Origin of the sequence: Allobosea sp. 2KB_26 (genome assembly GCF_052115715.1) — a bacterium.
GTDB lineage: Bacteria > Pseudomonadota > Alphaproteobacteria > Rhizobiales > Beijerinckiaceae > Allobosea.
The window spans coordinates 1-82,500 of sequence record NZ_JBFRHE010000020.1 but is presented as its reverse complement, the minus strand read 5'-3'; the positions used below and the strand labels follow the sequence as shown (position 1 = coordinate 82,500).

Annotated in this window: 81 protein-coding genes, 1 tRNA gene and 1 pseudogene; 47 read left to right on the top strand and 36 right to left on the bottom strand. The window is 65.6% G+C overall.

Going from position 1 to position 82,500, the window contains the following annotated elements:
- Window positions 1-55 precede the first annotated feature (55 nt).
- Entirely contained in the window at window positions 56-1,543 is a 1,488-nt protein-coding gene (locus AB4099_RS30870; protein WP_441480891.1) for an MFS transporter, read from the top strand.
- Window positions 1,544-1,888: 345 nt separating this feature from the next.
- Here AB4099_RS30870 and AB4099_RS30865 read toward each other — a convergent pair.
- A tRNA-Ser gene (locus AB4099_RS30865) sits at window positions 1,889-1,978 on the bottom strand.
- 150 nt (window positions 1,979-2,128) lie between these two features.
- Here AB4099_RS30865 and AB4099_RS30860 point away from each other — a divergent pair.
- The 5 genes from AB4099_RS30860 (at window position 2,129) to olsB (ending at window position 8,680) form a co-directional block, all read left to right on the top strand.
- Entirely contained in the window at window positions 2,129-2,452 is a 324-nt protein-coding gene (locus AB4099_RS30860; RefSeq protein WP_113518337.1) for a hypothetical protein, read from the top strand.
- Between the two features lie 115 nt (window positions 2,453-2,567).
- On the top strand, window positions 2,568-3,542 hold the full coding sequence (locus tag AB4099_RS30855) for a TAXI family TRAP transporter solute-binding subunit (protein ID WP_441480890.1): 975 nt from the start codon (window positions 2,568-2,570) through the stop codon (window positions 3,540-3,542).
- Window positions 3,543-3,873: 331 nt separating this feature from the next.
- Entirely contained in the window at window positions 3,874-5,412 is a 1,539-nt protein-coding gene (locus tag AB4099_RS30850) for a YifB family Mg chelatase-like AAA ATPase (RefSeq protein ID WP_441480889.1), read from the top strand.
- Between the two features lie 113 nt (window positions 5,413-5,525).
- Window positions 5,526-7,628 carry an ATP-binding protein gene (locus AB4099_RS30845; protein ID WP_441480888.1) on the top strand — a complete coding sequence of 701 codons (2,103 nt, stop codon included), beginning with the start codon at window positions 5,526-5,528 and terminating at the stop codon, window positions 7,626-7,628.
- Window positions 7,629-7,729: 101 nt separating this feature from the next.
- Window positions 7,730-8,680: a l-ornithine N(alpha)-acyltransferase gene (gene olsB, locus AB4099_RS30840; RefSeq protein WP_113518340.1), complete on the top strand. Its 951-nt coding sequence runs from the start codon at window positions 7,730-7,732 to the stop codon at window positions 8,678-8,680.
- Between the two features lie 7 nt (window positions 8,681-8,687).
- Here olsB and AB4099_RS30835 read toward each other — a convergent pair whose 3' ends face one another.
- From AB4099_RS30835 to AB4099_RS30825, 3 genes are read right to left on the bottom strand one after another with little or no spacing between them, the layout of a single operon-like run.
- The gene (locus AB4099_RS30835; protein ID WP_113518341.1) at window positions 8,688-9,554 is read right to left on the bottom strand and encodes an SDR family oxidoreductase; all 867 of its coding nucleotides are present in this window, start codon (window positions 9,552-9,554) and stop codon (window positions 8,688-8,690) included.
- A complete protein-coding gene (queG, locus tag AB4099_RS30830) occupies window positions 9,551-10,789 on the bottom strand; it encodes a tRNA epoxyqueuosine(34) reductase QueG (RefSeq protein ID WP_113518342.1) in 1,239 nt (412 codons plus the stop codon). Before queG ends, AB4099_RS30835 begins: the two co-directional genes overlap by 4 nt.
- The gene (locus AB4099_RS30825; RefSeq protein ID WP_113518343.1) at window positions 10,687-11,379 is read right to left on the bottom strand and encodes a glutathione S-transferase family protein; all 693 of its coding nucleotides are present in this window, start codon (window positions 11,377-11,379) and stop codon (window positions 10,687-10,689) included. The genes queG and AB4099_RS30825 overlap by 103 nt, the downstream gene beginning before the upstream one ends.
- 244 nt (window positions 11,380-11,623) lie before the next feature.
- Here AB4099_RS30825 and AB4099_RS30820 point away from each other — a divergent pair, with 244 nt between their 5' ends.
- Both AB4099_RS30820 and corA read left to right on the top strand, forming a co-directional pair.
- On the top strand, window positions 11,624-12,421 hold the full coding sequence (locus AB4099_RS30820; RefSeq protein WP_441480887.1) for an undecaprenyl-diphosphate phosphatase: 798 nt from the start codon (window positions 11,624-11,626) through the stop codon (window positions 12,419-12,421).
- A 174-nt stretch (window positions 12,422-12,595) separates the two neighbouring features.
- The gene (corA, locus tag AB4099_RS30815) at window positions 12,596-13,564 is read left to right on the top strand and encodes a magnesium/cobalt transporter CorA (RefSeq protein ID WP_113518345.1); all 969 of its coding nucleotides are present in this window, start codon (window positions 12,596-12,598) and stop codon (window positions 13,562-13,564) included.
- A 76-nt stretch (window positions 13,565-13,640) separates the two neighbouring features.
- Here the strand turns inward: corA and AB4099_RS30810 are convergent, their stop codons facing one another.
- Window positions 13,641-15,371 (bottom strand): MFS transporter, encoded by a 1,731-nt coding sequence (locus AB4099_RS30810; protein ID WP_441480886.1) that lies wholly within the window; start codon window positions 15,369-15,371, stop codon window positions 13,641-13,643.
- Window positions 15,372-15,430: 59 nt separating this feature from the next.
- Window positions 15,431-16,327 (bottom strand): protein-methionine-sulfoxide reductase heme-binding subunit MsrQ, encoded by an 897-nt coding sequence (locus AB4099_RS30805; RefSeq protein ID WP_441480885.1) that lies wholly within the window; start codon window positions 16,325-16,327, stop codon window positions 15,431-15,433.
- A 118-nt stretch (window positions 16,328-16,445) separates the two neighbouring features.
- Between AB4099_RS30805 and AB4099_RS30800 the strand changes: the two genes are divergently transcribed.
- Both AB4099_RS30800 and AB4099_RS30795 read left to right on the top strand, forming a co-directional pair.
- Complete coding sequence (locus AB4099_RS30800) at window positions 16,446-17,060, top strand: HAD family hydrolase (protein WP_441480884.1); 615 nt, start codon at window positions 16,446-16,448, stop codon at window positions 17,058-17,060.
- Window positions 17,061-17,150: 90 nt separating this feature from the next.
- Window positions 17,151-18,461 (top strand): MFS transporter, encoded by a 1,311-nt coding sequence (locus tag AB4099_RS30795; protein WP_441480883.1) that lies wholly within the window; start codon window positions 17,151-17,153, stop codon window positions 18,459-18,461.
- A 91-nt stretch (window positions 18,462-18,552) separates the two neighbouring features.
- Here the strand turns inward: AB4099_RS30795 and lepA are convergent, their stop codons facing one another.
- Window positions 18,553-20,358 (bottom strand): translation elongation factor 4, encoded by a 1,806-nt coding sequence (gene lepA / locus AB4099_RS30790; RefSeq protein ID WP_441480882.1) that lies wholly within the window; start codon window positions 20,356-20,358, stop codon window positions 18,553-18,555.
- A 114-nt stretch (window positions 20,359-20,472) separates the two neighbouring features.
- Here lepA and AB4099_RS30785 point away from each other — a divergent pair, with 114 nt between their 5' ends.
- Both AB4099_RS30785 and AB4099_RS30780 read left to right on the top strand, forming a co-directional pair.
- Window positions 20,473-21,072 (top strand): helix-turn-helix domain-containing protein, encoded by a 600-nt coding sequence (locus tag AB4099_RS30785; protein ID WP_441480881.1) that lies wholly within the window; start codon window positions 20,473-20,475, stop codon window positions 21,070-21,072.
- Complete coding sequence (locus AB4099_RS30780) at window positions 21,069-21,608, top strand: GNAT family N-acetyltransferase (protein ID WP_441480880.1); 540 nt, start codon at window positions 21,069-21,071, stop codon at window positions 21,606-21,608. The genes AB4099_RS30785 and AB4099_RS30780 overlap by 4 nt, the downstream gene beginning before the upstream one ends.
- On the opposite strand, the gene AB4099_RS30775 is transcribed toward AB4099_RS30780, so the two are convergent.
- Window positions 21,605-22,078 (bottom strand): MarR family winged helix-turn-helix transcriptional regulator, encoded by a 474-nt coding sequence (locus AB4099_RS30775; RefSeq protein ID WP_441480879.1) that lies wholly within the window; start codon window positions 22,076-22,078, stop codon window positions 21,605-21,607. The two genes, AB4099_RS30780 and AB4099_RS30775, sit on opposite strands and share 4 nt — an antisense overlap.
- Before the next feature lie 152 nt (window positions 22,079-22,230).
- Between AB4099_RS30775 and AB4099_RS30770 the strand changes: the two genes are divergently transcribed.
- Window positions 22,231-22,647: an anthrone oxygenase family protein gene (locus tag AB4099_RS30770; protein ID WP_441480878.1), complete on the top strand. Its 417-nt coding sequence runs from the start codon at window positions 22,231-22,233 to the stop codon at window positions 22,645-22,647.
- Window positions 22,648-22,658: 11 nt separating this feature from the next.
- On the opposite strand, the gene AB4099_RS30765 is transcribed toward AB4099_RS30770, so the two are convergent.
- From AB4099_RS30765 to hrcA, 3 genes are all read right to left on the bottom strand, one after another.
- Complete coding sequence (locus AB4099_RS30765; RefSeq protein WP_043234229.1) at window positions 22,659-22,901, bottom strand: DUF3297 family protein; 243 nt, start codon at window positions 22,899-22,901, stop codon at window positions 22,659-22,661.
- Between the two features lie 244 nt (window positions 22,902-23,145).
- Complete coding sequence (locus tag AB4099_RS30760) at window positions 23,146-23,808, bottom strand: ankyrin repeat domain-containing protein (protein ID WP_441480877.1); 663 nt, start codon at window positions 23,806-23,808, stop codon at window positions 23,146-23,148.
- On the bottom strand, window positions 23,805-24,887 hold the full coding sequence (hrcA, locus tag AB4099_RS30755; protein ID WP_441480876.1) for a heat-inducible transcriptional repressor HrcA: 1,083 nt from the start codon (window positions 24,885-24,887) through the stop codon (window positions 23,805-23,807). The genes AB4099_RS30760 and hrcA overlap by 4 nt, the downstream gene beginning before the upstream one ends.
- 142 nt (window positions 24,888-25,029) lie before the next feature.
- Here hrcA and rph point away from each other — a divergent pair, with 142 nt between their 5' ends.
- The 3 genes from rph to hemW are packed head-to-tail and all read left to right on the top strand — an operon-like array spanning window position 25,030 to window position 27,595.
- On the top strand, window positions 25,030-25,746 hold the full coding sequence (rph, locus tag AB4099_RS30750; protein WP_113518353.1) for a ribonuclease PH: 717 nt from the start codon (window positions 25,030-25,032) through the stop codon (window positions 25,744-25,746).
- Window positions 25,747-25,748: 2 nt separating this feature from the next.
- On the top strand, window positions 25,749-26,396 hold the full coding sequence (rdgB, locus tag AB4099_RS30745; RefSeq protein ID WP_113518354.1) for an RdgB/HAM1 family non-canonical purine NTP pyrophosphatase: 648 nt from the start codon (window positions 25,749-25,751) through the stop codon (window positions 26,394-26,396).
- Window positions 26,393-27,595, top strand: coding sequence for a radical SAM family heme chaperone HemW (gene hemW, locus AB4099_RS30740; RefSeq protein WP_441480875.1), 1,203 nt, complete (start codon window positions 26,393-26,395; stop codon window positions 27,593-27,595). Before rdgB ends, hemW begins: the two co-directional genes overlap by 4 nt.
- A gap of 102 nt (window positions 27,596-27,697) precedes the next feature.
- On the opposite strand, the gene AB4099_RS30735 is transcribed toward hemW, so the two are convergent.
- Window positions 27,698-28,909, bottom strand: coding sequence for a penicillin-binding protein activator (locus tag AB4099_RS30735; protein WP_441480874.1), 1,212 nt, complete (start codon window positions 28,907-28,909; stop codon window positions 27,698-27,700).
- Between the two features lie 194 nt (window positions 28,910-29,103).
- On the opposite strand from AB4099_RS30735, the gene rsmI reads away from it, so the two are divergent.
- The 3 genes from rsmI (at window position 29,104) to gshB (ending at window position 31,437) form a co-directional block, all read left to right on the top strand.
- Window positions 29,104-30,039, top strand: a complete 936-nt coding sequence (rsmI, locus tag AB4099_RS30730; RefSeq protein WP_441480873.1) for a 16S rRNA (cytidine(1402)-2'-O)-methyltransferase — start codon at window positions 29,104-29,106, stop codon at window positions 30,037-30,039.
- Window positions 30,036-30,416: a YraN family protein gene (locus tag AB4099_RS30725; RefSeq protein ID WP_113518357.1), complete on the top strand. Its 381-nt coding sequence runs from the start codon at window positions 30,036-30,038 to the stop codon at window positions 30,414-30,416. The genes rsmI and AB4099_RS30725 overlap by 4 nt, the downstream gene beginning before the upstream one ends.
- Window positions 30,417-30,486: 70 nt before the next feature.
- Complete coding sequence (gene gshB / locus AB4099_RS30720; protein ID WP_441480872.1) at window positions 30,487-31,437, top strand: glutathione synthase; 951 nt, start codon at window positions 30,487-30,489, stop codon at window positions 31,435-31,437.
- Window positions 31,438-31,525: 88 nt separating this feature from the next.
- Here gshB and AB4099_RS30715 read toward each other — a convergent pair whose 3' ends face one another.
- Complete coding sequence (locus AB4099_RS30715) at window positions 31,526-32,314, bottom strand: HesA/MoeB/ThiF family protein (protein ID WP_441480871.1); 789 nt, start codon at window positions 32,312-32,314, stop codon at window positions 31,526-31,528.
- Between the two features lie 160 nt (window positions 32,315-32,474).
- Between AB4099_RS30715 and AB4099_RS30710 the strand changes: the two genes are divergently transcribed.
- The 12 genes from AB4099_RS30710 (at window position 32,475) to AB4099_RS30655 (ending at window position 44,227) form a co-directional block, all read left to right on the top strand.
- Entirely contained in the window at window positions 32,475-33,476 is a 1,002-nt protein-coding gene (locus AB4099_RS30710; protein ID WP_441480870.1) for a BMP family lipoprotein, read from the top strand.
- Between the two features lie 61 nt (window positions 33,477-33,537).
- A complete protein-coding gene (locus AB4099_RS30705; RefSeq protein ID WP_441480869.1) occupies window positions 33,538-34,275 on the top strand; it encodes an MBL fold metallo-hydrolase in 738 nt (245 codons plus the stop codon).
- Complete coding sequence (locus AB4099_RS30700) at window positions 34,272-35,798, top strand: ABC transporter ATP-binding protein (RefSeq protein ID WP_113518362.1); 1,527 nt, start codon at window positions 34,272-34,274, stop codon at window positions 35,796-35,798. Before AB4099_RS30705 ends, AB4099_RS30700 begins: the two co-directional genes overlap by 4 nt.
- Entirely contained in the window at window positions 35,795-36,895 is a 1,101-nt protein-coding gene (locus AB4099_RS30695; RefSeq protein ID WP_441480868.1) for an ABC transporter permease, read from the top strand. Before AB4099_RS30700 ends, AB4099_RS30695 begins: the two co-directional genes overlap by 4 nt.
- A gap of 2 nt (window positions 36,896-36,897) precedes the next feature.
- Window positions 36,898-37,872, top strand: a complete 975-nt coding sequence (locus AB4099_RS30690; protein WP_441480867.1) for an ABC transporter permease — start codon at window positions 36,898-36,900, stop codon at window positions 37,870-37,872.
- The gene (locus tag AB4099_RS30685; RefSeq protein ID WP_113518365.1) at window positions 37,872-38,285 is read left to right on the top strand and encodes a cytidine deaminase; all 414 of its coding nucleotides are present in this window, start codon (window positions 37,872-37,874) and stop codon (window positions 38,283-38,285) included. The genes AB4099_RS30690 and AB4099_RS30685 overlap by 1 nt, the downstream gene beginning before the upstream one ends.
- 58 nt (window positions 38,286-38,343) lie before the next feature.
- Window positions 38,344-39,156 (top strand): purine-nucleoside phosphorylase, encoded by an 813-nt coding sequence (locus AB4099_RS30680; RefSeq protein ID WP_113518366.1) that lies wholly within the window; start codon window positions 38,344-38,346, stop codon window positions 39,154-39,156.
- A 2-nt stretch (window positions 39,157-39,158) separates the two neighbouring features.
- A complete protein-coding gene (gene deoC / locus AB4099_RS30675) occupies window positions 39,159-39,920 on the top strand; it encodes a deoxyribose-phosphate aldolase (RefSeq protein ID WP_441480866.1) in 762 nt (253 codons plus the stop codon).
- Window positions 39,920-41,248: a thymidine phosphorylase gene (gene deoA, locus AB4099_RS30670; protein ID WP_441480865.1), complete on the top strand. Its 1,329-nt coding sequence runs from the start codon at window positions 39,920-39,922 to the stop codon at window positions 41,246-41,248. Before deoC ends, deoA begins: the two co-directional genes overlap by 1 nt.
- Window positions 41,245-42,189, top strand: a complete 945-nt coding sequence (locus AB4099_RS30665) for a 2-hydroxyacid dehydrogenase (RefSeq protein ID WP_113518369.1) — start codon at window positions 41,245-41,247, stop codon at window positions 42,187-42,189. The genes deoA and AB4099_RS30665 overlap by 4 nt, the downstream gene beginning before the upstream one ends.
- A gap of 102 nt (window positions 42,190-42,291) precedes the next feature.
- Window positions 42,292-43,650, top strand: a complete 1,359-nt coding sequence (locus AB4099_RS30660) for an esterase-like activity of phytase family protein (protein ID WP_441480864.1) — start codon at window positions 42,292-42,294, stop codon at window positions 43,648-43,650.
- 214 nt (window positions 43,651-43,864) lie between these two features.
- Window positions 43,865-44,227 (top strand): SPW repeat protein, encoded by a 363-nt coding sequence (locus tag AB4099_RS30655; RefSeq protein WP_441480863.1) that lies wholly within the window; start codon window positions 43,865-43,867, stop codon window positions 44,225-44,227.
- Window positions 44,228-44,300: 73 nt separating this feature from the next.
- Here the strand turns inward: AB4099_RS30655 and AB4099_RS30650 are convergent, their stop codons facing one another.
- From AB4099_RS30650 to nth, 4 genes are all read right to left on the bottom strand, one after another.
- Entirely contained in the window at window positions 44,301-45,107 is an 807-nt protein-coding gene (locus tag AB4099_RS30650) for an ATP-binding cassette domain-containing protein (RefSeq protein ID WP_441480862.1), read from the bottom strand.
- Between the two features lie 12 nt (window positions 45,108-45,119).
- A complete protein-coding gene (locus tag AB4099_RS30645) occupies window positions 45,120-46,361 on the bottom strand; it encodes a sugar ABC transporter permease (protein ID WP_441480895.1) in 1,242 nt (413 codons plus the stop codon).
- A 64-nt stretch (window positions 46,362-46,425) separates the two neighbouring features.
- Window positions 46,426-47,475 carry a D-xylose ABC transporter substrate-binding protein gene (xylF, locus tag AB4099_RS30640; RefSeq protein WP_162768444.1) on the bottom strand — a complete coding sequence of 350 codons (1,050 nt, stop codon included), beginning with the start codon at window positions 47,473-47,475 and terminating at the stop codon, window positions 46,426-46,428.
- A 104-nt stretch (window positions 47,476-47,579) separates the two neighbouring features.
- Window positions 47,580-48,281 (bottom strand): endonuclease III, encoded by a 702-nt coding sequence (gene nth, locus AB4099_RS30635; protein ID WP_441480861.1) that lies wholly within the window; start codon window positions 48,279-48,281, stop codon window positions 47,580-47,582.
- A gap of 20 nt (window positions 48,282-48,301) precedes the next feature.
- Here nth and AB4099_RS30630 point away from each other — a divergent pair, with 20 nt between their 5' ends.
- The gene (locus AB4099_RS30630) at window positions 48,302-48,841 is read left to right on the top strand and encodes a DUF2244 domain-containing protein (RefSeq protein WP_113518373.1); all 540 of its coding nucleotides are present in this window, start codon (window positions 48,302-48,304) and stop codon (window positions 48,839-48,841) included.
- A 69-nt stretch (window positions 48,842-48,910) separates the two neighbouring features.
- A complete protein-coding gene (locus AB4099_RS30625) occupies window positions 48,911-49,297 on the top strand; it encodes a YybH family protein (RefSeq protein WP_441480860.1) in 387 nt (128 codons plus the stop codon).
- Window positions 49,298-49,387: 90 nt separating this feature from the next.
- On the opposite strand, the gene AB4099_RS30620 is transcribed toward AB4099_RS30625, so the two are convergent.
- Both AB4099_RS30620 and AB4099_RS30615 read right to left on the bottom strand, forming a co-directional pair.
- On the bottom strand, window positions 49,388-50,599 hold the full coding sequence (locus AB4099_RS30620) for an HD-GYP domain-containing protein (RefSeq protein ID WP_441480859.1): 1,212 nt from the start codon (window positions 50,597-50,599) through the stop codon (window positions 49,388-49,390).
- A 159-nt stretch (window positions 50,600-50,758) separates the two neighbouring features.
- The gene (locus tag AB4099_RS30615; protein WP_441480858.1) at window positions 50,759-51,361 is read right to left on the bottom strand and encodes a class I SAM-dependent DNA methyltransferase; all 603 of its coding nucleotides are present in this window, start codon (window positions 51,359-51,361) and stop codon (window positions 50,759-50,761) included.
- Window positions 51,362-51,560: 199 nt separating this feature from the next.
- Between AB4099_RS30615 and AB4099_RS30610 the strand changes: the two genes are divergently transcribed.
- A complete protein-coding gene (locus AB4099_RS30610) occupies window positions 51,561-52,463 on the top strand; it encodes a methylated-DNA--[protein]-cysteine S-methyltransferase (protein ID WP_441480894.1) in 903 nt (300 codons plus the stop codon).
- A gap of 12 nt (window positions 52,464-52,475) precedes the next feature.
- Here the strand turns inward: AB4099_RS30610 and AB4099_RS30605 are convergent, their stop codons facing one another.
- From AB4099_RS30605 to AB4099_RS30590, 4 genes are all read right to left on the bottom strand, one after another.
- Window positions 52,476-54,173, bottom strand: a complete 1,698-nt coding sequence (locus AB4099_RS30605; protein ID WP_441480857.1) for a hypothetical protein — start codon at window positions 54,171-54,173, stop codon at window positions 52,476-52,478.
- Window positions 54,174-54,398: 225 nt separating this feature from the next.
- Complete coding sequence (locus tag AB4099_RS30600; RefSeq protein WP_441480856.1) at window positions 54,399-55,424, bottom strand: proline racemase family protein; 1,026 nt, start codon at window positions 55,422-55,424, stop codon at window positions 54,399-54,401.
- 13 nt (window positions 55,425-55,437) lie between these two features.
- Window positions 55,438-56,376 (bottom strand): PfkB family carbohydrate kinase, encoded by a 939-nt coding sequence (locus tag AB4099_RS30595; RefSeq protein WP_441480855.1) that lies wholly within the window; start codon window positions 56,374-56,376, stop codon window positions 55,438-55,440.
- Window positions 56,373-57,551 carry a fumarylacetoacetate hydrolase family protein gene (locus AB4099_RS30590; RefSeq protein WP_441480854.1) on the bottom strand — a complete coding sequence of 393 codons (1,179 nt, stop codon included), beginning with the start codon at window positions 57,549-57,551 and terminating at the stop codon, window positions 56,373-56,375. The genes AB4099_RS30595 and AB4099_RS30590 overlap by 4 nt, the downstream gene beginning before the upstream one ends.
- 228 nt (window positions 57,552-57,779) lie before the next feature.
- Between AB4099_RS30590 and ugpB the strand changes: the two genes are divergently transcribed.
- The 5 genes from ugpB to AB4099_RS30565 all read left to right on the top strand — a co-directional run bounded on the left by ugpB (window position 57,780) and on the right by AB4099_RS30565 (window position 62,781).
- Window positions 57,780-59,081 carry a sn-glycerol-3-phosphate ABC transporter substrate-binding protein UgpB gene (gene ugpB, locus AB4099_RS30585; protein ID WP_441480893.1) on the top strand — a complete coding sequence of 434 codons (1,302 nt, stop codon included), beginning with the start codon at window positions 57,780-57,782 and terminating at the stop codon, window positions 59,079-59,081.
- Window positions 59,082-59,142: 61 nt separating this feature from the next.
- On the top strand, window positions 59,143-60,024 hold the full coding sequence (gene ugpA / locus AB4099_RS30580) for a sn-glycerol-3-phosphate ABC transporter permease UgpA (protein WP_113518381.1): 882 nt from the start codon (window positions 59,143-59,145) through the stop codon (window positions 60,022-60,024).
- Window positions 60,024-60,782, top strand: coding sequence for a creatininase family protein (locus tag AB4099_RS30575; RefSeq protein WP_441480853.1), 759 nt, complete (start codon window positions 60,024-60,026; stop codon window positions 60,780-60,782). Before ugpA ends, AB4099_RS30575 begins: the two co-directional genes overlap by 1 nt.
- Complete coding sequence (ugpE, locus tag AB4099_RS30570; RefSeq protein ID WP_069877984.1) at window positions 60,782-61,630, top strand: sn-glycerol-3-phosphate ABC transporter permease UgpE; 849 nt, start codon at window positions 60,782-60,784, stop codon at window positions 61,628-61,630. The genes AB4099_RS30575 and ugpE overlap by 1 nt, the downstream gene beginning before the upstream one ends.
- A 71-nt stretch (window positions 61,631-61,701) precedes the next feature.
- Complete coding sequence (locus AB4099_RS30565) at window positions 61,702-62,781, top strand: sn-glycerol-3-phosphate import ATP-binding protein UgpC (RefSeq protein WP_113518383.1); 1,080 nt, start codon at window positions 61,702-61,704, stop codon at window positions 62,779-62,781.
- A 51-nt stretch (window positions 62,782-62,832) separates the two neighbouring features.
- On the opposite strand, the gene AB4099_RS30560 is transcribed toward AB4099_RS30565, so the two are convergent.
- Both AB4099_RS30560 and AB4099_RS30555 read right to left on the bottom strand, forming a co-directional pair.
- Complete coding sequence (locus AB4099_RS30560) at window positions 62,833-64,101, bottom strand: alkyl sulfatase dimerization domain-containing protein (RefSeq protein WP_441480852.1); 1,269 nt, start codon at window positions 64,099-64,101, stop codon at window positions 62,833-62,835.
- A gap of 144 nt (window positions 64,102-64,245) precedes the next feature.
- On the bottom strand, window positions 64,246-64,632 hold the full coding sequence (locus AB4099_RS30555; protein WP_441480851.1) for a SpoIIAA family protein: 387 nt from the start codon (window positions 64,630-64,632) through the stop codon (window positions 64,246-64,248).
- A 112-nt stretch (window positions 64,633-64,744) separates the two neighbouring features.
- Between AB4099_RS30555 and AB4099_RS30550 the strand changes: the two genes are divergently transcribed.
- Window positions 64,745-65,383 (top strand): glutathione S-transferase family protein, encoded by a 639-nt coding sequence (locus AB4099_RS30550; protein WP_441480850.1) that lies wholly within the window; start codon window positions 64,745-64,747, stop codon window positions 65,381-65,383.
- 158 nt (window positions 65,384-65,541) lie between these two features.
- Window positions 65,542-66,780 (top strand): multidrug effflux MFS transporter, encoded by a 1,239-nt coding sequence (locus AB4099_RS30545; RefSeq protein WP_441480849.1) that lies wholly within the window; start codon window positions 65,542-65,544, stop codon window positions 66,778-66,780.
- A 64-nt stretch (window positions 66,781-66,844) separates the two neighbouring features.
- Here the strand turns inward: AB4099_RS30545 and AB4099_RS30540 are convergent, their stop codons facing one another.
- The 4 genes from AB4099_RS30540 to aspT form a co-directional block, all read right to left on the bottom strand.
- Window positions 66,845-67,099, bottom strand: coding sequence for a hypothetical protein (locus AB4099_RS30540; protein ID WP_052513594.1), 255 nt, complete (start codon window positions 67,097-67,099; stop codon window positions 66,845-66,847).
- Between the two features lie 134 nt (window positions 67,100-67,233).
- Window positions 67,234-67,500, bottom strand: coding sequence for a 30S ribosomal protein S21 (gene rpsU / locus AB4099_RS30535; RefSeq protein ID WP_069877991.1), 267 nt, complete (start codon window positions 67,498-67,500; stop codon window positions 67,234-67,236).
- 144 nt (window positions 67,501-67,644) lie between these two features.
- A complete protein-coding gene (locus tag AB4099_RS30530) occupies window positions 67,645-67,854 on the bottom strand; it encodes a cold-shock protein (RefSeq protein ID WP_043234255.1) in 210 nt (69 codons plus the stop codon).
- A gap of 286 nt (window positions 67,855-68,140) precedes the next feature.
- A complete protein-coding gene (gene aspT / locus AB4099_RS30525) occupies window positions 68,141-69,808 on the bottom strand; it encodes an aspartate-alanine antiporter (RefSeq protein ID WP_441480848.1) in 1,668 nt (555 codons plus the stop codon).
- Between the two features lie 205 nt (window positions 69,809-70,013).
- Between aspT and AB4099_RS30520 the strand changes: the two genes are divergently transcribed.
- A complete protein-coding gene (locus tag AB4099_RS30520) occupies window positions 70,014-70,145 on the top strand; it encodes a hypothetical protein (protein WP_441480847.1) in 132 nt (43 codons plus the stop codon).
- A gap of 167 nt (window positions 70,146-70,312) precedes the next feature.
- Here the strand turns inward: AB4099_RS30520 and AB4099_RS30515 are convergent, their stop codons facing one another.
- The 6 genes from AB4099_RS30515 to AB4099_RS30490 form a co-directional block, all read right to left on the bottom strand.
- Window positions 70,313-70,522: a cold-shock protein gene (locus AB4099_RS30515; protein ID WP_043234173.1), complete on the bottom strand. Its 210-nt coding sequence runs from the start codon at window positions 70,520-70,522 to the stop codon at window positions 70,313-70,315.
- A 126-nt stretch (window positions 70,523-70,648) separates the two neighbouring features.
- Window positions 70,649-71,404 (bottom strand): SDR family NAD(P)-dependent oxidoreductase, encoded by a 756-nt coding sequence (locus AB4099_RS30510; RefSeq protein WP_441480846.1) that lies wholly within the window; start codon window positions 71,402-71,404, stop codon window positions 70,649-70,651.
- Window positions 71,377-72,420 (bottom strand): ketopantoate reductase family protein, encoded by a 1,044-nt coding sequence (locus tag AB4099_RS30505; protein WP_441480845.1) that lies wholly within the window; start codon window positions 72,418-72,420, stop codon window positions 71,377-71,379. The genes AB4099_RS30510 and AB4099_RS30505 overlap by 28 nt, the downstream gene beginning before the upstream one ends.
- Window positions 72,417-73,385: an isoaspartyl peptidase/L-asparaginase family protein gene (locus tag AB4099_RS30500; RefSeq protein WP_113518394.1), complete on the bottom strand. Its 969-nt coding sequence runs from the start codon at window positions 73,383-73,385 to the stop codon at window positions 72,417-72,419. The genes AB4099_RS30505 and AB4099_RS30500 overlap by 4 nt, the downstream gene beginning before the upstream one ends.
- Before the next feature lie 203 nt (window positions 73,386-73,588).
- Window positions 73,589-75,181, bottom strand: a complete 1,593-nt coding sequence (locus AB4099_RS30495) for an ABC transporter substrate-binding protein (RefSeq protein WP_441480844.1) — start codon at window positions 75,179-75,181, stop codon at window positions 73,589-73,591.
- Window positions 75,182-75,403: 222 nt separating this feature from the next.
- On the bottom strand, window positions 75,404-75,946 hold the full coding sequence (locus AB4099_RS30490; protein ID WP_113518396.1) for a MarR family winged helix-turn-helix transcriptional regulator: 543 nt from the start codon (window positions 75,944-75,946) through the stop codon (window positions 75,404-75,406).
- A gap of 93 nt (window positions 75,947-76,039) precedes the next feature.
- Here AB4099_RS30490 and AB4099_RS30485 point away from each other — a divergent pair, with 93 nt between their 5' ends.
- From AB4099_RS30485 to AB4099_RS30465, 5 genes are read left to right on the top strand one after another with little or no spacing between them, the layout of a single operon-like run.
- Window positions 76,040-76,741 carry a creatininase family protein gene (locus tag AB4099_RS30485; protein ID WP_113518414.1) on the top strand — a complete coding sequence of 234 codons (702 nt, stop codon included), beginning with the start codon at window positions 76,040-76,042 and terminating at the stop codon, window positions 76,739-76,741.
- Window positions 76,742-76,766: 25 nt separating this feature from the next.
- Complete coding sequence (locus tag AB4099_RS30480) at window positions 76,767-77,738, top strand: ABC transporter permease (protein ID WP_069878004.1); 972 nt, start codon at window positions 76,767-76,769, stop codon at window positions 77,736-77,738.
- Window positions 77,738-78,616 carry an ABC transporter permease gene (locus AB4099_RS30475; RefSeq protein WP_113518398.1) on the top strand — a complete coding sequence of 293 codons (879 nt, stop codon included), beginning with the start codon at window positions 77,738-77,740 and terminating at the stop codon, window positions 78,614-78,616. The genes AB4099_RS30480 and AB4099_RS30475 overlap by 1 nt, the downstream gene beginning before the upstream one ends.
- Window positions 78,613-80,340 carry an ABC transporter ATP-binding protein gene (locus AB4099_RS30470; RefSeq protein ID WP_441480843.1) on the top strand — a complete coding sequence of 576 codons (1,728 nt, stop codon included), beginning with the start codon at window positions 78,613-78,615 and terminating at the stop codon, window positions 80,338-80,340. Before AB4099_RS30475 ends, AB4099_RS30470 begins: the two co-directional genes overlap by 4 nt.
- Before the next feature lie 12 nt (window positions 80,341-80,352).
- Window positions 80,353-81,252, top strand: coding sequence for a polysaccharide deacetylase family protein (locus tag AB4099_RS30465; RefSeq protein WP_441480842.1), 900 nt, complete (start codon window positions 80,353-80,355; stop codon window positions 81,250-81,252).
- Between the two features lie 623 nt (window positions 81,253-81,875).
- Here AB4099_RS30465 and AB4099_RS30460 read toward each other — a convergent pair.
- Window positions 81,876-82,500, bottom strand: a pseudogene (locus tag AB4099_RS30460) (hypothetical protein); the annotation flags it as partial.

The window sequence follows — 82,500 nt, the reverse complement described above, 5'->3', positions numbered from 1 at the left end:
AATGGCGGTAGAAGCAGCCACCTCACCGGCTGCGACAGTAGGGGTCCGCGAATGGTTGGGGCTGGCGCTGCTGGCCTTGCCGACGATCTTGCTCGGCTTGGACCTCACGCTGCTTCATCTGGCGCTTCCGGCACTTGCCGCGGATCTGCAACCGAGCAGCATGCAGGCGCTCTGGATCATGGATGCCTACGGCTTCATGATTGCCGGCTTCCTGATCACGATGGGTACGCTCGGCGACCGTATCGGTCGCCGCAAGCTTCTGATGATGGGGGCGGCCGCCTTCGCCGTCGCCTCGGCGCTCACCGCCTTCTCCACAAGCGCCATGATGCTGATCGCGGCCCGGGCCGTGCTCGGGGTGGCCGCCGCAACGCTGATGCCGTCGACGCTGGCGCTCATCACGAACATGTTCGCTGACCCAAGGCAGCGCGCTCTTGGCTTTGGCATATGGACGACCATGTTCGCCCTCGGCATGGCTCTGGGGCCGGTTGTGGGCGGCGTGATGCTGGAGCATTTCTGGTGGGGCGCAGCCTTTCTCATAGCCGTGCCTGTTGTCGGCCTGCTGCTTCTGCTGGCCCCCGTCCTTCTCCCGGAGTATCGCGCATCCCAGGTCGGCAGGCTGGACCTCGCGAGCGTCGGCCTTTCGCTCGCCGCGATGCTGCCTGTGGTCTACGGCATCAAGCAGGTCGCCAAGGATGGCTTTGAACTTCACCCAGTCGGCGCCATTGCGGTGGGGCTAGCCTTCGCCGCCCTGTTCGTGCGCCGACAACTGCGCCTCGCCGATCCGCTGCTCGACATCACGCTGTTTGCCAACAGAGCCTTCAGCGTGGCGCTGATCGTGCTTCTGTTTGGCCTCGTCGCGGTCGGCGGCACAATGCTGCTGGTCACGCAGTATCTGCAACTCGTGGCCGGGTATTCTCCGCTTGTCGCGGGTCTCTGGATGGGACCGCCCGCATTTGCCATGGTCGCGGCCGGCGTCTCAGCGCCGCTGATGGCCCGGCATGTTCGCCCCGGCTACGTGCTGGCCGGAGCGCTGGGGTTGTCGGTGGTGGGCTATCTCCTGCTGACCCAGCTGGATAACAGCGCTTCCGACGTGGCCATTGTCGTCGCCGGCTTCTCGTTGGCCTATCTCGGGCTTGGCACCATAGCTGCGCTGGGTACGGACCTCGTGGTTGGGTCGGCCCCCGCCGACAAGGCAGGCTCGGCATCGGCGATGTCCGAAACGGTGCAGGACCTCGGCGTATCGCTCGGCATTGCCGTGCTTGGCAGCCTCGCTACCGCCATCTATCGCCGGACGATGCTCGACCGGATGCCCGAAAGTCTCGGTCCTGAAGCGCGTGAGGCCGTTGGCGACAGCTTGTGGGCGGCATCTTCGGTTGCGTCGGTACTGCCCGCTGGCCTTATTCAAGAGGCGCAGGCTGCGTTCACCGCGGGGTTCAGCAGTGCGGCAATATTCAGTGCCGTGAGCGTTTCCGTCCTTACAGTCCTCGCTGCCGTTTCGCTGCGGCATATTGGCGTGATTGACGGTAGCGAGCCGCGCAATTGAAGCGGGTGGAGCTTTCGGGACGATCCGGCGCTGAAGGGCCGCATCCCCCCGCCCCAAGGGCGATCCGGGATCAGGTGAGAGCCGGCGCCGACTGCGTGCGGACCCTGCTGGCACGTTCAGGGCTGAAAGCCATCACGCTTCGACTGGTTCGCGGATTCGCGAAAACCGACCAGTGCGGGAATACCGCCTGCAGCGGCGATTATCCCGCGATCACCTTGGGGGGGCGCCGGCCCAACGCGTCGAGGATGCACATCATGGCATCGAACGAGGACCTGCTCAGACCCCTTTGCCGCAGGATCCGGCGTAAAATCGACCACGCTCGACGTGGCCGGTTCTGTTTTGAAATGGCGGACAGGGCGGGATTCGAACCCGCGATACGGTTTCCCGTATACACACTTTCCAGGCGTGCGCCTTCAACCACTCGGCCACCTGTCCGGCGGGCTGCTTATGACCGCCGAGCCAGCTTCTTTCAAGGCCTGAAACGCGCTTTTCGCATTCTTGCGTGGAGAGCGCCGGACAAGGTTGCAAAGCCGTGCCCGAATGGGCACATCGGATGCGAGGGGCGCGTGCGGGGAATGGGACGGGATGCTGCGTTTTTTCATCCGTTTGCTGGGTTATCTTGCTGTCGCCAGCGGTTTCGTCGCTCTGGTCATCGACGGCGCGCGTTCGATCGCCAATTCCTCTCTTCAGTTCACGCCGCTCGGCGAAATTCTCCTCATTCTGCTGCCGACGCGCTATCCGCTGCTGCAGCCGGCCATCGAGCGCAATCTCCATCCGCTGCTCTGGGACCCGATGCTGCTCTCGCTGATGCGGTCGCCGGTTGCGCTGGTCGCGCTGGTCCTCGGTTTCCTCCTGCTCTGGCTCGGCGCCAGGCCCGCGCCGCAGGTCGGCATCGTCACGCGACGGTGAAGGGCCACGCAGGGTGGACGCCTGTCGAAACGACGGCGCCTGCCCGCCATGCACTTGATCAGCCGGCAAAAGCCGCGAACACTGCCCGGTCCATAGGAGCTTCCGTGATATGACCATGGCTTTCAGATCGAAGCTTGCGGCCGCAGGTCTCGTCCTCGGCGGCATTGCGCTGGCTGCAGGTCTCGCCTTCGCTCAGCCGCCAGCCTTCTTTCGCATCGCCACGGGCGGCACCGCCGGCACCTATTATCCGATCGGCAGCCTGATCGCGCACGCGATCTCGGCGCCGCCGCAACTGGTCGCAACCGCCGTCGCCAGCAACGGTTCGGTCGCCAATATCAACGCGATCATCGGGGGCACTGCCGAATCCGGCTTCGTCCAGGCCGATGTCGCTTACTGGGCCTATTCCGCCACCGGCGTCTATGAGGGCAAGCCGAAGGTCGCGGATCTGCGCTCGATTGCCAACCTCTATCCCGAGTCGGTCCACCTCGTCGTCCGCAAGGCCTCGAATATCAAAAGCGTCGCCGATCTCAAGGGCAAGACGATCTCCTTCGACGAGCCGGGTTCCGGCACCCTGCTCAACGCCAAGGCGATCCTCAACGCATTCGGCCTGACCGGGAGCGATATCTCGATGGAATTCCTGAAGCCGAACGAGGCCGCCGAGAAGATGAGGGATGGCTCGGTCGATGCGTTCTTCTTCACCGGCGGCTTCCCGGCTGCGGCGATCTCGGAACTGGCCTCGACTGGGTCTGACATCGAGATCCTGCCGATCTCCGGACCGCAGGTCGAGAAGCTCTTCAAAGAGTTTCCCTTCTTCGCTGCCGGCGAAATCCCGGCCGGTACCTACAAGGATGTCGGAGCAGTCAAGACCGTCGCCGTCGGCGCCCATTGGGTGACCTCCGCCAAGGTTTCAGCCGACACCGTCTATGCCGTGACCAAGGCGCTGTGGAGCGACAAGACCCGCGCCGCACTCGATGCCGGCCATGCCAAGGGCAGGCTGATCCGGAAGGAGACCGCGCTGTCGGGCCTGCTGGGCGTGCCGCTGCATCCCGGCGCCGAAAGATTCTACAAGGAAGCCGGGCTGCTGAAGTAAGCGTAGGTCCTTCTCCTCCCTGTCGACCGGGAGTGCACCCCGGAGCCACTGATCGGCGACGGGTTCCTCACCACCAGCGCCTCCCCGAAGCTTTCGCCGGCTGGTTCTTGGCTCCGGTGGCGATGTGGAAAGGCGTTGTCGTGGGCATCGCCCCCTGCCGATGATCCTGGGACCACGGCCACTGTCCTGGTGGGCCTCGTCATCGCCACCCCGTCCTGCTGCGTCAGATGAAAGCGCGGTCAGCCAGCGCGCACCTGCGTGAGTTCCCGATATGTTCTTGCCAGCAGGCTGGGCATTCGCTAGCCTCCCCCTAGGGAATGGGGAGGCGCCGATGGTCACGCGGGTCGCGACGGTTGCGTTCGAGGGCATCGAGGCGCGCGCCGTCGACGTACAGGTGCAGGTCACGCCGGGCGGTGTCGCCTTCCTTCTGGTCGGCCTGCCGGACAAGGCCGTGGCCGAAAGCCGCGAACGCGTGCGCGCCGCGCTGATCGCATCGGGACTGGCGCTGCCGGCCAAGCGCATCACCGTCAATCTGGCGCCAGCCGATCTGCCAAAAGAGGGCAGCCATTACGATCTGCCGATCGCGCTTGCGGTCATGGCCGCCATCGGCGCGATCCCTGCCGACGCGCTCGCCGGCTATACCGTGCTCGGCGAACTCGCGCTCGACGGCTCCATCACCTCCGTCGCAGGCGTGCTGCCGGCCGCGATAGCCGCCTATGCCCGCGGACAGGGGCTGATCTGCCCGGCCGCCTGCGGGCCGGAAGCCGCCTGGGCCGCCGCCGATGTCGACATCCTCAATCCGCGCTCGCTGATCCAGCTCGCCAACCATTTCAAGGGTACGCAGGTCATGGCGCGGCCAGTGCCGTCCGTGGCCCGGCAATCAGGCCCCCTGCCTGATCTCTCCGATATTCGCGGCCAGGAAAGCGCGCGCCGTGTGCTGGAGATCGCCGCCGCCGGGGGCCACAACCTCTTGATGAACGGGCCTCCCGGTGCCGGCAAATCGATGCTGGCGAGCCGCCTGCCATCCATCCTGCCGCCGCTCTCGCCACGCGAGCTGCTCGAGGTCTCGATGGTACATTCCGTCGCCGGGCATCTCGCCGAGGGGGCGCTGACCGACCGCCGCCCCTTTCGCGCCCCGCACCATTCAGCCTCGATGGCGGCACTCGTCGGCGGCGGCCTGCAGGCCAAGCCAGGCGAAGTTTCTCTCGCCCATCACGGCGTGCTTTTCCTCGACGAATTGCCGGAATTCCAGGCTCAGGCTCTCGACGCCCTGCGCCAGCCGATGGAGACCGGCGAGGTCCTGATCTCGCGGGCTAACCACCGCGCCATCTACCCCGCGCGATTCCAGCTTGTCGCCGCAATGAACCCGTGCCGGTGCGGCAAGGCAACCGAACCGGGCTATGCCTGCCGGCGGCAGCCGAACGAGCGCTGCATGGCGCAGTATCAGACCCGGATCTCAGGTCCGATGCTCGACCGCATCGATATCGTCATCGATGTGCCGGCCGTAACCGCAACCGACCTGTTTCTGCCGGCCGCCAGCGAAAGCTCGGCGGAGGTCGCGGCCCGGGTCGCCGTGGCGCGCCAGGCGCAGACGGCACGCTTCGAAGCGCTCGGCCTCTCCGAGATCGCGACCAACGCCACCTGCCCCGCCCCAGTGCTCGACCAGATCGCCCGGCCGGACAATGCCGGCATTTCGCTTCTGCGCGACGCCGCCGAGGCCCTGAAGCTGACGGCGCGCGGCTACCATCGTGTTCTGAAAGTCGCCCGAACGCTTGCCGATCTCGACGGCGAGGCGAAGATCGGCCGGGTCCATCTCGCCGAGGCGTTATCCTATCGTTCACGCATCGATCAGGTGGCGCAGGCCGCATGATGTCGGAAGGGGCCGCATCCGTGCCGCCAGGTTAACGAACTCATTCAAACCATCGCGAAAGCAGCGTTCGCGCGCGAACGCTTTCTCAAGGGGACGAATACTAGACTGGCATCATGGAGATTCCATCTTTCCCAGTGGTCTGGGCTGCGCTCGCCAGCCTGCTGACCGTTCTGGCCGGCCTTGCCGCCGTAATGCTGTTACGTGCACGCAATCGGGTCGTGGAACAGGCGCTGGACATGACCCAGGACCTTGAGAAGCTGACCGACCGTCTCTGGTCGCTGGCAGACAGCGAAGAGCGCTATCGCAGCCTGATCGAGGCTCAGGGCGATCTGATCGTCCGCCGGAACGAAGGCAATATCGTCTATGCGAATGCCGCCTATGCCGCGCTTCTCGGAGCGACCGAGGCTGAGATCATCGGCAGCCGCACCGCACCGCGCGTCATCGAGGGCCGACCTGCGCAGGCGCTGACCGACGGCACGCGGATCTTCGACGAATGCATCGCCTCGCCCGAGGGAGGCGAGCGCTGGATCTCCTGGGTCGAGACCATCGTGCCGGTCGCGCTCGGCAAGACAGTGCTGCAGCGCGTCGGCCGCGATATCTCCGCCCGGATCGCCGGCGAGCAGGCGTTGGAGGAGGCGCGCAGCCGCGCCGAGAGCGCCAACGAGGCCAAGTCGCGTTTCCTTGCGACCGTCAGCCACGAGTTCCGGACGCCGCTCAACGGCATTCTCGGCATGGCCGACCTCCTGAACGACACCAGGCTCGACCCGGAGCAGACCACCTATGTCCGGGCACTCCGGACCTCGGGCGAAGCCTTGCTCGGCCTCGTCGACGACATTCTCGACTTTGCCAAGGTCGAAGCCGGCAGGCTCGAACTCGCCGAGGAGCGCTTCGATCTCGGCCAGTTGGTCGAGACGGTCAGCGAATTGATGGCGCCACGAGCCCAGGCCAAGGGGCTCGAGATTGCGACCTTCCTCGCGCCGGATCTCGCCTCGCACTGGATCGGAGACCGCGACCGGCTGCGCCAGATCCTGCTCAATCTCGTCGGCAACGCCATCAAGTTCACCGAGGCCGGCGGTGTCGGCATTCGTGTCGCCCGTGCGGGCGAGGCGATTGCCATCCACGTCTCCGATACCGGACCCGGCATTCCGCCAGGGCGATTGCAGGCGATCTTCGAGGAATTCGAGCAGGCCGACAGCTCTGCGGCCCGGCGCCATGACGGGACCGGTCTCGGGCTCGCGATCGTGCGCCGGCTCGTGACCTTGATGGGTGGTTCGGTCACCGCAGAAAACGCGCCGGGATCGGGCGCGATCTTCCGCGTTACATTGCCGCTTCCTGAGGGCGGCGCAGGGATACGGGTTTCAGCCCTACCTGAATGGCGCGGCAAGCTGATCATGATCGCATCTGCCGCGCCGTTCGGACCGGACTATCTCGCGGAAACCATGGAGATTGCCGGCGCGTCGGTCGCGCGAGCCCAGAATGTGACGGAAGCGCTCGCGCTGCTCGCCGACGCACGGCGCTTCGATGCCGCCTTGATCGACCAGGCCATCGGCGTCGATGAAGCGCGCGCCGTCGCTGCAGCCGCGCGGCAGGCCGGTGTCGGCGAATGCCTGATCCTGATGTCTCCCTTTGAACGCCGTCAATTCGGTTCACCGCTCGCTGGCGGTTTCACCGGCTTTCTCGTCAAGCCGGTCCGCGCCCGCTCGCTCTATGAGCGGCTTGCACCGCCCGCTCGGCCGCGGCGGGAAACTCTGCCGCCCCGTGGGGTAACGCCTATCCAGGCCAGAGATCCCGCTCCATCTCAACTGACGGTTTTGATCGCCGAGGATAACGATATCAACGGGCTGCTCGTGACGCGAACCCTCGAACGCCTCGGCTGCACAGCCGTCTGGGCGCGGGACGGGCGCGAAGCGGTCGCTCTCATCGAGGCCGGGCTCACGGGCAAACGTGCGCCCTTCGATCTCATTCTGCTCGACATCCGGATGCCGGAGCTTGACGGATTGGAAGCCGCTCGCCGGATTCGCGCCCTGGAGGCATCGCTCGGGCGACCAAACTTGCTACCCATTGTCGCGGTCACCGCCAATGTCGCCGAGGAGGATCGGCAAGCCGCATTGGCCGCCGGAATGAATGATTGCCTGGCTAAACCATTGGCCCGTGAGGCGCTTCGCGCCTGGATCGCGCGAGTAAGCGGGGCGCAGCGCGTCACACTCCGCGCTTGACGGACCGTCACAACTCTGACGCAGTTCTGTCGCGATCCCGTAGGAACATCGGTACTAGCCTGGCGAACTGCAGATTCGACGGCACAGGGACGAGACGGACAATGGCCTTCGACATGTTGCGCGGCCTACGACAGCCGGCAAATCAGCTGCCGCCGGGCCACCCCTTCTTGTCGCGTTTCTCTCCACTCATGCTGATCACCGGCGACACCGTGCGCCGCCTCAGTCGGAAACAGGATCGCCTGGGTGAAACGCTCGGCCGCTCCGGCTCGCTGGAAGTGCGGCTGGCGCGGGGGCCCCGGGAGATCTGGCGCGCGCAGCGCCTGCGCTATCGGGTCTTCTACCAGGAGATGTCGGCAAAGCCGGATGTCGTCGCCCGCATGTTCCGGCGCGATGCGGATCGCTATGACGCGGCTTGCGACCATCTCCTTGTCATCGACCATGCGGCGCGCGGCCGTTTCGGCGGTCTGAAACCGAAGGTCGTGGGCACTTATCGCTTGATGCGCGAAGGTTCGGCTCTACGGCTTGGCGGCTTCTACACCCAATCGGAATTCGATCTCTCGGGAATGATCGAGCGCCATCGCGGCCTGCGCTTCCTCGAGCTCGGTCGCTCCTGTGTGCTCAAGCCCTATCGCACCAAGAAGACGGTGGAACTGCTCTGGCACGGCATCTGGGCCTATGTCCGGCACCATCGCATCGATGCGATGTTCGGCTGCGCCAGTTTTGATGGCACCGATCCGGATGCGCTGGCGCTGCCATTGAGCTTCCTGCATCACCATGCCCGCGCCGAGGGCGAGTGGGCCGCCACGGCCCGCCCGGAACGTCATATTGCGATGGACCGGCTGCCGATCGAAGAGGTCGATGCCAAGGCGGCGCTGAAGCTGCTGCCGCCGCTGATCAAGGGCTACTTGCGACTCGGCGCCCGCTTCGGCTCGGGCGCGGTCGTCGACAAGCAGTTCGGCACCACCGATGTGCTGGTCATCGTGCCGGTCTCGGCGATCGACCGGCGCTATCTCGACTACCTCGGCGACGAAGGGCAGCGCTACGCGGCTTGAGCACCGCTCACTCGCCTGCTGACGCCAGCGCCCGCAGCGCCTCCCTGTAAGTGGGATAGCGCAGCTCATACCGCAGTTCGCGCGTCACCAGAGCGTTCGAGACGCGCTTGTTCTCGCCGTAGAAACTCGCAGCCATCGGCGAGAGCTTTGCCGGGTCGAACGGAACTTCGGGAGGCGGGGCCAGACCCGCCAGTTCGGCGGCGAGCGTGATCACGTCCTGCGGCGGCGCCGGCTCGTCGTCGGTGACGTTGTAGACCGCGCCCGCTCGTGGCCTGGCCAGCGAAGCCAGCAGGATACCGGCGATATCGTCGACATGGATGCGATTGAAGACCTGGCCGGTCTTGATCAAGCGGTTGGCGGTGCCAGCGCGCAGCTTGGCGATGGCGTTGCGCCCGGGACCATAAATGCCGGAGAGCCGGAATATCTGCACCGGCTTGCCACTGCGTTCGCCCAGGGCAAGCCAGGCTTCGTCGATTTCGAGGCGCTGCTTCGAGCGCCGGCTCGTCGGCCGGCATTCGGCGCCTTCATCGATCCAGGCGCCGCCATGGTCGCCATAGACGCCAATGGTCGAGAGATAGCCGATCCAACGCAGGTTCGGCGCAGCAGCCAGCGCCTCGCCGAGTCCGTTCAGCACCGGATCGCCCGCGTCATCGGGCTGGACCGAGACGAGGACCGCGTCAGCCTCGGCGACGGCCTGGGCAAGGGGGCGCGATACCGCAAAACCGTCATAGACCAGCGTATGCAAGCCCTCGCGACTGAGGCGCCCCGCCTTCTCGGCCGATCGGACCGTACCGGTGACCTCCCAGCCCTCCGCTTGCGCCGCACGCGCGAAAAACCCGGCGGAGTAGCCGAGACCGAGAATGACAAGCTTCATGCGACGGGTTCCGGAGCGTTGGAAAGGGCAAGCCATTCCTGGCGGACATCAGGATCGGCTTCGCCGGAAAGTGCGGCCTCGGCAAGGCCGTGCGCGCGCCCAGGCGCGAGCCTGATCAAGGCCCAGGCGGCCATGGCGCGCACCAGAGGCGAAGCATCTGCAATCAACCGCTCTGCGCTCGCTGCAAGGTCCGGCCGGCCACTATTGCCGATGGCGATCAACACATTGCGAATGAAGCGGTCACGACCGGTGCGCTTGACCGGCGTGCCGGCAAAGAGCTGGCGGAAGGATGGGTCGTCGAGCGCCGCGAGATCGGCCAGGGGCAATGCCTCAAGCTCGTCTTTCAGGGCAAGGCGCGTCTCGTGCGCGGCCTCGGCGAACTTGTTCCAGGGACATACGGCCAGGCAATCGTCGCAGCCGAAAACGCGGTTGCCGATGCCGGGCCGCAGGGCCGGGTCGATATGGCCCTGATGCTCGATGGTGAGATAGGCGATGCAGCGGCGCGCATCGAGCTGATAGGGCGCGGGGAAGGCGTCGGTCGGGCAGATATCGAGGCAACGCCGGCAGGAGCCGCAATGGTCGCGTTCCGGCGCATCGACCGGCAGTTCCGCCGTGGTGTAGATCGCACCGAGAAAGAGCCAGGAGCCGTGCTCGCGTGAGACCAGCACGGTATGCTTGCCCTGCCAACCGAGCCCCGCGGCCTGCGCCAGCGGCTTTTCCATCACCGGCGCAGTATCGACGAAGACCTTCACGTCAGCCCCGCCGCGGGCCGCCAGCAGCCCGGCGACACTCTTCAGCCGGCCCTTGATGACATCGTGATAGTCGCGCCGGCGGGCATAGAGCGAAATCGCTGCCTTGTCGGGTTGGCCGAGGATGGCGAGTGGATCGCCGTCGCCCGCATAGCTCACACCGAGCATCACGACGCTGCGCACCTCACTCCAGAGCCGGCGCGGATCAGCGCGTTCGTCCATGCGCTCGGTCAGCCAACCCATATCGCCGTGATGTCCGGCTGCCAGCCAGGCCCGGAGCCGTTCAGGCGCCTCGGGGATCGCACTGGCGGAGGCAATGCGCGCGACCACGAAGCCTTCGGCGCGCGCGCGCTCCAGCACCGCGCGCTTGAGCTTCTCGCCGTTCAGAAGTCCAGATTGTCGTAATGGGCGCTCGGCGCCATGCCCGGCACCCGGTCGCTCAACAGCGGCCGGAAGCTCGGCCGGGATTTGATCCTCGCGTACCATGCGCGCGCGGCCTCGTCCTCTTCCCAGGGCACATCGCCGAGATAGTCGACGCAGGAGAGATGCGCCGCCGCGGCGAGATCGGCATAGCTCAGCGCGGTGCCTGCAAGCCAGTTCCGCTTGGCTGTCAGCCAGGCGATATAGCGCAAATGATAGCGCACATTGGCGCGTGCCGCGCGGATGGCGCTCATTTCCGGCGGGCCACCGCCCTCATCCCGGCTCATGAAGCGCTTCATGACCTTCTCAAGCACCAGCGGGTTGGTGATCTCGGTATCGAATTTGAGGTTGAACCAGTCGAGCAGGCGACGAACCTCGACGCGCTCGGCCATCCCTTCCGGCAACAGACGCCGGGGACCCAGCGCCAGCCCGCGGGTCTCGTCGAGATATTCCGAGATCGGTCCGGCCCCCGGGACGGCAAAGCCATTCTCCTCGCGGAAGACCGGCGTCGTGCCTGCTGTGTTGAGTTCCAGAAACTCGCGCCGACGCTCCCAGACGCGTTCCTCGATCAGCTCGGCGTCCTGCCCGAACTCGCCAAGGACGAGCCGGATGAAACGCGAATGCGGGCATAACGGATAGTGATGAAGGGACGCCATTGCACTCTTGAAACAGATGGATGCGGCCGAAGCAGGGCTGTCGAAGGGGGAGGCATCGGGCTATGCGCCGCGCATTTGCTATAGTCTCGGCCACGCCCCCTCACAACCCGCTGCCCACCGGAAGCCACGAATCCACGGCATTGGCTTGGCGAAGTGGTAACCAATTGGCAAAGAGCTTGGTTCCATAGAGGGGTACGGTTTACCTCTGCCGCGGCGGCGATCTGAGGCTTCCTGGGAAACAGCCATGCAAAACCTGTTCGAAGCGATCGTGCTCGGCATCGTCGAGGGTCTGACCGAGTTCCTGCCAGTCTCCTCCACTGGCCATCTCCTGCTGCTCGGTCACTTTCTCGGCTTCGAATCGAACGGCAAGACCTTCGAGGTCCTGATCCAGCTCGGCGCTATTCTTGCTATCCTGCTGGTCTATTTCCGGCGGCTGCTCGACATTGCGCTGCGGCTGCGGACCGATCCGGCGGCACGGCGCTTCGTCGTCGGCGTGCTCGTCGCCTTCCTGCCGGCCGCGGTGATCGGCGCATTGCTGCATGGCTTCATCAAGGGCGTTCTGTTCAACCCGTTCCTGGTCTGCTGCGCCCTGATCGCTGGCGGGCTCGTGCTGCTCGTCGTCGACGAGCTCGAGCTCGAGGTGAAACACACCGACGCCACCACCTTCCCGCTGCCGATGTATCTCAAGATCGGCTTCATCCAGTGCCTGGCGATGATTCCGGGCGTCTCGCGCTCGGGCTCGACCATCGTCGGCGCCATGCTGCTCGGCGCGAGCAAACGGGCGGCCGCGGAGTTCTCGTTCTTCCTCGCCATGCCGACCATGGCCGGCGCCTTCGCCTATGATCTCCTGAAGAATTACAAGAATCTGACCTTCGACGACACGATGCTGATCGTCGTTGGCTTCGTCGCGGCCTTCTTCGCGGCGCTCCTCGTGGTCAAGACCTTCCTCGACTACGTCTCGCGCCGTGGCTTCGCGCTCTTCGCCTGGTGGCGCATCATCGTCGGCGCGGCGGGCCTGGCGGGTCTGTGGGTGTTCGGCTGATCGGAAGGCCCGTCGAGAGCTGGGATCCCAGCAGCTCTGACTGAAGGCGCTTTCCATCGCGGCCTGCCGTGTGGCGCCTCGGCTTTTCCGGCGCTGCCGTGCTAGCCTGCAAGCGCCGCTATGGGTTGACCGGACGCTTTCGACCGGCCCCGAGATGCCAGGAGCGAGCCTGCCGTGAGTGTCATTGCCGCCTGTCACTATGTCGATGGGAAGCGTGTCGGGACCGTTTCGCTCGACCAGCCTTCGACCTGTGCCCAGGACCAATCCGATTTCGTCTGGATCGGCCTGCTGGAACCCTCTGAAGAGGAGTTGCGCACGCTCCAGAGCAGCTACGGCTTGCATCCACTTGCGGTCGAGGATGCGCTCAAGGCGCATCAGATGCCCAAGGTCGACATCTATGGCGACCAGCTCTTCATCGTGGCCCGCACGGCGCACCTGGAGGATGACCAGATCGCCTATGGCGAAACGGCGATCTTCGTGGGCAAGCACCACATCATCACGGTTCGCCACGGCTCCGCACGGGCCCATACCGAGCTGCGCAGCCAACTCGAGGCCGCAACCGCGCAGATGCGCTACGGCGTTGATTATGTCCTGCACGGCGTGCTGGACTTCATCGTCGACGGGTATTTCCCGATTGTGGAGACGATCGAGGAGGATGTCCTGGAGATGGAGCGGGAGATGCTCGCCAGCGAGTTCGGCCGGGTCGATGTGCCGCGCATCTTCGGATTGCGTCGTCAGCTCATCCGCTTCCAGCGGGTGCTCGGTCCGATGTCCGAGCTCTGCCGCAAGCTGGTGCATCTGGATCTGCCTTGCATCGATGCCGAAGCGAAGCCCTATTTCAATGACGTCTGGGACCATGCGCGGCGTGCCGAAGCCATGGTCGGGAGCCTGCGCGACATCCTGACCTCCGTCTTCGAAGCGAGCCATCTGCTGGAACAGCAGCGCCAGGGCGTCATCACCAGGCAACTCGCGGCCTGGGCGGCCATCCTCGCGGTCCCGACCGCGGTCGCCGGGATCTACGGCATGAATTTCGAGCACATGCCCGAACTCAAGACGCAGTACGGCTATTTCGTCGTGCTCGGGCTGATCGCAGCGTTCTGCGCCACGCTCTACATGCGCTTCAAGCGGTTCGGCTGGCTCTGAGGAGAAGCCTCCGCGTCGTCGTCAAAGGTCCGGCTTGCGCCCCCTCAAATGCGAGGCCGTCGTCGAGCTTAGCGTCCTAGCCGATCCTGGGATCGGTCGTGGGGGTCGCCGCATCCTGCACCGGTTGTGGCTGGGCGAAGGGCAGCGAGCCGGTCTGCCGCTCAATGACGCGGTGCACCACGGGCGGATTGGGCCCCTGGTGCAGGGCCCGTACCCTGTCGCCGATCATCGCATCGGCCTGGGTGACGCGCTGGTTCTGGCGGATATATTCGACCCAGGTCGGACTGTCATAGCGCTCGATCCAGAGCTGCGGATCGGTCAGGTCACGCAGCAAGGCCCAGTGCCTGGCGCCGTCGCGGCGACGGATGCGGCGGCGCTCGGCCATCACGTTCAGGAAGGGGACGATGTCCTCCTCGCGAATGATATACTCGATGGTGACGATGATCGGGCCGCTGCGTGGCTCGATGTCGACGGCCACCTTCGGGACCTGCCAGCGGCTGAGCGGGTCGAGATTGAGCTGCTCGAGCGGTGGCAGCGCATAGCGCAGCCCAAGTGCTGCTCCGACAAGCAGGACGGCGCCTGCACAGTACAGGGCACGATCGGTGCCGAAATGCAGGGCGATATAGCCCCAGACCCAGCTGCCGAGCGCCATCCCACCGAAGGTCGCCATCTGGTAGAGCGCCAGCGCCCGGCCGACGACCCAGCGCGGCGCCGAGAGCTGCACGGTCGCGTTGAAGGTCGAGAGTGCAAGGACCCAGCTCGCTCCGGCGATGAGCAGGGCCGCCATGGTCGTCACGGTATAGACGCTCAGCCCCGCCAGGATGACCGCGGCCGAGAAGGCCGCGAATGAGGCGCGCACCAGCGTTTCGGTGCTGAGCGCACGGCGTACCCGCGCGCTCAGCAGAGCCCCCCCGACCGCTCCTGCGCCGAACGCACCGAGCAGCAGGCCGAAGGTCAAAGGCCCGCCTTTGACGAGGTCGCGCGCCACCAGCGGCAGCAGCGCCTGCACCGCAATGGCACCGAATCCGAAGGCCGCGCCGCGCAGCAGCACCGAGCGGATATTTGGCGACATCGCGACATAGCGAATGCCGGCGCTCATCGCGATGCCGAGCGTCTCGCGGGGCAACACACGCTCGATCTTTGGCGGGTTCCAGCGCGCCAGCACGGTGACGAGCCCGATATAGCTCAGCGCGTTCACCGTGAAGGAGGCGACGACGCCCGCTGCCGCGACAATGAAGCCGCCCAGCGCCGGCCCGACACTGCGGGCGATGTTGAAGCCGACGCTGTTCAGCGTGATCGCGGCCGGCAGATCGCGCCGCGGCACCATCTCGCCAACCGAGGATTGCCAGGCGGGCCCGTTCAAAGCAGTGCCGCAGCCGATCAGGAAGGTCAGGCTGAGCAGCAGCCAGGGGGTGATCACGCCGAACCAGGCCGAGACGGCGAGCGCCACGGAGACCGTGAACATGAAGCCCTGCGCCGTCAGCATGATCTTGCGACGGTCGAAATTGTCGGAGATCGCACCGGCCGCCAGCGAGAACATCATGATCGGCAAGGTCGTCGAGGCCTGCACCAGCGCAACCATATCGGCAGAACTGGCGATCGAAGTCATCAGCCAGGCTGCGCCGACCGACTGGATCATCCCGCCGAAATTGGAGGCGAGGCTCGCGAACCACACAGCCCGGAAGATCGGCTGGCGCAGAGGCACGAATGGCGAAGACAACTCCTCATCGACCGCCCCATCCCCCGTCGCGGCAACGTCGGCTGCGGCTACGTCGGCGGTGGGTTGGGCATTCGGATCGTCAGGCATGCCATAGGGTTAGAGCCTCGCCCGCGGGCTGCCAACCATCAGTTTGGAATGATTTGCTCTTAGGCACCCGTTTGCGCGGAAAGCCCTTCCCTGCGACGCGCACGCCGCTCGACCTGCCGCGCCTCAGGCGCACGCCAGTAATGGGCGAAGGCGACGAGAAGCCCCGCCAGCGCGACCCAATGCCCGGGCCTGAGGGCCTCGAGATCACCATAGACGACGATATCGGCATTGGCCTGGAACACCAGCCAGGCCGAGGCACCGGTCGCCAACGCATACCAGGCCGTCTCACAGAGCGCAGTCAGAAGGCCGGCCGCAAGCGCCGTCAGGATCAGCCGGGGCGTATCGAACGTCACGCCGAATCGCGGCAGCAGCCGATAAAGCATCAGCAGGCCGAAGAGCCCGGTCATCAACGCCGGCTGGGTGACGTCGATCTTCGACTGCAGGGCAAAGTGCAGCAGCCCTAGCGCGGCGATGGCATAGACGAGGTTATGCAGTAGTTGCCAGCGGGCGGAGCCCAGCCAGCGGATCATGCCGTCGGTCGAGGTTACACCCAGTGCGACCAGTCCGGTCAGCGCCGTGATGCCGACGACGAGATAGAAGCGCTTGGCGATTTCGGAGACGATCAGCCCGGCGTCAAATCCGAGATCGATGCAATAAAGCGCGAGATGGGCGAGCGCATAGGCCAGCACGGAGAGGCCGAGCATGCGGCGGATGCCGATGAGCTTGCTCCAGTCGAGAAGCCGGCGCAGCGGCGAGACAGAAAGCGTGACCAGCAGCAGCCTGAGCGCCCAGGTGCCGGTATCATGCACCGCCCGCGTCCAGGGCTTCGAGCCGAGCTGGCCAGTCCAGGCCTCGAAGGCGAGCCAGAGCGCCGGCAGCAGCACCAGCGCGAATGTCGCAGCGCGCAGCCCCGAGAAGCGCCCCTGCCGGTCCAGCCATGGCAACCATGCCGTCATGCCGATCTCCACCATCGCATGTCCCGAATACGCGAGAGGCCTTGCCTCTGTCTCGCACGTCTGCACACAAGGGCGTGAGCCTTCTGCGATCCCCCCTCTTCCTCAGAATGGACCGGCCATGCCTTCGACCAGCCCCACCGTCGTTTTCGATGTCGGCAACGTCCTGATCCGTTGGGATCCGCGCCATCTCTACCGCGACTTGATCCCTGATGAAGCGCGCATGGACTGGTTCATGCAGAATGTCTGCACCTCAGCCTGGAACCTCGAGCAGGATCGCGGCAGATCCTGGGCGGAAGCCGTCGCCGAACGGGTCTCCGTTCATCCCGAATGGGAGCGCGAGATCAAGGCCTTCGACGAACGCTGGCACGAGACCGTATCCGGCGAAATCGCCGAGAGCGTGGCTGTCCTCGCGGACCTGAAGGCCAGCGGCGAGAAGGTCTATGCAATCACCAATTTCTCGCGCGAGAAATGGGATGAGAGCGTTGTCCGCTTTCCCTTCCTCGGTTCGTTCGACGGCGTCGTGGTCTCGGCGCATGAGCGGCTGATCAAGCCGGATCCGGCGATCTACCACGTGCTGCTGGAGCGCTACGGCCTCGTTGCGGATTCCTGCATTTTCATCGACGACAGCGCCAAGAATATCGAGAGCGCCCGTCAGGTCGGCATGCAGGCCGTCCATTTCGTCGAACCGATCGACCTCAGGTCAACCCTGCGCGACCTCGGCGTCCAGATCTAACGCCTAAACCGCCACGAACGGCCCCACGACTCCGAACGGCCCGAAGCCGACCAACGGCCAGACGACGTCTTGAAGAAAGTTCACCACGCCATGAGCATTCCCGTCGAGAGCGTGCTGTCGACCGCCGGTACCGGCCCATTCCAGCGCAGGCTGCTCGGCATCTTCGGTCTCGTCTGGGCGGCCGATGCCATGCAAGTCCTGGCGGTCGGTTTTACTGCCGCCTCGATCGCTGCAACCTTCGGGCTCAGCGTGCCGCAGGCGCTGCAGACAGGAACGCTGTTCTTCCTTGGCATGTTGATCGGCGCCGCGTTGTTTGGCCGCCTCGCCGATCGCTATGGTCGCCGCCGCGTGCTCCTGATCACGGTCGCCTGCGATGCGGTGTTCGGGCTGCTCTCGGTCTTCGCCCCGTCCTTCGCAGCCCTTCTCGCGCTACGTTTCCTGACCGGCATCGCAGTCGGCGGCACATTGCCCGTCGATTACGCGATGATGGCGGAGTTCCTGCCGCCCCGGAATCGCGGGCGTTGGCTGGTCATGCTGGAGGGTTTCTGGGCGGTCGGCACGATCGCAGTCGCCCTGGCCGCCTGGGCAGCAAGCATCGCCGGGATCGTTGACGCGTGGCGCTGGATTTTTGCTGCGACGGCGCTGCCCGCGCTGATCGGCATCTGGCTGCGCTTCTGGGTGCCGGAATCACCCCTGTACCTGCTGAAGGAAGGGCGAGCGGACGATGCCAAGCGCGTGCTCAACAAGATGCTGCGCGCCAACGGGAAAGCCGAACTCTCGTCCGATTCGGCAATTACCCTGCCGCCGGCGGCGACGTCTTCCGGACTGCTCGCGCCCGATCTGCGCCGGCGCACTCTGCTGATCCTCGGAATCTGGTTCCTTGTCTCGGTGTCCTATTATGGCGTCTTCACCTGGATGCCGGCCAAGCTCGCCGGCGAAGGTTTCGGCTTCGTCCGCGGCTATGGCTTCCTCGTCATCGTCGCGCTGGCCCAGTTGCCTGGCTATGCGCTGGCCGCCTATGGCGTCGAGACATGGGGGCGGCGACCGACCCTGATCGGCTTCCTGCTGCTCAGTGCGGCAGGCTGCGCCCTGTTTGTCGGCGCGGGCAGCGCAACAGTGATCGGCGCGTCGATCCTGCTGATGAGCTTTGCGCTGCTCGGCACCTGGGGTGCGCTCTACGCCTTCACGCCCGAGCTTTATCCGACGGAACTGCGCGGCACCGGCATGGGGGTTGCCGGCGCCATGGCACGCCTCGGCGGCCTGCTCGCGCCATCGGCGGTGGCGCTCGTGATTGCACAGAGTTTTACGACCGCGATCGCGCTGTTTGCAGCGCTGCTGCTGGTCGCAGCGGTCGCAGCCTTCCTCATCGACGCCGAGACGCGCCAGGCAGTGCTGGCGTAGACTAACCGGCTGAGGTTTGCGTCATCCCGAATGGCCGAAGCGGGCCCCGGGATGACCACATCGATCTCCGCGAGAAGAGCCTGGGCTCCGCTCAGCTATCCATCTTCAGCGCGGCGATAAAGGCTTCCTGCGGGATTTCGACCTTGCCGAACTGCCGCATCTTCTTCTTGCCTTCCTTCTGCTTCTCCAGAAGCTTGCGCTTCCGGGTGGCGTCGCCGCCATAGCACTTGGCGGTCACGTCCTTGCGCAGCGCCCGGATGGTCTCGCGCGCGATGATCTTGCCGCCGATCGCGGCCTGGACCGGAATCTGGAACATGTGCGGCGGGATCAGCTCCTTGAGCTTCTCGCACATGGCGCGGCCGCGAGCCTCGGCGCGGGTCCGGTGGACCAGCATCGAGAGCGCGTCGACCGGCTCGGCATTGACCAGGATCGACATGCGCACGAGGTCGCCCTCGCGATAGTCGGTGATGGCATAGTCGAAGGAGGCGTAACCCTTCGAGATCGACTTCAAGCGGTCGTAGAAATCGAACACCACCTCGTTCAGCGGCAGGTCATAGACGACCTTGGCCCGCGAGCCGACATAGCTCAGGTCGATCTGCAGCCCGCGGCGATCCTGACAGAGCTTCAGCACCGAGCCGAGATATTCGTCCGGCGTGAAGATGGTGGCGCGGATCCAGGGCTCCTCGATCGCCTCGACCTTCATCACATCCGGCATGTCCGCCGGATTGTGCAGCTCGAGCGTCGTCCCGTCCCGCAGCCTGAGATGATAGACCACGGAGGGCGCGGTCGAGATCAGGTTGAGGTTGAACTCGCGCTCGAGCCGCTCCTGGATGATCTCGAGATGCAGCAGTCCGAGGAAGCCGCAGCGGAAGCCGAAGCCGAGTGCCGCCGAGGTCTCCATCTCGTAGGAGAACGAGGCGTCGTTCAGGCGCAGCTTCGACATCGCCGAGCGGAGCACCTCGAAATCGGCCGCATCGACCGGGAAAATGCCGCAGAACACCACCGGCTGCACCGGCTTGAAGCCCGGCAGCGGCTCGGCGACCGGCTTGCGGTCGTCGGTGATGGTGTCGCCGACGGCAGTGTCGGCGACTTCCTTGATCGAGGCGGTGAAGAAGCCGACCTCGCCGGGGCCGAGTTCCTTCACTTCCAGCATCTTCGGCTTGAATACGCCGACACGATCCACGCCATAGGCGGCATTGGCCCGCATCATGCGGATCGTCATGCCCTTCTTGAGCACGCCGTCGATGATGCGCACGAGCACGACGACGCCGAGATAGGCGTCGTACCAGGAATCGACCAGAAGTGCCTTCAGCGGCGCTTCGAGATTGCCCTTCGGCGCCGGCAGTTTCTGGACGATCGCTTCCAGCACGCCTTCGATGTTGAGTCCGGTCTTGGCCGAGATCGGCACGGCTTCCGAGGCATCGAGGCCGATCACGTCCTCGATCTGCTGCTTGATGCGCTCGGGCTCGGCTGCCGGCAGGTCGATCTTGTTGAGGACCGTGACGATCTCGTGGCCCGCATCGAGCGCCTGATAGACGTTGGCGAGTGTCTGCGCCTCGACGCCCTGAGAGGCGTCGACGACCAGCAGCGAGCCTTCGCAGGCGGCCAGCGAGCGCGAGACCTCATAGGCGAAGTCGACGTGGCCGGGCGTGTCCATCAGGTTGAGGATGTAATCCTTGCCATCCTGGGCACGATAATCGAGCCGGACCGTCTGCGCCTTGATGGTGATGCCGCGCTCCTTCTCGATATCCATCGAGTCGAGGATCTGCTCGCTCATGTCGCGGGCCGCGACCGTGCCGGTCTGCTGGATCAGCCGGTCGGCAAGGGTCGACTTGCCGTGGTCGATATGGGCCACAATCGAGAAATTGCGGATGTTGTCGAAACTGCGCGTGCTCATGGGCGCGCAATAGCAGTGAAGCCGCACGGGGCCAAGGGTTTGTGGCAGGCGCCTTGCTTCTGTGCAGCCCGGCAGGCGCTTGACATTCCATTATATTAGATTTTCTCTACTAAAATGGATAATCCTCCCGAGAGAGACATCGACAGGCGCCTTGCGGCGCGCCTGAAGTCAGCGCGCCAACGGCGCGACCTGACGCTCGACCTGCTTGCCGAGCGCACCGGCGTCAGCCGCGCGATGATCTCGCGAATCGAACGTGGAGAATCGAGCCCGACGGCAGCCTTGCTCGACCGGCTGACCGCCGGACTCGGCGTGACCTTGTCGTCACTGTTCCATGAGGAGCGCCATGCCGGCCCGGTCGCGCGCCTGGCCGATCAGCCCGCCTGGCTCGACCCCGGCAGCGGCTATGTGCGGCGCAATGTCTCGCCGCCGGGCGGCGGCTCGCCGGTCGAAATCGTCGACGTGACGCTGCCACCGGGAGCACGCGTCCTGCTCGACGGACCGCGCATGCTGCACCGCCTCGACCAGCAGGTCTGGCTGCTCGCCGGAGAGATCGAACTCAGCTTCGGCGGCGCCAGCCACCAACTGCGGACCGGCGACTGCATCCACATGCTGCTCGACGGGCCGATCACCTATCACAATCCCGGCCCGGAGCCGGCCCGCTACGCCGTCGTGCTGATGACGGCGGACGGCCTATCCCAGGAAAGATCAAGATGACGACGCAGTTCGTTGAAACGGCCTCGATCACGCGTCTCGATGCCGCTGGTGCGCGCAATGCCATCCCTGCGCTCACGAGCATCCTTCGGGATTCCGTCGCGAACGGCGCTTCGGTCGGCTTCATGGCGGAGAACACCGAGGCCGATTTCAGGGCCTATTGGACAGGCGTCGCATCCGGCGTCGAAGCGGGACAGATCCTGCTTCTGATCGCACGGCAGGGCGACGAGATCGTCGGCACCGCACAGGTCCACCCCGCCGGCAAGCCGAACCAGCCGCACCGCGCCGATATTGCCAAGGTGCTGGTGCATTCCTCCGCGCGCCGGCAGGGTATCGGCGAAGCTCTGATGCTGGCAGCGGAGGCCGAGGCGCTGGCGGCCGGACGGACGCTGCTTTGCCTCGACACGGACGAGGCCGGCCCGGCGCGGCGGCTCTACAACCGGCTGGGCTGGACCGAGATCGGCACCATCCCGCGCTATGCGCTGATGCCCGATGGCAGCGATTGCGGCTCGACCTTCTTCTTCAAGGCGCTCGCCTAATCCATCGGATTGGGGCTGACCGGCAGATCGGGCTTGGCCGGCTTGTCGGAGAGTGAGGAAATGATGCGGCGCATGCCGGCGAGCAGCTGCTCCGCCTCCTCCTCCGGGAAGCCGGCCAGCGCCCGCCGGTTGACCTGCCGCGCCTCCGCAAGCGCAGTCTGCTCCAGTTCCCGGGCCCGCCCCGTCAGATGAATGATACGGGCGCGGGCATCGACAGCGTCGGGCCTGCGCTCGATCAAACCGTCGCGCTCCATGCGCGCAAGCGTGCTGGCCATTGTCGCCTGTTCGACATCGAGCCGTTCGACCAGGTGCTTCTGGGTAACGCCGTCCTCGCGCCAGAGCTCGAGCAGAACCATGAACTGTGCCGGCGCAAGTCCGTGCGGCCGGATGGCTTCAGCCAGGGCCTTGGCGAAAAGCCGCGCCATGTGGTTGGCGAGATAGCCGGCCGAATGGGTCTTGAAGCTCGTCACGATCGCATCCTCCTGCCGGGTCGAGATACCAGTTGAACAGCATGCTATGCAATAATATATAGCATACTATTCAAAATCAGGAGGTGACGATGCCCCAGGGGACCGACCTCATTCCGCAATCCGCAATCTCTCGGAGCATGGGACCGATCACATTGGCACTGGCGGCGCTGTTCTGCGGCGCAGCAATCTACATCCTCACGGCCGAACAGCCGGCGCGGCTGTCGCTCGACGACGGGGCGCTCCTGCGGCAATGGCAGGCTGCCATCGGCCCGGCGACGCGGATGCAGGCGACGCTGGTCGTGGTCACGACGCTGTGCGCCGGCCTGTCCTGGCGCTCCAGCCGCAATCCCGCCTGGCTGATCGGCATGTTCGCGATCCTGGCCAATCTGCCGTTCACGCTGCTGGTCATCGCACCGATCAACACGGAACTGCAGGCCATGGCTGCGGCGCAAGCCAGCGCCGCGAGCCGCCATCTGATTCAGCGGTGGGGCGAGCTACACGCCATCCGCGCCGGACTCGGGCTCGTCGCCGTCCTCAGCTTCGGCTGGGCACTGTCGCGACGTCCGTAAAGCCCTGAGCCTCACTCGGCGTTGCGATAGTAGGGCTCGACCGGCCCCTTGAGCGTGATCGTCATCGGCCGGCCGAAGCGGTCTTTGGCGGCGCCGGCCGCGACCTTGATCCAGCCCTCGCTGACGCAATACTCCTCGACATTGGTCTTCTCGGTGCCCTTGAACCGGATGCCGATATCTTTCGCCAGCACCTCGGCGTCGTAAAAGGGGCTGTCCGGGTTGACGGAGAGACGGTCGGGAAGCGTGTCGGTCATGTCTTTGGCCTTGTGGTCTGGAGCGCATCTGGTCGCTTTGGCGGCAGAGGTAACGCCAGAATGCGTCGATGCCAAATCGGGGTGCCTGAGCGGCCTCCCGGCGAGTGCGAAATGCAGGGGCCAGCGCCGCCATGGAGCACGGTGACCGGCCATCTGATCGACGGAAGAGCCGTCCCCGTCCGGGAAGGCTCGCAGCGATCAATTCACGCCGGCGAGCGGTTCATCACCGGCTGGCGGGAATAGTTCAGCGGCCGCCGGCCTTCTCGATCAAAGCCGCAACGGCCCGCTGACCGCGCTGGCGGGCGTGGGCGAGCGGCGAGAGACCATCCTTGTCGGCAAGACTGGGATCGGCACCGGCGTCGAGCACAAGCTTTGCAACCTCCTGATGCCGCGGCCCGCCATCGCCCAGGATCACGATCTCGAGCAGGCAGGTCCAGCCGAGATCGTTGACATGGTTCAGGTCGATGCCGCTGGTCAGGAGCAGCTTGACCGTCTCGACATGAGCGCGCTCGCAGGCCGGGATCAGGGCGTTGCCGCCATAGCGGTTACGGATCGTGAGATCAGGCTTCAACGGGATCATCGCAGCGACGATCTCGGCACGGCCAGCAGCGCCTGCGAGCAGCCAGGGCGTGTCGCGATTGGCCGCCTGCGCATTGATATTGGCGCCGGCCGCCAGCAGCGCCTTGGCGATTGCGACATGATTGCCGGCGACAGCGAGCAGCAGCGGCGAGCGTCCCTGCGCATCGCGAACCTCGAGATCGGCTCCGGCCGTAATCAGCCGGGAGACCTCGGTAGTTCTGCCGGCGGCAGCCGCATCGAGGAGGCTCGCCTGTCCGTTCTGCCCCATGGCCGACATCGCAAAAACTCCAAGCACCAGAATCAGGCCGGCTCGCAAGACGCGCTTCACCGCGCACCATCCAGAAGGCGCCCGACGACCTTGGCTGTGTAGTCCACCATCGGCACGATGCGGGCATAGTTCAGCCGTGTCGGACCAATGATGCCGACGACACCTACGATGCGCTGCTCGGCATCATGGAAGGGCGCGGCGATCATCGAAGAACCTGACATCGAGAACAGCTTGTTCTCGGAGCCGATGAAGATGCGCACGCCGTCGCCGGCCTCGGCGCGGGAGAGAAGGTCGATCACGTCGGTCTGCGTCTCGAGATCCCCGAAGAGCAGGCGGATGCGCTCGAGATCCTCCTGTGCCTTGAGATCCTCCAGCAGATTGGCCTGGCCGCGCACGATCAGATGGCGATCGCTGCTCGGACCGGAGGCGGTGGCGATACCGCTCTCGACAAGCTTCGCTGTCAGCGCATCGAGTTCGCGTTCCATGGTAGCGCGATCGTCGGCGATCTCGCGCTGCAGTTCGCTCAGGGTCTTGCCGAGGACACGGGCGTTGAGAAAATTCGCAGCCTCCGTCAGAGCCGAGGCGGGAAGGCCCGGCGGCAGGACGAGCAAGCGATTCTCGACCGTGCCGTCCTCCGCCACGAGCACGACGAGCGCGCGCGCCGGCTCCAGCCGGACAAACTCGATATGCTTCAGCCGGGAATTGGCCTTGGTGGTGACAACGACGCCGGCACCACGCGACAGGCCGGATAGCAGTGCAGACGCCTCGGTCAGCGCGCCGTCCAGCGTCCGGGTCGAGGCCGCCGCCCGCATCTGCGCCTCGATGCGCGCGCGTTCGTCGGAGGTCAGGTTGCCGACTTCCATCATGGCGTCGACGAAGAAACGCAATCCGCGCTCGGTCGGCAATCGCCCGGCCGAGGTATGGGGCGCGTAGATCAGCCCGGCCATTTCGAGGTCGGTCATGACATTGCGCACAGTTGCCGGCGACAAGGCCACCGGCAGCAGCCGCGCGATATTGCGCGAGCCGACGGGCTCGCCGGTCGCGAGATAGCCGTCGACGATCTGCCGGAAAATCTCACGGGAGCGTTGGTCGGTCTCGACCAGCCCGCCAGGGCTGTCCTGCGGCGTGGGCGCGCTCATGGCGAGGCGAGTATCAGGTTGCACATAGGCTATTGTCCCTTCGGCGCGGCGGCGGATCAAGAGGCAAGCGCTGGCTGCTTGCCTTGCCGCGCCCGGCCCAAACGCCTACAAGCCGCCGAACTCACGAAATCGGGATGTGAACATGCGACCCTCCAAACGCGCGGCCGACGAGATGCGCAAGGTCACGCTGGAACGCGGCGTGGTGCGCTATGCGGAAGGTTCCTGCATGGTCAGCTTCGGCGAAACCAAGGTGCTCTGCGCCGCGACGGTCGAGGAAAAGGGTCCACCGTGGCTGCGCGGCACCGGCAAGGGCTGGGTCACAGCCGAGTACTCGATGCTGCCGCGTGCAACGCATGAACGCACACGCCGCGAGGTCACCTCCGGCAAGCCATCGGGCCGCACGCAGGAAATCCAGCGCCTGGTCGGGCGCTCGCTTCGCGCGGTCGTCGACCTGACCGCGATCGGCGAGCGCCAGATCGTGGTCGATTGCGACGTTCTTCAGGCTGATGGCGGCACCCGCACGGCCTCGATCACCGGCGCGTGGGTCGCGCTGCACGACGCGCTGAAATGGATGGAAGGGCGCGGCATGCTCAAGGGATCGAACCCGCTCAAGGATCACGTCGCCGCGATCTCCTGCGGCATCGTCGCCGGCAACCCGGTCATCGACCTCGACTATGTCGAGGATTCCGGCGCGCAGACCGACGCGAACTTCGTCATCACCGGGACGGGCGGCCTGGTCGAGGTGCAAGGCACCGCCGAAGGCGCTCCCTTCTCGGAGGATGAGCTGATGGCCCTGCTCCGGCTCGCCAAGGGCGGTGTCAGCAAGCTGGTCGCGCTGCAGAAGGCGGCGGTGGCCTGATCATGAGCGGACATCGGCTTCTCCAAGGCAAGGTCGTGATTGCGACCCATAATCAGGGCAAGCTGCGCGAAATGCGCGAGCTGATGGCGCCTTATGGCGTCGATCTGGTCTCGGCCGGTGAACTCGGCCTGCCCGAGCCGGAGGAGAATGGCCACATGTTCTCGGAGAATGCCGCGATCAAGGCGGTGGCCTCCGCGCAAGCGAGCGGCCTGCCGGCGATTGCCGATGATTCCGGCCTGTGCATCGATGCGCTCGACGGCGCCCCCGGCCTGTTCTCCGCCAACTGGGCCGGGCCGGGCAAGAACTTTGCCCCGGCGCTCGCCCGCGTCCAGGCCGAGCTCGCCAAGCGCGGCGCAACGACCTCCGACAAGCGTCGGGGCCATTTCGTCTCTGCACTGGTCATCGCCTGGCCGGACGGACACCAGGAGCTCTTCGAAGGCCGCGTCTACGGCGAGATCATCCATGAGCCGCGCGGCCCTTCAGGCTTCGGCTATGATCCGATTTTCAAGCCGGACGGCCGCGCCAAGACCTTTGGCGAAATGACGTCCGATGAAAAGCACGGCGTGCCGGATGATGGTTCGGAGGCGCTGTCGCATCGCGCCCGCGCCTTCCAGCTTCTCGCCGCAGCCTGCCTGAGGCTGCCCCAGTGAACGCGCCGGCCGCCATCGCCGAGCGACAGGCGGTCCCGCCGCATCCGACCGCGGATGCCGGTTTCGCGGTCTATGTGCATTGGCCATTCTGCCTGGCCAAATGCCCCTATTGCGACTTCAACTCGCATGTGCGGCATACGCCGCCCGACCAGCAGCGCTTCATCGAAGCCTTCAGGCGCGAAATCGCGCACCGCGCCCAGCTGGCGCCCGGACGCACCGTCTCCTCGATCTTCTTCGGTGGCGGTACGCCTTCGCTGATGGAGGGCCGCACGGTCGGGGCAATCCTCGACGCGATCGGCGGCGCCTGGGCGGTCGATCCGAATTGCGAAGTCTCGCTCGAAGCAAACCCGACCAGCGTAGAGGCCGGACGCTTCCGGGACTTCCGCGCCGCCGGCGTCAACCGCGTCTCACTCGGCGTGCAGGCGTTGAACGACGCCGACCTCAAGGCGCTCGGCCGGATGCACTCGACACAGGAAGCGCTCGATGCGGTGGCGATCGCGCGGCGCTATTTCGAGCGCTACTCCTTCGACCTGATCTATGCCCGCTCCGTCGAGCAGACCCCCGCGCTCTGGCGCGAAGAGCTCGAACTGGCGATCGGCCATGCCGCCGAGCATCTCTCGCTCTATCAGCTCACCATCGAACCCGACACCGCCTTCGCGGCCCTGTACAAGGCCGGCAAGCTGAAGGTGCCGGACTATGAGGTCGGCGCTTCGCTCTATGAGACGACGCAGGAGATCACGGCGAAGCACGGCCTGCCGGTCTACGAGATCTCGAACCATGCCAGGCCGGGCGCCGAATGCCGGCACAATCTCGTTTACTGGCGCTATGGAGAATATGCCGGCATTGGCCCCGGTGCGCATGGAAGGCTGGTCACGGCGGACGGCCGGATGGCGCAATCGACCGAGAAGCGGCCGGAAGTCTGGCTCGAGCGCGTCGAGGCCGAGGGGCATGCGCTGGTCGAGAACGAGTGCCTGAACGCCGAGGCGCAAGGCGACGAATATCTGCTGATGGGCCTGCGACTGGTCGAGGGCATCGATCCGGTCGCGTTCAGGGCGCTTTCGGGGCGCGACCTGAAAGCTGACCGCGTCGACAGCCTGATGAAGGAGGGCCTGCTGACACGCAAGCCCGGCGGCAAGCTCGCCGCGACCCCGGACGGAGCGCTAGTCCTGGATGCGCTCGTGGCGGATCTGGCGGCTTAGACCTGTCGCCGCCCATGCCCGGCCTTGCGCCGGGCAGCATTCTGTTTCGGAGAACCGAGGATCGGCGCGTCGCCGCGCCCGGAAACCGCGCGCGGGGTCCTGTTACGTCCTCGGCCCCAGATCTCGTGGCGCAGCATTGACCGTCACGATCTGGCCGTTGCGCAGTTCGAGAACCGCAAGCCCGCGCTCGATCTGCCCATCCGGACGGAAGCGGAAGACGCCGTCCGCGCCGGCAAAGCCCTGCGGGTTGGTCAGAACCGACTCGGAGAAACGCTGGCTCCCCTGGGTCCGCGCCAATGCCGCCGCCAGCGAGACCGCATCATAGGCCAGTGTCGCGGTGCGGGTCGGCGCACTGTTGAAGCGCTGCTGATAGCGGCCGGCAAAGGCATTGAATCCGGCTGTGTCGGGCGATGCGAACCAGCCTCCCTGGATCGCTGGGACGCGCGCGACACTGGCATCGTTCCAGACACCGGTGCCGAGAGGTTTCACCTTGGCCGGATCGAACCCGGCTTGCTGAAGTGCGAGACCGAGCGCCGGCATGGTGTCGGCGGCGGCCGGGACGAAGAGCGCATCCGCCTGCTGCAGGGCCGGCACGAGGCGCTGGACAGCGGTACGCATGCTGTTCTGGTCGGAGCCGAAACGCTCGATGATGACCGCCCGCGCCCCGCGATTGGCGACCGCCTGCTGGAACGCAGCCTCGACGACCCGTCCATAGGCGGTATCGGGAACCAACGCCGCAAAGGACTTGCGCCCCTGCGACGAGGCGTAGGCGATCACGCGATTGACGTCGTTCTCGGGCGGGAAGGAGAGCAGATAGACGCCGCGCGAGGCGACATTGCTATCGCTGGAGAACGCCATGATCGGGCGGTTCGCGCCGCGCGCCACCTGAGCGGCCGCCTGCACGGAGGGTGCAAAAAGCGGCCCGATGATCAATTCAGCACCTTCACGCAGCGCTTCCTGGGCCGCAGCCTGCGCGCCTTCCGGTGACCCGCGATCATCCTTGACCAGCAGCGTGAGGTCGGCTCCCGGAAACTCAGCAAGCGCCATCTCGGCAGCGTTCTTCAGGGAGTTGCCGACGATCGCGCCTTGTCCTTCCGCAGTCAGTGGCAGCACGAGGCCGACCTTGACCTTGCCGGTGCCGATGGTCTGACCGGTTGGCGCCTGAGCCTCGCCGCCGGGGGCCGCTGAGCCGCCGTCGAAACCGGGCAGCCCGGACGTGCCGCCGCTGCAGGCCGCGAGCCCAAGCGAAACACCGAGGGCCAGAGCCGCCAGACGCAGCTTCGAGACCGGAAGGAGGAGCCGTTGGAGCCGCACAGGATCATCTCCAGTCGAGAACGGGGAACGCGGTCATTGCGACCGTATCCAGCTTGCAGTCCCCCGACCGTGGAGGACTCCTGCCAGTGCGACATGGTATTTTCAAGTTGTTAACTCTGTCTTGCCGCATTTGAAACGAGGCGAAGCCGCGTGCGGCCGTGGCATAAGGACCGCGGCTGTGGCAGCTTGCGGAGATGTCTGTTCGGTCCTCTGCCCCGCCCGCCTCCGCCCCGCCTGCATCCCAGCGCGCGCCCAGCTACACGGCTTTCGGGCTCCGCGCCGAAGCGGAGACGCTGGCGCCGGGCCTGCACATCGTCGCAACCCCGATCGGCAATCTGCGCGACATCTCGTTTCGCGCGCTGGCGACGCTCGCGGCGGCCGATGCTGTACTGGCCGAGGACACGCGCACCAGCAAGACGCTGCTGGCGCATTACGGAATCTCGACACCGCTCCTGCCCTATCATGAGCACAATGCCGCGCAGATGCGGCCGAAGATCCTCGCCAAGCTGCGGGAGGGCGGACGGCTTGCCCTGATTTCCGACGCGGGCACGCCGCTGGTGTCGGACCCTGGCTACAAGCTGGTCGCCGATGTCGTCGCCGAGGGCCTGCCGGTCACCGGCATTCCCGGCCCCTCGGCCGTTCTGGCGGCGCTGGTCCTTGCCGGCTTGCCGACGGACCGCTTCTTCTTCGAAGGTTTCCTGCCGCCGAAATCGGCCGCGCGGCGCGGACGACTGACCGAGCTGGCGGTCATCCCGGGTACCCTCGTCTTCTTCGAATCGCCGCGCCGCCTCGCCGAGATGCTTGCCGATGCCGGCGCGGTGCTGGGCGCGAGGCCGGCCGCGGTCGCCCGCGAACTGACCAAGTTCCACGAAACCGTGCAACGCGGGACGCTTGCTGAACTCGCCGCCCATTATGGCGAGGAGGAAGAAGCTCGCGGCGAGATCGTCGTGATCATCGGCCCACCCGGAGCAGAGGCCCTGCTTCCAGCGGGAGATGTCATCGATGAACGCCTGCGCGAGGCCATGGCGCGGCTCTCGCTCAAGGAGGCGGTGGCGCAGGTCGCCGCAGAGACAGGGCAGCCACGCCGCAAGGTCTATGCGCGCGCCCTCGAGCTGACCCGCGAGTCTTGAGAGCCAGGGCCCGCAGCCAGAAGGCGAGACGAGCCGGAACGACCGGCCGGCGCGGCGAGCTGCTGGCCATCCTCTGGCTTGCCGCCAAGGGTTACCGGCCGCTCGCACGGCGCTTCGGCGGCAAGGGCGGCGAGATCGACCTCATCGTGAAGCGCGGACGCACCATCGCCTTCGTCGAGGTCAAGGCCCGGGGCCTGCTCGACGATGCGCTGACCGCGATCACTCCGGAGAAACGCCGGCTGATCGAAGCGCGGATCCGGCAATGGCTCTCGCGCAATGCCTGGGCGATGGACCATCATTTGCGAGCCGATGCCGTCTTCCTGGCGCCCTGGCGTCGGCCGCGCCATGTGCCCGGCGCCTTCGAGCTGATCCTGTGACGCGCAGCCTGCCCCTTGCACAGGCATGGGGCCTGGGCCGATATGAGGCCGCGCAACAGGAACCTTGCCCATGACCCTTGCCGTCGCCATCCAGATGGACCCCATCGAACGCGTCAGGATCGCCGGCGATACCGGCTTCGCCCTGATGCTGGAGGCGCAGCGGCGCGGACACAGCCTCTACACCTATACGCCGGACAAGCTTTCGCTGCGGGACGGCAAGGTCACCGCGCCGATCCGGCCGGTCGAGGTGCGTGATATCGAGGGCGATCATTTCACCCTCGGAGCCGAGGAGCGCACCGATCTCTCGACGCTCGATGTCGTGCTGCTTCGGCAGGACCCGCCCTTCGACATGGCCTACATCACCTCTACGCATATGCTGGAGCGCATCCATCCGAAGACGCTGGTGGTCAACGATCCCGCGCAGGTGCGCAATGCACCCGAAAAGATCCTGGTCACGCATTTCCCCGAACTGATGCCGCCGACGCTGATCACCCGCGACAAGGCCGAGATCGAGGCCTTTCGCGAGGAGTTCGGCGAGATCGTGATGAAGCCTCTTTACGGCCATGGCGGCGCGACCGTGTTCAAGACCGGCAAGGGCGACCCCAATTTCGGCTCGCTGTTCGATCTCTTCTCCGGGATCTTCAAGGAAGCCTGGGTGGTCCAGCGCTTCATGAAGGAGGTCAGCGCCGGCGACAAACGCATCCTGCTGGTGGACGGCAAGGCGGCAGGCGCGGTCAACCGGGTGCCGGCCGATGGAGACCTGCGTGCCAACATGGTGCGCGGCGGCGCCGCCGCACCGACCGACCTCTCCAAGCGCGAGCTCGAGATCTGCGAGGCAATTGGCCCGACGCTGCGCGAGCGAGGCCTGATCCTGGTGGGCATCGACGTGATCGGCGGCAATCTCACCGAGATCAACGTCACGGCGCCGACGGGCGTGCGCGCCGTCAAGAAGCTAGGCGGGCCGGATATCGCCGCCCAGGTCTGGGACGCGATCGAGGCGAAGGTGAGCAGCCGAGGCTAAGGGCTCCCGCCATAGCGCGGAGCCGGATGCCTGACGAAGCGAAGCGGCATCCTGTCCCGAAGGACAACGGATCATCAGGGCCGGGGGCTCAGGCGCTCCTGGCGATCGCCGTCCCGTTCAACGGGTTGGCGGCATCCCAGTCGTAGCGCATCGTATCGAAGCGCATCGTCATCGCGTCGACGAGCAGGAGCTTGCCGACCAGCGGCTCCCCGAAGCCGGTGATTGCGCGAATCACCTCCAGGGCCATCAGCGAGCCCATCACGCCGGCGAGCGCGCCAAGCACACCGGCCTCGGCGCAGGGGGCGACCGTGCCGGGCGGCGGCGGATTGGGGAAAAGGCAGCGATAGGTCGGGTTCGGCCGCCCGTCCGGCCGCTTCTCATGCGGGCGCAGCGTGGTCAGCGACCCATCGAAGCGGCCAAGGGCCGCGGTGACCAGCGGCTTCTTCTCGTAGAAGCAGGCATCGGCGACGGCGTAACGCGTCTCGAAATTGTCGGTGCCGTCGGCGATCACGTCGTAGAAGGCAACCATGGCGCGGGCATTATGCGGGTCGATGCGGGTGACATGCTCCTCGACCGCGACATGCGGGTTGAGCCGCTTGATGAAGCCGGCCGCCGCCACGGCCTTGTTCGCGCCGAGGTCGGCAGTGCTGAAGATCGTCTGGCGCTGCAGGTTCGAAAGCGAGACATGATCGGCGTCGACGATACCGATCATACCGACCCCGGCGGCAGCCAGATACTGGATCAGCGGCGCGCCAAGCCCGCCGGCGCCGATCACAAGCACGCTCGTCGATTTGAGTTTGGCCTGCCCCGGACCGCCGATCTCGGGCAGCACCAGATGGCGCGCATAGCGTTCGATCTCGTCACCGTGCAGGCTCATGCATCAGAGTTAAGCCGAACCGCTGGATTGGGCAATCGTGGCGTTGGCAGGGCCAGGGGAAATGGCCTCCTGTCCGGCTTGGCCGGGCGAGGAAGCCGTGCCATCGTGCGCACAGGCAGGGGCGGAGAAACCGCGCCGCGCGTTCACAGGGGAAGCACATATGCGGGTCAGATCTCTTGCGCTGGCGCTAGCGGGCGTCGCCTTTTCGGCTCTCGCCGCCATAGCGCAAACCGCAATCAAGCCGGCAGTCGTCTATGACAAGGGCGGCAAATTCGACAAATCCTTCAACGAGGCCGCCTTCATCGGCGCCGAGAAATTCAAGAAGGAAACCGGCGTCGAGTTCCGCGATTTCGAGCCGACCAACGAGGCGCAGATCGAGCAGGCCCTGCGGCGCTTCGCACGCGACGGCCATTCCCCGATCATCGCGGTCGGCTTCAGCCAGGCGACCGCCCTGCAAAAGGTGGCAGCAGAATTTCCCGACCTGAAATTCACGATCATCGACATGGTCGTCGACCTGCCGAACGTGCAGTCGGTCGTGTTCAAGGAGCATGAGGGCTCCTATCTCGTCGGCCTGCTCGCCGGGATGGCATCCAAGAGCGGCAAGGTCGGTTTCGTCGGCGGCATGGATATCCCGCTGATCCGTAAGTTCGCCTGCGGCTATGTCCAGGGCGTCAAGGCGGCGAAGAAAGATGGCGAGGTCTTCCAGAACATGACGGGCTCGACGCCCTCCGCCTGGAACGACCCGGTGAAGGGCGGCGAGCTTGCAAAGTCGCAGATCGACCGCGGCGCAGACGTGATCTACCACGCCGCCGGCGGCACCGGCATCGGCGTGCTGCGCGCTGCAGCGGATGCCGGCAAGCTCGGCATCGGCGTCGATTCCAACCAGAACGCCCTGCAGCCGGGCAAGGTGCTGACCTCGATGCTGAAGCGCGTCGATGTCGCGACCTACGCCTCCTTCAAGGCGGCCCGCGAGGGCAGCTGGAAGCCGGGCATTTCCGTGCTCGGGCTGAAGGAGGACGGCGTCGCCTGGGCGCTCGACGATGCCAACCGGGCCTTGATCACGCCCGAGATGAAGGCCGCCGCCGACAAGGCGCGCGATGACATCATCGCCGGCACGGTGAAGGTCCACGACTACATGTCGGACTCTAAGTGCACGATGTGAGGAATGGGCGCATGACGCCCTCTCCTTCTTGGGGAGGGCAGCACTTCGGGGCCGCATCCGGATGAAGATCACCATCCTTGGCTCCGGCGACGCCTTCGGATCCGGCGGGCGTTTCAACACCTGTCTGCTCGTCGAGGCCGCCGGCGAGCGCATGTTGCTCGACTGCGGCTCGTCGAGCATGGTCGCGCTGAACAAGGCGGACGTCGCCCGCAACCCGATCTCGACCCTGCTGTTCACGCATTTCCACGGCGACCATTTCGGCGCGCTGCCGGCCTTCCTGCTCGAAGCGCAATTCGTCTCGCGCCGGAGCGAGCCCCTGACCATCGCAGGGCCGGCGGGTATCGAGCACCGAGCGTGGCATGCACTGGAGGCCGATTTCCCCGGCGCCTCGGCCAATCCCTGGCGCTTCCCGATCCGTTTCGTCGAGGTGACGCCGGAAGCACCGACGAGGCTGGCCGGGCTCGCAATCACCGCCTTCCCGATGGTGCATGACGAGCGCGCCGGACCCTGCCAGGCCTATCGACTGGCACGCGACGGCAAGGTCTTTGCCTTTTCCGGCGATACGGCCTGGAGCGATGCGCTGATCCCGTTGGCCGCCGGAGCCGATGTGCTGCTTGTCGAGTGCTACAATTACGATCGGCCGCTGGCCAACCATCTCGACTACAAGACGCTCGCGGCACGGCGCGGTGACCTCGCGACCCCGCGCATCGTGCTGACGCATATGGGGCCCGGCATGCTTGCCCATGACGGCCCGTTGCCGGAGGAGCGGGCCCATGACGGCATGGTGATCGTGCCATGAGCCCTCCCGCCATCGAATTGATCGCGATCAGCAAGCGCTTCGGCCCCGTCCAGGCCAACAAGGACGTCTCGCTTTCAATCGCCGCCGGCTCGATCCACGGTATCGTCGGCGAGAACGGAGCCGGAAAATCGACGCTGATGTCGATCCTCTACGGCTTCTACGAAGCCGATTCCGGTGAGATCAGGGTCGCCGGCCGGCCCTTGCGGATTCGCCGACCGGCGGATGCGATCACGGCTGGCATCGGCATGGTCCATCAGCATTTCATGCTGGTCGAACCGCTCAGCGTCGTCGAGAACGTCGTGCTCGGTGCGGAAGGCGGCAAGCTGCTCAAGGGCGGTATCGCCAGGGCACGGGCCGAGCTTGCGCGCCTCTCCCGGGATTACGGCCTCGCCATCGACCCGGACGCCATCGTGGGGGATCTCTCCGTCGGCTTTCAGCAGCGCGTCGAAATCCTGAAGGCGCTCTACCGCGGCGCCGAGATCCTGATCCTCGACGAACCGACCGCCGTGCTGACCCCGTCGGAAGCCGACCAGCTCTTTGCGCTGCTGCGATCGCTGAAGGCGCAGGGCAAGACAGTGATCCTGATCACCCACAAGCTGCGCGAGATCATGGACGTGACCGACACGGTCTCGGTCATGCGGCGGGGGGCAATGGTCGCGCATGTCGAAACCGCCCGGACCTCGCCTCCCGAACTTGCCGAGGCGATGGTCGGACGACGCGTGCTGCTGCGGGTCGAGAAGACGCCGCATCCGCGCGGGGCACCCGTTCTGGAGGCTGCCGGCCTCAGCTTCCGCGACGAGCGTGGCTGCGAGAAGCTCAGCGATGTCAGCCTGACGCTGCATGCCGGCGAGATCGTCGGCATCGCCGGGGTCGCCGGCAATGGCCAGAGCGAGCTGCTCGAGGTGCTTGCCGGCCTGCTCCAGCCCTCGCGCGGCCTCATCCGGCTTGATGGCGAGATCCTCGACGCCGGCGACCGCACACCCGCCAATCTGCGCGAGCTCGGGCTGATGCACATCCCCGAGGACCGGCACAGGATGGGACTGGTCACCGCCTTCCCCGCGGCAGAGAACAGCATCCTCGGCTACCACGACGACCCAACCTTCGGACCAGGCCCCTTCCTCTCGCCGGCCAGGATCGCGGCGCACGCGCTCGCCGGCATGACGGCCTATGATGTGCGCCCGGCAGACCCGTCCCTGAAGGCCGCAAAATTCTCCGGCGGCAACCAGCAGAAGATCGTGCTGGCCCGCGAGATCGAGCGCGCACCAAAAGTCCTGCTCGTCGGCCAGCCGACACGCGGTGTCGATATCGGTGCGATCGAGTTCATCCATCGCCGCCTGATTGCGCTGCGCGATGCCGGAGTGGCGATCCTGCTTGTTTCGGTCGAGCTCGAGGAGGTGATGGCGTTGTCCGACCGGATCCTGGCCATGTGCGGCGGCCGGATCACCGGCGAGCGAGCGGCCGAGGCCACCGATGAGCGTGATCTCGGCCTGTTGATGGCCGGTGTGAACCAGGAAGCCGCATGAGCGCCACGCCGATCGACCTGCCCCGCTGGGCCGATGCCGGGCTGGTTCCGCTCGTCAGCGTCACTGCCGCGCTCCTTGTCGCCGGCCTGGTGGTGCTCGGCATTGGCGAGAGCCCGTTGGAAGCCACGGCCCTGCTGCTGAAGGGAGCGCTCGGCAGCGTCGAGGGACTGAGCTTCACGCTCTACTACACCACGAATTTCATCTTCACGGGCCTTGCCGTCGCCGTCGCCTTCCATGCGGGGCTGTTCAACATCGGCGGCGAGGGCCAGGCGACCATCGCCGGCATCTTCCTTGCGCTGGCCTGCCTCTGGCTCGCGCCCTTGCCCGGCATCCTGCTGGTGCCGCTCGCCATCCTGGCGGGAGCGGCAGGAGGGGCGCTCTATGGTTTCATCCCCGGCTGGCTGCAGGCGACGCGCGGCAGCCATGTCGTGATCACCACGATCATGTTCAATTTTCTGGCCGCGACACTGAGCGTCTATCTGCTCGTCAACGTGATGGGAAAACCTGGCTCGATGCAGGCCGAGACTCCGGAATTCGCCGGGCACGCCGTGTTGACGCCGATGCACCAGTTGCTCGCACCGCTCGGGATCAAGCTGCCGGCGACCCCTCTCAACACGGCCTTCCTGCTTGCGCTTGCCGCGCTCGTCGCAATCTGGGCGCTGATCTATCGCTCTCGGCTCGGCTATGCGATCCGCACCGTCGGCGCCAACCCGCGTGCTGCCGCCTATGCCGGCATTTCGCCTGCCCGGATGACCATGGTTGCGATGGCGCTCTCCGGCGCCCTGGCTGGCGGGCTCGCGGTCAACGAGGCGATGGGCGTGCAGCACCGCCTCCTGATCGATTTCACGGCCGGCTACGGCTTCGTCGGCATCGCCGTCGGGTTGATGGGGCGCGGGCACCCGATCGGCGTCGCGCTCTCCGCCTTTCTGTTCGGCGTGCTCTATCAGGGCGGAGCGGAACTCTCCTTCGACAAGCCGACCATCACCCGCGACATGGTCGTCGTGATCGGCGGCGTGGTCATCCTCTTTGCCGGAGCGTTGGACGGGCTCTTTCGCAAGCTCGTCGCGAACACCCTCCGACTCGGCCGGGCGGCCTAGCCATGGACTGGCTCACGACCATCGCCGTCATCCTCGATTCCACGATCCGGCTGTCGATTCCGCTGCTCTGCGCCGCGCTCGCCGGGCTGTGGTCCGAACGCTCCGGCGTCGTCGATATCGGGCTGGAAGGAAAGATGTTGGTCGCGGCCTTCGCTTCGGCCGTCGCAGCCTTCGTCACCGGCTCCGCCTGGGCAGGGCTCGGCGCCGGCATCCTGGCCTCGGTCCTGCTCTCGCTCGTCCACGGCTTCGCAGCGATCACCTGGCGCGGCAACCAGATCGTCTCCGGCGTCGCCATTAACATGCTGGCAGCCGGCGTCACCGTGGTGCTCGGCAATGCCTGGTATGGACAGGGTGGACGGACCCCGCCGCTCGAAGGGGCGGCGCGTTTCGGCGATCTCACCCTGCCCTTCGCCAGGGCCATGCGCGAACATGTCCCCGTCCTCGGCCTTCTCTACGATGAGGTTATTTCCGGCCATGGGGCACCGGTCTATCTCGCCATCCTCGCGGTTCCGATCACCGCCTTCGTGCTGAAGCGCACACGCTTCGGCCTGCGGCTGCGCGCCGTCGGCGAGAACCCGGCTGCCGTCGATACAGCCGGCATCTCGGTCGCCGGGCTGCGCTATGGCGCGGTGGTGATCTGCGGCGTGCTTTGCGGGCTGGGCGGCACCTATCTTGCCGTCTCGCAATCGGCCGGCTTCCTGCCGCAAATGACGGCCGGAAAGGGCTTCATCGCACTTGCCGCCGTGATCTTTGCCAATTGGCGTCCCTGGCCGGCGCTAGGCGCCTGCCTGCTCTTCGGGCTGCTCGATGCCATCGCAATCCGGCTGCAGGGCGTGCTGCTCCCTGGAATCGGGCAGGTCCCCGTCCAGGCGATCCAGGCCCTGCCCTATCTTCTCACCGTCATCCTGCTTGCTGGTTTCATCGGCAAGGCCGTGCCACCGAAGGCCTCCGGCCTGCCCTATGTGAAGGAGCGTTGATGAGCGAGCCTGCGCCCAATTTCGACGCCCTCTTCGCTACGGCCAAGCGCGCGCAGGTCCGGGCCTATGCGCCCTATTCCGCATTCCGGGTCGGCGCCGCCATCCTCGATGACAACGGCGCGATCCATTCCGGCTGCAATGTCGAGAACGCCTCCTATCCCGTCGGGGTCTGCGCCGAGGCCGGCGCTATTTCCGCGATGATCGCGGCGGGCGGACGAGCGATCCATGCCATTCTGGTCCTTGGCGACGGTGAGGAACTGGTCACCCCTTGCGGTGCCTGCCGCCAGCGCATCCGCGAGTTCGCGAGCCCGGAAACGCCGATCGCGATTGCGGGCCCCGATGGCGTGCGTGCCCGGTTTTCGCTCGCCGAGCTGTTGCCAGCCTCGTTCGGACCGGCCAATTTGCGCACCTGATTTGCGCGAGGCCTGCGCGCATTCGCGTGCAGGCCGAACCCGATACCGAGGCATTGGAATGGCGGCTGACCCGAGTTTCGACAAGGCAGCGGGAACGCTGATCGACCGTGGCGTCGACGGCGGGATCGACTGCGCCTTCGTGCTCGGCACCGGGCTCGGCCGCATCGTCGACGATGTGGTCGACCCGGTCGTCATTCCGTTCGCCGACATCCCGGGTTTCCCGCAAGGCCATGTCTCAGGCCATGCCCGTGCGATCTGCTATGGCACGCTGCACGGCAAGCGCGTCCTGATTTTCCAGGGGCGGGCGCATTTCTACGAAACCGGAGATCCTGCGGTGATGCGCGTGCCGATCGGCATGCTGACCGCCTTCGGCTCGCCGCCCCTGGTCCTGACCAATGCATCGGGTTCGCTGAAGCCGGACCTGCGCCCCGGCGGCCTTGCCCTGATTACCGACCATATCAATCTCAACGCCCCGAACCCGTTGATCGGCGACACCGGCGACGGGCGTTTCGTGCCCATGGTCGATGCCTATGATCCGCATCTGCGGGCACGCCTGAAAAAGGCGGCGTCTGCTTCGGGCGTCAATATGGGCGAAGGCGTCTATATGTGGTTCTCGGGGCCGAGCTTCGAGACCCCGGCCGAGATCAGGATGGCGAAGATGCTTGGCGCCGATCTCGTCGGGATGTCGACCGTGCCGGAGGTCATCATCGCGCGCCGGCATGGCATTCGCGTCGCCGGCATTTCGGTGATCACCAATATGGGAGCGGGCATTCTTGGCGGCGCGCCAAGCCACGGCGAGACCCGCGACGTTGCGGCGGCCGCGTCAACGGGTCTGCGCCGCCTGTTCCGCTCCTTCCTGGCGGAGCTCTAGGGATGACCGATCTGGAAGCCGCAGCCCGAGCCCTGAGCCTCCTCGACCTGACCGATCTGTCGGATCAGGCGAGCGAGGCCGGCACCCTGCAACTTTGCGCGCGCGCCGTCGCAGCGCCTGGCCCCGTTGCGGCCGTCTGCATCTGGCCGCGCTTCGTCGAGATTGCGCGCAAGGCGCTGCGCGACTCGACCGTGAAGATCGCGACCGTGGTCAATTTCCCGGCCGGGGGCAGCAATTGCGCTCTGGTTGCCGGCGATGTCGCGGAGGCGCTGGGGGACGGTGCCGATGAGATCGACCTCGTCCTGCCATGGCGGGCCTTCCTCGACGGCGACAGCGACATTGCCCGCGAGATGGTGGCGAGCGCCAAGGACCAGTGTGGCGACAGGCTGCTGAAGGTCATCCTTGAAACCGGCGAGTACCCCGATCTCGACGCGGTAAAGCGTGCCTCGGTGCTCGCAATTTCGGCCGGAGCCGACTTCATCAAGACCTCGACCGGCAAGACAGCCCATTCCGCCAGCCTGCCGGCGGTCGAGACCATGCTGGCCGTCATCAAGGCAGCCGGACGCCCTGTCGGCATCAAGCCTTCGGGCGGGATCAAGACGCTTACCGACGCAAACGCCTATCTCGCATTGGCCGACAAGACGATGGGGCCGGGCTGGGCTAAGCCCTCCACCTTCCGCATCGGCGCCAGCAGCCTGCACCAGGTCCTCGTCGACATCATCGAGGGCAAGACCGTCGGCGAGCGAATCGACGGGGCCTATTGATGCGGCTGCCCCAGGAGATCATTGCCGCCAAGCGCGATGGCGGCACACTTCCCGGCGAGGATATCCGCCAGATCGTCGCAGGGTTGACCGACGGCTCCGTCAGCGAGGGCCAGGCCGCCGCATTCGCCATGGCCGTGTTCTTCCGCGACATGAACGCCGAAGAACGCGTTGCCCTGACGCTCGCCATGCGCGATTCCGGCACGGTCCTGAACTGGGACGACCTGCCTGGCCCCGCACTCGACAAACATTCGACCGGCGGCGTCGGCGACACGGTCAGCTTGCCTCTAGCCGCGGTCGTCGCGGCCTGCGGGGGCTATGTGCCGATGATCTCAGGTCGTGGCCTCGGCCATACCGGCGGCACGCTCGACAAGCTCGACGCGGTGCCGGGATATGTGACGCAACCGGATATCACGCTGTTCCGCAAGGTGGTGCGCGAAACCGGCTGCGCCATCATCGGGCAGACCGCCGATCTCGCTCCCGCCGACAAGCGCCTCTATGCCATCCGCGACGTCACCGCGACGGTCGAGACGATTCCGCTGCTGGTGTCCTCGATCCTGTCCAAGAAGCTCGCCGCAGGCCTGCACGGCCTGGCCATGGACGTGAAATTCGGCTCCGGCGCCTTCCTGCCCGACTTCAACAAGGCGCATGACCTCGCAGAGGCTCTCGTCGGCGTCGCCAATGGCGCCGGCCTGCCGACGACCGCGCTGATGACCGACATGGCCGAGCCGCTCGCCTCGGCTGCCGGCAACACGCTCGAAGTCGTTTACGCGCTCGAGCACCTGACCGGCCGCCGGCGCGAACCGCGCTTCCATGAGGTGACTGTGGCCCTGGCCGCCGAGATGCTGCTGCTCGGCAAGCTCGCGCATAATCTCGACGAAGCCCGGGCGAAGATCGAGGCGGCCTTCAGCAGCGGCGCCGCCGCAGAGCGCTTCGCCGAGATGGTGGTCGCGCTTGGCGGCCCGGCCGACCTGCTGGAGAAGCCGACAAAGCATCTCGCGCCCGCCCCGGTCATCCGGGCAGCCTATCCGGCCGTGAGCGGAGCCGTGCGCAGCATCGACACGCGCGGCGTGGGGCTTGCCGTGGTAGCGCTCGGCGGTGGGCGGACGCGGCCGCAGGATCCGATCGACCATGCTGTCGGGCTCGTCGAACTGGCAGGGCTTGGCCAGGAGGTCGGGCCGGACCGGCCGCTCGCGATCATCCATGCGCGCGACGAGGCCAGCTTCACCGCGGCCGAAGCCCGGCTGCGGCAGGCCTATACACTCGGCGAGGACGCGGCCGGACACGGTCCGCTGATCGCACAACGCATCACGGAGACTTCAGGATCATGAGTCTGCTTCTGGCAATGACCGGCTGGCATGTCGAGGATTGGCGGGCGCGTTTTGCCGCCCTGCTGCCGGAGCTCCCGGTCGTCACGCTCGGCGAGCCCTTCGACCGCCGCGCCGTGCATTACGTCGCGAGCTGGAAGCATCCCGAGGGGAGCCTCGCGGGCCTGCCCAATCTCGCCGCGATCTTCTCGCTGGGTGCCGGCGTCGACCATATCTTCGCCGATAGCCGCCTGCCGCCGGTTCCGATCGCGCGCGTGGTCGATCCTGATCTGACGACGCGGATGAGCGAATACATCGTGCTGCACTGCCTGATGCATCTGCGCCAGCAGCGCCGCTACGACCGTCAGAAACTCGCCAAATCCTGGGAAGACGACCGCAACCAGCCGGCGGCCCGCTCGGTGCGTGTCGGCGTCATGGGGCTCGGCGAGCTTGGGCTCGACGCGGTGCGAAAACTGCAGGTTCTCGGCTTCGACGTCGCCGGCTGGAGCCGCTCCCCGAAGAGCGTCGACGGGCTTGCCACCTTCGCCGGGGAAGACGGCATGGCAGCGTTCCTCGCTCGCACCGACATCCTGGTCAGCCTCCTACCGCTGACACCGGATACGCGCGGGGTCATCAATGCAAAGCTGCTCGGCGGTCTGGCGCAGGACGGGCGGCTCGGCGGGCCGTTCCTGATCAATGCCGGTCGAGGTGGATTGCAGGTCGAGGCCGATATCCTTTCCACGCTTGAATCCGGGACGCTGAAGGGGGCGACACTGGACGTGTTCCAGAGCGAGCCGTTGCCGGCCGATTCCCCGCTCTGGAGCCACCCGGCCGTGACCGTGACACCGCATAATGCCGCGATGTCGGACCCCGAGGCGATCGCGACGCTGATCGCGGCGCAGATCCGCCGGCTGCAGGCCGGCGAAGCGCTGGAACATGTCGTCGATCCGACACGGGGTTACTGAGCGGCCTGCCGCGCAGTCACGCAAGCGTCATGGCACCGTCGTTGTGCTGAGATGCTGCACGCCCAAGCCGGCGCGGTCTTCTTACCCGCGCCGGAGTGACCCATGCGCCTTGCCCTCGCTGCAGCCCTGCTGCTGTCCTCGACCATGCTCGCCGGTGCGCAGGACGCACCGAAGGAATTCCCCGCCAAGCTCGCCGGCCATGCGCTCCTGCCGGCCAACACCATCATCCCGGCCCCGGCCGATGCGCCGGCCGACCTCAAGGTTTCCGGTAAGTTCGTTCAGCCCGGCAAGCGCGTCGAGGCCATCGGCACGGTCATGGGCACGTCGGGCGGCCGTCCCTCCGGCCTGTCCACGCCATTTGCCGGTCAGCCGGTGCAGGGCTTCTCCGGCATCCGCTCGCTCGGCAATGGCGAGTTCCTGGTGCTGACCGATAACGGCTTCGGCTCCAAGGTGAACTCGCCGGATGCGATGTTGTTCTTCCATCGCCTCAAAGCCGATTTCAACGGCGGCAAGATCGAACGTCTCGCGACCACCTTCCTGCACGATCCCGACAAGAAGGTGCCGTTCCGCATCGTCCACGAGGGCACCGAGAAGCGCTATCTGACGGGCGCCGATTTCGACCCCGAATCCATCCAGCCGATCGGCGGCAAGTTCTGGATCGGTGAGGAATTCGGACCCTACCTGATCCGCGTCGACGCCGACGGCAAGGTCGAAGCGGTGTTCGAGACCACGGTCGACGGCAAGCCGGCGCGCTCGCCCGACCATTACGCCGTGACGACACCTGGCGCGCCGAACCTGCCCGTCGAGTTCAATGTACGCCGCTCCAAGGGCTATGAGGGCATGGCGGCCTCGCCGGACGGGCGCTTCCTCTACCCGCTGCTCGAAGGCCCCCTCTGGAACGCCGAGACCAAGGGCAATGAGGAAGTCGACGGCAAGGAAGTGCTGCGCATCCTCGAATTCGACGTGCAGAACGAGAAGTGGACCGGCCGCTCCTGGTTCTTCCCGCTCGAGCAGAAGGGGCTGGCCATCGGCGATTTCAACATGATCGACGCCACCACGGCCTTGATCATCGAGCGCGACAATGGCGAAGGCACGGCCGACAAGGCCTGCGCGCCCGGCCAGAAGGGCCCGGACTGCTTCCACGACCTCGCCAAGTTCAAGCGGATCGTGAAGATCGAGATGACCGACGCCAATGTCGGCAAATCGGTGCGCAAGATCGGCTTCATCGACCTGATGAAGATCGCCGACCCGGACAAGAAGGCGAAGCAGGGTGCCATCGACGGCGTGCTGCCCTTCCCCTTCTTCACGATCGAGAACGTCGATGTCGTCGACCGCGCCAATGGCATCATCGTCGTCGGCAACGACAACAACCTGCCCTTCTCGTCGTCGCGCGCCCCGAAGAAGGCCGATGACAACGAACTCGTGCTGCTCTCGGTCAAGGACCTGCTCGACGCCAAGTGAGCGAGGCGGCCGGGCTTGCAGCGATCAAGTCATTACCAAGTAAGCCTCTCTTGGTGCGTAGCACTCGCAACATCATGGCCGGCCTCGTGCCGGCCATTCTCATTCCGACGTGCCGAACTTGAACAGCTCTTCTGGCAACACCACATTTCCCTTACCAAGCGCCTTCAGGCGCTAGGCATGGTGGTTTGGATGATCGTCACTGATGGAGGTGATCATGTTGACCGCGAATACGGAAGGCAAACGGCCGCAGGACTTGTGCAATCTTCTCCTCGCCGCGTGCCTGTTCATCTCTCCCTGGATCATGCGTTTTACGGGCGACATGATGGCCGCCCGCAACGCCTGGATCATCGGCGTCGCGCTCGCCCTCGTGGCGGTCGCGGCGCTCTCGATGTTCAAGGAATGGGAGGAATGGGTGAACCTGGTGCTCGGCGTCTGGCTGATGGCAGCTCCCTGGGTGCTCGGCTTTACTGGCAACTTCAACGCGTTCTGGACCCACACGATCCTTGGCGTGCTGACGGCTGCCGTCTCTGCCTGGGCTGTCTGGGACTACCGGCACGAGCCGCACGCGACGGCCTGAACGGTCGCGACACCGCGCGATCTCCTGACCCGCCGCTGCGAGGCGGCGGGCTCCTATGACCTGGCGATCTACACTACGCCTGACCGCGGAGCGCGCCTGGCCCCGGAGTGGCGCCCGCGGGGCATTTTCCCGAGATGATCATCGCCAGCACCTCGTCCTGCGTCACGTCGCTGGTGATCGCTGTACCGACAACCCGGCCGTTCTTCATCACGCTGACCCGGTCGGCGAGATCGAAGACGTCATGCAGGTCATGACTGATCAGGAAAATGCCGATCCCCTGACGCTTCAGCTCAAGAATGAGGTCGGCAACCTGTTTCGTCTCTGCGGGCCCGAGCGCAGCCGTCGGCTCGTCCATGATCAGGACCCGGGCGTTGAAGTAGATCGCGCGCGCGATCGCAACCGACTGACGCTGGCCGCCCGAGAGCGCCTTGACCGGCTCCTTGAAGCGCCGGAAATGCGGATTGAGCCGTCCCATCACCTTGCGCGTCTCGGATTCCATCGCGGAATCATCGAGCGTGTGCCAGGGCGTCAGCAGTTCCCGCCCGAGGAAGATATTGGCGGCGGCATCGACATTGTCGGCCAAAGCCAGGGTCTGGTAGATCGTCTCGATGCCGTAGCGCTTGGCGTCACGCGGATTGGCAATCGCTGCCGGCTCGCCGCTGATGCGGATCTCGCCGGCATCCGCCCGGTAGGCTCCCGACAGGATCTTGATCAGCGTCGATTTGCCGGCACCGTTATGGCCGAGCAGGCCGACAACCTCGCCGGCCTTGAGGTCGACGCTGACAGTGTCGACCGCCTTGATGCCGCCGAAAGCGATCGAGATGTCGCGCATCTCGACGAGCGGCGGGGCCTCGATGTCCCGGACTGTGGCGAGGCTCATGATGTCCCTCCCTCAGCTCAGCTTGCGACGATAGAGCCCGTCGAGCCAGACGGCCACGACCAGCACCACGCCGACGACGATGTTCTGGAGCGGCGTGTCGACGCCGATCAGCACCATGCCCGACTGCAATGATTGCATCACCAGCGCGCCCAGCATCGCACCCGCGATCGTGCCGACACCTCCGGCAAGCGAGGTGCCGCCGATCACCGCCGCCGCAATGACATAGAGCTCGTCGAGAGCTCCGGCCGAGTTCGTCGCGGCATTGAGGCGAGCCGTGGAGATGCAGGCGGAAATGCCGACCAGCACACCCATCAATCCGTAGACCAGGGTCAGCACCTTGCGGGTGTTGACGCCGGAAAGCTGCGCTGCCTCGGGATTGCCGCCGATGGCGAAGACATAGCGGCCGAAACGCAAGCGCTTGGTCAGGAAGCTCATCACGATGCCGACCGCCAGCGCCAACAGCACGGGAACCGCAAGGCCATGGCCGATGCTGAGGCCGCCCTCCGGCCAGACGAGGCCCCTGGCCTCGACGATACGGCGCGCAACGCCGGCCGGCAGCGGGTACGCATTGGCGACCATCACGGTGCCGAGCACGGCGCCGCAGCCAAGCGCGGCAATGGCGCCTTCAGCCCAGATCGGCCGCAAGCCGAAACCGAAGCGCCGCCGACGGCGGCGGGCAAGCACGATCCCGGCAAGGATCAAGGCGCAGATCACCAGACCGATCGCCCAGGATGCGGCCGTGCCGATCGCGCCTTCGATGCCGCCACCAAGGGGGCGGAAACGCGTGTCCATCGGCGCGATGGTCTGGCCCTGCGTCACCCACCAGGCTGCGCCACGCCAGACAAGCAAGCCGCCGAGCGTGACGATGAAAGAGGGAATGGCGAGATAGGCGATCAACGCGCCCTGAAACAGGCCGAGGACCCCGCCGAGCGCAACGGAAACCAGGATGCTGATGAACCATGTGGCGGGATGCTCGAAGCCCAGCAGCTCCGGCAGCAGTCGCGCCTGGACCAGCCCGACCACCATGCCGACGAAGCCGAGCATCGAACCGACCGAGAGGTCGATATTGCGCGTCACGATGACAAGCACCATGCCGCAAGCCATGACGGCGATGGACGCCGTCTGGACCAGCAGATTCCAGAGATTGCGCGGGGTCAGGAAGGCTCCGTCGGAAAGCCAGTTGAAACCGAGCCAGATCATCCCGAGCGCGGCGACCATGCCGATCATGCGCGGATCGAACTCGATCTCGCGCATGTGGTCGGCCACGCTCCTTGCGCCTGGCCCCGGCACCTTCTCGGAAACCGGGGCTGGAGCGACCTCAGTCACAAGCCTTGACCTTGCCGGCGCCAACGCCCTGGCAGACGGCGGCCTTGGGCGCCCAGCCCGCCTCGATCACCACACCGAGATTGTCCTTCGTCACCGGTACGGGCTTGAGGAAGAGCGCCGTCATCGCCTGCTTGCTCGGACCCTGGTTCCAGCTTGCCGCGCCCGCGATCTCGGTCAGCTTGGCGCCGCCGGCAAGCTTGATCGCGATCTCGGCGGCATTGCGCCCGAGTTCGCGTGCATCCTTCCAGATCGTCACCGTCTGCGTCCCGAGCGCGACGCGATTCAATGCCGCGCGATCGGCGTCCTGGCCGGAAACCGGCACCGAGCCGGCGAGCCCCTGCGCGGCCATTGCCGCAATGGCGCCGCCCGCCGTTCCGTCATTGGCCGCGATCACAGCGTCGACCTTGTTGGCATTGCGGGTCAGGAACTGCTCCATGTTGCGCTGGGCGTTCGCAGGGAGCCAACCGTCGGTAAAGGCCTCGCCGACATTCTTGATCTTGCCGGAATCGATTGCCGGCTTCAGAATCTCGACCGAGCCCTGATAGAGAAAACCGGCATTCGGATCGGAGCTCGATCCCTTGATGAAGACGAAGTTTCCTTCCGGCTTCGCCTTCTGGACCTCGCGCGCCATCATGCGGCCGACCTCGACATTGTCGAAGGTCAGGTAGAAGGCCTGCGGAATCTCGATCAGACGGTCATAGCCGACAACCGCGATGCCTTCATTGACCGCCTTCTCGACGGCGGGCCGGATGGCCTGCGCATCCTGGGCCAGGACGATCAGCGCCTTGGCACCACGGGCGATCAGGCTTTCGACATCGGTGAGCTGCTTGGCGGGAGAGGATTGGGCATCGGCCGAGAGATAGGTGCCGCCGACCTTCTCGATCGCCGCCTTGATCGCGGCCTCGTCGGTCTTCCAGCGTTCTTCCTGGAAATTCGACCAGCTGACCCCGACGACCGGGCCCTTCGTCTGGGCGAAGGCAGGCGACAATCCCCCCGCTGCCGCCAAGGCAACGCCGGCGGCAAGCATCATATGTCTGAGCATGGCAATCTCCCGCGATTCCTCTGGCCGTGCGCTCTCTTGGGGGATCGCCTGGTCAGCGTCCGGAGCGCCTCACATGCAGAGGACAGCCTATCGCGAGAAAGGCGTCAAGCCACCCACTTGTCGGGGGAGTCGCAGAGATCGTTGAGCAGGCAGCGGCCGCATTCGGGGCGCAGCGCCTTGCAGATGTAGCGACCGTGCAGGATCAGCCAATGATGGGCGTGGCGGCCGAATTCCGGCGGCACGGCCTTCTCCAATCCCATCTCGACTGCGAGCACGGTCTTGCCCGGCGCGATGCGCAGGCGGTTGGCGATGCGGAAGACATGGGTGTCGACAGCGTGGGTGATCTCGCCGAAGGCGATGTTGAGCACGACATTCGCGGTCTTGCGCCCGACACCAGGCAGGCTTTCGAGCGCGGCACGGTCGGCGGGGACCTCGCCACCGAATTCCGCAATCAGCTTCTCGCTGAGCAGGATCACATTCTTCGCCTTGGTGCGGAACAGGCCGATCGTCCTGATCAGTTCGCGCACCTTGTCCTCGCCAAGCGCCACCATCTTCTGCGGCGTGTCGGCAAGTTCGAAGAGCTTTCGCGTCGCCTTGTTGACGCCCGCATCGGTCGCCTGCGCCGACAGCACGACGGCGACCAACAAGGTGAAGGCGTTGGTGGCCTCGAGTTCGCCCTTTGGCTCGGGATTGGCGGCCTGGAAGCGCAGAAAGATCTCACGGATGCCCGCCGCGCTGCGCGGTCTCGGTGTCGTGATCTTGGCCAGCCCCTGGGCGCGGCCCGCGGGCCTGTTCCGTTCGCTCATGTGCGCGTTATAATTGGGCGATGAGCATCGGCAAGCACGATCGCGCTGGAGACGCCAGGGAGCGGACGCAAATTTCGGAGCGGCCGGTCTTCGACGCGACCATCACGCCGCATCGCTCGCTCGGCCGGAACGGCTTCCGCATCGTGATGACGCTCGTCTGCCTCGCCAGCATCGTCTCCTCGATTCCCTTCGTCGTGCTGGGCGCTTGGCCCGTCGCCGGCTTCTTCGGCCTCGACATCCTCGCACTCTTCATCGCCTTCAAGGTCAATTTCAACGCGGCGCGCGCCTTCGAACGCATCGTGGTGACGCCGCTCGAGGTACTGCTGCGCAAGGTTTCGCACCACGGCAAGGAGGCTATCTGGCGCTCCAATCCAGCCTGGACCAAGCTCGAGAGGGAGCAAGACGAGGATTACGGGCTAATGGGGCTCTCGCTGGTCTCGCGTGGCCGCAGCGTATCGGTGGCTGCCGCGCTCTCCCCACAGGAGCGGGAGGGTTTTGCGGATGCACTCGGCGCCGCGCTCGCCAGCGCAAGGCGGGGGACGGATTTCAGCGCGGCGTGAAGGCCGGCAACCTCTCGCACCCGGCAACCATGGCCCCTGCTCTGGTAACCAACCCTTGAAGGAGGCGGCATGAATGATGACGAGAGGGAGATTCGCGCGCTCATCGAGAAATGGCTCACCGCGAGCAAGGCCGGCGATGTGGCGTCGGTGCTGGAGCTGATGACGGAGGACGCCATATTCATGGTTCCGGGGCAGGCCCCCTTCGGTAGGGCGACCTTTTCCGCGATGTCCGACACCATGGGCGACCTCAAGATCGAAGGGAATAGCACGATCCACGAGCTGAAGGTCCTTGGCGACTGGGCCTTCATGCGCAGTCATCTCGACATGACCGCAACATCTCTCGCCACAGGCTCATCGCGGCACCGGGCCGGCTACACGCTGACCCTGTTCAGGAAGGAGCCTGACGGGCGCTGGAGGCTGGCACGGGATGCCAATCTGCTGACGGAGATGGGTTGATCCGAGTACGGCGGAAGAGACCGAACGGTCCACTCCAGACTTGGAGGGCCGTGATGGGATACGTGCCGGACGGGCCGTCTGTGTCGAGATCTAAGGGCCGTCCGAGAAGGTCCGGTGGATCGTCTCGAAGCTGGCAGCGATCTCCGCGAAGACATCGGTCAGCGCGGGATCGAAATGGCGCCCCCGGTCGCCGACGATGATCTCGACCGCCTGCGCGTGCGGGAGCGCCGATTTGTAGGCACGCTCGGTGACGAGAGCGTCATAGACATCGGCGATCGCCATCAACCGCCCCGAGAGAGGGATCTCTTCTCCCTTCAACCCTCGTGGGTAGCCGCTGCCGTCCCATTTCTCGTGATGGCTATGGGCGATCTCCATGGCCAGGCCGAGGAACGAGCTCGCCCCCCCGAGATGCCGCTCGGCCTCGGCAATAGCCTGCCGGCCAAGCTCGGCATGCGTCATCATCACCGCGAACTCGTCCGCGTCGAGCTTACCGGGCTTAAGCAGGATGCTGTCTGGGATGCCGACCTTGCCGATATCGTGCAGCGGCGCGGATTTGTAGATCAGATCGACCATATCCGTATCGAGCACCTGTATGTATAGGCCACGATCGCGCGAAGCCTTGGCGAGGGCGCGAACATAGTGCTGGGTGCGGCGGATGTGGTTTCCCGTCTCGCTGTCTCGGGTCTCCGCCAGCGATGCCATTGCCAGGATGACCGCCTCTTTCGCCCGCACAGCCTCTTCCTTGGCCGCCTGGAGCGAGTTGAGGAGGGCGGCATTGGTCATCGCCACGGCAGCGCTGTTAGCGATGCGCTTGAGAACGATGACGCTGGCTTCGGACGGTGGCTGCTTGCTTGCCCAATAGGCTCCGATTGCAGCGACGGGGTCCTCCGGTCGAACCGGAACCATGACGAGGCTGCGTACGAATGTCGGACGATACGCGGCATGCGGGATACGGCTGTCGGCATAGATATCGTCGATGACGACGACTTCGCGATGCCCCATCGCCCAGCCGGAAATGCAGGATTCGAAGGGAAAGCGCTGGCCTTTCCAGAGCGGCGCGATCGCATCCTCGTCGGCATAGTAGCATTGGTCGCCCTCGCGCAGGACGAAGGTGATTCCGTCTGCGCCGACAAGCCTTCGCGCGCTGCCACGCGCGATCGCCATGATCTCGTCGAGGCCCCGCGCCATCGATAGTGCCAGGGATAGTTCTTCCAGGTCAGTGAGCGGGACGTCGTAGGGGACGTCCTTCGGCGGAACCCGCATATCGCTGCCGAGGTTAAGCAGATGAGGCAGCTCGCTCATGGAACAGCTCGATGGTTTGCGACATCACGCTAGGGAACCAAGGCCTACCACAGGATGGAGCACACGCCTTCACGCCGTTTTCGACATTTGCAGGAATGTCATTAACAAGCGGTACAATGCCGCCCGGGCAGGCCGCATTATTCAATTGCAGACCGGTGGCTATCTCAATCTTGCGAGCCAGATCGTGTGCCCGCCGCAGGCCGGATCCTCGGCGACATGGGACAGGACGTCGAAGCCGTTCTCATCGAGCAGCACGCCGTACTCCGCCGGGGCCAGGCTGCCGTGATAGAGACGCTCGCCCTCGAAGGAGCCGATCGCCTCGCCATGCCGGGGCCCGCTGGTGAACATCAGCGCCGCGCCCGGCGCAGCAAGTTCCCTGAAGATCGGGAACATCGGCCGCTGGTCTTCGGGGGTGAGATGAAAGAAACTGTCCCAGGCGATCAGCCCGTCAAAGCGGCGTTTCAGCGAAAGCTTGCGCATATCGGCGACCTGCCAGTCATCGGCCGGGAAGCGTTGCCGGCAGAGATCGATCAGGGGCGCCGAGGCATCGATGCCGGTCACGCGATAGCCACTCTCGATGAAATAGCGCGCAATCGGCTCCGCGGCGCCGCAGCCGATATCGAGGATCGACGCCCCGGCCGGCAGAAACTGCAGGAAGCGATCAAGCCAGGCCTTTTCGACGAGCATCCTGGATCGTGCCTCGTCGAAGGCCCGGGCATGGCGCTGGTAGAGGCCGATGATGTCCTGGTCCGGGCGGGGCATGGCGGCAGAAGGCTCGAATCGCGTGGCAAGGCCGCAGAGCTTGCCAGCTTTCGGGTGGAGGCGGCATCCTTTCGCCCCTAGATTCCCGGTCATGATCCATGACACGAGGCTCACGACCATGAACGCTCAGGTCCCGATGAAAACGGCAATGACACCAACCCGCTTCTCCAATGCCGTGCTCGCCCGCGCCGCACAGGCCATGCCGGCAGAGGTGGATTTTCCGGCCGCAGCGCCCGGGTCCGACTACGATACCGTCCGGCGCATCCTGGCCTACATCACGGAGAACTGGCGCGAGCAGCCGACGATCGAAGCGATCGCGGACGCTGCCGGCGCGACCCCGACCGACGTGCACCATCTCTTCCGGCGCTGGTGCGGGCTGACCCCCAAGGCCTTCCTGCAGGCGATCACGCTCGACCATGCCAAGGGCCTGCTCGGGTCATCGGCCAGCGTGCTCGACACGGCGCTGGAGGTCGGGCTCTCCGGTCCTGGCCGACTGCATGACCTCTTCGTCACGCATGAGGCGATGTCGCCCGGCGAGTGGAAGAGCGGCGGCGAGGGGCTGCGCCTCTCATACGGCTTCCATGAATCCCCCTTTGGCGAAGCGCTGATCGTCGTGACCGAACGCGGGCTTGCGGGGCTCGGCTGGGTCTCGACCAGCGTCGATGGCGGCAAGGTTATTGGCGGCCGCGCGGAGGCACTGGCCGACATGATGCGGCGCTGGCCGCATGCCGATTATCGCTTCGACCCGGCCTCGACCCGGCCCTATGCCGGCCGGATCTTCGACCCGAAGGCCTGGACCGCCGAGACGCCGTTGCGCGTCGTGCTGATCGGCACCGATTTCGAGGTGCGCGTCTGGGAGACCCTGCTGAAGATCCCTGTCGGCAGGGCAACGACCTATGGCGATGTCGCCTGCCATCTCGGTCGGCCGACGGCGGCACGGGCAGTGGGGATGGCGGTCGGCAAGAACCCGATCTCCTTCGTCGTGCCCTGCCATCGCGTCATCGGAAAGTCAGGTGCGCTCACCGGCTATCACTGGGGCCTGACGCGCAAGCGCGCCATCCTCGGTTGGGAGGCAGGCCAGACCGGCGGGGTGACGGCCTGAGAGGCAGTTCCCTTACGCCTTCAGATACATGTCCCAGCAGGGCGCCAGCGCGACCAGCCGGCGCCCCTTCAGTGCCTCCGAGAAATGCGTGGCGATGGTTTCGCGCGCGGTCGTCAGAGGGCATTTCGGAATCAGGATGGCATCGACCTGATTCAGGCTTTCCAGCGTTGGCGGATCGATCTCCGGCGTAGTCCGGCCGGGATCGACACCGATCGGCACGCCTCTCGGCGGCCTGCGGTCAAGCAGCTGGTTGAACGGATCGGTGAAATCAAGCGTGAAAAGGCTGTCGAGCCGGCGCCCGTTTGCCGCCTCCCAGGCGCGGATCGCCGCGATGCCCTGCTGCACTTCGAGCAGCCAGGTCGCCTGATAATCGATCTCCGAATAGAGGATGTAGGAGGGCAGCTCGCCGCGCTCGGCAAGATCGCGATAGCCCGCCTGCTGCGCCGCGTAGTGTGCGAGCATGATTACGGCACGTTCTGCGATGTCGGGCTTGACGCTGACCCGACCGAGCGGGCCGAGATCGGGCACGGCAAGCGCCTTGTAGTTCACCGCACCGAGGACCGCGCGGGCGCTGCGCTCGACGAAGATCAAAGCCGATGGCAGCGCAACCAGCAGGGCCAGCACCGTCACGATCCTGCCGAGCCGGTCGGTGCGACCGCTCCATTCCGCCAGGATCACCAGAAGGACGGGCCAGAGCCCGATGAATTCGAGCGAGCCCGTGTTCTGGGTCTCGAACAGGGTCAGCGCCAGCAGAACTGCGGTGAACCATCCAAGCGGCGAGGCCAGGAGACCGTGCAATCGGGCCAAGGAAAGCCTGCCGCCCGCCAGACAGGCAGCATAGGCCAGGGCGGCAAGCAGCAGCAGGCTCGGCCCGATGACATTGAACTTCACCGAGGCGACGGTGAGGAAGCGCGGCAGCAAGGCGCCGGTGTTCAGGCCGAGCAGGGTCAGGATGTCATCGACATAGGCGCGCACGATGCCGGTCACGAAATCGAGCGGGGCGAGCACGGCAATGACCAGCGCCGCGGCGACGGACGCGTCGCGCAGGCGCATCCGCCCGGACAGAACCGCATAGCCGACCAGGAACGTCCCCGATACCGCTCCCGTGACCTTGACCAGGAAGAGGGTGAGCATCAGCAGGGCGAGAAGTCCCACTTGCAGGCCGCGCGCCTCGACGAAGAGGAGTGTCGCCACGAGCAGGTAGAGCAGGAGGCTGATATGGCGGTTGTAGTGCCCGAAGCCATCGAAGCCTGGCATCGGATACAGGCTGTGCAGGTTGATCGGCAGCGACGCGAACAAGAGGAAGGGGAGCAGCAGGGCCAGAGCCTGGCCACGCGAGCGCTTCCCGACATCGGCGACAATCAGCGCCATCATCGGCAAGGCGACCGGCAAGATGCCCCAGTTCGCCAGCAGCATCGGCTGCGCCTGCGGGAACAGGGCGTGGAGCCAGGTCACGAGATAGTAGCCCAGAGGGCCGACGGGAGCGAAAAAGTCGATATTGGGCAATTGCCCGATCTCGATGCGCTGAGCGGCATCGAGATAGATGTTGGTGTCCCAGTAATTGGGCCCCAGCGGCAGGCGCATGGGCAGCATCAGGCCAATGATAACCGCTGCCGCGAACGCGACCAGCCAGATCAGCGGTGATCCCGCGAGCCGACTCAACATCTGCACGACGCCAAGCGCGGAGCCGGGCCTTCTGCCCTCTCTCATGTCCCCAACCGTCATGCCCAGATCCTTGGCCTCACGGCCAACATGACAGAGAAACCTTACTCGTATCCTGCACAAGGCAAGCCCAATACACTCTGCGGTCGAGTGAAGGGGTCCGCGCGCCGGGCGATATCGCGGCAGGCATGTTCAGCGCCGAGCGGCGCAGCTCGTCTCCCCATGACGGAAAGCGCGATGCCTCTCACGAGAGCCGGCAGCAGATCCTTGTCATCATTCTTGCGCGGCACTGATCTCCGCGAAACGAGCGGGCAAAGCGAAGCCGAGTCCGAGCGGATCGTCGGCCTCGATGATGAAAGCGCCCTCGCCTGCGAGATGGCTAAGGCCGCCGACCTCGACGGTGACCGCTCCCTCGGCGGGATAGGCTGCAGGCCCGAGGACACGCCCCGAGAAACGGCCGCCTGTGATACTGCGGAAACTCCGTGTCCGCCCCAGCCCGACCAGCCCCTTGGCGTGGTCGAGCGCCATGCGGGCGGTCACGCCCGAGCCTGTCGGGGAGCGGTCGATCTGCCGCTCGGCGAAGATGCAGAGGTTGAAACTGGTCTCGCCCGAGCCGGCCTCGTCGGTCACGATCGTCCCGTAGAGAAAGCCGAGATCGGGCTCCGCCGGATGCGTGATCGGCGCGCCGGACCGCACAGTGTCGGTCAGGGCAGAAGCAGCCTCGGTCAACCGCTCGACCGGGCTTTCGAAGAGATCGAGCCCGAAGCGTGAAGCCGGAAGGATGCAGTAGAAGGCTCCGCCATAGGCGATGTCGGTCGTGATGCGTCCGAAGCCCGGCACCTCGACCACACGGTCGCGGGCATGGACGAAGGCAGGTACGCTCTCGAAGCGCACCTCCCCGACCTTCCCGTCGGAGACCTCGCAGGCGAGCCGCAGCAGGCCGCAGGGCGCCTCGATGGCAAAACGCGTGACAGGCTCGACCGCCGGCACCAGGCCGCGCTCGATCGCATAGCGGCCGAGCGCGATGGTGGCATGGCCACACATCGTCGAGTAGCCCTCGTTATGAGTGAAGAGCACGCCGAAGACAGCCTCGGGATGGCTCGCCTCGACCGGGATGACACCGTACATACCGGCATGGCCGCGCGGTTCCAGCATCATCGCACGGCGCAGGTGATCGTAGCTGTCGCGCGCCTGTCGACGCTTGTCGAGAATCGTCGCCCCGGTCAGTTCGGGATAGCCGCCCGTGACGATGCGCACCGGCTCGCCGCAGGTGTGGTAGTCGAGATAGCTCAGGCGCATCGGCGCGTTCCCCTCACTGATAGGGTGGCTTGGGTGTGAGACGCGGCGGATCACAGCCGCGCCGGCCGCAGGTCTCGGCTGCGACCTCCGCCGCGAAACCCATTGCGGATGCGGCAGCGCCGTCCGACAACCCGCGCAGACTTGCCCCGAGTTCGCCAGCCTGCGCGAGCGAAGCGAGGAATGCGCCGATGAAGCTGTCGCCGGCACCGATCGTGTCGACCAGCTCCGCAACCGGAACGAAGCCGCGCACGGTCTCACTTCCTGGCCGTTCGAGCGCCGCTCCGCGATCGCCCTCGGTCAGCAGGATCGCTGAAACACCCCGGTCGAACCAACGGCGCAGCGGCGCAACGTAGCCGCCGGGATAGAGCCAGTCGGCATCGTCCGTACTGAGCCGGATGAGGTCTGACAGCGCCATGCGCTGCTCGATGGCGGCGAGCGCGGCCTCCCGATCCGGCAGCGCCGGCGGCCTGATATTGACGTCATAGCTGGTGCTCAGGCCGGCAGAGCGCGCCTGGCGCAGCAGCGTCAACGCCGCGTCTCCGGATGGACCGACCGTCGCTCCGAACGAGGTGACATGCAGATGGCCAAAACCCGTGAGGCTGCGGGGCAATGGCGGAGGCTCGGCCAGCGCCGTACCGGCGAGGTGGAAGTGATATCGCGCCCCGCCATCTGCCCCAAGCGGGGCAACGACGGCCAGCGGTGTGGGGGCGTCGCTCTCCGCAATGAAGCGCCGATCGATCGCCTCTGCCACAAGGCGGGCCTGGAAGCGCCGCCCTGTGACGTCATGCGACAGCGTCGCGCAATAGGCCACAGAGGCGCCGCAGCGGGCGAGCGCCAGCGCCGTGTTGAAGCCGGATCCGCCCAACACGCACTGATAGCGCTCGCCGCGTCCGTCCTCCGGCACCAGATCGGCGAGCGCTTCGCCAAAGACGAGCACTGCCCTCGGGTTCACAGCAGCCCGCGCTTCGCCAGATTGCGCATCAGATGCGAAGCGCCGAAGGTCCAGGGCTCGCATTCATCGGTGCGGCGCATGCAATTGACGAGCGCTCCCAGTTCCGGCGCAGCAATCGTGACGATGTCCCCGTATTTATGGGTAAAGCCACCGCCCGGCGTGTCGCGATCCTTGATCGGCGCAAACATGGTGCCGAGATAGAGCGCCGCACCATCCGGATACTGATGGTTCGGATTGAGCATCTGCGCGGCAAGATCAGCCGGATCGCGGCTGATTTTAGCGATCGAGGACGAGCCTTCCAGCCTGAAGCCATCCTCGCCCTCGACCGTCAGCGTCACGGTCGTCTTGCGGACATGGTCGAGCGAGAAGCCGGCATCGAAGAAGCGGATGAAGGGACCGACCGCCGCCGCAGCATTGTTGTCCTTGGCCTTGCCGAGCAGCAGCGCCGAGCGCCCCTCGACGTCGCGCAGATTGACGTCGTTGCCGAGCGTTGCTCCGACGATGGCACCGGTCGAGGCGACGATCAGCACGATCTCCGGCTCGGGATTGTTCCAGGTCGAGGCCGGGTGCAGGCCGGCATCGACACCGGTGCCGACGGCCGACATGGGCGGCGCCTTGGTGAAGATCTCGGCATCCGGCCCGATGCCGACCTCGAGATACTGGCTCCAGGCCCCCTGCTTGATCAGCACGTCCTTGAGATGCATCGCCTCGGGCGAGCCGGGCTTCAACTTCGAAAGATCGTCACCGATGAGCTTGCCGATCTCCTCGCGGATCGTGGCGGCGGCGGCCGGATTGCCCCGCGCCTTCTCCTCGATCACGCGCTCCAGCATCGAGACCGCGAAGGTCACTCCGGCGGCCTTGACCGCCTGCAGGTCGAGCGGCGCGAGCAGCCAGGGCTTCGTTGCGTCGCGGCGCGCGGGCGGCGTGTTTGCAAGGATGTCGGCGAGCGTTCCGATGGGATCGCCCTTGGCGATGCGCAGGGCTGCCGCGGGATCGGCCGTCTCGCAGAGATCGCGCATCGTGGCGAAGGCAGCGGTGATATCCACAAGTTCATCACCACGCAGAACGACGACCGCGGGACCGGCAACCTCCGGGCGCCAGATCCGGCCAGCGAGCGCGGCGACTGCGGCGTCCGCCGGCAAAGTGTTCCGGGGCGTCAGGGCAAGCTCGGGCATGATCGTTCGTCCGCTGGTGGAATGGTCACGTTGAAAGTCGCACGCGAGAACAGCCGCTTCGCCGCCAATGTGCAAGAGTGCAGGGACGCGGATCAGACATGGCGCACATGTCGTGCGATTGTCATTGAAACGTCACCTGTTCTTCATGCTAGCTTGCGCACCAACGACAAGAGCCGCCCGCACGAGCGCGGCATAAGGGAGAGATAGATGACATCCAGATCGCGCTTGATGATTTCGGCTGCGCTGCTGACGCTGGCTGGTGCGGCTCCGGCCGTCGCGCAGACAGAGATTCAGTGGTGGCATGCGCTGACCGGCGCCAATAACGACGTGGTCGTGAAGCTGGCCGAGGAATTCAACGCCTCCCAGAAGGAATACAAGGTCGTTCCGGCCTATAAGGGCTCCTATCCCGACACGCTGAACGCTGGCGTCGCCGCCTTCCGCGCCGGTACCGCGCCCCACATTCTGCAGGTCTTCGAAGTCGGCACCGGCACGATGATGTCGGCCAAGGGCGCTGTGAAGCCCGTGCACGAACTGATGAAGGAAGCCGGCGAGCCTTTCGATCCCAAGGCTTATTTGCCGGCGATCACCGGCTATTACTCGACCGCCAAGGGCGACATGCTCTCCATGCCGTTCAACTCGTCGAGCATGGTGATGTGGTACAACAAGGACGCCTTCAAGAAGGCGGGCCTGAACCCCGACGCCCCGCCGAAGACCTGGCCAGAAGTCTTCGAGGCCGGAAAGAAGCTGAAGGCCGCCGGATATGACAAGTGCGGCTTCACCAATGCCTGGGCGACCTGGGCCAATATCGAGCAGTTCGGTGCCTGGCACAACATCCCGATTGCGACCAAGGCGAATGGTCTCGATGGCTTCGACACGGTCCTGAACTTCAACAGCCCGCTCTTCCTGAAGCACTGGACCAACCTGGTCGAGCTGCAGAAGGACAAGACCTACGATTACTCCGGCCGCACCAATAACGGGGAAGGCCGCTTCACCTCGGGCGAATGCCCGATCATGCTGACCTCGTCGGGCTTCTTCGGCAACGTCAAGGCCAACGCCAAGTTCGACTGGGCCAACGCCGCGATGCCGTATTATCCGGAAGCGGCCGGGGCACCGCAGAACTCGATCATCGGCGGCGCCTCGCTGTGGGTGATGGGCGGCAAGAAGGCTGACGAATACAAGGGCGTCGCCAAGTTCTTCACCTTCCTCTCCGATGTCGACCGTCAGGTGAAGCTGCACACCGAGTCCGGCTATCTGCCGATCACCAAGGCCGCCTATGCCAAGGTCAAGGATTCCGGCTTCTACAAGGACAAGCCCTATCTCGAGACGCCGCTGCTCGAACTCAACAACAAGGAGCCGACCGAGAATTCGCGCGGCCTGCGCTTCGGCGGCCTGGTCCAGATCCGCGACATCTGGTCGGAAGAGCTCGAAGCGGCGCTGAACGGCCAGAAGACGCCGAAGGCTGCGCTTGACGCCGCCGTCGAGCGTGGCAATCAGGCGCTGCGCCAGTTCGAGCGGACCGCCTCGCGCTGAACCGGTCACGATCCTGAGCCGGGGCCTTCCGCCCCGGCTTTTCTCTTGCTTCACGGGCTGCATGCAGAAGAACGCCTATTTCCGGAGCCTGACGATCCCGCTTCTGCTGCTCCTGCCGCAGCTCGCGATCACGGTCGTGTTCTTCTACTGGCCGGCGAGCCAGGCAGTCTGGCAGTCCTTCCTGCTGGAAGATGCCTTCGGCACGTCGACCCAGTTCGTCTGGTTCGAAAACTACCAGAGCCTTTTCGCCGACCCCGGTTACTTCAAGGCGCTGCGCAACACAGCGGTCTTCTCGACCTTCGTCTGCGTGTTCTCGCTGTCGATCGCGCTGCTCTTTGCCGTGATGGCCGACCGGCAGATCCGCGGCGCCGAAATCTACAAGACGCTTCTGATCTGGCCCTATGCGGTCGCTCCCGCCATCGCCGGCGTGCTATGGATCTTCATGTTCGATCCTTCGCTCGGCATGCTCGCGCGCGGGCTGCAGAGCCTCGGCATCGCCTGGAATCCGCGCCTCAACGGCAATGACGCCATGACGCTGGTCATCCTCGCCGCGACATGGAAGCAGATCAGCTACAATTTCCTGTTCTTCCTCGCCGGGCTGCAATCGATCCCCAAGAGCGTGATCGAGGCGGCAGTGATCGACGGTGCGCGACCGATGCGCCGCTTCTGGACCATCATCTTCCCGCTGCTGTCGCCAACCACGTTCTTCCTGCTCGTCGTCAACATCGTCTATGTCTTCTTCGACACCTTCGGCATCATCGACACGGTCACTGGCGGCGGGCCTGCGGGCGCGACCGAGACGCTGGTCTACAAGGTCTATTCCGACGGCAAGGGCGGCTCCAATCTTGGTGGCTCGGCGGCACAATCGGTCATCCTGCTCGTGATGGTCATCGCCATGACGGCTGTGCAGTTCCGCTTCATCGAGCGCAAGGTCAATTACTGATGGCCTCGGTGCTCTGGAAGGAACTGACGGCCGAGGATCTGCGTCACAAGGCGGCGAATGATGCGATCGTCGTCCTGCCCGTTGCCTCGATGGAGCAGCACGGTCCGCATCTGCCGGTCGGCGTCGACACCATCTTGTGCGAAGGCGTCTGCAAGGCCGCGGCCGAGCGCCTGGACGAGGCCGATGTCGTGGTCGCGCCGACGCTCTGGTGCGGCATGGCCGAGCATCACATGGCCTTCGGGGGCACCTTCACCTTTGACATCCCGACCTATCGGGCCGTGCTTCTGTCCCTGCTCAAGAGCATCGAGCGGCATGGCTTCCGCCGGGTCGTGATCGTCAATGGCCATGGCGGCAATATCGCCGCGCTCGGTGCGTTCCTGCCGGATTTCGCCCGAGAGACCGGCCTGCGCATCATCGCGACCACCTATTTCGAGCTGGCGCAGACCGCGATGCTGCCCTTCATGCAGGATCAGACCAGTGTGATGCATGCCTGCGAGATCGAGACCTCGATGATGATGGTGCTGGCTCCGGAAACGGTTAAGCAGGAGCGACTGGGGCAGGCCTTCGGCATGCTCGGCGCCGATCCGCGTGGCTTGATGCGCCCGACCGTCGCGCGCTACCGCCCCTTCCGTGAGATGACGGAGACCGGCGTGATCGGCGATGCGCGGCGCGCGACGCCGAAGAAGGGCGAGGAATTTCTCAACGCTTGCGCCGAGGCGCTCGCGGCCTTGCTGCGCGACGGGGAGGCCTGGCACTGATGGTCGAGAACCGCCGCTTCGGCGACATCGTCGCCTATATCATCCTGACGATCGGCGTGCTGATCGTCGCCTTTCCGGTCTGGCTGACCTTCGTCGCCTCGACCTGGGATGCTGCAACCATCATCAACGGTCAGCTCCCGCTCTATCCTGGCCCGCATTTCTTCGAGAATTACTACCGCATCCTCTTCGTCGGCACCTCGGGCTCGACCCGCGAGCCGGTGGCCGTGATGATGTTCAACTCCTTCGTGATGGCGCTGGCCATCGCGTTCGGCAAGATCCTCATCTCCGTGCTCTCTGCCTATGCGGTCGTCTATTATCGCTTCCCGTTTCGGATGGCGGCATTCTGGATCATCTTCGTCACCCTGATGCTGCCGGTCGAAGTCCGCATCTTCCCGACCTTCAAGGTCGTTTCCGATCTCGGGATGCTCGATACCTACCAGGGCCTTGCCGTGCCGCTGATCGCCTCGGCGACCGGCACATTGCTGTTCCGGCAGTTCTTCATGACCATCCCCGACGAACTGCTCGAGGCCTCGAAGATCGATGGCGCCGGTCCGTTCAAGTTCTTCAAGGATACGGTGGTCCCGCTCTCGCTCACCACGATCGCGGCGCTCTTCGTCATCCAGTTCATCTATGGCTGGAACCAGTATCTCTGGCCGCTGCTGGTCACCACCAAGGATTCGATGCAGACCATCGTCATCGGCATCCGCAAGATGATCACCACGGCCGATGCGCTCACCGAATGGCAGCTCGCCATGGCAACCGCGATGCTGGCGATGCTGCCGCCCGTCTTCGTCGTCATTGCCATGCAGCGGCTCTTCGTGAAGGGCCTGGTGGAAACCGAGAAGTGACAGTGCGTACCGGCCGCCCGGCCCGCTGAGCCGATCGCCGATTATCCGTTACCGACCGACCAAGGAACCCAATGGCCCAGGTTACTCTTTCCAGCGTCAAGAAGGTCTATGCCGGCGGCGTCGAGGCCGTGAAGGGCGTCTCTTTCGACATTCCCGATGGCGGCTTCTGCGTGCTGGTCGGCCCCTCCGGGTGCGGCAAGTCCACCTTGCTGCGCATGGTGGCAGGCCTGGAGACGATCTCGTCCGGCGAAGTCTCGATCAGCGGCAGGGTCGTCAACCAGATCGAACCGGCGGACCGGGACATCGCCATGGTGTTCCAGAATTATGCGCTCTATCCGCATATGAGCGTCTACGACAATATGGCCTATGGCCTGCGCAACCGCGGGACGCCGAAGGACGAGATCGAGAAGCGGGTCAAGGAAGCAGCCCGCATCCTCGCGATCGAAGGTCTGCTGGAGCGCCGGCCGCGCCAGCTCTCGGGCGGCCAGCGTCAGCGCGTCGCCATGGGCCGCGCCATCGTGCGCAAGCCCCAGGTCTTCCTGTTCGACGAGCCACTTTCCAATCTCGACGCAAAACTGCGCGTGCAGATGCGCGTCGAGATCAAGAAGCTTCAGCGGGCACTCGGCGTCACCGCGATCTATGTCACTCACGACCAGGTCGAGGCGATGACGCTCTCCGACAAGCTTGTGGTGATGAATGGTGGCCAGGTCGAGCAGATCGGCGTCCCGGCCGAGGTCTATCGCAAACCGGCAAGCCGCTTCGTCGCGACCTTCATCGGCTCGCCGCCGATGAACCTGCTGCCGGCAGCCATCGACGGACCCGGTATCGTTGCGCTCGGTGACGCGCTCCTCGAAGCGCGTGACCTCAAGCAGAACCTCGCATCGGGAACGAAGGTCGAGGTGGGCCTGAGGCCTGAGGATATCGAGATCGCCTCCGAGGGCCAGGCCGGTGCCCTGCCCTTCGATGTCGAGTTCATCGAGGAGCTGGGCGCAACCCAGCTCTTCCACGGCAAGCTCGCCGGACAGCCTTTCGTGATGCAGGCCGCAACCGGCGATGTCGCCGCCGAGGCGAGGCGCCTGTGGATTTCGGTCGACCCCGACCGCGTCCACGTCTTCGATGCGCAATCGGGCATCCGGCTCGGGCGCGAATAGAAGGCTCGACCGGGGAAGATCAGCAGCGGCCGGAAACAGCCGCTGGATGCACTACTCAGCCGCCGACCGGCCTTTTGCATCGCGCTCGTAGACGGCAAGGAATGCCTTGCCCATCAACGAGCTTTCGCCATCGATGGCTTTCCGGAGCACCGCGCCCCGGATTGCCTGGATCTTTCCATCCTCGGGCGCTGCTGAACTCGCGAATTCGGCGAGATGAACGGCGAGGCGCGTCTGGCCATCCTCGGCCAGCGCTGCGGCTCGATCAGCCAGTTTCTCGGCACCGCCTGCAAGCTGAGCCAGTTCTGACGCAAGATCAGCGTTCTTCGCCGGCTTCAGGCTTGCGGGGTTTCCGTCAAACCAGCCCGCATAGAAATGGTAGATGCCCCGGACGAGGAATTCGGGATCATCGTATTTCGGGAGGAGATAGGGTTTCGTCAGGTAGGCGGCCGGGACCTTGATCGCGCGCAGCACCTCGTCGAGCGTCGCGCCCTTGTTCATCAGCGCCAGGGTTTCGCCGACCAGATGCTCAAGCGCTTCGGCTCCGTCGCGCAGCACCTGCGCCGCCCTGCCCTCTCCGATAATGACAGGACCATGTCCGGGGATCAGGATCTCCGGCTTCAGGCGCTCCATCCTTCGCAGGGCAACGGCCCACTCGGCGGCATAACGCTGGACCTTGCGCGGGTTGCCTGCGTTCGGGAAAACCCAGATCACGAAATCCCCGCTCGCCAGCACGCGCCGCCGCGGGAACCAGACGAATGTGGCATCGTCGGTCTCGCCGCGCCCGTGAATGAGTTCGAGCTGTTCGCCGCCGATCGCGAGGGACAATGTGTCGTCATAGACGTCATCGGGCCGCCGCTGGCCGATCGGGTAGACATAGTCCGGCTTGTTGAACTGCTGCCCCTGCACGATGCTGTTGAAGCCATGCGAGGCTTCATATCGCTCCATCCGGCGCGCGACGTTCCGATGAGCGACGATTCGCGGCCGCGGCCTCGCCCTCGCATCGGCCTCGTCGTCGATGACCTTGATGCCGCTGGTGTGGTCGATATGGCCGTGAGTATAGATCACGGTGTGGATGGGGCTGTCGTCCCAGCTGCGGATCGTCGCGAGCGTCTGGGCGGCGGTGTCTGGCTTGGCCGTATCGATCAGAACAAGGCCTTCACCCGTCCGAATGGCCGTGACGCTGCCACAGAAATAGGTGGTGTGGACGGTGATGATGTTCTCTGCCACCGCAGTGATAGCCCCGGCAGAGACCGCCTCGGTCCATTCTTCCATCTGCGCTGCGCCACTCCAAAGGCGCTCGAACAACGCGTCCTGCCGCATCTGAATTCCTCCGTCGACCAGAGCCTGTCGATAGCACCGCTGGGGAGGAATGACAGGCCACGCACGCGCAGTCCTGACGCGCGATGTCAGCTATGAGCCAGACGCTCGGTTCGCTGTCGCGACCGCGCTCCCGGTACATCCAATCTACGCTTCCGGGCCGCCTTCGATCTCGCTGACCCAAGCCAGCGCTGCCTCGTACTCGATCGGCTTGAAGCAGCGGATCTCGACAAAGGGGATGACTGGATTGGCGATCGTCACCAGCGTCTCGATCCAGCCCTTGTCGCTGATCAGGGCCTCACGCGGAAAGCGCCTGAGTTCCCACAGCTTGCTGAAGCCGTAGCGCAGATCCCTGGCACCCGCCCGAAGCGTGATATCGTGAAAGCCGGTCAGATCGACCAGAATGCCGATCTTCTCGTGCCGGGTCAGCCGCGCCTCGATATCGGCGATCAGGCTGTCATAATCCTCCACCGTCAGCGTGCCGGAGAGGCGGTAGGCCGCGACATGATCGGGCCCAACGAGGATTTCGAACATGGACGTCATCCTTTCGCTTCAGACAACGCAGCAGGCCCGCCGCGGTTTCGATTGCTGCCATTGCGCGGTCATGCGTCGTGGTTAGTCTCGCCCGCCACAGGAGGAACGCAGCATGAGCGATGAACTCGTCTTCTACACAAACCCAATGTCACGCGGCCGGATCGTGCGCTGGATGCTGGAGGAAGTCGGCCAGCCCTATCGCACAGAATTGGTCGGCTTCGGCCCGCCGATGAAGGCGGCCGAGTACAAGGCACTCAATCCGATGGGCAAGGTGCCGGCCCTGAAGCATGGCGAGATGATCGTCACCGAATGCGCCGCGATCTGCGCCTATCTCGCGGACGCCTTTCCGGAGGCCGGGCTGGCGCCGGCTCCAGGCAGCAAGGAGCGCGGTCCCTATTATCGCTGGCTCTTCTTTGGCGCCGGCCCGACCGAGGCTGCGGTGACCAATAAGATGCTCGGCGTCGAGGTGCCACCGGAGAAGACCGGCTCGGTCGGCTATGGCTGCTTCGCCGATGTCATGGACACCTTGGAGAAAGCGGTATCGCAGGGCGAGTATCTGGTCGGCGACAGGTTCAGCGCGGCCGATGTCTATCTCGGCGCGCAAATCGGCTGGGGCCTGCAATTCGGCACCATGGAACGGCGGCCGGCCTTCGAGGCCTATGCCAAGCGACTGCAGGCCCGTCCCGCCGCGATCCGCGCCAACGAAATCGACAATGCGCTGATGCCCGAGCAGCAGCCGGCGGCGGAGTAGGCGTGCTCCACGCTGAGCGCATGCCAAACCCGGCCTTCGGCCGGGTTGTTGCGCCGCGGGACATCGCCTAATCCTGCGCAAATCGGCCGGCTATCTTGCTGGCCATTCCCGTCTGCGCGACGGGACGATCCGGGCCGTTCCCCCGGCAGCAGGCTGAGATGACCGACACAATCGACATTGCCCGGCCGCGCCACGGCATGGGTTTCTATCCTTTCGTGGCGATGATGGCCGCACTGATGGCGACGAACGCGCTTGCGATCGACGCCATGCTGCCGGCCCTGCCCCAAATGGGAGAGACACTCGGCATTGCCGAGCCCAACGACCGGCAGTGGATCGTCACCAGCTATCTGCTCGGTTTTGGCGTCGCCCAGATCATTTACGGCACCCTCTCCGACCGTTTCGGCCGTCGGCCGGTGCTGCTGACCGGGCTCAGCATCTATGTCGTCGCCAGCGTGTTTGCCGCCTTCTCCGGCTCCTTCGAGATCATGATGGCGGCGCGCGTGCTGCAGGGCGTCGGCGCAGCTGCGACGCGGGTGCTCGCCGTCTCGATCGTACGGGACTGCTATTCCGGCCGCGACATGGCTCGCGTCATGTCGCTGGCCCTGATCGTCTTCCTGGCGGTGCCGATTCTGGCGCCCTCGATTGGCCAGGCGATCCTCTGGGTCGCCCCCTGGCGCTGGATCTTCGGCGTCCTGACCGCCTTCGGCGCCGTCGTGATGCTCTGGACCGCAATGCGCCTGCCCGAGACATTGCATGAGGAGGACCGTACGCCGATCAAGCTCGCCAGCATCGTCTCCGCCTTCCGGACGGTGCTGACCTCGCGCATCGGCGTCGGCTACATGCTGGCGATGACCTTCGTTCTCGGCGGGCTTTTCGGCTTCATCAACTCGGCACAGCAGGTTTTTGTCGATGTCTTCCGGGCGCCGGAATGGTTCACCACCATCTTCGCGCTGATCGCCGCCTGCATGGCGGTCGCCTCGCTGCTGAATTCGCGCATCGTCGGCCGGCTCGGCATGCGCCGGGTCTCGCATGGCGCACTGCTCGGCTATATCGCACTCACCAGCCTGCACGCGGTGCTGGCTCTCGCCGGCAAGGAATCGCTCTGGCTCTTCGCCATCATGCAGGGTGGGACGATGTTCTGCTTTGGCCTGCTGGCGCCGAATTTCGGGGCGATGGCGATGGACCCACTTGGCCACGTCGCCGGCACGGCATCGTCCGTCCAGGGCTTCATCACCACGGTCGGCGGAGCGCTGCTCGGCTTCTATGTCGGCCAGCATTTCAACGGCACGGTCGTGCCGCTGACACTCGGCTTCTCACTCTGCGGGCTCATGGCGCTCGCGGTGGTTCTGGTGGTCGAGAAGGGGCAGCTCTTCCATCCGGCGCCGGGGCGCAGCTAGCGGCCCTCTGGGCGCGGGATGTCGTTCCAAGCCGGCCAGGCGCATGTCGCAAGCCGTCGGGTCGTCAGGCCCGCTTTGTGCGCTTCGACGCTACGGTCTTGGGCCGCGCAGCCTCGGCAATAGCGGCGGCCTCTGCGTCCGCGGCTTCCTTTGCCAGTCGCAACGCGCGCAAGCGCGCGGTCTTCTCCGTGACGGCAACCTGCGCAGCGCGCTGCGCGTCCAGCCCACGCTGGGCTTCCTGCCGCTTCTGCTCGGCCTTCTCCAGATTCGCCTGAGCCCGACGCTTGGCTTCGTCGGCCGAGAGTCCTTTGGTCGACATGGCAGTCCACTCCCTCACGATTGCCGCCCGGTTGGCGGCACTCACAGCGACGCGCCCTGTCGGTAGCGCGCATCCAGGCGTACTGGACTGCGTCGAGCAGACCCTTGCGCCGGCATCGTCAGGCTCGCCTGAGATCAGGCTGCCGCCGGTGCAAGACGCGGCGGACGAGCAGGCTTGGCCTTAGGCTTCGGCGCTGCGATCAGTCCTTCGCGCTGAGCCTGCTTGCGAGCCAGCTTGCGCGCACGCCTAATGGCGTCGGCCTTCTCGCGAACCCGCTTCTCGGACGGCTTCTCATACGCCGCACGCCGCTTCATCTCGCGGAAGACGCCTTCGCGCTGCATCTTCTTCTTCAGGACGCGCAGCGCCTGGTCGACATTGTTGTCGCGAACGAGAACCTGCATCTCGGGCTCCTTTCAGAAAAGAAAAAAGGGCCGGGTAATCCCGACCCTTCGTCCAACCGTGCTGCGTATCGTCCTGAAAGGGGGCGCCAGTACATCCGTGGTCGCCGCTCGATTCGGAATGCTACGTTTGCACGGTCATGCAGCTCACTCGGCGCGAAGATTGTCCGCGGACATCTTGCCAGAGCGCTTGTCCTGGACGAGCTCGAAGGTGATCTTCTGACCTTCGCGGAGCTCGCGCAGACCAGCACGCTCGACAGCGCTGATGTGGACGAAAGCATCCTGACCGCCATCATCGGGCTGAATGAAGCCGAAACCCTTAGTCGAATTGAACCATTTAACAGTGCCGGTGGCCATGACGAATTCCTTCTCGCAAGGCATTAGTTCGCATGAGACGACGCCTCACACGGTGTTCGATTTTGAGCGGGAAGTTCGTCAGCTAGCGCGCCATTAGCGCGGGGGCCAATTCATTCGGCCTAAGATCGATGCCCCTATATGGGTGATTGTGACCAATTTGTCAATGCAACCTGTCGTCAGCGCAGGATCGGAGGCGTGCGCGCCCCTCCGCGGTCATCGATCCCCCCAGGCAAGCCCCATCTCAGGGCACCCCTTCGATGCCCCTCGGGCTGTCGCCGAAGCAGCTTCAGCCGATCAAACCAACCATGCCCACCACGACCGGCCCCATCAGCGGCAGCAGGACGTTAGAGATCGCATAGGTCACGGTGTAGCCGATCACCGGCGTCGAGTTGCCCGCGAGGGAGACCAATGCGCTGATCGACGGGGTGCTGCAGTGCTGGCCAGCGATGGCTCCGAGCAGGATCGGAGCCTCGATCTTCAGCAGGTAATGCCCGATATAGAGCGAAGCCAGGGCCGGCAGTGCGGAGACGAGAATCGCCAGGACCGGCAGCACCAGCCCGTACTGCTTGAGCAGCGCGAAGGCATCGGGCCCGACCGACAGACCGATTGCAGCGATGAAGGTCGCCAGGCCGAAGTCCTTCATGAACTCCGCAGCATGCAGCGGTATCGCGCCACAAAGCGGACGATGCATGTGGAGCCAGCCGAAGACCAGGCCGGAGACGAGCGCACCACCGCCGGTCCCCAGCGTCAGGTTCAGGGCGCCGATCCTGAAGCTCAGTTCTCCCAGCAGGAGACCCGCGACCACTCCCAGCCCGAGCATCACGAAGTCGGTACTCGAAGTCGCCGGGAGCAGGTGGCCGAGCTCCGGGGCCGCCCGCGTGATCGCGTCCTCGGAGCCGTAGAGCGTCAGGACGTCGCCCTGCTCGAGAACGGTGCCCGGCAAAGCGGGAACGACATGCCCGAGCCGCCTGATGCGCGAAATGAAGACACCGCGCCGCTGTTCCGCGCTCGCCAGCCGACGAAGATCCCGAATCCGGCGCCCCGTCACCTCGCTGCGGACGAGCACGACCTCACGCTCGACGAGCGGAACGTTGTCTCCTGCCGGCATCGGCACTTCGGCGCCCAATCTCTCACTGATCGCGATCACGGCGCGGCGGCGGCCGAGCACGAGGACAACATCGTCGGCCTCCAGCACCATGTCCGTGGTTGCCTTGGTGAAGCCTTCGCCGCGGCCGACCTGTTCGATGGTCACAACGCCATTGACGCTGTTTTCGAAGGCGCCGACGCTGCTTCCCGCAATCGGCCCGGCATGGAAGCAGCGCGAGACGATCTCGGGCACGCCGTTCTCCTTGCCCGCGTCGTCCTCGGCTCCCAGTTGTTTTGCAAGCGCGGCGGATTCCTCGCGCACGTCGATCCGCAGCAGCAGGGGACCGATCTGCGTCGTGAAGACGACGATCGCCACGAGGCCGAAGAGATAGGTCACGCTGTAGGCCGTCGCCATGTTGGATTGCAGCCGCGCCACTTCGGCTGCCGGCAGGGCCAGCCGGGCGATCGCATCCGAAGCCGTCCCGAGCACAGCCGATTCCGTGGCCGAGCCGGCGAAGAGCCCCGACGTGGTGCCGGGATCCAGCCGGAACAAGACGATGGCCGCTACAAGCAGCAGCAGGACGGTCCCGACCTCCACAAAGGACAGGATTCCATAGCGCCAGCCACCGCGGATATTGTTGAAGAACTGCGGGCCGGCCGTAAATCCGAGAGCGAAGATAAACAGCGCAAACGCCGTGTTCTTCAGGTCCGCGCTGATGGTGACGCCAAGCTGCCCGAGCGCCAATGCGACGAAGAGCGTGCCGCAGACACCGCCGATTTGGACAGGACCGATTCTGACCTTTCCGATCAAATGGCCAAGAGCCAGCGAAATGAACAGTGCAACAACCGGCTGTTCAACAAATGCCACGATGGACCCCAGTTCCAGAGCAGTGGTCGACGGCGACTATTCGCTGCCGGCTCCTACGCTGCAAGAGCCATTGCCCGGGGCGCCATTCCTCGCCGGCAATTCGCCGGCATATATTGGGCTAGTTCGCGCGCCCTCGACGTGTTTGGCGTCGAGGGCAGACGGCCCCCTTCGCCATTGCATGTCCGCGATGCGCAAGGCCATTCCCATGAGCTTGCGCTGGGTCGGCGTCGACAAGGATGGCTGCTTTCCCGTGCCCACGGGGCCCGGCCTCGGCGTCAGCTATGACTGGGATTACATTCGAGCCCATCAGACGGGGCGGGAGCTGTTCAAGCTCTAGAAGCGCATTGGGAGGGCCGGCCTTTTTCGGGCTGGCCCTGGTCCTTTCTACCGCCGCCTTGGGGCGACGGGCATGCCGGGAATCGTCTTCAGTCCGGATAGAGAGATAGAGATTCGCATTGGCTCGGGAGGTGACGCCGCCGATCGCCCTCCCGCAGAAGGCGGAGATCAAGCCGTCTTGAGGTTCACCGCCGAGGACTTGCCGGTCTTGCGATCGGCCTCGAGATCGTAGCTGATCTTCTGGCCTTCGTTCAGGCCGCGGAGGCCCGAGCGCTCGACAGCGCTGATATGGACGAAAATATCGCTTCCGCCCGCGTCAGGGGTGATGAAACCATAGCCCTTGGTCTCGTTGAACCATTTCACGGTACCCGTGCTCACGTGCTATTCCTTCAGTCGCTATTCAGGTTGGCTTATGCCAACCCGGGAACACTGTAGGGTCGAAAATACGCATGTGGCAATGATGCCGTGAAAAACCGCGTCGGCGCCCGCAAAACGCCCCAATGCTCAGGAGCGTCCACCGTCGACGGAGAGCACCTGGCCGCTGATCCAGCCGGCCTGTTCGCTAAGGAAAAACAGCGTCGCATTGGCAATGTCCTCGGGCGTACCGAGGCGTCGGGTGTGGATGCTCTCGACCAGTTTCTTCTGGCCGGCTTCGCCATAGCTTTGCCATTGCCGTTCCGTTGCCGGGTTGGAGCGCACAAAGCCGGGCGCGACGGAGTTCACCGTGATGCCATGCGGGCCGAGTTCCCAGGCGAGTTGCTTCGTCAGCCCGACCAGCGCGTGCTTGGCGCTGGCATAGGCCTGGATGCCGGTCAGGCTCGGGCGCAATCCCGCACCGGACGAGATGGTGACGATGCGGCCATAGCCGGCCTGTTTCATCACCGGCGCGGCGGCCTGCGCCAGGAAGAAGGCGGCATCGACATTGGCGGCGAAAATGCTGCGCCAGTCTGCTTCCGGAATCTCTTCGATCGGCCGGCCGATCTGGCCGCGCACCCCACCCGCCGCATGGACGAGCAGGTCGAGCGAGCCGCTTTCGGTCGAGATCTTGCCGACCAGATCGCGCGCCGCGTCCGGCGTCGCGAGATCGACGGCATGAAACCCGGCCCCGATCTCCGCGGCGGTCTTCGCGACCCCCTCGGCATCGATATCGGCGAGTTGCACCGCGGCCCCGGACCGAGCCAGGGCTGTTGCGATGGCCCGGCCGATGCCTTGGGCGGCGCCTGTGACGAGGGCTACGCGATTGTCGAAGCGGAGTTGCATTGGTCGATCAGCACCTTCAGCGTATCGAAGGAGAGTGGGCGCTCGCCGTCCTCGACCTCGTGGATCAGTTTCACCAGCGTCTCGATCGTCGGGGTCGGAACGCCGGCCTCGCGCCCGAGGCGCGCGATGATGCCGATCTGGGGATCGACCTCGGTCTTGCGCTTGCGCACGGCAAGGTCGCGCCAGATCCCGGAATGCGTCTTGGCCGTCTTCGAGGTGTAATCGGCAAGCCAGGCGATCGCCGCGATCTGCGGATATTCCGGCCGTCCCGGTGCGAAGACCATCGGATCGAACTCGCCGAAGCCGAGCGAGGAGACGCCGCGCGCCGCCGCGACCGCACCGACCTCCCGCCCGAGCTCGAGCCAGACGGCGAGCCGCTTGGGATCGGCGAAATTCGCCGACATCGAATCATCCGTCAGCGCGGTAGCAAACAGCATAGCCCCATAGGCGAGCTTGCCCCAGAGATAGCCCCAGATATTGCCGGTCAGAATCGAGTCGGGCTCGAAGAGCAGCATCAGCTTGTGCATTTCGAGGGCGCGCGGCGTCATCGCGCCGTCGATCTCGCCCACGACGACTGCGCCGCGGTTGCCATAGAGAATCGCGCCCGGCCCATGCCAGTCCGCGCCGAAATTGACGAAGCAGCCCATCGTGCGGGCCTCGCCGACGTGCCTGGCAATCGCCAGTTCGTTGAGACCATTCTGGGCGGAGAGCACGAAGCCGTCCTCGGCCAGATGCGGGGCGAGCGCGTCAAGTGCTGCCTCCGTGGCGCCCGCCTTCACCGCGAGCACGATGCGCTTGTAGGTTCCTGTCAGCTCCGCCGGCGTCACCGCGGGCACGACCTGGCGAAATTCCTCGATCGGGCCGCTGATCGCGAGGCCCGTCGTCCGGCAGGCTTCGACATGTTCGGGGACGACATCGACGAGCAGGACAGGAATGCCCGCGCGCGTCCAATAGGCCCCCAGCGTGCCGCCAATTGCGCCCGCGCCCCAGATGACGATCGGCTCAGGCGAGTTCACGCGGCCGCCTCGAGCTGGCCGGCGACTTCGACATCGCCATGCGTCGCGACATGGATGAAGCCGTCAGGCGTCACCCAACCACGATACATGCCAGCGGAATTATAGGGCGCGACGATGCTGCCATCGGCGCCAATCGCGACCAGGCCAGCCCCGATCCTGTGCTCGGTGAGCTCGGCGATCGCCCTGGCGGTCGCCTCCTCGAGACTCAGGCCGGCATAGGCCATCAGCGAGGCGATCTCGTGCCCGACGCAGTAGCGGATGAAATACTCGCCCTTGCCCGTGCCCGAGACCGCGCAACGCCCGTCGCGCGCGTAAGTGCCGGCACCGATGATCGGCGAATCGCCGACACGGCCAGCCGGCTTGTTGGTGTAGCCACCCGTGGAGGTCGCGGCTGCGAGATGGCCCTGGGCATCCAGCGCGACCGCGCCGACCGTGCCGTGCTTCTCAGCCTCGCTTGCTTCGGACATGGTGCCGACGAGCTCACGGATCTTCATCGAGGACAGGTTCTTGCGGCGCCGCTCGGTCGAGAAATATTCGTTCTCGACCATGTCGAGCCCCTCCGACTCGGCGAAGCTGTCCGCGGCCGTGCCGGCCAGGAAAAGCGGGTCGCCGCGGCGCATCAGCACCTTGGCGGCGCCGATCGGGTTCCGGATGCGTTTGACGCCACAGAGGGCGCCGGCGGCCAGCGTCTCGCCATCCATGATGGAGGCGTCGAGCTCATGCTCGCCATCCGCGTTGAACGCGGCGCCGTGGCCGGCATTGAAATGCGGCGAGTTCTCCATCACCAGCACTGCGGCCTCGACCGCATCGACGGCCGAGCCGCCCTTGCTGAGAATGGCCCAGCCGGCGCGGAGCGAGGCGGCGAGATCGGCCTTGGCCTCGGTCCACTCCGTTTCGGTCATCTCGGCCTTAGGCAAAGTGCCACAGCCGCCATGAATGGCCAGGGCAAGAGGTGAGGTTGTCATGGGTAATCCTGGTGCGTTTCCCTCTCTCCCGCAGTGGGAGAGGTCGAACCGTGTAGTCGGGAAAGGGGAGAGCAGGCGGCGGGGCACATACCCCACCTACTGGCCCTGCGGCTAGTCTCTCCACGCATGCCCGCTACTCGTCCGGCGCGTTTTTATACCGGTTCCCGCATATCCGCAGGAACCGGGCAACCGAGGCCGAAGCCTCATTTCTTGGCGGGCTTGATGTCCATAGCAAGCGTGTCCTCGTCCACGCGCGGCCTGATCGCGACCTTATCCTTCTGCATGGCCCAGGCCGAGCCGACGGCGACGATCGGCAGGCGCGGACGGTCCTGTGCGACGATGCCATTGGCATCGGAGAGGAGCTTGTTGCGCTTGCCCTCGTCCATCTCGACCGCCGCATCCTCGATCAGCTTGTCGAGCTCGGCGTTCTTGTAACCCAGCACGTTGAAGGCACCGAGCTTCTTCGCCGGATCGTTGGAGTGCACCACCGAGGAGAGCGTGTAGTTTGACTCACCGGTCAGCGTGCCCCAGCCGGACATCGACATCGAGAAATCGCCGCGCAGGCGGGCCGGGAAGAAGACCGCGCCCGGCTGGGCATTGGCATTTACCTCGATGCCGATCCGCGCCAGCATCTGCGCGATGGAGGTGCCGACCTGACGGTCGCCGGGGAGGCGATCATTGGTGAACGAGAAGGCGACCTTGAAGCCGTTGGCGTAACCGGCCTCCTCCATCAGCTTCTTGGCCTTGGCCAGGTCGGGCTTCAGCGGCGGCAGCGACTTGTTGTAGCCGGCGATATCCGGCGTCACGAGCTGGTTCACCGGCGAGCCGAGACCTTCCATCGCAATCTCCGCAAGGGCCGGGCGATCGATGGCGAGATCGATCGCCTCGCGCACCTTGACGTCCTGAAGCGGGTTCTTTGGCAGCGGCGAGCCATCCTTGGCGCTGACCTGCGGGGACTTGTCCCGCATGTCGAGCTCCATGTTGAAGACATAGACCGTATCGACCGTGGTGACCGCGAGCTTGGCGTCGCGTTTCAGTGTCGGCACATCGGATGCCGGTGCACGTACGATGATATCGACCTGCCCGGCCTTGAGCTGGGCGACGCGGGCGGCGTCGTTCGGCAGTTCCTTGCGCAGCACGCGGGCCCAAGGCTCCTTCTCGCCCCAATAGCCGTCGAAGCGCTCCAGCACGAGCTGGTCCTTCGGCGTCCAGGATACGAACTTGTAGGGGCCGGTGCCGACCGCTGCCTTGCCGGTATTGAAGGCCTCGTTGGCATTGTCCTTGGTCAGTCCGGCGGCCGCCTTGTGGGAGACGATGAAGAGGCGGATGAAGTCGTTCGGCAAGTTCGGGGCCGGTCCGTCGGTCACGATATGGACCGTCAGCGGATCGATGATCTTCACCTCCTTGACGCGGCGTACATAGATCGTGGTCGGGTTCGGCCCGGCGACCACGGGAATGCGCTCGATCGAGAATTTCACGTCCTCGGCGGTGAAGTCGGAACCGTCATGGAACTTGACGCCGGGGCGCAGCTTGAACTCCCAGACCGAAGGCTCGATTGCCTTCCAGCTGGTCGCGAGCCGCGGCTCGATCTGCAGCTTGTCGCCCGACCAGGTCAGCGTGTCGAAGACATGCTTCAGCGCTTCGGCATGGGTGCCGGTCGCGGTGAAATGCGGATCGATCGATTCCGGGCCGGCGCGCACGCCAATCGTGAGCGTCTGCGCAAGCGCGATCCCGGAGACCGAGGCGCTGAGCGCGGCCGCGAGCGCGAAGGTGCGGACGGTCGTTGCAAAATTCATGACGAGTTCCCCTGTTTTGTTTCGGTAAAGGCCGACATGTCGGCCCTCCCGCTGGTTTGGTTTGCGGCCTCGACGGTGGCAGTCGGCCCACGCAGCGAGGCTCCGTTGTGTCACTTGATTAGGCGATCCTGGCTCGACTGTTGTTCTGAATTGGCACGGTGCGGCAGTGGAGACCCACCACCATCCCGCGATTCTTTGGAAGAACGCTTCGCTCGACCCGGTCTATGACAGGGGTTCGAGATCCGCCGGCCACACCGGAGAGGCAATGACGAGCTTGTCCATCAATTCGCAAAGCTGGCGCTGCTCGGCTTCGGTCAAGGCCGAAAGCATGGCGCTCTGCTGCTTCACCATCAGCGGCATGGTCTCCTCGAAAATGGCGCGTCCTGCAGGCGTCAGGCGCAGCACGAAGCTGCGCAGATCGTCCCGGTCCGTCTCGCGCTTGAGCAGACGCCGGGTCAGCAGCTTCTGGATGGCGCGGCTGAGCGTGTTCTTCGGCAAGCCGGACGAGGACACGATGTTCTTTGCAGCCACCCCCTCCTTCAGGCCGACTGCGTAGAGCGCGACGAATTCCGGCCGGACCAGGCCGTAGCGGGTCTCGATCCAGCGATAGACCGGATCGTTGAAGCGGAAGGCGACGAAGTTCAGCCGGAACGACAGCCAGCAGGGATTGTCCCAGAGCTTGGTGACGGTGAGCGGATCGAGATCACGCAACGCCGCTTCGCGCTCATGATCGAGACGCGAAAGGGATGTGGGGGCGCGGCGCATGATGAGCTCCCGTTTAGTTCCAAATGGAACTTGACGACGTTCTGGCTGGGAGTCAAGGATGGCGCACTGCCAGAGAAAAGCAAGGAACGGGCCGTGCGTGTCGCCGAGATGAACTGGATGCAGATCGAAGCTCAGGCCCAGCGGGATAACCGCTGCGTACTGCCGCTCGGCTGTGTCGAGCAGCACGCCTATCTGAGCCTCGCCACCGACGCGATTCTGGCCGAGAAAGTGGCCGGCGACGCTGCCGAGCCGCTGAATGTGCCCGTCTTCCCGGTACTGGCCTATGGCATGACGCCAGGCTTCGTCGCCTTCCCCGGCACCGTCTCGCTGCGGATGAGCACCTATGTCGCGCTGATCGAGGACATGCTGGAGGGCTTCTACCGCTCCGGTTTCCGCCGCATCGTGCTGGTCAACGGCCATGGCGGCAATGCGCCCGTGATGACCTTCTGTACGGAATGGATGGGCCGCCGCCCCGATGCCAGCGTCAAACTGCATGATTGGTGGGCAGGGCCCCGCTTCCAGGCGGCGGTGAAGGCGGTCGATCCCGCCGCTTCGCATGCCTCCTGGATGGAAAACTTCCCCTGGACCCGTCTCGACGGCGTCGCCATGCCCGAGGCGGTGAAGCCGCCCTTCGACCGCGCGCTTTACCAGGCCTCGAACCCGGCGAAGAAGCGCGAGATCCTGGGCGACGGCAATTTCCACGGGCGCTACCAGCGCTCCGACAATGAGATGCTCAGTCTCTGGCAGGTCGGCGTCGAGGAGACGCGGGCGGTGATCGCGGAGAACTGGCCGTGACCGCAGGCGCCAGGCGCTTCGTCAGATGCTAGGGCACATCCTCGGGCGCATCGTCCAGGCGCTGCTGGTGATGCTCGTCATGTCGGCGCTGGTTTTCGTCGGCGTCTACGCCATCGGCAACCCGATCGACGTGCTGATCGGGCCCGATGTCAGTCAGGAGATGAGACTCGAGACGATTGCCCGCTACGGGCTCGATCGACCGCTCTGGGAACAGTATTTCACCTTCCTCGGGCGTGTGCTCCACGGCGATTTCGGCCGCTCCTTCGTCTTCGGCATGCCGGTGTTGGAACTTATCCTGTCGCGCCTGCCCGCGACGCTGGAACTGACGCTGGCTGCCGTCTTCGGAGCGGCCCTGATCGGCGTGCCGGCCGGCATCTATGCCGGCTACAAGCCCGACAGCCTGCTCGCCAAGATCATCATGGCGATCTCGATCCTCGGTTTCTCCGTGCCGACCTTCTGGATCGGACTGGTTCTGATCATCACCTTCGCAGTCGAGCTGCAATGGCTGCCTGCCGGCGGCCGCGGCGAGACCGCGTCGCTTTTCGGCGTCGAATGGAGTTTTCTGACGCTGAACGGGCTCAGCCACCTGCTGCTGCCGGCCCTCAACCTCGCCTTCTTCAAGCTCGCCCTGATGACGCGGCTGGCCCGGGCCGGGACGCGCGAGGTGATGCTGACCGACACCGTGAAATTTGCCCGGGCCGCCGGACTTTCGGAATGGACCGTCCTGCGCCGGCATGTGCTGCGCCTCATCGCGATCCCGATCGTCACCGTCTTCGGGCTCGAATTCGCCTCGACGCTCGCCTTCGCGGTCGTCACCGAGACGATCTTCTCCTGGCCCGGCATCGGCAAGCTGATCATCGACTCCATCACCTCGCTCGACCGGCCGGTCATGGTTGCCTATCTGATGCTCGTCGCCTTCGTCTTCATCACCATCAATTTCCTGGTCGATCTGACCTATGTCGCGCTCGATCCGCGCCTGAGAAAGGCGCGCGCGTAATGAAGCAGGCTTCGCCCCTCGCCCGATTCTGGAACGAGTTCCGCGAGAGCAAGGTGGCGCTCGCAGCCCTCGTCGTCGTCGTGTTGATGATCGGCGTGGCGCTCCTTGCGCCCTGGATCGCGCCGCAGGATCCCTATGATCTCGCCAATCTCACACTGTCAGATGCGCGCCGCCCGCCGGGCTATGTCGGCTCCGGCGGCTTCACCCATCTTCTCGGCACCGACGCGCAGGGCCGCGACCTGTTCTCGGCCATCCTCTATGGCCTGCGCATCTCACTGCAGATGGGGCTGATTGCCGGTTCGCTCGCTTTCACGGTCGGCGTCACGCTTGGCATCACCGCCGCCTATCTCGGTGGCCGCTGGGAAGCGTTCATCATGCGCGTCATCGACCTTCAGCTCGCCTTCCCGGCGATCCTGCTCGCACTGGTGATCTCGGCCGTGCTCGGCCAGGGCAAATTCCAGCTGATCGCGGCGCTGGCAGCCGCGCAATATGCGTACTTTGCCCGTACAGCCCATGGCGCAGCCGCTGCCGAACGGGGCAAGGACTATGTCGAGGCGGCTTTTTCGACGCCGCTGCCAGCGCGCCGGGTGGTCTGGCGCCATATCCTGCCGAACTGCCTGCCGCCCCTGATCGTGGTCGCGACGGTGCAGGTGGCGAGCGCCATCGCGCTCGAAGCGACGCTTTCCTTTCTCGGTGTCGGCCTGCCGGTGACCGAGCCCTCGCTCGGCATGCTGATCGCCAACGGCTTCCAGTACATGATGTCGGGCCGTTACTGGATTTCGATCTATCCCGGCGTCGCGCTGATCATCCTGATCGTTGCCATCAACCTCGTCGGCGACCAGATCCGCGACCAGGTCAACCCAAGGCTCAGGCGATGAGTGGCTCGGCCGAGGCAGTGCCGCTGCTCGAGGTCCGGGACCTCGCGACGCATTTTCACACCCGTGCCGGCGTCGTGAAAGCCGTCGACGGGGTATCCTTTTCCCTGAAGCGCGGCGAGGTCATGGGCCTCGTCGGCGAATCCGGCTCCGGCAAGAGCATCACAGGCTTTTCGATCATCGGCCTGATCGATCCGCCCGGAAAGATCGAAAGCGGCTCGATCCGGCTCGAAGGGCGGGAATTGATCGGATTGCCGTCCCGCGAGCTGCGCGCCATTCGCGGCAAGGTCATCTCGATGGTCTTCCAGGACCCGCTGATGACCCTGAACCCGGTCCTGACCATCGGCGCCCAGATCCTGCTGGCGCTGGAAGCGCATGAGAAGGTTTCGGCCGAAGCGGGGCGCAAGCGTGCGATCGCGGCGCTCGCCCAGGTTCGGATTCCAGAACCCGAGGCGAAGGTCGATTTCTACCCGCATCAGTTCTCCGGCGGGATGCGCCAGCGCGTCGCCATCGCCATCGCGCTGCTGCACCGGCCAAAACTGATCATCTGCGACGAACCGACCACGGCACTCGATGTCTCGATCCAGGCCGAGATCCTGGCCGAAATGAAGGAGCTGGTGGCGGAGCTCGGCATGGCACTGATCTGGATCAGCCATGATCTGGCGACAGTCGCCTCGATCGCCAGCCGCGTCTGCGTGATGCGCCACGGCAAAATCGTCGAGACCGGGCCGGTGCTCGACGTGCTGACCAGGCCGCAGCATCCCTACACCCAGTCGCTGCTCGATTCGCTGCCATCCCGCGCCAAGCCGGGCACTTTCCTTGCCCGCGGCGGCGGTGTCCCCGATGCATCGCCGCCGGCACGCAGATCCGGTGCCTCGCCGTCGCGTGGATCGAAGGCGGACGCCTCCTATTTCGTCATTCAGGACGTCAGCAAGCTGTTCCAGACCCCGCCCGGCATCCTGCGCCTGCTCGGCCAGAAGCTTGGGCTGTCGCAGCCCAGCCGTGGCGTCCAGGCCGTCGATTCCGTCAGCCTGACCGTCCCGCGGGGCGAGGCGCTCGGCCTCGTCGGCGAATCGGGCTCGGGCAAATCAACGCTCGGGCGCATGGCGGCCGGCATATACGCGCCGAATTCCGGCACGGTGCGGCTGGAGGGCGAGCCGGTGATGGGCGGCGGCGCGCGGCCGCACAAGAACACCACCCGGATCCAGACCATCTTCCAGGACCCCTTCGCCTCGCTCAATCCGCGGATGAGCATCGGCGACAGCATCGCCGAGGGGCCGATCGCCCATGGCATCGTCACCAGGGCGGGGGCGGCCGAATATGTCCGGCAATGGCTCGCCGCCGTCGGGCTCGATCCCGCCTTCGCCAGCCGCTATCCGCATCAATTCTCCGGCGGCCAGCGCCAGCGCGTCGCAATTGCGCGTGCGCTCGCCATGCAGCCTGATGTCGTGGTCTGCGACGAGCCGGTCGCCTCACTCGACGTCTCGATCCAGGCACAGATCATCAACCTGCTGATGCGGTTGCGGACCGAGCTGAACCTGACCCTGATCTTCATCTCGCACGACCTCTCGGTGGTGCGCCATCTCTGCGACCGGGTCGCGATCATGTATCACGGCAAGATCGTCGAGGAGGGGCCAGCGGGTCAAATCTACGACAATCCGCGCCACGAATACACACGCAGGCTCCTGGCCGCCGTGCCGGTCCTGCCGACCGCCCCGCCAGCCTGAAGGACACCCGCCATGACCGAACCTGCTCTCGAACCTTGGCAATGGCCCGAGGAGGTCTGGCGCGGCAAGGTCGAGCGCGTGCGCGCCGGCCGCAACCTGAAGCCCACGAAATGGAAGAACGGCGCGCGCTGCGCCGTCGCCCTCTCCTTCGACGTCGATCACGAGACGAACGAATTGCGCGATGGCGGCAAATCGGTCGGCCGCCTCTCCTGGGGCCAGTATGGCAACCGCGTCGGCATGCCGCGCATCCTCAGCCTGATGGCGAAGGAACAAATCCAAGCGACCTTCTTCGTGCCGGCGGTGACCGCCCTGCTCTATCCCGACGAGCAACGCCGCGTCATCGCGGAAGGCCACGAGATCGGCCTGCATGGCTGGATCCACGAGGTCAACACCGCCGTGCCGCCCGCGGCCGAACGCGAACTGCATCTGCGCTCAGCCGATACGCTGGAGAAGATCACCGGCGTCAGGCCGGTCGGTATGCGCACACCGTCCTGGGACTTTTCGGAAGAGACCCTGAGCATCGAGCGCGAACTCGGCCTGCTCTACGATTCATCGCTCTTCGCCGATGACGACCCTTACGAGATCATCGAGAAGGGCGAGCCGACGGGCATTGTCGAGCTCCCGGTCGAATGGATTCGCGACGATGCGGTCTATTTCAACATGAACCGTTTCCAGGCGCTGCGGCCCTACACGGCACCGGAAGCCGTTTTCGACATCTTCCGCCGCGAATTCGACCGCGCTCATGAGGAAGGCGGACTCTTCCTGCTGACCATGCATCCCCATGTCATCACCTACCGCTCGCGTATCTGGATCCTCGAGGAGCTGATCCGGCATGCCAAGGCGAAAGGCGATTGCTGGTTTGCCAGCCATGCCGAGATCGCGCGCTATGTGAAGGCCGAGGCCGGGCTTTAGCCCGCAGAGCGCAGGTTGGGCAGGGAGGAACCCTGCCCAATTTCGGCCGTTTTCGGTTCATGGCGGGTTCAGTGCGCAAGCGCGCTGATAGCCCCAGCCACTGAAACGGAAACGGAACTCATGACGCGCACGAAAAACTGGCTTCTGATCGGTACTGTCCTTCCCGGCCTGACCCTGTCGCATGGCGGCTTCGCGGTCGAACCGGCGCAGGCACCGATGAGACTAGCGCAAGCTCCTGCGCCGTCGGACGAAGAGCCCGGACAGCCGCGCCGGCCTCGCCCCCCGGGAGCGCCAGCTGCGCCCGGCGAGGCGCGCCCGCCTGGGGCCGAACGCCCGCGGCCGGCTCCCGGAGCGCCCGGGGCGCCGCCGGCGATCCAGCGGCCGGTCGCGCCTCCGGCGCCAAGCGCAGCGCCACCCGCGCAGCCACGCCCACCTGCCGCGCCGCCGCCTGAACCGCGCCGCGAGCCGCAGATGCCGCGCCCCGTGCCGCCGATCACCGCGCCGGGAGCCGGCGAACCCGGACGTCCGCCAGCCCTGCGGCCGCAACCCGCGCCCCCGCCCTCCGCACCTCAGCCAATCCCGGCGGTGCCGCGCCCGGCTCCGCCAGCCCAGCCCAGCCAGCCTCAGGCCGTGCCGCCGCGCGCCCAGCCGCCTGTCTCGGCCCCCGGGCAGCCGCCGGCAGCCCGTCCGATTCCCGCCCCGCAGGCGCAGCCGCCGGCAACCGCACCGTTGACGCCCCCACCGGGAGGGCGTGCTCCCGGAGCGGCTCCGCAAGCCCAGCCGCCCGCCACCGCGCCGCTGGCGCCATCTCCTGCCGGCCGTGCGCCCGGCACGCCACCGGCCGGCCAACCGCCCGTGGCAGCCCCCGGCCAGGCGCCAGCGACAGCTCCGGGCCAGCCCCCGGCGGCTCGCCCGACGCCAGCACCGTTGCCAGGAACTGCTCCGCAAGCCCAGCCCCCCGCCACCCAGCCTCTGGTGCCGCCTCCGGGCGGTCGTGCGCCCGGCGCGCCGCCAGCCGGCCAACCGCCTGTGACCGCTCCCGGCCAGGCACCAGCGACGGCTCCGGGCCAGCCCCCGGCGGCTCGCCCGTCACCGGCGCCGGTGCCAGGAACGGCTCCGCAAACCCAGCCGCCCGTGACCCAGCCACTGGTGCCGCCTCCGGGTGGTCGTGCGCCCGGCGCGCCGCCAGCCGGCCAACCGCCTGTGACCGCTCCCGGCCAGGCGCCGGCGACGGCTCCGGGCCAGCCG

Excerpts from the sequence above, each read along its gene's own strand:
- AB4099_RS30610 (WP_441480894.1), top strand. The coding sequence starts at position 51,561 with ATGCCGGCAGAGGTGGATTTTCCGGCCGCAGCGCCCGGGTCCGACTAC.
- AB4099_RS30845 (WP_441480888.1), top strand. The coding sequence starts at position 5,526 with ATGGAGATTCCATCTTTCCCAGTGGTCTGGGCTGCGCTCGCCAGCCTG.
- AB4099_RS30590 (WP_441480854.1), bottom strand. The coding sequence starts at position 57,551 with ATGCCCGAGCTTGCCCTGACGCCCCGGAACACTTTGCCGGCGGACGCC.
- nth (WP_441480861.1), bottom strand. The coding sequence starts at position 48,281 with ATGAGCGAACGGAACAGGCCCGCGGGCCGCGCCCAGGGGCTGGCCAAG.
- AB4099_RS30630 (WP_113518373.1), top strand. The coding sequence starts at position 48,302 with ATGAGCATCGGCAAGCACGATCGCGCTGGAGACGCCAGGGAGCGGACG.
- AB4099_RS30680 (WP_113518366.1), top strand. The coding sequence starts at position 38,344 with ATGGCGGCTGACCCGAGTTTCGACAAGGCAGCGGGAACGCTGATCGAC.
- AB4099_RS30850 (WP_441480889.1), top strand. The coding sequence starts at position 3,874 with ATGGTCACGCGGGTCGCGACGGTTGCGTTCGAGGGCATCGAGGCGCGC.
- hrcA (WP_441480876.1), bottom strand. The coding sequence starts at position 24,887 with ATGAGCGCGCCCACGCCGCAGGACAGCCCTGGCGGGCTGGTCGAGACC.
- AB4099_RS30600 (WP_441480856.1), bottom strand. The coding sequence starts at position 55,424 with ATGCGCCTGAGCTATCTCGACTACCACACCTGCGGCGAGCCGGTGCGC.
- AB4099_RS30540 (WP_052513594.1), bottom strand. The coding sequence starts at position 67,099 with ATGTCGACCAAAGGACTCTCGGCCGACGAAGCCAAGCGTCGGGCTCAG.
- queG (WP_113518342.1), bottom strand. The coding sequence starts at position 10,789 with ATGGTACGCGAGGATCAAATCCCGGCCGAGCTTCCGGCCGCTGTTGAG.
- AB4099_RS30500 (WP_113518394.1), bottom strand. The coding sequence starts at position 73,385 with ATGACAACCTCACCTCTTGCCCTGGCCATTCATGGCGGCTGTGGCACT.
- AB4099_RS30705 (WP_441480869.1), top strand. The coding sequence starts at position 33,538 with ATGAAGATCACCATCCTTGGCTCCGGCGACGCCTTCGGATCCGGCGGG.
- ugpE (WP_069877984.1), top strand. The coding sequence starts at position 60,782 with ATGGTCGAGAACCGCCGCTTCGGCGACATCGTCGCCTATATCATCCTG.
- AB4099_RS30655 (WP_441480863.1), top strand. The coding sequence starts at position 43,865 with ATGTTGACCGCGAATACGGAAGGCAAACGGCCGCAGGACTTGTGCAAT.
- AB4099_RS30645 (WP_441480895.1), bottom strand. The coding sequence starts at position 46,361 with ATGCGCGAGATCGAGTTCGATCCGCGCATGATCGGCATGGTCGCCGCG.
- AB4099_RS30625 (WP_441480860.1), top strand. The coding sequence starts at position 48,911 with ATGAATGATGACGAGAGGGAGATTCGCGCGCTCATCGAGAAATGGCTC.
- AB4099_RS30860 (WP_113518337.1), top strand. The coding sequence starts at position 2,129 with ATGCTGCGTTTTTTCATCCGTTTGCTGGGTTATCTTGCTGTCGCCAGC.
- AB4099_RS30690 (WP_441480867.1), top strand. The coding sequence starts at position 36,898 with ATGGACTGGCTCACGACCATCGCCGTCATCCTCGATTCCACGATCCGG.
- rpsU (WP_069877991.1), bottom strand. The coding sequence starts at position 67,500 with ATGCAGGTTCTCGTTCGCGACAACAATGTCGACCAGGCGCTGCGCGTC.
- AB4099_RS30605 (WP_441480857.1), bottom strand. The coding sequence starts at position 54,173 with ATGAGAGAGGGCAGAAGGCCCGGCTCCGCGCTTGGCGTCGTGCAGATG.
- deoC (WP_441480866.1), top strand. The coding sequence starts at position 39,159 with ATGACCGATCTGGAAGCCGCAGCCCGAGCCCTGAGCCTCCTCGACCTG.
- AB4099_RS30495 (WP_441480844.1), bottom strand. The coding sequence starts at position 75,181 with ATGAATTTTGCAACGACCGTCCGCACCTTCGCGCTCGCGGCCGCGCTC.
- AB4099_RS30480 (WP_069878004.1), top strand. The coding sequence starts at position 76,767 with ATGCTAGGGCACATCCTCGGGCGCATCGTCCAGGCGCTGCTGGTGATG.
- AB4099_RS30785 (WP_441480881.1), top strand. The coding sequence starts at position 20,473 with ATGGATAATCCTCCCGAGAGAGACATCGACAGGCGCCTTGCGGCGCGC.
- AB4099_RS30560 (WP_441480852.1), bottom strand. The coding sequence starts at position 64,101 with ATGCGGCAGGACGCGTTGTTCGAGCGCCTTTGGAGTGGCGCAGCGCAG.
- AB4099_RS30835 (WP_113518341.1), bottom strand. The coding sequence starts at position 9,554 with ATGAAGCTTGTCATTCTCGGTCTCGGCTACTCCGCCGGGTTTTTCGCG.
- AB4099_RS30715 (WP_441480871.1), bottom strand. The coding sequence starts at position 32,314 with ATGAGCCTGCACGGTGACGAGATCGAACGCTATGCGCGCCATCTGGTG.
- AB4099_RS30805 (WP_441480885.1), bottom strand. The coding sequence starts at position 16,327 with ATGACGGCATGGTTGCCATGGCTGGACCGGCAGGGGCGCTTCTCGGGG.
- AB4099_RS30545 (WP_441480849.1), top strand. The coding sequence starts at position 65,542 with ATGACCGACACAATCGACATTGCCCGGCCGCGCCACGGCATGGGTTTC.
- AB4099_RS30475 (WP_113518398.1), top strand. The coding sequence starts at position 77,738 with ATGAAGCAGGCTTCGCCCCTCGCCCGATTCTGGAACGAGTTCCGCGAG.
- ugpB (WP_441480893.1), top strand. The coding sequence starts at position 57,780 with ATGATTTCGGCTGCGCTGCTGACGCTGGCTGGTGCGGCTCCGGCCGTC.
- AB4099_RS30620 (WP_441480859.1), bottom strand. The coding sequence starts at position 50,599 with ATGAGCGAGCTGCCTCATCTGCTTAACCTCGGCAGCGATATGCGGGTT.
- xylF (WP_162768444.1), bottom strand. The coding sequence starts at position 47,475 with ATGCTCAGACATATGATGCTTGCCGCCGGCGTTGCCTTGGCGGCAGCG.
- AB4099_RS30765 (WP_043234229.1), bottom strand. The coding sequence starts at position 22,901 with ATGACCGACACGCTTCCCGACCGTCTCTCCGTCAACCCGGACAGCCCC.
- AB4099_RS30695 (WP_441480868.1), top strand. The coding sequence starts at position 35,795 with ATGAGCGCCACGCCGATCGACCTGCCCCGCTGGGCCGATGCCGGGCTG.
- gshB (WP_441480872.1), top strand. The coding sequence starts at position 30,487 with ATGACCCTTGCCGTCGCCATCCAGATGGACCCCATCGAACGCGTCAGG.
- olsB (WP_113518340.1), top strand. The coding sequence starts at position 7,730 with ATGGCCTTCGACATGTTGCGCGGCCTACGACAGCCGGCAAATCAGCTG.
- AB4099_RS30710 (WP_441480870.1), top strand. The coding sequence starts at position 32,475 with ATGCGGGTCAGATCTCTTGCGCTGGCGCTAGCGGGCGTCGCCTTTTCG.
- AB4099_RS30615 (WP_441480858.1), bottom strand. The coding sequence starts at position 51,361 with ATGCCCCGCCCGGACCAGGACATCATCGGCCTCTACCAGCGCCATGCC.
- AB4099_RS30795 (WP_441480883.1), top strand. The coding sequence starts at position 17,151 with ATGAGCATTCCCGTCGAGAGCGTGCTGTCGACCGCCGGTACCGGCCCA.
- AB4099_RS30550 (WP_441480850.1), top strand. The coding sequence starts at position 64,745 with ATGAGCGATGAACTCGTCTTCTACACAAACCCAATGTCACGCGGCCGG.
- AB4099_RS30575 (WP_441480853.1), top strand. The coding sequence starts at position 60,024 with ATGGCCTCGGTGCTCTGGAAGGAACTGACGGCCGAGGATCTGCGTCAC.
- AB4099_RS30565 (WP_113518383.1), top strand. The coding sequence starts at position 61,702 with ATGGCCCAGGTTACTCTTTCCAGCGTCAAGAAGGTCTATGCCGGCGGC.
- AB4099_RS30855 (WP_441480890.1), top strand. The coding sequence starts at position 2,568 with ATGGCTTTCAGATCGAAGCTTGCGGCCGCAGGTCTCGTCCTCGGCGGC.
- rph (WP_113518353.1), top strand. The coding sequence starts at position 25,030 with ATGCGACCCTCCAAACGCGCGGCCGACGAGATGCGCAAGGTCACGCTG.
- deoA (WP_441480865.1), top strand. The coding sequence starts at position 39,920 with ATGCGGCTGCCCCAGGAGATCATTGCCGCCAAGCGCGATGGCGGCACA.
- rdgB (WP_113518354.1), top strand. The coding sequence starts at position 25,749 with ATGAGCGGACATCGGCTTCTCCAAGGCAAGGTCGTGATTGCGACCCAT.
- AB4099_RS30825 (WP_113518343.1), bottom strand. The coding sequence starts at position 11,379 with ATGGCGTCCCTTCATCACTATCCGTTATGCCCGCATTCGCGTTTCATC.
- lepA (WP_441480882.1), bottom strand. The coding sequence starts at position 20,358 with ATGAGCACGCGCAGTTTCGACAACATCCGCAATTTCTCGATTGTGGCC.
- AB4099_RS30470 (WP_441480843.1), top strand. The coding sequence starts at position 78,613 with ATGAGTGGCTCGGCCGAGGCAGTGCCGCTGCTCGAGGTCCGGGACCTC.
- AB4099_RS30810 (WP_441480886.1), bottom strand. The coding sequence starts at position 15,371 with ATGCCTGACGATCCGAATGCCCAACCCACCGCCGACGTAGCCGCAGCC.
- AB4099_RS30555 (WP_441480851.1), bottom strand. The coding sequence starts at position 64,632 with ATGTTCGAAATCCTCGTTGGGCCCGATCATGTCGCGGCCTACCGCCTC.
- rsmI (WP_441480873.1), top strand. The coding sequence starts at position 29,104 with ATGTCTGTTCGGTCCTCTGCCCCGCCCGCCTCCGCCCCGCCTGCATCC.
- AB4099_RS30490 (WP_113518396.1), bottom strand. The coding sequence starts at position 75,946 with ATGCGCCGCGCCCCCACATCCCTTTCGCGTCTCGATCATGAGCGCGAA.
- AB4099_RS30650 (WP_441480862.1), bottom strand. The coding sequence starts at position 45,107 with ATGAGCCTCGCCACAGTCCGGGACATCGAGGCCCCGCCGCTCGTCGAG.
- ugpA (WP_113518381.1), top strand. The coding sequence starts at position 59,143 with ATGCAGAAGAACGCCTATTTCCGGAGCCTGACGATCCCGCTTCTGCTG.
- AB4099_RS30510 (WP_441480846.1), bottom strand. The coding sequence starts at position 71,404 with ATGCAACTCCGCTTCGACAATCGCGTAGCCCTCGTCACAGGCGCCGCC.
- AB4099_RS30800 (WP_441480884.1), top strand. The coding sequence starts at position 16,446 with ATGCCTTCGACCAGCCCCACCGTCGTTTTCGATGTCGGCAACGTCCTG.
- AB4099_RS30685 (WP_113518365.1), top strand. The coding sequence starts at position 37,872 with ATGAGCGAGCCTGCGCCCAATTTCGACGCCCTCTTCGCTACGGCCAAG.
- AB4099_RS30820 (WP_441480887.1), top strand. The coding sequence starts at position 11,624 with ATGCAAAACCTGTTCGAAGCGATCGTGCTCGGCATCGTCGAGGGTCTG.
- AB4099_RS30780 (WP_441480880.1), top strand. The coding sequence starts at position 21,069 with ATGACGACGCAGTTCGTTGAAACGGCCTCGATCACGCGTCTCGATGCC.
- AB4099_RS30520 (WP_441480847.1), top strand. The coding sequence starts at position 70,014 with ATGAGCTTGCGCTGGGTCGGCGTCGACAAGGATGGCTGCTTTCCCGTG.
- AB4099_RS30660 (WP_441480864.1), top strand. The coding sequence starts at position 42,292 with ATGCGCCTTGCCCTCGCTGCAGCCCTGCTGCTGTCCTCGACCATGCTC.
- AB4099_RS30465 (WP_441480842.1), top strand. The coding sequence starts at position 80,353 with ATGACCGAACCTGCTCTCGAACCTTGGCAATGGCCCGAGGAGGTCTGG.
- AB4099_RS30700 (WP_113518362.1), top strand. The coding sequence starts at position 34,272 with ATGAGCCCTCCCGCCATCGAATTGATCGCGATCAGCAAGCGCTTCGGC.
- AB4099_RS30530 (WP_043234255.1), bottom strand. The coding sequence starts at position 67,854 with ATGGCCACCGGCACTGTTAAATGGTTCAATTCGACTAAGGGTTTCGGC.
- AB4099_RS30665 (WP_113518369.1), top strand. The coding sequence starts at position 41,245 with ATGAGTCTGCTTCTGGCAATGACCGGCTGGCATGTCGAGGATTGGCGG.